This window comes from Paenibacillus sp. N3.4, assembly GCF_008017805.1.
GTDB lineage: Bacteria > Bacillota > Bacilli > Paenibacillales > NBRC-103111 > Paenibacillus_E.
In genome coordinates this window covers 1-115,343 of record NZ_VRTT01000006.1, presented here as the reverse complement: position 1 = coordinate 115,343, position 115,343 = coordinate 1, and the positions used below count along the sequence as shown (strand labels likewise).

The 115,343-nt window shown below is 43.6% G+C and carries 109 protein-coding genes and 7 pseudogenes (1 of these 116 running past the window's edge); 98 read left to right on the top strand and 18 right to left on the bottom strand.

Annotated elements, in window-relative coordinates; genetic code table 11:
• Together FU659_RS05490 and FU659_RS05485 are read right to left on the bottom strand one after the other, a co-directional pair.
• Window positions 1–734: the 5' portion of a Gfo/Idh/MocA family protein gene (locus FU659_RS05490; RefSeq protein ID WP_147946645.1), read on the bottom strand. The gene continues 325 nt to the left of window position 1, outside the view; only the first 734 of its 1,059 coding nucleotides appear in the window; the start codon lies at window positions 732–734; its stop codon lies off the left edge, out of view.
• Between the two features lie 29 nt (window positions 735–763).
• Window positions 764–2,335 (bottom strand): FAD-dependent oxidoreductase, encoded by a 1,572-nt coding sequence (locus FU659_RS05485; protein WP_147946644.1) that lies wholly within the window; start codon window positions 2,333–2,335, stop codon window positions 764–766.
• A gap of 284 nt (window positions 2,336–2,619) precedes the next feature.
• Here FU659_RS05485 and FU659_RS05480 point away from each other — a divergent pair, with 284 nt between their 5' ends.
• The 6 genes and pseudogenes from FU659_RS05480 to FU659_RS05455 all read left to right on the top strand — a co-directional run.
• Window positions 2,620–3,723, top strand: a complete 1,104-nt coding sequence (locus FU659_RS05480; RefSeq protein WP_147946624.1) for an SGNH/GDSL hydrolase family protein — start codon at window positions 2,620–2,622, stop codon at window positions 3,721–3,723.
• Between the two features lie 33 nt (window positions 3,724–3,756).
• Window positions 3,757–4,107 (top strand): hypothetical protein, encoded by a 351-nt coding sequence (locus tag FU659_RS05475; protein WP_147946623.1) that lies wholly within the window; start codon window positions 3,757–3,759, stop codon window positions 4,105–4,107.
• Window positions 4,104–5,270 carry an extracellular solute-binding protein gene (locus tag FU659_RS05470; protein ID WP_261807633.1) on the top strand — a complete coding sequence of 389 codons (1,167 nt, stop codon included), beginning with the start codon at window positions 4,104–4,106 and terminating at the stop codon, window positions 5,268–5,270. The genes FU659_RS05475 and FU659_RS05470 overlap by 4 nt, the downstream gene beginning before the upstream one ends.
• A gap of 38 nt (window positions 5,271–5,308) precedes the next feature.
• Complete coding sequence (locus FU659_RS05465; protein WP_147946621.1) at window positions 5,309–7,138, top strand: cache domain-containing sensor histidine kinase; 1,830 nt, start codon at window positions 5,309–5,311, stop codon at window positions 7,136–7,138.
• Window positions 7,139–7,214: 76 nt separating this feature from the next.
• Entirely contained in the window at window positions 7,215–8,084 is an 870-nt protein-coding gene (locus tag FU659_RS05460) for a sugar phosphate isomerase/epimerase family protein (protein WP_147946620.1), read from the top strand.
• Window positions 8,085–8,125: 41 nt separating this feature from the next.
• Window positions 8,126–8,683: pseudogene (locus FU659_RS05455) on the top strand (sugar phosphate isomerase/epimerase family protein); the annotation flags it as partial.
• Here FU659_RS05455 and FU659_RS05450 read toward each other — a convergent pair.
• Entirely contained in the window at window positions 8,674–9,327 is a 654-nt protein-coding gene (locus FU659_RS05450; protein ID WP_261807632.1) for a cupin domain-containing protein, read from the bottom strand. The pseudogene FU659_RS05455 and the gene FU659_RS05450 overlap by 10 nt on opposite strands.
• Before the next feature lie 294 nt (window positions 9,328–9,621).
• Between FU659_RS05450 and FU659_RS05445 the strand changes: the two genes are divergently transcribed.
• The 8 genes and pseudogenes from FU659_RS05445 (at window position 9,622) to FU659_RS05410 (ending at window position 19,582) form a co-directional block, all read left to right on the top strand.
• Window positions 9,622–10,182: a cupin domain-containing protein gene (locus tag FU659_RS05445; RefSeq protein ID WP_147946618.1), complete on the top strand. Its 561-nt coding sequence runs from the start codon at window positions 9,622–9,624 to the stop codon at window positions 10,180–10,182.
• 215 nt (window positions 10,183–10,397) lie between these two features.
• Window positions 10,398–11,396 carry a substrate-binding domain-containing protein gene (locus FU659_RS05440; protein WP_147946617.1) on the top strand — a complete coding sequence of 333 codons (999 nt, stop codon included), beginning with the start codon at window positions 10,398–10,400 and terminating at the stop codon, window positions 11,394–11,396.
• Window positions 11,377–12,816: a sensor histidine kinase gene (locus FU659_RS05435; RefSeq protein ID WP_147946616.1), complete on the top strand. Its 1,440-nt coding sequence runs from the start codon at window positions 11,377–11,379 to the stop codon at window positions 12,814–12,816. The genes FU659_RS05440 and FU659_RS05435 overlap by 20 nt, the downstream gene beginning before the upstream one ends.
• Entirely contained in the window at window positions 12,813–14,384 is a 1,572-nt protein-coding gene (locus FU659_RS05430) for a response regulator (protein WP_147946615.1), read from the top strand. The genes FU659_RS05435 and FU659_RS05430 overlap by 4 nt, the downstream gene beginning before the upstream one ends.
• A 77-nt stretch (window positions 14,385–14,461) precedes the next feature.
• On the top strand, window positions 14,462–15,562 hold the full coding sequence (xylF, locus tag FU659_RS05425) for a D-xylose ABC transporter substrate-binding protein (RefSeq protein WP_261807631.1): 1,101 nt from the start codon (window positions 14,462–14,464) through the stop codon (window positions 15,560–15,562).
• Between the two features lie 119 nt (window positions 15,563–15,681).
• Window positions 15,682–16,779, top strand: a complete 1,098-nt coding sequence (locus FU659_RS05420) for a sugar ABC transporter substrate-binding protein (protein WP_147946614.1) — start codon at window positions 15,682–15,684, stop codon at window positions 16,777–16,779.
• A 96-nt stretch (window positions 16,780–16,875) separates the two neighbouring features.
• The gene (locus FU659_RS05415; RefSeq protein ID WP_147946641.1) at window positions 16,876–18,396 is read left to right on the top strand and encodes a sugar ABC transporter ATP-binding protein; all 1,521 of its coding nucleotides are present in this window, start codon (window positions 16,876–16,878) and stop codon (window positions 18,394–18,396) included.
• Between the two features lie 11 nt (window positions 18,397–18,407).
• Window positions 18,408–19,582 (top strand): annotated as a pseudogene (locus FU659_RS05410) (sugar ABC transporter permease).
• 119 nt (window positions 19,583–19,701) lie between these two features.
• Here the strand turns inward: FU659_RS05410 and FU659_RS05405 are convergent.
• Window positions 19,702–22,050, bottom strand: coding sequence for an S-layer homology domain-containing protein (locus tag FU659_RS05405; RefSeq protein ID WP_261807637.1), 2,349 nt, complete (start codon window positions 22,048–22,050; stop codon window positions 19,702–19,704).
• A 146-nt stretch (window positions 22,051–22,196) separates the two neighbouring features.
• Window positions 22,197–23,114 (bottom strand): LysR family transcriptional regulator, encoded by a 918-nt coding sequence (locus tag FU659_RS05400; protein WP_147946612.1) that lies wholly within the window; start codon window positions 23,112–23,114, stop codon window positions 22,197–22,199.
• Between the two features lie 129 nt (window positions 23,115–23,243).
• On the opposite strand from FU659_RS05400, the gene FU659_RS05395 reads away from it, so the two are divergent.
• The 23 genes and pseudogenes from FU659_RS05395 to FU659_RS05300 all read left to right on the top strand — a co-directional run bounded on the left by FU659_RS05395 (window position 23,244) and on the right by FU659_RS05300 (window position 46,922).
• Window positions 23,244–24,029, top strand: coding sequence for a 3-hydroxybutyrate dehydrogenase (locus FU659_RS05395; RefSeq protein WP_147946611.1), 786 nt, complete (start codon window positions 23,244–23,246; stop codon window positions 24,027–24,029).
• A 36-nt stretch (window positions 24,030–24,065) separates the two neighbouring features.
• Window positions 24,066–24,758 (top strand): CoA transferase subunit A, encoded by a 693-nt coding sequence (locus FU659_RS05390; protein WP_147946610.1) that lies wholly within the window; start codon window positions 24,066–24,068, stop codon window positions 24,756–24,758.
• Window positions 24,759–24,793: 35 nt separating this feature from the next.
• On the top strand, window positions 24,794–25,459 hold the full coding sequence (locus tag FU659_RS05385; protein ID WP_147946609.1) for a CoA transferase subunit B: 666 nt from the start codon (window positions 24,794–24,796) through the stop codon (window positions 25,457–25,459).
• A gap of 5 nt (window positions 25,460–25,464) precedes the next feature.
• On the top strand, window positions 25,465–26,649 hold the full coding sequence (locus tag FU659_RS05380; protein ID WP_147946608.1) for an acetyl-CoA C-acetyltransferase: 1,185 nt from the start codon (window positions 25,465–25,467) through the stop codon (window positions 26,647–26,649).
• A 177-nt stretch (window positions 26,650–26,826) separates the two neighbouring features.
• Window positions 26,827–27,845, top strand: a pseudogene (locus FU659_RS38190) (AMP-binding protein); the annotation flags it as partial.
• Between the two features lie 171 nt (window positions 27,846–28,016).
• Complete coding sequence (locus tag FU659_RS38700) at window positions 28,017–28,331, top strand: AMP-binding enzyme (protein ID WP_397355113.1); 315 nt, start codon at window positions 28,017–28,019, stop codon at window positions 28,329–28,331.
• A gap of 78 nt (window positions 28,332–28,409) precedes the next feature.
• Window positions 28,410–30,518 (top strand): winged helix-turn-helix domain-containing protein, encoded by a 2,109-nt coding sequence (locus FU659_RS35135; protein ID WP_187273915.1) that lies wholly within the window; start codon window positions 28,410–28,412, stop codon window positions 30,516–30,518.
• On the top strand, window positions 30,458–31,660 hold the full coding sequence (locus FU659_RS05370; RefSeq protein ID WP_187273914.1) for an AfsR/SARP family transcriptional regulator: 1,203 nt from the start codon (window positions 30,458–30,460) through the stop codon (window positions 31,658–31,660). Before FU659_RS35135 ends, FU659_RS05370 begins: the two co-directional genes overlap by 61 nt.
• A gap of 58 nt (window positions 31,661–31,718) precedes the next feature.
• A complete protein-coding gene (locus tag FU659_RS05365; RefSeq protein WP_261807630.1) occupies window positions 31,719–33,005 on the top strand; it encodes a substrate-binding domain-containing protein in 1,287 nt (428 codons plus the stop codon).
• Window positions 33,006–33,084: 79 nt separating this feature from the next.
• Window positions 33,085–33,851, top strand: a pseudogene (locus FU659_RS05360) (ABC transporter ATP-binding protein).
• Window positions 33,838–34,542: an ABC transporter ATP-binding protein gene (locus FU659_RS05355; RefSeq protein WP_147946606.1), complete on the top strand. Its 705-nt coding sequence runs from the start codon at window positions 33,838–33,840 to the stop codon at window positions 34,540–34,542. The pseudogene FU659_RS05360 and the gene FU659_RS05355 overlap by 14 nt, the downstream one beginning before the upstream one ends.
• 74 nt (window positions 34,543–34,616) lie before the next feature.
• Entirely contained in the window at window positions 34,617–35,477 is an 861-nt protein-coding gene (locus FU659_RS05350; protein ID WP_147946605.1) for a branched-chain amino acid ABC transporter permease, read from the top strand.
• Window positions 35,478–35,481: 4 nt separating this feature from the next.
• Window positions 35,482–36,471, top strand: coding sequence for a branched-chain amino acid ABC transporter permease (locus tag FU659_RS05345; RefSeq protein WP_147946604.1), 990 nt, complete (start codon window positions 35,482–35,484; stop codon window positions 36,469–36,471).
• Between the two features lie 2 nt (window positions 36,472–36,473).
• On the top strand, window positions 36,474–36,656 hold the full coding sequence (locus FU659_RS05340) for a hypothetical protein (protein WP_147946603.1): 183 nt from the start codon (window positions 36,474–36,476) through the stop codon (window positions 36,654–36,656).
• 4 nt (window positions 36,657–36,660) lie between these two features.
• A complete protein-coding gene (locus FU659_RS05335; protein WP_147946602.1) occupies window positions 36,661–37,677 on the top strand; it encodes a 3-oxoacyl-ACP synthase in 1,017 nt (338 codons plus the stop codon).
• Between the two features lie 6 nt (window positions 37,678–37,683).
• Window positions 37,684–38,580: an intracellular short-chain-length polyhydroxyalkanoate depolymerase gene (phaZ, locus tag FU659_RS05330; RefSeq protein WP_187273913.1), complete on the top strand. Its 897-nt coding sequence runs from the start codon at window positions 37,684–37,686 to the stop codon at window positions 38,578–38,580.
• Between the two features lie 21 nt (window positions 38,581–38,601).
• A complete protein-coding gene (fabG, locus tag FU659_RS05325; RefSeq protein WP_147946600.1) occupies window positions 38,602–39,342 on the top strand; it encodes a 3-oxoacyl-ACP reductase FabG in 741 nt (246 codons plus the stop codon).
• A 269-nt stretch (window positions 39,343–39,611) separates the two neighbouring features.
• Complete coding sequence (locus tag FU659_RS05320; RefSeq protein WP_261807629.1) at window positions 39,612–41,396, top strand: extracellular catalytic domain type 1 short-chain-length polyhydroxyalkanoate depolymerase; 1,785 nt, start codon at window positions 39,612–39,614, stop codon at window positions 41,394–41,396.
• Window positions 41,397–41,943: 547 nt separating this feature from the next.
• Entirely contained in the window at window positions 41,944–42,141 is a 198-nt protein-coding gene (locus tag FU659_RS05315) for a hypothetical protein (RefSeq protein ID WP_147946599.1), read from the top strand.
• Window positions 42,142–42,370: 229 nt separating this feature from the next.
• Window positions 42,371–42,538, top strand: coding sequence for a hypothetical protein (locus FU659_RS35130; protein WP_187273912.1), 168 nt, complete (start codon window positions 42,371–42,373; stop codon window positions 42,536–42,538).
• 32 nt (window positions 42,539–42,570) lie between these two features.
• Window positions 42,571–43,847, top strand: a pseudogene (gene aceA, locus FU659_RS05310) (isocitrate lyase).
• A 48-nt stretch (window positions 43,848–43,895) separates the two neighbouring features.
• Window positions 43,896–45,480: pseudogene (gene aceB, locus FU659_RS05305) on the top strand (malate synthase A).
• Window positions 45,481–45,594: 114 nt separating this feature from the next.
• Window positions 45,595–46,922, top strand: a pseudogene (locus FU659_RS05300) (DRTGG domain-containing protein).
• Between the two features lie 61 nt (window positions 46,923–46,983).
• Here the strand turns inward: FU659_RS05300 and FU659_RS05295 are convergent.
• Together FU659_RS05295 and FU659_RS05290 are read right to left on the bottom strand one after the other, a co-directional pair.
• Window positions 46,984–47,637 (bottom strand): SIMPL domain-containing protein, encoded by a 654-nt coding sequence (locus tag FU659_RS05295; RefSeq protein WP_261807628.1) that lies wholly within the window; start codon window positions 47,635–47,637, stop codon window positions 46,984–46,986.
• A gap of 183 nt (window positions 47,638–47,820) precedes the next feature.
• On the bottom strand, window positions 47,821–48,249 hold the full coding sequence (locus FU659_RS05290) for a VOC family protein (RefSeq protein ID WP_147946597.1): 429 nt from the start codon (window positions 48,247–48,249) through the stop codon (window positions 47,821–47,823).
• A gap of 256 nt (window positions 48,250–48,505) precedes the next feature.
• Between FU659_RS05290 and FU659_RS05285 the strand changes: the two genes are divergently transcribed.
• The gene (locus FU659_RS05285) at window positions 48,506–49,021 is read left to right on the top strand and encodes a PadR family transcriptional regulator (protein ID WP_147946596.1); all 516 of its coding nucleotides are present in this window, start codon (window positions 48,506–48,508) and stop codon (window positions 49,019–49,021) included.
• A 184-nt stretch (window positions 49,022–49,205) separates the two neighbouring features.
• Window positions 49,206–49,712: a CcdC family protein gene (locus FU659_RS05280; RefSeq protein ID WP_147946595.1), complete on the top strand. Its 507-nt coding sequence runs from the start codon at window positions 49,206–49,208 to the stop codon at window positions 49,710–49,712.
• A gap of 83 nt (window positions 49,713–49,795) precedes the next feature.
• Here the strand turns inward: FU659_RS05280 and FU659_RS05275 are convergent, their stop codons facing one another.
• Window positions 49,796–49,999, bottom strand: coding sequence for a DUF6199 family natural product biosynthesis protein (locus FU659_RS05275; protein WP_147946594.1), 204 nt, complete (start codon window positions 49,997–49,999; stop codon window positions 49,796–49,798).
• A gap of 384 nt (window positions 50,000–50,383) precedes the next feature.
• Here FU659_RS05275 and FU659_RS05270 point away from each other — a divergent pair, with 384 nt between their 5' ends.
• The 4 genes from FU659_RS05270 to FU659_RS05255 all read left to right on the top strand — a co-directional run bounded on the left by FU659_RS05270 (window position 50,384) and on the right by FU659_RS05255 (window position 53,494).
• A complete protein-coding gene (locus FU659_RS05270) occupies window positions 50,384–50,863 on the top strand; it encodes a DUF6530 family protein (protein ID WP_147946593.1) in 480 nt (159 codons plus the stop codon).
• A 23-nt stretch (window positions 50,864–50,886) separates the two neighbouring features.
• On the top strand, window positions 50,887–51,990 hold the full coding sequence (locus tag FU659_RS05265; protein ID WP_147946592.1) for an AAA family ATPase: 1,104 nt from the start codon (window positions 50,887–50,889) through the stop codon (window positions 51,988–51,990).
• Between the two features lie 149 nt (window positions 51,991–52,139).
• Window positions 52,140–53,099 (top strand): vWA domain-containing protein, encoded by a 960-nt coding sequence (locus FU659_RS05260; protein WP_147946638.1) that lies wholly within the window; start codon window positions 52,140–52,142, stop codon window positions 53,097–53,099.
• A gap of 38 nt (window positions 53,100–53,137) precedes the next feature.
• On the top strand, window positions 53,138–53,494 hold the full coding sequence (locus tag FU659_RS05255) for a GIY-YIG nuclease family protein (protein ID WP_147946591.1): 357 nt from the start codon (window positions 53,138–53,140) through the stop codon (window positions 53,492–53,494).
• Between the two features lie 382 nt (window positions 53,495–53,876).
• On the opposite strand, the gene FU659_RS05250 is transcribed toward FU659_RS05255, so the two are convergent.
• Window positions 53,877–54,548 carry a hypothetical protein gene (locus FU659_RS05250; protein ID WP_147946590.1) on the bottom strand — a complete coding sequence of 224 codons (672 nt, stop codon included), beginning with the start codon at window positions 54,546–54,548 and terminating at the stop codon, window positions 53,877–53,879.
• A 459-nt stretch (window positions 54,549–55,007) separates the two neighbouring features.
• Between FU659_RS05250 and FU659_RS05245 the strand changes: the two genes are divergently transcribed.
• The 14 genes from FU659_RS05245 (at window position 55,008) to FU659_RS05180 (ending at window position 69,047) form a co-directional block, all read left to right on the top strand.
• The gene (locus FU659_RS05245; RefSeq protein ID WP_147946589.1) at window positions 55,008–56,930 is read left to right on the top strand and encodes an ABC transporter substrate-binding protein; all 1,923 of its coding nucleotides are present in this window, start codon (window positions 55,008–55,010) and stop codon (window positions 56,928–56,930) included.
• 97 nt (window positions 56,931–57,027) lie between these two features.
• A complete protein-coding gene (locus FU659_RS05240; RefSeq protein WP_147946588.1) occupies window positions 57,028–58,026 on the top strand; it encodes an ABC transporter permease in 999 nt (332 codons plus the stop codon).
• A 3-nt stretch (window positions 58,027–58,029) separates the two neighbouring features.
• Window positions 58,030–59,175, top strand: coding sequence for an ABC transporter permease (locus FU659_RS05235; RefSeq protein WP_147946587.1), 1,146 nt, complete (start codon window positions 58,030–58,032; stop codon window positions 59,173–59,175).
• A 33-nt stretch (window positions 59,176–59,208) separates the two neighbouring features.
• Complete coding sequence (locus FU659_RS05230) at window positions 59,209–60,252, top strand: ABC transporter ATP-binding protein (RefSeq protein WP_147946586.1); 1,044 nt, start codon at window positions 59,209–59,211, stop codon at window positions 60,250–60,252.
• Window positions 60,249–61,280, top strand: coding sequence for an ABC transporter ATP-binding protein (locus tag FU659_RS05225; RefSeq protein ID WP_147946585.1), 1,032 nt, complete (start codon window positions 60,249–60,251; stop codon window positions 61,278–61,280). The genes FU659_RS05230 and FU659_RS05225 overlap by 4 nt, the downstream gene beginning before the upstream one ends.
• Entirely contained in the window at window positions 61,258–61,812 is a 555-nt protein-coding gene (locus FU659_RS05220) for an HAD family hydrolase (RefSeq protein ID WP_147946584.1), read from the top strand. Before FU659_RS05225 ends, FU659_RS05220 begins: the two co-directional genes overlap by 23 nt.
• 28 nt (window positions 61,813–61,840) lie before the next feature.
• Window positions 61,841–62,866 carry a LacI family DNA-binding transcriptional regulator gene (locus FU659_RS05215; protein ID WP_147946583.1) on the top strand — a complete coding sequence of 342 codons (1,026 nt, stop codon included), beginning with the start codon at window positions 61,841–61,843 and terminating at the stop codon, window positions 62,864–62,866.
• A 290-nt stretch (window positions 62,867–63,156) separates the two neighbouring features.
• Entirely contained in the window at window positions 63,157–63,726 is a 570-nt protein-coding gene (gene thpR / locus FU659_RS05210; protein WP_147946582.1) for an RNA 2',3'-cyclic phosphodiesterase, read from the top strand.
• Window positions 63,723–63,989: a hypothetical protein gene (locus tag FU659_RS05205; RefSeq protein ID WP_147946581.1), complete on the top strand. Its 267-nt coding sequence runs from the start codon at window positions 63,723–63,725 to the stop codon at window positions 63,987–63,989. Before thpR ends, FU659_RS05205 begins: the two co-directional genes overlap by 4 nt.
• Window positions 63,990–64,192: 203 nt before the next feature.
• Window positions 64,193–64,327 carry a hypothetical protein gene (locus tag FU659_RS36860; RefSeq protein WP_261807627.1) on the top strand — a complete coding sequence of 45 codons (135 nt, stop codon included), beginning with the start codon at window positions 64,193–64,195 and terminating at the stop codon, window positions 64,325–64,327.
• Between the two features lie 108 nt (window positions 64,328–64,435).
• Window positions 64,436–65,164 carry a C39 family peptidase gene (locus tag FU659_RS05200; protein ID WP_147946580.1) on the top strand — a complete coding sequence of 243 codons (729 nt, stop codon included), beginning with the start codon at window positions 64,436–64,438 and terminating at the stop codon, window positions 65,162–65,164.
• A gap of 1,227 nt (window positions 65,165–66,391) precedes the next feature.
• Complete coding sequence (locus FU659_RS05190; RefSeq protein WP_147946579.1) at window positions 66,392–66,700, top strand: hypothetical protein; 309 nt, start codon at window positions 66,392–66,394, stop codon at window positions 66,698–66,700.
• Between the two features lie 737 nt (window positions 66,701–67,437).
• Window positions 67,438–68,073: a TetR/AcrR family transcriptional regulator gene (locus tag FU659_RS05185; protein ID WP_261807636.1), complete on the top strand. Its 636-nt coding sequence runs from the start codon at window positions 67,438–67,440 to the stop codon at window positions 68,071–68,073.
• On the top strand, window positions 68,070–69,047 hold the full coding sequence (locus FU659_RS05180; protein WP_147946577.1) for an alpha/beta hydrolase: 978 nt from the start codon (window positions 68,070–68,072) through the stop codon (window positions 69,045–69,047). Before FU659_RS05185 ends, FU659_RS05180 begins: the two co-directional genes overlap by 4 nt.
• 172 nt (window positions 69,048–69,219) lie before the next feature.
• On the opposite strand, the gene FU659_RS35125 is transcribed toward FU659_RS05180, so the two are convergent.
• The gene (locus FU659_RS35125) at window positions 69,220–69,384 is read right to left on the bottom strand and encodes a hypothetical protein (protein ID WP_187273911.1); all 165 of its coding nucleotides are present in this window, start codon (window positions 69,382–69,384) and stop codon (window positions 69,220–69,222) included.
• A 204-nt stretch (window positions 69,385–69,588) separates the two neighbouring features.
• The gene (locus FU659_RS35120) at window positions 69,589–69,738 is read right to left on the bottom strand and encodes a hypothetical protein (protein WP_187273910.1); all 150 of its coding nucleotides are present in this window, start codon (window positions 69,736–69,738) and stop codon (window positions 69,589–69,591) included.
• Between the two features lie 383 nt (window positions 69,739–70,121).
• Between FU659_RS35120 and FU659_RS05175 the strand changes: the two genes are divergently transcribed.
• Genes FU659_RS05175 through FU659_RS05165 form a run of 3 tightly spaced genes read left to right on the top strand, consistent with a single transcriptional unit; the run spans window position 70,122 to window position 73,773 of the window.
• Entirely contained in the window at window positions 70,122–72,449 is a 2,328-nt protein-coding gene (locus FU659_RS05175) for a xanthine dehydrogenase family protein molybdopterin-binding subunit (RefSeq protein ID WP_147946576.1), read from the top strand.
• Window positions 72,436–73,269, top strand: coding sequence for an FAD binding domain-containing protein (locus tag FU659_RS05170; RefSeq protein WP_147946575.1), 834 nt, complete (start codon window positions 72,436–72,438; stop codon window positions 73,267–73,269). The genes FU659_RS05175 and FU659_RS05170 overlap by 14 nt, the downstream gene beginning before the upstream one ends.
• Before the next feature lie 3 nt (window positions 73,270–73,272).
• On the top strand, window positions 73,273–73,773 hold the full coding sequence (locus FU659_RS05165) for a (2Fe-2S)-binding protein (protein WP_147946574.1): 501 nt from the start codon (window positions 73,273–73,275) through the stop codon (window positions 73,771–73,773).
• Between the two features lie 99 nt (window positions 73,774–73,872).
• Here the strand turns inward: FU659_RS05165 and FU659_RS05160 are convergent, their stop codons facing one another.
• A complete protein-coding gene (locus FU659_RS05160; RefSeq protein WP_261807626.1) occupies window positions 73,873–74,889 on the bottom strand; it encodes an FUSC family protein in 1,017 nt (338 codons plus the stop codon).
• Between the two features lie 257 nt (window positions 74,890–75,146).
• Window positions 75,147–75,728, bottom strand: coding sequence for a TetR/AcrR family transcriptional regulator (locus tag FU659_RS05155; RefSeq protein WP_147946572.1), 582 nt, complete (start codon window positions 75,726–75,728; stop codon window positions 75,147–75,149).
• A 227-nt stretch (window positions 75,729–75,955) separates the two neighbouring features.
• On the opposite strand from FU659_RS05155, the gene FU659_RS05150 reads away from it, so the two are divergent.
• From FU659_RS05150 to FU659_RS05060, 20 genes are all read left to right on the top strand, one after another.
• Window positions 75,956–76,588 carry a biotin/lipoyl-containing protein gene (locus FU659_RS05150; RefSeq protein ID WP_147946571.1) on the top strand — a complete coding sequence of 211 codons (633 nt, stop codon included), beginning with the start codon at window positions 75,956–75,958 and terminating at the stop codon, window positions 76,586–76,588.
• The gene (locus FU659_RS05145) at window positions 76,572–77,744 is read left to right on the top strand and encodes an ABC transporter permease (RefSeq protein ID WP_147946570.1); all 1,173 of its coding nucleotides are present in this window, start codon (window positions 76,572–76,574) and stop codon (window positions 77,742–77,744) included. The genes FU659_RS05150 and FU659_RS05145 overlap by 17 nt, the downstream gene beginning before the upstream one ends.
• Window positions 77,745–78,116: 372 nt before the next feature.
• Window positions 78,117–78,773, top strand: a complete 657-nt coding sequence (locus FU659_RS05140) for a hypothetical protein (RefSeq protein WP_147946569.1) — start codon at window positions 78,117–78,119, stop codon at window positions 78,771–78,773.
• Between the two features lie 12 nt (window positions 78,774–78,785).
• Window positions 78,786–79,097, top strand: coding sequence for a hypothetical protein (locus tag FU659_RS05135; protein WP_147946568.1), 312 nt, complete (start codon window positions 78,786–78,788; stop codon window positions 79,095–79,097).
• 35 nt (window positions 79,098–79,132) lie between these two features.
• Window positions 79,133–79,375, top strand: coding sequence for a hypothetical protein (locus FU659_RS05130; protein WP_147946567.1), 243 nt, complete (start codon window positions 79,133–79,135; stop codon window positions 79,373–79,375).
• Between the two features lie 751 nt (window positions 79,376–80,126).
• Complete coding sequence (locus FU659_RS36850; protein WP_261807625.1) at window positions 80,127–80,258, top strand: hypothetical protein; 132 nt, start codon at window positions 80,127–80,129, stop codon at window positions 80,256–80,258.
• A gap of 38 nt (window positions 80,259–80,296) precedes the next feature.
• Window positions 80,297–80,605, top strand: a complete 309-nt coding sequence (locus tag FU659_RS05125; protein ID WP_147946566.1) for a hypothetical protein — start codon at window positions 80,297–80,299, stop codon at window positions 80,603–80,605.
• A gap of 40 nt (window positions 80,606–80,645) precedes the next feature.
• Window positions 80,646–81,032: a hypothetical protein gene (locus tag FU659_RS05120; protein ID WP_147946565.1), complete on the top strand. Its 387-nt coding sequence runs from the start codon at window positions 80,646–80,648 to the stop codon at window positions 81,030–81,032.
• Window positions 81,022–81,498 (top strand): hypothetical protein, encoded by a 477-nt coding sequence (locus FU659_RS05115; RefSeq protein WP_147946564.1) that lies wholly within the window; start codon window positions 81,022–81,024, stop codon window positions 81,496–81,498. Before FU659_RS05120 ends, FU659_RS05115 begins: the two co-directional genes overlap by 11 nt.
• Window positions 81,499–81,568: 70 nt before the next feature.
• The gene (locus FU659_RS05110; protein ID WP_187273909.1) at window positions 81,569–82,084 is read left to right on the top strand and encodes a hypothetical protein; all 516 of its coding nucleotides are present in this window, start codon (window positions 81,569–81,571) and stop codon (window positions 82,082–82,084) included.
• A gap of 35 nt (window positions 82,085–82,119) precedes the next feature.
• Window positions 82,120–82,689: a hypothetical protein gene (locus tag FU659_RS05105; RefSeq protein ID WP_147946562.1), complete on the top strand. Its 570-nt coding sequence runs from the start codon at window positions 82,120–82,122 to the stop codon at window positions 82,687–82,689.
• Window positions 82,690–83,149: 460 nt separating this feature from the next.
• Window positions 83,150–84,187, top strand: coding sequence for an ABC transporter ATP-binding protein (locus FU659_RS05100; protein WP_315971276.1), 1,038 nt, complete (start codon window positions 83,150–83,152; stop codon window positions 84,185–84,187).
• A gap of 301 nt (window positions 84,188–84,488) precedes the next feature.
• Window positions 84,489–85,067, top strand: a complete 579-nt coding sequence (locus FU659_RS05095) for a carbohydrate ABC transporter permease (protein ID WP_261807624.1) — start codon at window positions 84,489–84,491, stop codon at window positions 85,065–85,067.
• 45 nt (window positions 85,068–85,112) lie between these two features.
• Window positions 85,113–85,931, top strand: a complete 819-nt coding sequence (locus FU659_RS05090; RefSeq protein WP_147946560.1) for a carbohydrate ABC transporter permease — start codon at window positions 85,113–85,115, stop codon at window positions 85,929–85,931.
• A gap of 45 nt (window positions 85,932–85,976) precedes the next feature.
• On the top strand, window positions 85,977–87,275 hold the full coding sequence (locus FU659_RS05085) for an ABC transporter substrate-binding protein (protein WP_147946559.1): 1,299 nt from the start codon (window positions 85,977–85,979) through the stop codon (window positions 87,273–87,275).
• Between the two features lie 20 nt (window positions 87,276–87,295).
• The gene (locus tag FU659_RS05080) at window positions 87,296–88,270 is read left to right on the top strand and encodes a helix-turn-helix transcriptional regulator (protein ID WP_147946558.1); all 975 of its coding nucleotides are present in this window, start codon (window positions 87,296–87,298) and stop codon (window positions 88,268–88,270) included.
• Between the two features lie 439 nt (window positions 88,271–88,709).
• On the top strand, window positions 88,710–90,995 hold the full coding sequence (locus FU659_RS05075; RefSeq protein ID WP_147946557.1) for an S-layer homology domain-containing protein: 2,286 nt from the start codon (window positions 88,710–88,712) through the stop codon (window positions 90,993–90,995).
• Between the two features lie 139 nt (window positions 90,996–91,134).
• Window positions 91,135–92,415 (top strand): copper amine oxidase N-terminal domain-containing protein, encoded by a 1,281-nt coding sequence (locus FU659_RS05070; protein ID WP_261807623.1) that lies wholly within the window; start codon window positions 91,135–91,137, stop codon window positions 92,413–92,415.
• Window positions 92,416–92,426: 11 nt separating this feature from the next.
• Window positions 92,427–92,813 (top strand): hypothetical protein, encoded by a 387-nt coding sequence (locus tag FU659_RS05065; protein ID WP_222708482.1) that lies wholly within the window; start codon window positions 92,427–92,429, stop codon window positions 92,811–92,813.
• A gap of 239 nt (window positions 92,814–93,052) precedes the next feature.
• The gene (locus FU659_RS05060) at window positions 93,053–95,140 is read left to right on the top strand and encodes a thioredoxin domain-containing protein (protein ID WP_222708481.1); all 2,088 of its coding nucleotides are present in this window, start codon (window positions 93,053–93,055) and stop codon (window positions 95,138–95,140) included.
• 452 nt (window positions 95,141–95,592) lie between these two features.
• On the opposite strand, the gene FU659_RS05055 is transcribed toward FU659_RS05060, so the two are convergent.
• The gene (locus FU659_RS05055) at window positions 95,593–96,204 is read right to left on the bottom strand and encodes a TetR/AcrR family transcriptional regulator (RefSeq protein WP_187273908.1); all 612 of its coding nucleotides are present in this window, start codon (window positions 96,202–96,204) and stop codon (window positions 95,593–95,595) included.
• A gap of 159 nt (window positions 96,205–96,363) precedes the next feature.
• Between FU659_RS05055 and FU659_RS05050 the strand changes: the two genes are divergently transcribed.
• The 4 genes from FU659_RS05050 to FU659_RS05035 all read left to right on the top strand — a co-directional run bounded on the left by FU659_RS05050 (window position 96,364) and on the right by FU659_RS05035 (window position 99,987).
• Window positions 96,364–97,218, top strand: a complete 855-nt coding sequence (locus tag FU659_RS05050) for an ABC transporter ATP-binding protein (RefSeq protein WP_147946553.1) — start codon at window positions 96,364–96,366, stop codon at window positions 97,216–97,218.
• A complete protein-coding gene (locus tag FU659_RS05045) occupies window positions 97,215–97,925 on the top strand; it encodes a fluoroquinolone export ABC transporter permease subunit (protein WP_147946552.1) in 711 nt (236 codons plus the stop codon). The genes FU659_RS05050 and FU659_RS05045 overlap by 4 nt, the downstream gene beginning before the upstream one ends.
• Window positions 97,922–98,653 carry a hypothetical protein gene (locus tag FU659_RS05040; RefSeq protein ID WP_147946551.1) on the top strand — a complete coding sequence of 244 codons (732 nt, stop codon included), beginning with the start codon at window positions 97,922–97,924 and terminating at the stop codon, window positions 98,651–98,653. Before FU659_RS05045 ends, FU659_RS05040 begins: the two co-directional genes overlap by 4 nt.
• A gap of 83 nt (window positions 98,654–98,736) precedes the next feature.
• Window positions 98,737–99,987, top strand: a complete 1,251-nt coding sequence (locus FU659_RS05035) for a cytochrome P450 family protein (RefSeq protein ID WP_147946550.1) — start codon at window positions 98,737–98,739, stop codon at window positions 99,985–99,987.
• Between the two features lie 102 nt (window positions 99,988–100,089).
• Here the strand turns inward: FU659_RS05035 and FU659_RS05030 are convergent, their stop codons facing one another.
• Window positions 100,090–100,248 (bottom strand): DUF1540 domain-containing protein, encoded by a 159-nt coding sequence (locus FU659_RS05030; RefSeq protein ID WP_147946549.1) that lies wholly within the window; start codon window positions 100,246–100,248, stop codon window positions 100,090–100,092.
• Between the two features lie 169 nt (window positions 100,249–100,417).
• On the opposite strand from FU659_RS05030, the gene FU659_RS05025 reads away from it, so the two are divergent.
• Window positions 100,418–100,633, top strand: coding sequence for a double zinc ribbon domain-containing protein (locus tag FU659_RS05025; RefSeq protein ID WP_147946548.1), 216 nt, complete (start codon window positions 100,418–100,420; stop codon window positions 100,631–100,633).
• 3 nt (window positions 100,634–100,636) lie between these two features.
• Here FU659_RS05025 and FU659_RS05020 read toward each other — a convergent pair whose 3' ends face one another.
• The gene (locus tag FU659_RS05020; RefSeq protein ID WP_147946547.1) at window positions 100,637–102,559 is read right to left on the bottom strand and encodes a glycosyl hydrolase family 18 protein; all 1,923 of its coding nucleotides are present in this window, start codon (window positions 102,557–102,559) and stop codon (window positions 100,637–100,639) included.
• Window positions 102,560–102,727: 168 nt separating this feature from the next.
• Here FU659_RS05020 and FU659_RS05015 point away from each other — a divergent pair, with 168 nt between their 5' ends.
• The 6 genes from FU659_RS05015 (at window position 102,728) to FU659_RS05000 (ending at window position 106,146) form a co-directional block, all read left to right on the top strand.
• Window positions 102,728–103,261, top strand: coding sequence for a DUF309 domain-containing protein (locus tag FU659_RS05015; RefSeq protein ID WP_147946546.1), 534 nt, complete (start codon window positions 102,728–102,730; stop codon window positions 103,259–103,261).
• A complete protein-coding gene (locus FU659_RS05010) occupies window positions 103,258–103,986 on the top strand; it encodes a response regulator transcription factor (RefSeq protein ID WP_147946545.1) in 729 nt (242 codons plus the stop codon). Before FU659_RS05015 ends, FU659_RS05010 begins: the two co-directional genes overlap by 4 nt.
• A complete protein-coding gene (locus tag FU659_RS36845; protein ID WP_261807622.1) occupies window positions 103,979–104,788 on the top strand; it encodes a HAMP domain-containing protein in 810 nt (269 codons plus the stop codon). The genes FU659_RS05010 and FU659_RS36845 overlap by 8 nt, the downstream gene beginning before the upstream one ends.
• 26 nt (window positions 104,789–104,814) lie before the next feature.
• A complete protein-coding gene (locus FU659_RS36840; protein WP_261807621.1) occupies window positions 104,815–105,120 on the top strand; it encodes a sensor histidine kinase in 306 nt (101 codons plus the stop codon).
• Entirely contained in the window at window positions 105,105–105,431 is a 327-nt protein-coding gene (locus FU659_RS36835) for a sensor histidine kinase (RefSeq protein ID WP_315971275.1), read from the top strand. Before FU659_RS36840 ends, FU659_RS36835 begins: the two co-directional genes overlap by 16 nt.
• Before the next feature lie 103 nt (window positions 105,432–105,534).
• Entirely contained in the window at window positions 105,535–106,146 is a 612-nt protein-coding gene (locus FU659_RS05000) for a hypothetical protein (RefSeq protein ID WP_147946544.1), read from the top strand.
• A 103-nt stretch (window positions 106,147–106,249) separates the two neighbouring features.
• Here FU659_RS05000 and FU659_RS04995 read toward each other — a convergent pair whose 3' ends face one another.
• Both FU659_RS04995 and FU659_RS04990 read right to left on the bottom strand, forming a co-directional pair.
• Complete coding sequence (locus FU659_RS04995; protein WP_147946543.1) at window positions 106,250–106,816, bottom strand: beta-class carbonic anhydrase; 567 nt, start codon at window positions 106,814–106,816, stop codon at window positions 106,250–106,252.
• A 48-nt stretch (window positions 106,817–106,864) separates the two neighbouring features.
• The gene (locus FU659_RS04990) at window positions 106,865–107,188 is read right to left on the bottom strand and encodes an iron-sulfur cluster biosynthesis family protein (RefSeq protein ID WP_147946542.1); all 324 of its coding nucleotides are present in this window, start codon (window positions 107,186–107,188) and stop codon (window positions 106,865–106,867) included.
• 144 nt (window positions 107,189–107,332) lie between these two features.
• On the opposite strand from FU659_RS04990, the gene FU659_RS04985 reads away from it, so the two are divergent.
• From FU659_RS04985 to FU659_RS04955, 7 genes are all read left to right on the top strand, one after another.
• Complete coding sequence (locus tag FU659_RS04985; protein WP_147946541.1) at window positions 107,333–108,853, top strand: carboxypeptidase M32; 1,521 nt, start codon at window positions 107,333–107,335, stop codon at window positions 108,851–108,853.
• Between the two features lie 141 nt (window positions 108,854–108,994).
• Window positions 108,995–110,008 (top strand): ABC transporter substrate-binding protein, encoded by a 1,014-nt coding sequence (locus FU659_RS04980; RefSeq protein WP_147946540.1) that lies wholly within the window; start codon window positions 108,995–108,997, stop codon window positions 110,006–110,008.
• 45 nt (window positions 110,009–110,053) lie between these two features.
• On the top strand, window positions 110,054–110,827 hold the full coding sequence (locus FU659_RS04975) for an ABC transporter ATP-binding protein (protein WP_147946539.1): 774 nt from the start codon (window positions 110,054–110,056) through the stop codon (window positions 110,825–110,827).
• Complete coding sequence (locus tag FU659_RS04970) at window positions 110,820–111,662, top strand: ABC transporter permease (RefSeq protein ID WP_147946538.1); 843 nt, start codon at window positions 110,820–110,822, stop codon at window positions 111,660–111,662. The genes FU659_RS04975 and FU659_RS04970 overlap by 8 nt, the downstream gene beginning before the upstream one ends.
• Before the next feature lie 70 nt (window positions 111,663–111,732).
• The gene (locus FU659_RS04965; protein WP_147946537.1) at window positions 111,733–112,692 is read left to right on the top strand and encodes an aromatic acid exporter family protein; all 960 of its coding nucleotides are present in this window, start codon (window positions 111,733–111,735) and stop codon (window positions 112,690–112,692) included.
• 115 nt (window positions 112,693–112,807) lie between these two features.
• Window positions 112,808–113,374: an outer spore coat protein CotE gene (locus FU659_RS04960; RefSeq protein WP_147946536.1), complete on the top strand. Its 567-nt coding sequence runs from the start codon at window positions 112,808–112,810 to the stop codon at window positions 113,372–113,374.
• 108 nt (window positions 113,375–113,482) lie between these two features.
• Window positions 113,483–114,979 (top strand): putative amidoligase domain-containing protein, encoded by a 1,497-nt coding sequence (locus FU659_RS04955; RefSeq protein WP_147946535.1) that lies wholly within the window; start codon window positions 113,483–113,485, stop codon window positions 114,977–114,979.
• Window positions 114,980–115,343: the final 364 nt, after the last annotated feature.

The following is a 115,343-nucleotide window of genomic DNA, read 5'->3' as shown; positions in this document are numbered from 1 at the left end:
GAGGCGCCGTTCTCAAAGCGGATCATCGCATTTGCCATATCCTCTACGGTATTATGAGAAGCATCGTAGTCAGCCGCTTTGTAAAAAGCAAGATTTTTCACGTTGGCACGGTTGCCAAGTCTTTTGTAAATGTTCCCGGATATCGACTTTACCTTTGGTCGGCCCATCAGGTACCAACACAAGTCGATCACGTGTACCCCTACATCAATCAGCGGTCCGCCACCTGAACGCTCGACATCAGAGAACCAACCGCCCGGGTTGCCCAGACGACGGATACACGAAGCTTTTGCATAGTAAATTTCGCCGAGCTCATCGTTGTCCAGGAAGGATTTGACGATGCTCGTGTTGGACGCATACCGACGGACGAAACCGACTTGGAGCGTTTTACCGGAACGGAGGACTGCTTTTTCCACGGCCAGCGCTTCTTCCACTGTTTTGCAAAGCGGTTTTTCAGTGAGTACGTTTTTACCAGCCTCCAGTGCGGCAATGGAAATCGGTGCATGGCTGTTGTTCCACGTACAGATACTCACGGCATCCACGCCCGGATCGGCAAGCAGCTCCTTATAGTCGGTGTAAACGTGGGTTATCCCGTATTTATCAGCCTTTGCCTTCGCACGTTCCTCGTTCAGATCGCAGATCGCGTAAAGCTCCACATCCGGATTGTTTTGATAGGATTTTAAATGCAATTCGGAAATCGATCCGGCTCCGATAACCGCTATTTGTATTTTTTTCATCATGAAAGCCACCTCGTCTTTAGAATTTTTTATACCGAATGAATAGTCGTCCAAGCGAGTTCGATCCCATAGCCCACTAGCATACGCTGGAAGTCGCGAAGCTCCGATTCCTTGTTTCGCACCTCGCGGGGCAGCAGATTGCGGTCTATGCAGTGGCTTGCTAGAAAGCCAGCCGCTTCGCCGATGTTCCATTCAACCGGATGAAGTCGATAGCAGCCGTTCGTAATGTGCGTGACACCCAAATTTTTACACGCCGGAAGCAAGTTATTCATCCTGACAGGAATCAGGCTGCCCAGTGGAATCTGGAACGGAAGCGAAGAGATATCGATATAATGGCGGTTCCCCGTACTTGGATGCAGGTCAATGCGGTAGCAGCCGATACCGACGGAATCGTCGAATGGCTCCGCTTTTCCGTCCGTCCGGCAAGCAGCGCTCACATGCTGCTCCAATACAGTAAACTCTGCTTTGATGCGGCGTGATTCTCGTATGTAAGGGTACATGGCCAGTCCGTCTTCGGTGCCGACGATGTCTTTACGCAGACGAAGTCCCGGGTATCCTTTACCTCCGTCAGGCCGAGGCGCTTCCGTTTGCAGCCAATAGAGCAAGGAAAGACTGAGCTGCTTGGCATCCCATAGGTTTTGCTCTCTTTTCTCTTCACTCACGTCGATGACTGAACCTATCCAGTAGTCGTTTTGAGGCCAGTTGACTAGCGTGATGCTTCCGGGATAAAAGCCCTTCTCAAAGTTCGTGCTATCAATAATGCGCCGATAGTAGAAGAGGGAATACCGTTCTGTCCCTTCAAAAAGCTCGTAATTCACCGACTCCAGGGTATGAGGACGAACTCCTGTCCAGCTCAGCAGCCGATCCGGCCAAAAATCAGCTTTATACTGCCGCCAGAAGTCGTAGCGCTCAGGTCGATCGATGGTGTGATCTTCTCCTTCGATATAATCCATTGCGAAACAGTACGTAAAGCCCTGCATGTCCTGCGGAAGGGCCTGGCCCTCCACGGCATGGGGCTCACCGGTCTGGTTAACGGACTCCGCTCCGGTCACGTATTCCGCTCCGGCGAGCGGCAAAACATCTCCGCATTCCGTTGCATCAAGGAAGTAGGAGGCGGAAAGCTCAACAAGGTCTTCTGTAATCATATTACGTACCGTAACCGAACGGACGTCATCGCCGTCCACGGAAACCGAATTCACACGATGGCGGTGAAGAATGAGAAGTCTCCCGCTATGAACATAGGGAGCGAGCATATCTTGCAGCACCGCCAAAGCAGCGCGAGGCTCGTGGCACAGTCGCGAAACGCCGCCGTTTCCGGGATTCAGATAAATGCGGGACCGCGCTTCTGCCGTAAGCGGAAAATGTCGTCGATAATACTCACGCACACCGTCTCGGAACTGCCGGTATGTGCGGGTGCAGCCGAACTGTTCGATCCATTGGTGTTCATCCGGCGGAACGGCTTGGCTCGTTAATTGCCCCCCGATCCAATCTGTTTCCTCGGTCATGATTACCTTCTTACCCGATTTGGCGGCGGCAAGTGCGGCGGCGCAGCCACCGGTTCCCCCGCCGATAATGACGATATCGGCCTCGTATGCTTGCATGTTGTTTTTGCTGTTCATGTCTGCCAACGCATATATCCCCTCCCTTTTCCTCCTGGCCCACAGGTTTTCATAGGCTATCCCCATTGTATTACAGCATGAACGAGGCTACAGCGGAGGACCATGACTTCTTTTGGTACTTTAATAACCTTTGACCTGGAGGAAAAAGGGTTTCTCGGTTAGGGGGACGAAAATACTTAATGCAAAGCTAAAGTGAGAAGTTCATCTCCTTTCGAGGCGGACTTCTCTTCCTTTACAAAGATTCGAAAACGAAGGAGGAGCGCAGCATGAGCAAAAATCAACAATCAGCTAACGCTGTACAGTTGGACGCGAACATGCGGATTCAGCAATCCGGTGTTAATGATCTCATGTGGTATACACCACTCGAGCATCCGTTCCATATTGGTGGATTCGGTTGGCTGCACGAGGAAGGGTGTTACCGCCGACTTCCGGTGGGGTCGGGGTGGAATCTCCCAGAGGCAGTTGACCAATTGGCCAACTGTACGGCAGGGGGACAGATCCGCTTCGCAACGGATGCTACCGCGCTGTCCGTCAAAATAAAATTGACGGGGGCTGCCAATATGTATCATATGCCTGCTACGGGGCAGTGTGGTTTCGATTGCTACATCGGGGGTCCGGGAGAACAGGTATATTATGGCACGACCGTATACGATCACAAACTAACCGTGTATGAAAGCGTCGTATTTACGAATTTGGAACGGGAGAATCGGATCCTTACACTGAACTTCCCTCTCTATCAAGGCGTAGAGGAAGTTTGGGTCGGCTTGGATCGTCAAGCTCATATCGCCCCTCCACCCGCATATGAGAACAGTAAAAAGATTATCGTCTATGGCACCTCCATCACGCAGGGAGGCTGTGCATCCCGTCCAGGTATGACCTATACGAACATCCTATCGCGCCGGATCAACATGGAGTTTCTCAATCTAGGCTTCTCCGGCAATGGAAAGGGAGAACCGGAGCTGGCTCATATTCTTGCGGAAATCTCAGCCCCCGCGTGTTTGATTCTGGACTATGAGGCGAACTGTGTTTCAACAGATCTGCTGCAGAAAACACTGCCGGAGTTCATTTCTATTTACAGGGAAAAACATCCGCTGACGCCGATCCTCGTGATCTCGCGTATCACAAACGCGAAGGAAAAATTTCAGCCTCAAATGGCGCAGGATCGGGCAGACCGTAAACAAATCCAGATCCAGACTGTAGAGCAGCGGCGCGCCTTGAATGATGACTATATCTATTTTTGCGACGGCTCTAAGTTACTGGGTGAGGACGCTCATGAATGCACGGTTGACGGCTCGCATCCGACGGACCTTGGATTTATGCGAATGGCGGATGGGCTGACACCTGTTCTGCAGCGGATTTTGGCCGGATAATGCTTGTCATATTTGGCAGGAAGTGGTGGTTGAATGGAAAAGAAAAAATCAGCCCTTCTCGTTGTTTTCGCCATGTTTACCTGCTTCACCGCCGTCAGTTGCAGCTCCCAAGCAGGGGGAATAAACGGCGAGGAGGCATCCAAATCTGCAGAATCGCCTGTAATTCGGATCGTCGTGAACAGCTTGGGCATGAGCTTTCCGGAAGGCATGGATGCGAACAACAACCCATATCTAGCCTATATTGAGAAAAACACCGGCGTACAGGTAAATGTGACACTCCCCTCGCTGAACGGGTACGATGAAAAACTGAACGTCATCATGACGTCTGGGAGCCTCCGGACCTGCTCAACACGAGCAGTCCATCCTGGTTTATTAACTTTGTGAATCAAAAGGCGCTAATGTCTTTAAATGACTATATCGAGAAGTACGGGGCAAACCTGAAAGCGAAAATCCCCAAAGAAGCTTGGGACAACGTAACGGTGGAGGGCAACATATATGCCATTCCCAGCTTAAATGAAGTAAACGGAACAGAAATTATTTATGCCCGAAAGGACTGGCTGGACAAGCTCGGCTTAAAGCCTCCGCGGACCATTCAGGAGTACACGGCGGTGATGAAGGCTTTTGCCGAAGGAGATCCCGACGGAAATGGAAGGAAAGATACCTATGGCCTGTCGATCTTGGAGCATCTAGAGAGAACGTCACCTTTTCTCGGAGCCTTCGGCGTACAAATGAACGCTTGGTATGAGCGAGATGGAAAGCTTGTTTATTCCGGTATTCTCCCTGAGATGAAAGAAGCGCTAGCCTACTTACGCAGCCTGTATGATCAGGATATCTTGGACCCGGAATTCCCGCTAAATAAAATCGACGTTCTCGGCGAAAAGGTAGCGACAGGTCGGGTTGGCCTATATTCCGCAGCTTGGTTTGACACGCGTACCCACATTGCGGAGAACCGCAAAAACGATCCGTCAGCAGAATGGATCCCGCTTGATTTTCCGGTTGGTCCGAAGGGCAACCATGGGGTATACAGCACGTCCAACGTCCGTTCCTACAATGTCGTGCCCCTTAAGAGTCACAACGCTGAGGCTGTTGTCAAATTCCTCGATTTTATCGCGGGGCCCGGCCAACAAGCGCTGAAGCTCGGTTTTGAAAACGAAGTCTGGACCCGAGTAAACGGAAAGCTATCTATTCGATTTGCAGAGCATACGAAGCACGCCTATCGGGGCATATACGGGGCGTTGGTTGATACAGTGGAAAAGGAAATGACCAAAGATCGGCTGGAAGGCCTCGGTGAGCAGTTCAGACTCTACGATAACCTGCAGAGGATCGAAAGCAATCTGATGGAGAACCGCTTTAACGGGCCCCCGACTCCTGCAATGGGCAAACATCAAGTTAAGCTGTCCAAACTACAGGAAGAAACCTATACGCTAATCATTACTGGTTTGAGCCCCATCGAGGAATTCGATGCTTTTGTTAAAAAGTGGAAGGAGTCTGGCGGTGATGAAATTAGCGGGGAAGTGAACGAATGGTGGCGGGAGACTAACAAGTAGCTGGAAAGTGACCTAGCTTGAATGGAGGAACCACCGAAATGGCCAAAGAAATCCTGCCCAAAGTTCGCAAACTGCTGACTGGTTTCATTCAGGTTCGGCTTATGTGGTATTTTTTGCTCATCTTGCTTCCACTTTCTAGCTACAGTCTATTTGTCATCGTCAAATCGCAAATGATCTTGGAAGTGCAAACAGGAGAAAGGACCCAAGGAGCCCTACATACGATGGCCGATTACATTGACCTGACGCTGCAGAACATCGAACAGCTTTCCTCGCTGATCGCGTTCGATACGAATATGAATACGACGCTGCAATCCGTCGTACAGGAGCCAAGAAAGCAATCGTTCGTTTACTTTGCGCAGGTGATGGAACAGATAACGAACATGACCACGGTTAATTTAATGGTGGACCAAATCACGATTATTCATATGCCGTCGCGTACGGTCATCTCCACCAAACTCGGTGGACGCAAGCTGCCTGAGGGTGCAGAGAAGCAGGAATGGTACGTGCGCTTAATGGAAGCGGGTGGGGGCACGGTCTTTTACTCACCTCAGGAGGGTGAATCCTACTTCGATAAGGACAGCATTCATCTGATACGGACGATGGATCCTTATAACCGGACACTTATCAATCCAAATCTGCTTGTGCTTTCCATTAAAAAAAGCTCCCTTATCGAGCTGGCAAAGCCGCTTCTTCCCTCCAAAAACGCGAATATTTATCTTTTTGGAAGCGACGGAAGTCCGATTGCTGGTACAGGGGGGAGTGTAAATTCGCAAGTATGGGACAAAAAGGAGGATGTTAGGTCGGTCCGCAGATCGCCGAAAACCGGTACTGAGATGGTCAGGATCAGCGTAGAATCGAAGCTTTCCGGGTGGTCGCTCATGATGGAACAGCCTCTTGAGGAAATTCGCAGCCTGACCGACTCCTTGAAGGTGTTTAATTACGGGATTGTAGTCGTCAGTCTGGTACTCGCGATTTGGATATCCTGGATTGTTTATCGGGGAATTTCCGCACCGCTGCGAAAACTGGCTTATGGTATGAAACAGCTCCGAACCGGCAATTTTACCATCCAATTGGAAGATACGCGTGTGGATGAACTGGGTTACGTCATCGAGTCATTCAACCGGATGGCCGAAAACCAAAGGACACTCATTCGCGACCACTACGAGAAACAGCTTTTATTATCCAAAATGGAGCTTAAGTTTTTGCAATCGCAGATCAACCCGCATTTCCTTTATAACACATTGGATTCCATCTACTGGACGGCTAAAAACTATGAAGCCGACGAAATCAGTGAAATGGTGCTTAATTTGTCAAAGTTTTTCCGATTAAGCCTGAACAAGGGAAACGAGACATTTTCGGTCGCGGATACCATCACGCACTTGAAATATTATATTAAAGTCCAGCAACTGCGATTTTTGGATCATTTTACCGTCCGGTTCGACATCGCCGAGGAAAGCGAGCCTTATCATGTGCTGAAGCTCCTCTTACAGCCGCTTGTGGAAAATGCTTTTCTGCATGGCCTGGAAAAACAGAGCATGGGTGGGGAACTCGTCATTTCGACTTATTTACACAGTAATATGCTGGTGATTGAAGTGAGCGACAACGGAGTCGGGGTAAAAAACGAAAGGCTTGACTATATTTGTGCCAAACTTGAAGAAGCGTCCAGGCTAGCAGTAGAAGGCATTTCAACGGACCGCAAAAAAGAGAATGACCTGTTCGGCCTTCGAAATGTGCTCACCCGGATGAAAATGTATTACGGCGAAGAATCGGAATTTCTCTTCGAGAGCGATCCCACTAAAGGAACCCGGATTACGCTCCGCCTACCGTTGGAAAAGTGCGTTTCTTCCTTAGAGGACCAAGTGGGCTGATCCAGTTCATGAAGCGGGAAAAGCTTTCAACAGTGAGTACCAAGATACGTAAATCTATGCATTGGAGGACAATCACATGAAATTAGGAGTAAGTTCTTATAGCTTATACAGGGCCATACAATCGAAACAGATGACCATACTTGATGCTATTCAGTGGATGGCGGATCAGGGTGCTCAGCATGTGGAGATCGTCCCCATCGGTTTTGATCTAGTCGAAAATCCGGGTTTGATTGAGACTATCCGCCGGAAGACGGAAGAGGTTGGTATGGATATTTCAAATTACGCGGTAGGGGCTAACTTCCTTAAGCCGACGAAGGAGGAAACCGAGCAAGAAATCAACAGGATGCTGACCCATGTGGATATAGCCCATCGATTGGGCGTTAAGACGATGCGGCATGACGTAGCCCTCCGTCCTATTGGAGAAACGTCCGTTAAACAATTTGAAGCTGATCTTCCTACCTTGATCGAACCATGTAGACGGATAGCCGATTACGCATCCCAATTCGGGATTACAACCAGTCTGGAGAACCATGGGTATTATATCCAATCTCCGGAAAGAGTGCTTAGGGTTATGCATGAGGTGGATCGTTCGAACTTTAAGGTGACCATGGATGTAGGAAACGTGATGTGTGTCGACGCCGATTCGGTTAGCTCTGTTCAGAACTTGCTGCCGTATGCCTCCATGGTGCACTTGAAGGATTTCTATTATCGCTCGTCTCGATTGAATCCTGGAGAAGGTTGGTTCTCAACAAGCCATGGCAACTTTCTGAGAGGCGCCATCGTCGGGTGTGGTGATATTGACATGTTTGAAGTGATCCGGCTGATCCGACTCTCTGGTTATGATGGCTACATTTCTATTGAGTTCGAAGGAATGGAAGATGTTTTAATGGGTACACGGATCGGATTGGACAATGCAAGAAGAATGTGGGAGCAAGCGGGACAATAAGCGAATTAAAAAATGAGAGGAGTAAAAGGGTATGAAAATGGCATATCGGAATTGTGCCGAAGGATCCCAAGAGCGAGATTTACGAAACGATGCATATAGCGTGTGAGGAACTGAGCACATACGCGAAAAGCATGGGTGCCTATTTTGCCATCGAAACGGGACCGGAAACGGCAGAATGCCTGAAGCGTTTTCTGGATGGATTGGGCTCCAATGGCGTATCTGTCAATTTTGACCCAGCGAATATGGTTATGGTCACAGGTGACGACCCGGTCCGTGGGGTATATACCTTGAAGGATTATATCGTACATACGCATGCGAAAGATGGAGTGCGCCATCACGAAATGGATCCTCGAGAGATTTATGGCGCACTAGGCTATGAATCTCTCGATCACGGGAAAATTGCTGAACTAGCCAGCGGTGGTAAAGCTTTCGAAGAAGTTCCTTTAGGCGAAGGAAGCGTTGACTGGAAGGGCTATTTGCAGGCCTTAACAGATATTGGATACACAGGATACTTAACGATTGAACGGGAAGTAGGGGCTAATCCTGAGGCTGACATTTCGAAAGATGTGCAGTTTTTAAAAAATATGGCTTATAAATGACCACCATTTCCAATCACCCATTGCTGTTGGGCATAACCGTTCTGGTCACGTAGATTCGTATGAGGAATATTTGATTGTTCATAATCTTGTGCGTGATGTCTTTGATGGCAATTCGCGGGTGGGCCGATGACAACCGTTTTCGTAATAGGCGCCAACGCTTCCTTGATTAAAGCTTCGTCGAGGCAATACGAATGAGACAATATTTCCGCCGGCGTAAGTCGCAACATGTCAGAGCCGGCTATGAACTCAGGAATCGGAGCGTCAAATATGGCTAATAAATGGGTATTATCCACAGTGGCAATTTCGTAGTGCCACCATCCTTGAGGTATATTCCCCACCTGGCCTGGACTTATGGGGATATTGACCAATTTTTTGGTAAATGGATTAATTAGAGAAACAACCGCTGCTCCGGAAATACAGTAAACCAGCTCTGAGGCATTTTGATGGGTATGGGGCTCAACAATATTGGACTTGCTAAGAAAAATATCGAGGAGAGAGACATTGCCCAACGTGTTCAGTTGTTTGACAGAAAGAGAATTAATATAATTCCGATCATCTTTTCTCATTAAAGGGTTATTGCGTAAATCATAACTATATTGTACGGAAGGCGATGTAAAGTCCATGTACGAAATCATTTTGTTCATTCCAACCTTTCATGTATGAAGAGTTTGCCATCTAAGTATATTTTATGTAGTAAGTAGGCATATGGTCCTGAGGGTAACGATGAAATTGATATTTGTCGGTAAATCGCTCTTTCTTTATCGAATGTTGTTCCCTGATTCATCATTTGTGTCATTCTATTCCTTCTGGGCATAGACTAATTGGACGGATGCCCAAACAGGAGGAAACAACTTTATGATGGATACAGTTCTGCAATCTCCAGATTTACAACTAGCAGCCGATTCCAATGTAGTACTAACGGCCTTTTTAATGTCCATATGAGCAAAGGGATTATCATCCAGCCGCACTGGCATACGAATGTGACGGAGATGGTTTTTGTTATTAGCGGCGAGGTTATTACATCCGTGTTTAACCCCTTTACACAAAAGCTGATGACCTATCAACTAAAGCCTGGACAAGTTTGTATGCTTCCGAAAGGCTGGTTTCACTGGATTGTTGCCCAGACCGATCATGTTCATCTACTAACGATCTTTGATCAACCGACACCGGATATTGTTTATGGGTCAGATTTCCTGCGTTTTACACCCAAGGAAGTGATGAATCGGGCTTATTGTGTAGACGAGAACGATTATGCCAAAGCTGTTGCACCTCTTCAGGAATCCATTATTTTGGGACCTCCCCTCGATTGTGTTAAGGGAGCGTCGAATATAAAGATGGAAACACTTCGAAATGTGGAGCCGTGGGTTCAAACAGGTTTACGGGATGGGCAAGGAATGCCTGTAGAATATACGCTTCGGGAAACGGCAGCCATTTCATATTTGATCGGCAAAGGATACAATTCAACTGCTGCGCATCAGATTGTGGAATCATGGCAGTGAAAGGAATAAGCGAGTGAAATGAAGTAATTAACATATGTAAGCCAAAGTCTTCAGTCATTGAGGAAGTTGGCTTTTTCGCTGTGAATATAGAAAATTCAACAAAAAGTTATATAAAATGCGGCACCTAAAATTTGCCTTTTCGTTGTATACTAGAAGGTAGTTGAAAATACTTGGAAATATATTCCGAATATTTCGGATAGACTTCGGGAGAACGCATGAAAAAACTTATTCTAATTGCCATAATGATCAGCAGCTTATTAACCCTTGCATTTTCCTTTTACTATATGCTTATGATATTTCAAAGCGAATCGGGGATGTCCAAAGCTTCTAAACCAATTTCAAGTGAGCATTCAGAGCGAATTGTTATTATTTCTCAAGAACAGGGCAGTTTCATGATGAACGAAATTCAAAGAGGGGCGCGCGATACGGCTGAAACGAATCAAATGATGATTGATTTTTGGGGCGTATACCGATCCAATGTGGAAGAATTAATTAAGCAAATCGATATTGCAATCGCTTCCAAAGTGAATGGAATTATCGTTGAAGGCTTGGATCATCCCGAGTTCGATCGAATGGTGAAGAAAGCTACCGCTAAAGGGATACCCGTCATCACCATTAATTCCGATGCACCAGGCAGCTTACGTAAATCCTATGTTGGCTCCGACCATTATCAGGAAGGTATCATCATGGGAGAACACATTGCGGCTCAGTTGAATGGTAAGGGACTAGTCGGGGTTATTAGAAATATGACAACCCCTACAATGGATGACTTGCGACTTAAAGGTTTGAGCGAAGCGTTCAGCAAATATGACGGGATTAAGATGGTGTTTGCTTCTGACGATATGGAGACAACACAGCCTAACATGCAAACGTACGATATCTTAAATCATTATCCAAATGTGAGTGCATTTATTGGTTTACCTACAGAATCCGGAGAAAGCATTTTTCAAGCTTCGCATGCTCGTTCCCGAACCAAAGAATATCAAATATTTATATTCGATGATTCACCACAAACGATCATGTTGATCAGGAATGGGCTTATTCGAGCAGGTCTTTCTCAGCATTATAAAGAGATGGGTAGTTTAAGTGTAAATCTTATGAAGCGGTGGTTGAATGCCAAACAACTCCCATTAAATAATAGTTATTTCACAACGATTAGTGTTGTTACATCAGCCGGAGAAAAGGAGAAAGATCTTGAAAACCATTCGCAGTAAAATGATGATGCTGTCGATTCTGATCTGGATCATTATGGCTATTATTTGGCTTTCCATGAGTCTTTATAATCAAAGTACCGTGGAAAAGTACAATGAAATCTTACAGCGCTATATGCAGATGAACCAAGCCTCCCAGTTAAGTCAGCAAACGTTGACATCATTAAATAAATTCCGCATGGCTCCTACTTTAGAAAGCTTAAATCAATATACAAGTACGAACAGCAGCTTGCTGCGTACGAAATCGGATTTGAACTGGTTGAGAAACATGAGTAATACGATGCAGCTCGACAATCTCCAGCATATGTTGGAGAGCCAGTCGGAAGCGATGGATTTAGCCGTTCGATTTCAAAAAGACAATGACGAAGAGAACGCTGCCAAGCAATTTGATGAGGCAACCAATATTTCTAAATATATCTCGGATGCCACATTAACGTTGATAAGCGGCGAGCAGAACACCTACGACGCATTTTATAGAAACATCATTAAACGCAGTGATGATATCAAAAAGATGGGATTGTGGATATTGGCTTTAGTTTCTTTGGTGCTCTTGCTGTTTTCTTACCGGTTTGTGAACAGTGTAACGCAGCCATTATTAAAGCTAACACAGTCAGCTCGTGAATTGTCACGTGGGAATTTCAAAAATCCGATCGAAATTAACAATAACGATGAAATGACATTTTTGGCTAAAACGCTGGATAGCATGAGGATGAAAATTGGGAACTTAATTGATGATATTCAAAGTAAGGCACAGTTGGAATACGATCTCCACAAACATAAGTTGATGCTCAAAGAAAGTGAACTGAAAAGTTTGCAAAGTCAAATTAACCCTCATTTTCTCTTTAATACCTTGAATATGCTATCTAAGGAGGCCTACTTAGCAGGCGCAGGTAAAACAAGCGAATTAATTAGCTCTGTAGCCGGAATGCTCAGATATAATCTCCGAAAGCTGGATAGCAAGGTATCGTTAAAGGATGAACTTGAGGTTCTTGAAGAGTATTTAACGATTCAAAAAGCGCGATTTGGAGATCGATTGAACATCGTTAAAGTCATTGATGAACAGGCCCTTGATATTGAGTTACCGATTCTTATCCTGCAACCACTTGCAGAGAATGCTTTTATATATGCCATCGAACCGGCAGAAGATGGAGGTACTTTAACTTTTCGAGTGAAGAATGAAATGGATTACGTCATTGTGCAAGTTCAGGATACGGGCCCGGGCATGGAATCTGAACAAATAAATAGGCTGTTATCACAACCTGAACATTCTTCGTATAAAGGGCATTCTACCGGAATAGGCATTTGGAACGTTATTCATCGACTTCAGCTGTTTTATGGCGTGGAAGAAATTATACATATTGAATCCCAAATAGGAATTGGGACTTGTATTACATTGAAGCTGCCAAGGGGGGCATTGAAATGATTCGTATGATAATTGTGGATGATGAACCGATTGAGCGCATCGCTTTACAAAAAATAATCGAAGAGGGTTCTCTGGATATAGAGGTTGTTGGTCAGGCATCAAACGGGAGGGAAGCGATAGAGGCTGCAGTTCGGCTTCAGCCGGATCTTATAACGATGGATATTAAGATGCCGGGAATTAACGGACTGCAAGCTATTGAAAAAATTAAGGAATCAAATGCGTCCATCAAATTTATTATCGTTACTGCTTTTGATACATTTGAGTTTGCCCAACAGGCGATAAGATTAGGCGTCTATGATTATATGCTGAAGCCCAGCCGGATTTCAGTTGTGCTTGAAACGATAGGCAAAGTTGCCAATAAAATTAAGCATGACCGAATAGAGCTGGAGCACAGAAGTATGGATAAGCAGCGGCTGCAAAAGATGATGCCCTTGGTGGAAGCAGATATCGTGGAGCAGTTGTTATTTGATTATGTACCACTTGCTGATCTAAACGAAATGATTAAGCTGTTAGATCTTCCGAACATGCGGGATGGATTTGTTATGAATGTGCTTTTTTCATCTGTTTCGGAGGAAGATGGCAAATGGTGTGATTCGGATGAGCTTTATTCAAAGTTAGTAACTCACATTCATGAGTTCTCTATACCTTGTTGGATCGGCAAAATGTCAGGTAAACAAGTCCAAATTATTGTTTTCATGGATGGGGAGCAGTCCTATCGCGCGCATGCGATTAGTTTTACAAGGAAATTGCTCCAAGCCTTGAGCAAGAAGAACGAATGCAGTCTTTTTGTAGGGGTAGGAGGAATATGTAGAGAAGTTAGGGAAATGCGGCGTTCTTATCATGAAGCGCTTCTTGCATCACTAGATACGTCATTGCCCTCACGCTATTGTTTGTTTGAAGATATACCCCCTAACGAAAATCTACCCGTTGGAACTCGGACACTCGAAATGGAAAAGAACGTTCTTGAAGCGGTTAGACGAGGCGATTGGGAACTTGCGGGAGATCAACTTGCAAAAATAATTGACATGTTCGAAGGGATTGGCCAACAGGTCGGTATGGCTCAGCAGCGAATTTTTGAGATTCTGATTGTTGTGACGAAAATGCTGGAGGAAATGGGATTAGAAGTAAGCAAGCCTTATTTTTCATATTATACTTCAAGTTATATGCAATTAAAGGCAGAAACCCGCATCTTGATTAACAATTTCATACAAATAGAAGAAGTGGAGACAAATCTGCTTCTTTCTATGAAACAATATATTCGAAAACACGCGCATGAAGATCTTTCTCTAGAAAAAATTGCTGCTACAGTTAATCGGAACCCATTCTATGTCAGTAAGCTTTTTAAAGAGCACGTTGGTATGAATTATATTGACTTTCTCACAGAATTTCGAATTGAAACGGCCAAACAATTAATGCAAGAAACGGATAAAAGTTTAAAGGAAATTACGTTTGAAGTAGGTTACAACGATCCTAATTATTTTAGCAGAGTATTTAAAAAGCTAGTTGGCCACTCTCCGACCGATTATCGGAAGATGCTGCTCCGACCTGCGAATAAAAAGCAGATTTAAGAAGTACTCGGGAAGCAAAATATGTATCGCAACTTAATAATTTCAATGTAAAGGAGAGGTTTGGACTGATAACGAGGTTGAAAATAAGCTGGGTCATTGGGTTTACGGCAGTTGCAGCATTCTCGTTATCCTCTTGTTCGATGTTCCAAGTAAATCGTACTTCAAGCGACAGCTTCGAAATCAGAGCTGAAAATAAATCGATTACGAAATTAAGCTCGAATGATCATAATGTGGTAATCGGTTTATCCATAGATACTCTATTGGAAGAGCGATGGCAGAAAGATAGAGATCTATTCAAAGCAGCTGTTGAGAGGTTGGGAGCACAGATTGAAGTGCAAGCAGCGAACGGAGATGATGCGAAACAAATTGCACAAGCTGAGAACTTGATCTCGCAGGGCGTAAATGTACTTGTTGTTGTTCCTCATAATGCTGAAGTTTCATCGGCTATCGTCGACAAGGCCCATAAAGCAGGTATAAAAGTGATTTCTTACGACCGTTTGATCGTCAACGCAGACGTTGACTTATATATATCTTTTGATAATGAGAAAGCTGGGGAACTGCAGGCGAAGGCCATTACAGCGAAGGCTCCGAAAGGGAACTACGTTTTGATTGAAGGTGCTGATACAGATAATAATGCGCATATGTTCAAAAAAGGTCAAATGAACATTTTAAAGCCGCTAGTAGAAAAAGGAGACATCGATATTGTATTTGATCAGTCTACGAAAGAATGGAAGCCAGCAAATGCTTTGGCGAACATGGAACTTGCACTGAGGGCTAACAGAAATCAAATTGATGCCGTAGTCGCGGCTAATGATGCAACGGCAGGAGGGGTTATTCAAGCTTTAGAGGGTCAACAAATGGCTGGTAAAATTCCCGTTTCCGGACAAGATGCAGAACTTGCTGCTGCTCAGCGAATTGTTGAAGGAACACAAACGATGACCGTTTATAAACCGATCAAAAAACTTGCTGAAACAGCAGCTGAGCTTGCAGTGAAAATGGCAAGAGGAGAAAATGTCCATGCCGACAGAAAAGTAAACAATAAGAAAATAGATGTGCCTTCGATCCTTCTTGAACCGATAGCCGTTGATAAATGGAATATGAATGATACCATTATTGCTGACGGTTTTCACAAGAAAGAAGATGTTTATAAGAATGTAAACTCCTCTAATGCCAAATGACAAAAAAGTCTAGCAATGTTATAAATAGTGCTATTATAAAGCGCATTCATACCCTAATTCGAATGATATACTCATCTTGTAACTGGCTATAAGCCAAAACAAATGAGAGGGGTAAACGAATGAAAAGTAGTGTGAAAGCGATTTCGTTATTAGTCATCGTCATGATGCTTGCTGTTTTTGTAACAGCTTGCGGCTCAAGCAGCAAAGTTAGTGTGGGGATTGTATTACCTACCAAAGACGAGCCTAGATGGGTTCAAGATGAGCAAAGATTTAAAGATGCATTGACAGGCACGAAATACACGACTGAAATTTTGTTTAGCCAAGGATCCTCCGCAAAAGAAAAAGAAAACGTAGATGCTTTGATTGCTAAAGGTATCAAAGTACTCATCATTTGCCCTCAAGACGGTGATGCAGCAGCAGCTTCCGTAGAAGCAGCTAAAAAAGCAGGCATTCAAGTTATCTCCTATGACCGATTGATTACGAATACAGATGCAGTTAATTATTATGTCACATTTGACAGCGTAGCCGTTGGTAAAGCACAAGCGAAATATTTGGTTGATCATGCAAAAGGCAAAGGCCAACCATTGTACCTATACGCGGGTGCTGCGTCCGATAACAATGCTTTCTTGTTCTTCCAAGGTGCTTGGTCCGTTCTCCAACCAAAAATCGCTGATGGCACTTTCAAAATTGCGAACTCCAGCGAAGCTGTAACACTGCAAGCAACTGCGGAATTGACTCGTGATCAACAAAGTAAAATCATTGGTCAAGTGACAACAAACTGGGATGCTAATGAAGCGAAAAATAAAGCACAAACGCATCTGACTGCAGCTTCCGCAGATAAAAAAGGCGATGTTGCGATTTTGGCACCAAATGACGGAACGGCTCGTTCAATCGCCGATGTATTTGCAACAGATAAAGCTGTCACTAGCTTTGTAGTTACCGGTCAAGATGCTGAGAAAGCTTCGATTCAATACATCATTGACAGCAAGCAATCGATGACAGTGTTCAAAGATGTTCGTACATTAGTTAAAGATGCAATGGGCATGGCCGTTTCCATTCTGGATGGCAAAACGCCTGAGACGACTGGTTCTTACAAAAACGGAAAAATCGATGTAAAAGCTAAACAAACGAACGTAATCGTTGTTGAAAAAAGCAATGTCAAATCTGCACTCATTGATTCTGGGTATTACCAAGCAAGCGATTTCAAAGGTCTGTAATCGCAAACAAACATAGTAGGGATGGATAGTGATAGACGTGTCTATCACTATTCCTCTATTCCACGAGTTGTTTTTGTTAAGGGGCGTTGAGCGATGATGAATGAATACTTGTTAGAAATGAATCATATTTCCAAGGAATTCACGGGTGTAAAAGCCTTATCTAATGTCAGTTTTAAAGTAAATACAGGCGAAATTCATTGTTTGATTGGTGAAAATGGTGCTGGAAAATCAACTTTAATGAAAGTACTTAGTGGCGTATACCCTTACGGAACGTATTCGGGAGATATTGTATTTGAAGGTGAAGTTCAAACTTTCTCGAAAATCAGTGATAGCGTGAAAGCAGGCATTGCTATTATTTATCAGGAACTAGCGTTATTTCCTGACCTCACTGTTTATGAAAATATTTATGCAGGGAATGAAGTGAAAAAAGGCATGTTGGTAGATTGGAATCAAACCATTCGCCAAGCCAAAGAAATGCTTAATAAAGTAAAGCTTCATGTAAGCCCAGAAGTTCTTATTAAGGACTTAGGTGTAGGTAAACAACAGCTTGTCGAAATCGCGAAGGCATTAAGCAAGGATGTCAAGCTGCTCATTTTGGATGAACCGACGGCTGCGCTTAACGAAACAGAAAGTGATAACTTGCTTGAACTTTTGAGGGAATTGAAAAAACAAGGCATTACCAGCATTATGATTTCACATAAGCTGAAAGAAGTAATAGCCATCGCGGATAAAATTACGGTGTTGCGTGATGGTCAGACGATTTGCACACTGGACGCTTCCAAAGGTGAAATATCGGAGAGCGTCATTATAAAAAGCATGGTTGGTCGCGAAATTGAGGATATTTATCCCAAAAGAACAAATAAACATTTCGGAGATCCAACACTTGAAATTCGCAACTGGACGGCTTTTGATCCTGGGCTGGGCAGAGAAGTCGTGAAAGATGTAAATATTCATGTCAAAAAAGGTGAAATTGTCGGCATTGCCGGTTTGATGGGATCCGGACGAACGGAATTGGCGCAGAGTATTTTCGGCAATCCCAAATCGTATAAACTGCAAGGCGAGTTATTTTTGGACGGCAATAAAAAAGTGTTTAAGCATCCTAAAGATGCGATCAATGCGGGGATAGCCTACGTAACAGAGGATCGCAAAGGTGACGGCTTGTTTTTGATTCAAGATATTAAGCAAAATATTTCAGCTGCTAATCTTCATGAAATTTCCACGCGAGGGGTCATTAATAACAATGAAGAAGTAAAAGTGTCGAATCATTACAAACAATCATTGAATATAAAAGCGCCTTCGGTTGAGCAGTTGGTAGGCAATTTGAGCGGAGGCAACCAGCAAAAAGTATCCCTTGGAAAGTGGTTATTTGTAAATCCAAGCTTGCTTATCTTGGATGAGCCTACACGCGGTATTGACGTTGGGGCTAAATATGAAATTTATACGATTATGAACAAGCTAATTAGTGAAGGTATGAGCATTATTATGATTTCATCCGAGTTGACAGAAGTATTAGGGATGAGTGATCGCGTATATGTCATGGCTGAAGGGAAAATAACAGGTGAACTGTCCATAGATGAAGCGGATCAAGAAACCATTATGAAGCTTGCTACGCATTAGGAGGAAGACCAGTGCCATTTTTTAATGAAGCGAAATCGTTGATCAAACATAATATTCGAGACTATGGTATGTATATTGCTTTATTTGTTATCATGGCTACATTTTCGATTATGACGGATGGACTTTTTATGTCATCCAGAAACATTAGTAACTTAATCGATGCCACAGGGTATATTGCAGTTCTTGCTGTTGGGATGACGCTGGTTATTGTCATTCGACATATCGATTTGTCTGTTGGATTTGCTGCCGGATTCTTAGGTGCGATAACGGCTGTTCTTCTTACTCAGGCAGGAGTTCCGTTCTATATCACGATTCCAATCATCTTAGTGCTAGGAATTATTGTCGGTTTATTCAATGGCTTGCTAGTTGCTCAATTTGGAATTCCTTCATTTGTGGCATCCTTAGCGGGCATGTTAATTTTCAGAGGGGCTTTACTGCGAGTAACTGAAAAAACCGGAACCATTATTATTAAGGATGATCATTTAATGCGATTGGTAATGGATTCATTCCCGCGATAGCTAAAGTTTACGATCTGAACTTGCTTTCCTTAATTATTGGTGCATTGATTATTGTGATTTATATTTACAGCGAATTTTCTAAGCGTAATAAAAAGCTGAAGTACAATTTTGAAGTCATTTCTAAAAGCATTTTTGCAGTGAAAGTCGTTTTCGTTTCAGCTATTATTGCCTATATCACATGGATCCTTGCTGGATACAATGGATTTTCCTGGACAGTCATTATTGTACTGCTCGTCGTGGTGATTTATCACTTTCTGACAAGTTCAACTGTATTAGGGAGACATATATACGCAGTTGGAAGCAACCCAGAAGCTGCGAATTTAAGCGGAATTAGTGTGAAGAAGATTACTTATATTGTTTTTGGCTCCATGGGAATGCTTTCAGCTCTATCAGGAATTCTCTTTACTTCACGTTTGCAATCTGCCACAACAACGGCGGGTACTTTATTTGAACTTGATGCCATTGCTGCCGCATATGTAGGCGGTGTGTCTGCTGCCGGTGGGGTTGGTAAAGTTACGGGCTCCATTATTGGAGCGATTGTTATGGCTTCACTCTCCAGCGGTATGAACTTACTAGGTATTGGGATATCTTACCAATATATGATTCGTGGAGCTGTGTTAGCCATCGCTGTTATTTTCGATGTTGTCACTCGTAAAAAAAGAGGCTAAATTAATGTTTACGACAAAGTCGTTTATCCTTGTATGATCTGAAAAGCTCTGAAGATCAATTGATCTTCAGAGCTTTTTGTGTGAAGCAAATAACACTATTTTCATGAAGGATCCAAAATTTATTGGCCTATTGTTTGATCAAGCTTACCTTGTAAATGAACAAGACGCATGATGATAACTGCAGCTTCCGCTTTAGTTACTTTGGCTGATGGATTAAAAGCGCCATCGGAACCTTCCATAAGCCCAAGTTTAACGGCTAATGCTACATCAGATTTATTCTTAATCAAATCGCTGTCTGTGAAAGGAAGATCTTTGGCAGTAGGAGCAAAAAGGCTCGCCAGTTTATTGTATTTCACGATATGAACTAATGAAGATGCCAATGTTTCGCGTGTTAATTCTTGATCAGCGTTTAAATGGCCATTCACCTCTGCTTCCAGCCACTTTTGTTGTACGAATGTCCGGACAGCATCAAAATAAGGGCTAGTTTCCGTGATATCCGCAAATAGCGGTTTGTCGTTTCTGTTTCCATTGTAATAATTTTTGTATTGAGGTGTTAGAGCTGTCGCCATCATCGTAAGCCAATCCCCATACTTGATCGTTTGGTTTGGGTTCAGCTTTCCAGAATCATCCGTTGTAAGGACTTGATATTGAACCATAGTCTCAAGGTCTTTTTGCGCCCAGTGATCCGTAATATCGGTTGGCTTCACGGAAGTCTGCGGAGTTGTGGTCTGATCAGACCACAAGAGTTTCCAAGTGCCATCGGTCGCATCCAGTGCTTTGAAATTCAAACTGCCGGTTTTAAAAATTTGATTGTATACTAATTTAGCAATCGGTTGTTCATATGTATTATTGATCGTGTATCCTCCCAGAGAATTTAACTCCAATTCAAGTTTCGTTGATTCCCAGATCTGACTCAGCGCTTGCTCCTTAGATAAATTAAGTTTCAGAGCCCCCATAACTTGGTCATCCAAAGTCGTCCTGTTCCCATAATAATTAGTCACATTTCCTTGCAAATCTAACGTTATGTTTACATTGTCACCATTGACTAACAGCCCTTTATAAAATCTTTGAAAGGAAAATGAATAGTTTTGTAGTGGATTAGATGAATCATCCTCGCTGTTGTTGGTTTCCATTCGTTTTAAAACTTCACTGGCATTTGGATAAATGAGATTGATCAGTTCTTCAGCTTTCTGCAGTGCTGCTTCCTTCGAGATTACGGGTTCATTTGATACTGGCTTTGCAGCAGGCGGGTAAGGACCGAAGATGTCTGTTGAGTATTGCACAATAATTCCAGTTTGGGCGTCCACGGTAGCTCTGTTTGATGATCCAAAAGGTCCCATCCCCATCCTAAGTTCTTCATTTCCCCAATTTATCGACCATACTTTATGATTATCAGCGCTCCAGCCATCATTAAGAGATTTTTGCTGGAGCTTTTTATCTTTTAGCAAAGGGAAAGCTTGCTCCACGATTTGTGCAGCTTGTTCGGCTGTCAATTCTCCATCTGCCGTAATAGGGGTAAATACTTTATCTTTTTTAGGTACAGCCACATAGATTGGTCCTTGATTGCTGCTTGACATGCCTTGCGTCACAAATTGCCCGGTTTGCGCATCAATCGGATGAAGACTTGGCACATATCCCAACCACCAGGATTGAACTTTGCCTCCTCCTTTACGGATCGGAATGTACTGTAATTCTGCTTCTTGATGTTTCTTTGCAAACGTCGTCGCTTGTTCCAACGTTATTTTGGGTTCAGTTGACGGGTAACTGCTGTATTGAGGAGCTTTATAAAACTGAATGACATTTCCTTCTCCGTCTACCGTTACTTGAACCCCGCCATTATTCAATTTCACGCCATTTATTTGAATATTGTAATTGAAATTATATTGAACAGGCCCAAACAAAGAAGTTTGGCCTTTAAATTGTGTATCATCGTCATTCATTTGCAAACTATAGGATGTGATCGAAGGGGCAGCTTGAAGGATAAAATCTTTAGCAAGCTTCTGTGCCTCTTCTCTCGATACTTTGGGAGGGAAATGGGTGATGCTGCGTGGGTCATTAAGAGAAGGCACATACATTTGCAGCAAGTCGCCATTCATAGCATCGACTCTGCTGCTGAATCCGGAGCTTCCATTTTCGGTTTTGAATTCCCACTGAATCGTCCAGACTTTCTCATTACGAGGCGGATAGGTGTTGGGATCGCCGAAATCAACAGATTGTACGGTTGCCTCTTTTAAAGCAGGAAACAGCTTTTTTGTCCGTTCAACAGCCAGATCTTTCGAAATTTTTGCATCAGCAGGATTTAAGTTTGAACTTATACTGTTCGTTGATGCCGCGCTTTCGGTAACGGATACCACGTGTTGGGCAGTTGTGGTGCCCATCTCCGCGGCAAGTGCGCTTGAAGCCAGTACACTTACTCCTAGAACTGTTATAAACATGGACTTGCTAAGTGTATGTAGTGTTCGTTTCATTTTTTTCAAACCATTCACTCCCTCAATTCTGTAGTTTAGAAAACGTTACCTTCCTTTTACGAACAAAAATGAGAAAAGTTTCTAAATGATGGTAATTCCTTTTCAAAAACAGGCAGTCGAATTGATGGGAAATGCGAAATCTAGGTTTAAATCAAACTAGACGAGTCCGGAATAGTGCGGGAAGGCTTGGCGGAATATGTAATAAAGCGCTTAAACTCCCTCATGGCATAGGATTGATACTTCGCTTTGTTCCAAATGATGATCAGATTCCAGGGGATCGTCGGGTTGGTTAACCGTACCGTTTTCACGGATGGATTGTTGATTTTGCAGCAAATGGCCTGGGGCAGGATGGAGATGCCTGTATTGGCCGCTACCATTTCCGCAAGAAGATCCCAATGGGCACTCTCATAAGTAACGCGAGGTTCAAAACCTACGGTGCTGCAAGCCTGCATAATATGCTTCCGAACTGCAAATCCGTTGGGAAACAGAATAAACGGCTCCCTTCTTAATTCCAAGAGAGGAACGGAAGGATTCGCCGCTAAAGGGTGGGATTCATGAAGAATGAGAGCTAATTCTTCTTCCAAATAAGGCATGATTTCAAACTCATCCGTATCTACTGGAGCAACGACCACACCGAGGTCGAGGTTGCCTTCCAGAATGCGACTTTCCACTTTTTTAGCGCCTTCTTCTATGATTTGAAAATCGATTTGTGGGTAGGCCTTTTGAAATGCGGCAACAACATGTGGGAAAAAGATGGTCCCGATCACTGGAGGTAAGCCGATCCGTATAGAGCCTGTTCTCAGGTTGGATACATCGTTTAGGGATGTGTGTAGGTCTTGGACGGCCTGGACAATGACTTGAATTTGCTGAACCGCGGCGATGCCGGCATCCGTTAATTTAATATATTTGCCGGATCGATCAAATAGTGTAACGCCGAGCTCATCTTCAAGACTCCTCACCATTTTACTCAGAGTAGGTTGGGTTAAATGTAAGGATTCAGCTGCTTTCGTGAAATTGAGCTGTTTTACAATCTCAAGTAAATAGGTTAAATGCTTGATATCCATGGGATCCTCTCCGACCTATAGACAATTTTCATGGTAAACATGCTACAAATGAATTTTACCTCCTGCCTATGCGGTTGTAAAATGAATTTAATTATGTAAGCGTTTCGATTACGAACGGAGGGATTTCATATGTCAGGTTTTTTGGAAGGCCGAGTAGCATTCATAACAGGTGCAGCCAGCGGAATCGGTCTTGAAATTGCCCGGACTTATGCACGAGAAGGAGCCAAAGTGATTATTTCCGATGTAAATGGGGAGCAAGCCGATTTGGTCGCGGAGGAACTTAGACGAGAAGGATTTGAAGCCATTGGGCTTAACTGCGATGTTACTCAGGAAGAGCAATATGCAGGAGCCATCCGCAAAACGGAACAGATCTATGGAAGACTGGATATTCTCGTCAATAATGCAGGCCTACAATATATTTCGCCGATTGAGGAATTTCCGGTGGAAACGTTTGAATTTATGCTGAAAGTGATGCTGACAGGGGCATTTATCGGTATTAAGCTTGCTTTCCCTATCATGAAACGCCAAAACTATGGACGCATCATTAACATGGCATCGATCAACGGTGTCATCGGGTTTGCTGGGAAGGCCGCATACAATAGCGCGAAGCATGGATTGATCGGTTTAACAAAGGTAGCTGCATTGGAAGGAGCATCTCACGGTATTACTGTAAATGCTCTATGTCCGGGCTATGTGGACACGCCTCTCGTGAGAGGTCAACTGGAGGATTTATCCAGAACCCGTCAAGTTCCTTTAGATAAAGTGTTGGAAGACGTGATTTATCCGCTCGTACCTCAAAAGAGGCTTTTGCCCGTAGAAGAAATCGCCGATTTTGCTATGCTGATTGCCAGCGACAAAATGAAGGGCGTAACGGGTGCCTCTCTGCTCATTGACGGAGGTTACACTGCGCAGTAGAACCCTATAGAAAATAGTTTAAAGGAGAGGAACAGCATGAATAAATTATTTTCATCCGTTACTGAGGCTATTCAGGATATTCAAAGCGGTTCTACGCTGATAGTTGGAGGGTTTGGGCTATGCGGTATTCCAGAAAATTTAATAGAGGCTCTTAGGGATCAGGGGACTACAGGTCTGACCGTTGTCAGCAACAATTGCGGTGTGGACGATTGGGGACTTGGGCGGCTGTTGGCGACTCAACAAATTAAGAAAATGATTTCTTCTTATGTAGGAGAAAATAAAATGTTTGAACAGCAATTTTTGAGCGGAGAGCTTGAAGTAGAGCTTGTTCCGCAAGGAACGTTGGCGGAACGGATTCGTGCCGGTGGTGCAGGAATACCTGGTTTTTACACCGCTACTGGAGTAGGTACTTTAGTTGCCGAAGGCAAAGAACATAAAATGTTCGATGGACGCACTTATATTTTGGAGCATGGCATTATTGGAGATTTTGCCCTTGTGAAAGCTTGGAAAGCTGACACGCTGGGTAATTTGGTGTATCGCAAAACATCGCGGAATTTCAATCCCATTGCGGCAACCGCAGGGAAAGTGACCATTGTGGAGGCGGAGGAAATTGTACAGGCGGGAGAACTTCTACCGGATGAAATTCATACGCCGGGCATCTATGTACAACGAATCGTAAAAGCAACCAGCCAAAAACGGATCGAGCGTCTTACGGTTCAAAACAGGTAAGTTTTCTTATGAAAACGGTGAGGAGAGATGAGCATATGAGTGACGATCGCACCAGAATTGTAAAACGCGCTGTGCTGGAAATTAAAGACGGGATGTATGTCAATTTGGGCATAGGTATGCCTACCTTGATTGCCAGCTACATACCGCAAGATATTAATGTGTTGCTTCACTCCGAAAATGGGCTGCTTGGCATAGGTCCCTATCCCTTTGCAGGAGAAGAAGATCCGGATTTAATTAACGCTGGCAAAGAAACGATCACCGCTATACCGGGAGCCTCCTACTTTGACAGCGCAGAATCGTTCGCAATGATTCGGGGTGGTCATGTTCACTTGGCCATTCTTGGGGCCATGGAAGTGTCTGCTAACGGGGACTTGGCTAACTGGATGATTCCGGGCAAAATGGTCAAAGGCATGGGCGGCGCCATGGATCTTGTCAGCGGCGCGCAGCGGATCGTGGTCATTATGGAGCATGTCAATAAACATGGAGAGTCCAAAGTGAAAGCTGCATGCACCCTGCCCCTCACGGGCAAAGCCGTTGTGAATCGGCTTATTACCGATCTGGCGGTTTTTGACTTTACCGATAGCGGAATGATTTTGGTTGAATTGCAGCCGGGTGCTACGTTGGATGAAGTTCGTGTGAAAACGGAAGCAGCTTTTTCGCTTTCTCCTTATCTTACAAACGAACAAGTGACGAAAGGATGACAAGGATGCAATCAGAAGCCGTGATCGTCAGTGCTGTACGGACTGCAATAGGTAATTTTATGGGAACTCTATCCGGAATCAGCGCACCCGAGCTCGGCAGCGTTGTTATTCGGGAGGCATTAGAGCGGGCCCATGTTAGCGAGAATCAAGTGGATGAAGTGATTATGGGGAATGTCCTTCAAGCCGGCATCGGCCAAAATCCGGCGAGACAAGCATGGTTAAAAGCAGGCTTCAATGACTTTGTTCCTGCTGTGACGATTAACAAAGTCTGCGGATCAGGGCTGAAAGCGGTGATGCTGGCCGCACAAGCGGTCCGGCTCGGGGATACCGACATCATTGTGGCCGGGGGAATGGAGAACATGAGCCAAGCGCCCTACCTCCTTCAAGGGGCACGCGCCGGCCTTAGAATGGGCGATTCCCCGATGGTAGACTCCATGGTTCGTGACGGGCTATGGTGCGCGATGTGCGACATCCATATGGGCATTACCGCGGAAAATGTGGCTCAGCGCTACGGATTTACACGTGCGGAGCAAGATGAATTTGCGGTCTGGAGCCAGGAAAAAGCCCAGCAGGCGTTGTCTTCGGGTCGCTTCAACGATGAAATCGTTCCTGTCTCGATTCCTCAACGGAAAGGAGATCCGCTGCGCTTTGCTCAAGACGAGTTCCCTCGCGCCGGAACGACGGTGGAAACGCTAGGAAAGCTGCGGCCATCTTTCAAGCAGGATGGAACGGTTACTGCAGGCAATGCCTCAGGCATCAACGACGGCGCTGCTGCACTCGTGGTCATGTCTGCACAGAAGGCGGATGAGCTCGGATTGAAACCGTTAGCCCGTATCCGCGGTTATGCCAGCTCCGCATTAGAGCCATCTTTGATGGGTCTGGGACCCATAGGAGCTACTCGGTCGCTGCTCAAGAAAACGGGCGTATCTTTGGAAGAGATTGACCTGTTCGAGATGAATGAGGCTTTTGCCTCCCAATCATTGGCTATAGGGCGCGATCTCGGTATTCCATCTGCTAAGTTAAATGTCAACGGCGGCGCACTAGCGCTGGGGCACCCAATTGGAGCTAGCGGAGCCCGCATTCTGGTGTCTCTGCTTCATGAGTTGGATAAACGTAATGGGAAAATCGGCTTAGCTGCTCTGTGCATTGGCGGCGGTCAAGGTGTGGCTATGCTTGTTGAGAGAGGCTGATGCATACACGACATCTATAATCGTCAACTATCTTACCTGAAAAGGTGTAAGGTGGGTAGACGATTTTTTTGTAGTTCAGCGATCCGTGTAACCGATTTGTAACCACTCTGTTGTACAAATAAACTCAGCAAATAAAAGAGTCGTAGCATCAGTGGCGGAACATGGAGGGAAAAAAGCGTGAATAGTTGGGAAACGGAATGGTTTGAACGGAGGAGTCAAATAACTCCGAACAATACGGCGATAGTGGATAAGCAAACCGGAGTAAGTTGGACATACCGTCAGGTGCATGATAGAGTTGAACGTTTGGCTGCCGCCATGCAGCATTGGGGAATAATTAAAGGTGATCGCGTGGCGCTGCTTGCTCCTAACGGTCTTTGTTATATTGAATTGTTATTCGCTTGCAGCCGAGTAGGAGCCATATTAGTTCCATTAAACTGGCGTCTTTCTACACTGGAGCTGACGTATATTTTAGAAGATTGCTCTTATAGGATCGTTTTCTATAGTGAAGAGTTGGAGGCACTTGTAGCCGATGTTCATCTTGATCGTCGTATCTGCTTACAGAGTGAGTCCTATCTCGAAGCCTGTGCATGTGATCAAACGGCAATCGTCGACCAAACACGAGAAGCTAGAGACCCCTTGTTAATGATTTACACCGGTGGGACAACAGGAAAGCCCAAAGGAGTCGTCCTTTCCCATCGTTCGATCTATGCCAATGCTGCGAATACAATCATTAGCTGGGGATTGACCGAGAAAGACATTACGATAACTTTCTTGCCCATGTTTCATACGGGTGGTATCAATGCCCTTTCACTGCCGGTATTATTAGCCGGAGGCTGCGTCATCGTTGAACGAGAATTTGAAGCGGTGGGAGCGGTTCATCTCTTGGAGAGCAGCCGCTGTACGGTCGTGCTGATGGTGCCAACGATGTACCACCTACTTATTCAAACGAAATCTTTCAGTGAATCTGCTTTCAGTCATATGCGAGCTTTTATTTCCGGGGGCGCCCTTGCCCACTTACGATCTATGATGCATTTGAGGCTAAAAAGTTACCGTTCAAAGAAGGTTACGGGATGACAGAAGCAGGACCCAACAATTTCTACATCGATCCCATTGATGCGCTGCGAAAGCGGGGATCGGTTGGACGTCCGATGATATGTAACCGCATACGCATCGTGAATGAGCAAGGTGAAGCTGCTGCCGTCAACGAAGTGGGGGAAATTCAAATCAGCGGACACCACCTATTTGAAGCTTACTGGAACAATCCAGCTGCTTCGGCGGATGCTTGCAGCGGAGAATGGTTTTGTACTGGTGACTTGGGGCGCTTTGATGACGAAGGATTTTATTACATTGTTGGCCGTAAGAAAGATATGATTATTACCGGTGGTGAAAATGTGTATCCGCTTGAGATCGAGCATCATTTACAACAGCATGCCTATGTAGCTGAAGCGGCTGTGATCGGATTGCCCGATGCGAAATGGGGGGAGCTGGTAACCGCAGTGATTGTATTGCGCGAAGGCTGTCAGGCAAGCTGTGAAGAGCTGCAAGCTTACTGCGCCAATCATATCGGCAAGTATAAGGTGCCCAAAAAAATAATTTTTGTAACAGCACTTCCTAAAACGCCTGTGGGAAAGATCGATAAGAAAAGTATCGTATTGGCATTTAGCAATCACGTTCAACAATAGGAGAATCTCTTAAACTAGCTTGCCCGCAATTCTTTAACCTATGGTAGAATTAGAAAAAGCGTTTACAAGGAGATGGACATGAGACCAGCCAAGTCGATCTTGTTTACCAAGATCACTCCGCCTCAGTTAAAAAAGAATACACTGCAAAGACAATCCTTGAACAAACGTCTCAAGCAGGTTTTCGAGTATCCCTTGACGATTGTTCAAAGTGGTCCCGGTTATGGGAAGAGTACAGCTCTGTCTTCTTTTTTTCGAATGGAACGTATTGCCGTCTGCTGGTATAGCTGCGGAGAACGCGAAGATGATCTGGTTCCTTTTTTTCAGTATTTGGTTCAAGCAATACGGACAGAGTATCCCAATTTTGGAGAACAGATTATAGATTCCTTGATAGAAGGGAACTACGGCTCCGATGAGCAGGATCTCTATGTGCTTAGCGATACTTTTTTGAATGAATTGATGATGGTTAGCGATGAAGTCGTCGTCGTCATTGACGATTACCATCTCGTCGAACATTCGGTTTCTGTATCCAAAAGTTTGGAATATATGATTCGTCATCTCCCTCAACAAGTTCATCTTGTACTCTCTGGCAGAACGAAACCGCAGTGGGAAGCTCTTACTTCCATGAAAGTAAAAGCAGAACTGCTTGAAATAGGGGAATCAGATCTTGCATTCTCGGCAGAGGAAATCGAAGTCTTGTTTGCCGATTATTATGAGCTTGCCCTTGGCGAAGCAGAAGTCCAAGCGATTTATAAGAAAACAGAAGGCTGGGTGATGGCTGTCCAAATGATTTGGCAGCAGCTTACCCTTGGCAGAAAGTTGGAGCTGATCCTGGAACACGATGGGCACTCAATGGACGATCTGTTCCGCTATCTTGCGATGGAAGTGTTTAGCAAGCAGTCGGAAGAAATTCGCGATGCTCTTCTGCGCACATGCATTTTTGATGACTTCCATGCGTCTCTTTGCGACAAGTTGTATGGATGGCATGAATCCCATGTATTACTGGATCGAATATGCAGCTTGCGCTTGTTTTTATTTCAAACGGGTGAGCATCAATATCGGTACCATGCGATGTTTCGGGAATTTCTCGTGCAGCGTCTAAAAAGTGAGGACAATCGGTTTCGCTTTCTGCATGAGGGCGCCGCTCGCTATTATATCGAGTATCAACAACCGGAATCGGCTCTGTATCATTATCAAATGATTAGCGATCAGCAAGGAATAGCTGCTGTGCTTCATCATCATGGGAAAATGCTGGTTAAGACAGGACGTCTTAGCAAATTGTTGGAGCTAACGAATACGCTGGCCTATTCTTTGATGGATCACTATGTGTGGCTATGGGTGTATCAGGGAGAAGCATATAGGTATCGCTGTTTGTACGATAAGGCGCAAACTTGTTATGAGCGGGCGAAACAACTGGCGCGTACGAATGGAGATATTCAAATACAAGCCGCAGCGCTGGAAGGGCAAGCACGCGTGTTTTTGGACACTATTCAACCAAGAAAAGCGGATGCGCTGCTGAAAGAATCGCTTGAACTTATCGAAAGTCTCGATGAATCAACGACGGACGTGAAAGAAGATCGCTTGCGATTATACAGTTTGCTCGCCGAAAATCTGGTCAATTCCGGTCGTGCCGCTGATGCTGAGCACTGGGTTGTAAGGTGCCGTGAACTGGATCCTAGCTTCAAAGAAGATGTACTGGAGATTCGAATGAATCTGCGAAGCGGAAAGTTGTCAACCGCGTTACGTTTGCTTGAGAAGCTTAAAGAGGAGGAGACTGCCAAGGGCGGTTTAATTCTCTCACGGTCGCACCGTGAATTAATGATTATCACATCCTTGATTGAGTCGATGATAGGCTATCCTGAGAAAGCGAAGGCAGCCGCACAAGAAGGGATGCTGCAGGGTATTCGTACAGAATCGCCTTTTGCAGAAGCATGCGGTTGGATGCGCATGGGCCATGCGGCACAGCTATTATCGAATGTAAAGTTCGATGTTGCGCTGGGTTGCTATCGAACTTCGCAGGAGATGATGGAAGGCTTGGAAGTATCGCGAGGCAAAGCTGAGCTCTCATGGGTTTATGTTTGCTTCATGGGCGAGCCGGATCATTCGAATCCGCTTTTCAGTATGGCAGAATGGCTTTGCAGGAAACTGAACAAGTCAGCGATGCGTGGCTGTCTGCCTGGATTCGTTTAAGCATCGCAGTTGCTCATATCTATCATGGAAAGCTCGCCGAAGCTGATGATTTACTGGCCGAGATCGAAGTTCTCTTTGCTGAATGCGGGGATAGCTATGGGATGACGATAGCGCTCTTGTGGCGGACATGGGTCGCTTACCAAAGCGAAGGGGAGCTGCAATTCCTCCAGCATCTCGAAAGGCTTCTAGTTATGATGCAGAACGGGGACTATGAGTACTTGGTTCAAAAGCGCACTTTGTACGGACCCAAGGATATCCAGCAGCTAGTCCCGATGCTCATTGCCGCACAAAGCCACGCACCTGTCAGTCACTACGCTTCGTACTTATTATCGGGGTTAGGATTGGAACAAGCGGCCTATCATCCCGGATACACACTTCGCATCCAAACGCTAGGTGAATTCAAGGTGTTTTTGGGAGATAGAGAACTGTCCGATAAGGATTGGCAGCGGGGAAAAGCAAAAGAACTATTTCAACTATTAGTTGTCAAAAGAAAACAACTCGTGCCAAAGGAAGAGATCATGTCTCTCCTATACCCTGATTTAGACGAAAAATCGGGAGCGCGGGACTTCAAAGTTGCATTAAATGCTCTCAACTCTGCTTTGGAGCCGGGAAGACAGGCAAGATCGAATCCGTTCTTTGTACAGCGTCATGGTATCTCTTATGGATTGAACTTGGCTTCAGGCCTTATTTTGGATGTCGTTGAGTTTGAGGCGCATGTCAAAGGCGGTCTTGAGGAAACAAACGGAGAACGTGCGACGGTTTTGCTGGAAAAAGGCTTACAGCTGTATCACGGAGATTATATGCCGGACCGTCGTTACGACGACTGGTGCATAGAGGAGCGCGAGCGTATCCAGGTATTGTATCTGCGTTCTTTGGAACGAATGGCAAAACTGTGTGTGGAAACCGAAGCGTTTGACCGTGCTATCCATTGGTGTGAGCGCATTGTTCAAACCGACGAATGCTGGGAAGAAGCTTACCGCTTGCTCATGTACTGCCATTACAGACAGAACAATCGAAATCAAGCGCTCAAGTGGTATTATCGCTGCTGCAAGGAGCTGGACCGTGAGCTGGGCGTCGCTCCAATGGAAAGTACGAAGATGATGTATGACACCGTGATGCAAACGTATGTAACTGATTTGTAACCTGACTGGATAGAATTAAAACTAGATCGAACCATTATCCATTGAGGGGGATTTAACCATGTTTGCTAGAAAGTTATCACGTCTTGGAGCAATATCGATGCTAGGCGCTGCCGTTGCTTTAACGGGTTGCAGCCAAGGCACAAGCGGTAGTGGAGGATCAACAAGCCAACCAAATAACACGCCCGCAGCAACTGTAAGCGCTTCAACAAAAGCTCCTGCAGCCAGTGCGAATAAAACGCCAATCAAAATTGGTTTACTGGCTTCCAAAACGGGTGCTCTGGAAAGTTATGGGAAGCAAACGGAACGCGGTTTTCAACTAGGTATTGAATATGCGACAAAAGGAACAAAAGAAATTGGCGGACGCCCCATTGAAATCATCATAGAGGATACAGAAACGAAGCCGGATGTAGCGGTCCAGAAAGCAACGAAGCTTTTGGAAAAAGATAAAGTGGATCTGTTGGTCGGTTCCTCCAGTTCAGGTGATACGCTTGCTGTTCTTCCTCTTGCAGAAGAATATAAAAAAGTTATGATCGTTGAACCAGCCGTAGCCGACAGCATTACGGGCGCTAACTGGAATAAGTATATTTTCCGTACCGCACGGAACTCCTCGCAGGATGCGGTTGCCGGAGCAGCTGCCATTGCAAAGAAAGGCGTCAAGATCGCTACATTCGCACCTGACAGCTCTTTTGGTCGCGATGGAATCGCTGCCTTTAAGGTAGCGGCCTTGAAACTTGGGGCTACCATTATTTCTGAGCAGTACGCAGATCCCAAGGCAACGGATTATACGGCCAACATTCAGAAGGTTCTTAGCGCAAAGCCGGATTATTTATTCGTCGTTTGGGCCGGAGCGAACTCCCCTTGGAAACAGTTTCAGGATATGAAAGTGCAGCAGCAAGGGATCAAAATTTCTACAGGAGCTCCCGATATTGCAGCGCTGAAAACGATGAATGACCTGATTGGCATGGAAGGCTTCTCTGTGTATTATCACACGCTTCCTCAGAACGATATCAATAAATGGCTCGTAGATGAGCATAAGAAACGTTTTAATAATGAAGTTCCGGACCTGTTCACACCAGGCGGAATGTCCGCAGCCATTGCTGCTGTAGAGGCACTTAAGAAAACAAACGGCGATTCAAGCTCGGATAAGCTGATTCCGGCAATGGAAGGCATGTCATTCGATACGCCAAAGGGTAAGATGACATTCCGCAAGGAAGATCACCAAGCGCTGCAGCCTATGTACGCAGTTCGATTAGAGAAAAAAGACGGATTCGATTATCCGATTCCTGTGCTTATTCGTGAAATGACAGCAGACGAAACGGTTCCGCCGATTCAAAACAAGAAATAGGATGAACCAGGAGGAGAAGCGACGGTTTCTGGCGCCCTCCTCCGATTTGTATATATTTTAGGCTTAAAGGAGTGAAGACATGGAACCTATCCTGGAAACCAAAGGACTAACGATTGCTTTTGGAGGGCATACGGCCGTTAATGAGGTTCATTTTCAAATGCCTAGCCATCACTTTAAATCAATTATCGGTCCCAACGGCGCGGGCAAGACGACCTTTTTCAATTTGCTTAGCGGTCAATTGAAGCCTACTTCCGGATCCGTTTACTTTAAGGGAAAGGACATAACCAAGTTATCCCCGACACAGAGAGTAAATCTCGGCATGGGACGTTCTTTTCAACTTACGAATGTGTTTCCGAACTTGACGGTCTTAGAGAATGTCAGATTGGCTGTTCAAGCGCAGGCCGGCATTCGTTATAACATGTTCTCGCATTTTCGCAAGTTCAGCCACCTGGAGGAGCAAGCTTACGAGCTGCTGCAAACGGTATTACTCAATGGCAAAGCGCAAGCGCTTGCCAAAAATCTTGCTCACGGTGAGAAAAGAAAGCTGGAAATCGCTATGCTGCTGGCTCTTAAATCCGAGATCCTGCTGCTAGACGAGCCTACCGCCGGCATGTCATTGGAGGAAGTGCCTACGATTCTGGAAGTTATTCATAAGATCAAACAGCAAGGAGATAAGACAATTATTCTGATTCGAACACAAAATGGATATGGTGTTGGATCTGTCGTGACTCGATTATGGTGTTATTTAATGGAAAGTTTTTGGCGGATGGTTCCGTGGAGGACATTATGCGTAACGAAATCGTGCAATCGGCATACTTGGGAGGGCTGTACGATGGCGCTTCTTAGCGTGCAGAATATTCATTCTTATATTGAACAGTACCATATTTTACAGGGTGTTACTTTTGATGTTAGTGAAGGTGAAATCACGGTCTTGTTTGGTAGAAATGGAGCGGGTAAAACAACGACGCTTCGGTCTATCATGGGTATGGTGCCGATCCGCAGCGGAACTATTCTGTATCGAGGAGATTCCGTCGGCAGTTTACCGACTTATGCGATATCGCAAAAAGGAATCGGTTACGTACCTGAAGATCAAGGCATTTTCGGAGATTTAACGATTGAGGAAAATATGAAGGTAGCGATGCAAAAGCGTGATGAGGCTTCACTGGAACGACAAGAATGGATTCTGAGCCTGTTTCCGGATTTGAAGACATTTTGGCACAAAAAAGCAGGATTTCTAAGTGGGGGACAGAAACAAATGCTGTCCATAGCAAGAGCGTATGTCAATGACATTCAACTCTTACTAATAGACGAACCTAGCAAAGGGCTGGCGCCTATCATGGTTGAGAAGCTCATGCAGTCTATTTTGCAGATGAAAAAGAAAACAACCGTGGTCCTTGTCGAGCAAAACTATATGATGGCCAGTTCGATCGGCGACCGTTTCTATATAGTCGATGAGGGACGTGTGGTACGCGGTGGCGAAATGCCCGAAATGAAAGCAGATGCAGATCTTCGGCGCAAATATTTAGGCATTGCCTAGGAATGTGTTAACAAGCTTTAACAAGCTGCATACGAAGCTGTTTTCTCACGAAAACGCGAAGGAGGAACACACAATTGGAAGTGCTGATGAACCTCGCGATTAATGGATTAGCTACAGGAATGCTGCTTTTTTTGCTGGCCGCAGGACTAACCTTAATCTTTGGACTTATGGACGTATTGAATTTTAGCCACGGAGGCTTGTTCGCCTGGGGAGCTTACTCGGGTGTATGGTTTTACATGCTGACCGGGAGCTTCATTGTTGCCATTTTAGGGGCAATTGTAACTGGTTTGTGTCTGGGATTGTTAATGGAAAAATGGATAATCCGTCCGGTTTACGGCAGCCATGTAACGCAAATATTGGTTACGCTAGGGGTTATGCTCGTGCTGAGCGAGATGTTAAAAGTCGTGTGGGGACCGAATCCTCTTAATGTAAATGTGCCTGCTTACTTGGACGGAAGTTGGGAAATCGGTGGAATCATTATTATTAAATACCGCTTGTTTCTTATTGTAGTTGGTCTCCTCATATTCACGGGCCTTCAACTGCTGTTGAATCGAACGCGTCTTGGCTTGATTGTTCGAGCAGGTGTTATCAATAAAGAGATGGTAGAAGCACTTGGCGTCAATATTAAACGCGTTTTCACGATGGTATTTATGCTTGGCGCAGCGCTAGCTTCGATGGCCGGCGTATTCGTCGCCCCCTATTCGGGTGTCATTCATGCCGATATGGGCATGCAGTTCGCTATACTAGCTTTCATCGTTGTGGTCATAGGCGGCATGGGGAATATGAGAGGCACTTTATTTGCTTCCATTCTTGTTGGGTTATCCGGAGCATTCATGGCGTATTATGTACCTGAGTTGTCTCTGGCGGTAAATATGCTCATCATGGTTGCGGTATTGCTGCTCAAGCCATCCGGATTATTTGGAGCAAGGGGGTAACGAAATGTTAAAGCTGCTGCAATCGAACAAGTCCTTGCTTATTATTTCCTTGATTGCTGTCCTGACGGCGCTTTTTCCGCTTATTCATAACGAACGGGCGACGATGATCGTCATCACACATATTTTCATTCTTGCCATATTTGCTATGAGTTATGATTTGCTGCTTGGCTACACGGGGATTGTTTCTTTTGGCCATGTCATGTTTTTTGGGATAGGCGCTTATAGCGTGGCAATCGTGATGCAAAAGTTAGGACCGACCATCCCATCATTATTGATAGCCGTCCTCGTTGGAGCTGTCCTTTCTGCCATCGTAAGTTATTTCGTAGGCATGCTGTCTCTTAGGTTGAAGAGTCATTACTACGCGATGTTGACGCTCGCTTTCTCCGGATTGTTTTTAGTCATTGCCGAAAAGTGGCGCTCATTGACGAAGGGCAACGATGGATTCACATTTTCTATACCTGATTTGTTGAAAGATCGTCTCACTTTCTATTATGTTTCATTTGTGGTGTTGATTCTCGTTTTTCTCATGCTGCGCAGGTTCACGATGTCGCCTCTGGGAAGAGTACTTCAATCGATCCGAGAAAACGAACAGCGTTCTCAATCGCTTGGTTATGAAATCATTCATTATAAAGTCATTGCCAGTGTAGTTGCTGGTATCGCTGCCTCAATAAGCGGCGCTTTGTATGTGGTTACGCTCCGCTTCGTAAATACAACGGTATTGTCGTTTGATTTAAACGTCGATGCGCTGCTGATGACCATTATTGGGGGAGTTGGAACACTGTTTGGCGCCATACTTGGAGCTGCCATTATCGAGCTCGCCCATGAGCAGTTAACAAGTTTGGCCAAAGTCCATTGGATTTTTGAGCGATGGATCATTTTCTTCGGATTACTGTACATTCTTGTCGTCATGCTATTCCCCAAAGGAATTGTTGGCACGATCAGACACTGGCGGGACAATCGTCGGGAAAAAACATCGCGTGAGCGGAGGGGCTAGAGATGGCTGACAACCAGCAAGTGACGTCCTTTGTTGTGCGATTCAGCCCTATGGGGCAAGAAGATCTTCAAGAATCGCAACGTTGGCGCATACGTGTTACCCATGTCCAAGGGCAAGAGGAAATGACGGTAGCTTCTATGGAAGAGCTGTGCGAACATATGGAACAGATTTTGAAACGAGGATAATCTTATGACAGATAACAGATCAATTGGCATTCTCGGTACCGGTATGTATATCCCCAAGCAGGTCATAACGGCTCAGCAAATCAGCGAAGCCTCCGGTGTGCCTGAGCATATTGTTCGTACCAAGCTTGGGATTACTCAGAAGCCTATTCCCGGTGAAGAAGATCACAGTTGTGCTATGGGAATACGAGCGGCGCAGACAGCGCTTCAGAAAACAGGCTTAGACCCGAAGGAAATCGATCTTGTCATTTACATCGGCGAAGAATATAAAGAATATCCCGTATGGACGGCTGCATTGAAGCTTCAGCAAGAAATTGGCGCGCATAACGCTTGGGGCTTCGACGTGGCTTTACGCTGCAGTACGACCGTTATGGCGCTCAAAGTCGCTCAAAGCATGATGTTAGCCGATTCTTCGATTCGCACCGTTATGCTTGCTGGCGGCTATCGAAATGGGGATTTGATCGATTACCGAAATCCGCGTACTCGGTTCATGTTTAACTTAGCAGCCGGAGGTGGCGCAATCATTCTCCGTAAAGGGATGAATAGGAACTTATTGCTAGAGAGCGCCCTCATCACGGACGGCTCCTTCTCCGAGGATGTCATTATCCCCGGGGGTGGAACCCAAAAAGCGGATATTGGTCAACAAGAGCGATTCGCAACCGGCTGCTTCGACGTTCCTGATCCTGAAGGGATGAAGGAACGACTGGAGCAGAAGTCGATGGCTAATTTCTTGGCGGTGGTACGCCAATCGCTGCAGCGGAGCGGATATACAGAACATGATATCGATTATATCGGCATTTTGCATATGAAAAAGTCAGCACATGATTATGTGCTCAAAGAACTTAATCTGCGTGAGGATCAATCGATTTATTTAAGTGATTACGGGCATATTGGTCAGATGGATCAGATCTTATCTCTTGAATTAGGAGTTGATTCTGGACGAATCAAGCCCGGTTCCGTTGTAGTCCTTGTTAGCGCAGGGATTGGCTATGCCTGGGGAGCAACAACATTAAAATGGGGGTAGATGAAAATGATGAACGATGTGGAACTGAAATCAGTGGAGCTCAGCAATGGTGAAACTTTGGCTTATCGTCTAAGATCAGGCGGCGATGAACCGCTTCTGCTCGTGCATGGGAACATGTCCTCTTCCTTATTTTTCGATGTCTTGTTTGATACTTTAGATAAGCGTTTTCAAGTTATTGCCGTTGATTTAAGGGGCTTTGGGCTCTCTTCCTATCATCGACCGATTCGCCATATTGAGGATTTCGCTGAAGACTTGTTGTTGTTTGTAAATACAGTTGGCTGGTCACAGTTCTCCATTCTCGGCTGGTCGACAGGTGGAGGGGCAGCTTTGCAGTTGGGATCGATGATACCTGACCGTGTTCGGGCTATTATTTTGCTGGCATCGATGTCCACGCGGGGGTATCCGTTTTATGCTGCAGAGGCTGAAGGTAAGTCTTCGGAGTTGCGGCGACTTACGACTTGGGATGAAATTGCTGCTCAAGAGAAGTCTCGTATGATGGAAAGTGCGATTGAACGTGGGGATAAGGGTTTGCTCCGCGCTATCTATGATGCAGTTGTGTTCAGTACCGCCAAGCCATCTGAGAAGCGATATGAAGCTTACTTAGACGAGATGCTGCTCCAGCGCAATTTAATCGATGTATACCATGCGCTCAATATATTTAATATGACCAATGAGCCGCATGAATGTTCTCCAGGCACAGGGGCTCTCAAACGTGTAAGCTGTCCAATACTTTGTGTGCAAGGGACGGACGATCTCGTTATTGCCCGTCAAATGACAGAAGAACTCATTCAGGATCTAGGAGAACGCTTGACCCTCGCAGAAGGGAAAGGCTTTGGTCATGCCCCGCAAATAGATGATGCCCAGTGGCTGTCGGATCAGATTGCTCAATTCGTGTTGGAATAAATAAAAGGGAAGTGTGGACAGATGCGTTTAGCTGGAAAAACAGCCATAATTACAGGCGGAGGCAGCGGGATTGGGAAAGAAGCTTGTTTGCTGTTTGCAAGTCAAGGAGCCAAGGTAGCGGTTGCTGAATTTAATGAACAGTTCGGTCTGGAGACTGCACGTTTGATTCAGGAGGCTGGCGGGGAAGCTAGCTTTTTTAAGGTGGATGTGTCTTCCCTAGAGAGTGTAGAGCAGATGGTGGCCCAAGTATCCGAGCAATATGGCGCAATCGACATATTGATTAATAATGCGGGGATCACGCAAGATGCCATGCTGTCCAAAATGACCCCCGAGCAATGGCATAGCGTCCTGAATGTGAATTTGAACGGCGTGTTTTATTGTACCCGCACGGTAGCTCCCCATATGATAAAGAATGGCAGCGGCAAAATCATCAATACCTCTTCCATTGTGGGCGTGCAAGGAAATCTCGGGCAGACGAATTACGCCGCAGCAAAAGCGGGAGTCATCGGAGTGACTAAGACTTGGGCTAAGGAGCTCGGCTTTAAAGGCATTAATGTCAATGCGGTAGCGCCAGGCTATGTACACACAGGCATGGTAGCTAGCGTACCTGAGAAAGTGCTGCAGGGTATGCTTGAGAAAGTACCATTACGCAGGCTGGGAACAGCGATAGACATTGCTTATGCGTATTTGTTCTTGGCCTCGCACGAATCAGACTATGTGAATGGAACTGTGCTGGAAGTGAATGGTGGTCTGTCTATTTAACGTTCGTTGTGGGTTCGGCCCTAACCTAGCTTGAAAACAAAAAGCAATGACGGCAATGTCGTTATTGCTTTTTGTTTTGGGATTTTTTGTAACTCATTAGTAACTCCGGCATGATATTGTGTTGTTTAGAGGCGCTTTCCTAGAAGTCACCTGAAAATAGGGAGCTAAGGAGATGATGGAATTCAAATCGTTAGATAAATCTATTTTTACTAGTATTTCGACGCTTTAAAATGTAAGCGGATACAACCATTCGAATGGAGGAATTCCTTATGAAAAAAATGATTCGCAAATGGATAGTTAGCGCTCTAATGGCTGCCCTAATCATGTCGATCATGCCTGCCGCCGAAGCAGCTGGGACCTTCACATCACAAACTTACAACAATAGAACCTATAAGATATATGTTCCGAGCGGTTACCAACAGGGTACCGCAGTTCCAATGATTGTGATGCTGCATGGATGCACACAAGATCCAGATCAGTTTGCTGCCGGCACGCAGATGAACACGCTAGCTGAATCCAAAAAATTTATCGTCATCTATCCTGATCAACCGTCATCCGCCAATCAAAATAAATGCTGGAACTGGTATGATCCGGCCCATCAATCCCGAGGAAGCGGAGAGCCGGCACTTATAGCGGGTATGGTTGGTCAGGTGAAGAGCCAATATACCATCGACAGTAATCGCATATATATGGCGGGGTTATCTGCCGGTGCGGCTATGTCCGTTATCATGGGCGTCACTTATCCTGATCTATTCGCCGCCATCAATGTCAGCTCTGGTTTGGAGTATAAATCAGCAACAACCTTGACTGCGGCCAACACTGCAATGATGAGTGGCGGTCCAGATCCGGTTGCACAAGGAAATGCCGCATATTCTGCAATGGGAAGCAATAAAAGAGTCGTACCCGTTATTGTGTTCCACGGGACGTCTGATTACACCGTCTATCCTGTCAACGGGAACCAAGTGATCTCCCAATGGGCGCAGACTAACGATATGGCATCAGACGGGATAGCGAACAAGAATATCAACGACCAAGCAGACAGTACCCAAAATGGAACGAGATCAGGGGGGCGCAGTTATACAGTGTACAGCTATAAGGACAGCACTACAGGCAGCATCGTCATGCAAAAGTATGCCGTCACCTCTATGGGGCATGCCTGGTCCGGTGGCAGCAGCTCGGGTTCATTTACTGATCCTCAAGGACCGAATGCTACTCAGCTATCCTATGATTTCTTTATGGCTCATCCGATGAATGGCGGTGGGGATAGTGGAGGTGGCGTTGATACGACACCCCCTATAACTACAGCCTCACCGGCTGGAGGGACATTCAGCTCACCGGTCTCGGTTACACTCTCGTCCAATAAATCAGCAACAACGTACTATACCTTAGACGGCAGTACGCCTAATACGAGCTCCACTAAATATTCAAGTGCAATCGCGATTAGCAATACGACCACTTTGAAATACTTTAGTGTAGATACAGCAGGCAATGTGGAGGCCGTTCATTCACAAACGTATACCATCAGCACGGGGGGAAATTCATCGACTTATACATCGATTGGCATCGAGGATGGTTTTGTTGGGCAATTATTGGCAGATGGTTTAAGTACTTCGATTCACAAAATGGGGGATAAAGGGATGTCCAATATTGATACTTACAGGACCATCCTCTCCTTTGATACCAGTTCCCTGCCGAGTACTGCAGCAATCACTAGCGCCAAATTGCGTATTTATCGCAAAGCACTTTCAGGAACAGTAAGCAGCATAAGCATTGATATCAAAAATGGTTTCTTTGGTACCGTCAGCGGATTGGAGCAAGGCGACTATGGAGCGGTCGCCTCCGCCTCGAGTATCGCGACGATTAGCGTACCGACTTCCAATAACGCCTATACGGAGGTAAGCCTCCCGTCCAGCGCTTTTGCTTATATTAATAAAACAGGTAGAACACAGCTTCGGTTAAAAGCAACTACGCCGGCGGACATCACCTCTGACGTTCTGGAGATTTACGGGGGAGAAGACAGCACTTATGCACCTCAACTTATTATAAATTACTAGATCTTTTACCTATAAGAATTTAGAGGTTTTGGGGTGAGCGAAGCTTACCCTTTATGTATGAAAGACAAGATCAGGGGTTTGTGTGCTGTCTACGTGGTTGATCCAAGCAATAAGGTAACCCGAATTGCTTATTGGTGAGAGAGCGGCCGATTTAACTCGAATAAGCAAGCTACGTGGTCATATGGATAGGAAATTCCTCCTGAAAGTCACATGAAAGAGCGAAAAAGCACACCCAGTGGTCTTATTCGACAAGATGAGGCGATAGGAGCATGAATAAGCAATTTGCAATACCTTAACGCTGTTGGAGCACGGATATGCGTCAAGGTTGACAGCAGGGGCACAATGAGGGATGTTTGCTAAACCAAGAGGACCGTCAGGGAACTGACGGTTTTTCCTATATCTATGCGCACTAATTGTGGGTTTTTATATATAATAATTAATTTTTAATTTATATTATTGCATAAGTGTTTCAGTTAATTATATAATATAAAATATATTATACTTATGTATTAATACAGTTGTGATAATGTTGAAGGGAGAGATGTTTATGAGTAGCTTGGCATCTTCGATGGAGCCTGCAAGAAAGAAATTTGCAAATTTACGGGCCTATGACTTCCAAAGAGCTGTTGCAAATCGGGAAAAAGTTACGGAACACGATGAATGTGGTGAAACGGCATTCTATCCCTTATCACCTTTGTTTTTGACACTCCATTATGCCTTCGATTATGAAGCAGATAAGGGATAAGTTCAGTCGTAAATGTCATAAAATGTAATGAGAAGCCTGCCGAAAATTCGGCAGGCTTTTCTTGTGTGCGAGAAGGGAATACTCATGAGTGTGTATTGTTTTAAATGTTATAGTACATTTAAAATAAATTTATATGTTTTATAAAATACCGTTGTAAACATTGAATTAATGTGTTATAAATTAAATTACAAAATGAATCTGTATTAATACATTCGAGGAGGAAGCAACCATGGATTGTCCAACATGCCAAGGAAATGGTGAATTAGAAGAAATGAGAAACACAGACGAGCATTTTCACAAAGAGGGGATATCGATCCCTTTTGGTCAGGACCGTGTACTATGGCCTAACACTTGCCGAGTTTGCGGCGGCAGCGGATTTCTAGACGTTTCCTTTTAAAAATCATCCATCATAAAGGAGTGCAAATGATCATGAGCAAACAAAGTCAACGCGAACAACTGCAAATGAGCTGGAATTCCAAGCGATTCGAAGGGATATCTCGACCTTATTCTGTTGAGGATGTGCTTCGCTTACGGGGCTCGGTATTGATTGAACAGACACTCGCTGAGCAGGGAGCACTTAAATTTTGGGAGCGGATAAATGAAGAAGACTTTGTACCCGCACTTGGCGCTCTAACCGGCAATCAAGCTGTGCAACAAGCGAAAGCAGGACTTAAAGCCATTTATGTAAGCGGTTGGCAAGTTGCCGCAGATGCGAACTTATCCGGTCATATGTATCCCGATCAAAGTCTTTACCCAGCAAACAGTGTACCCAACGTGGTGCAAAGAATAAATCAAGCATTGCAGCGCGCCGATCAAATCCAGCATGCGGAAGGTAAGGGAAGCATCGACTTCTATCTTCCCATCGTGGCAGATGCGGAAGCAGGCTTCGGCGGACCCCTAAACGTATTCGAACTGATGAAGGGCATGATTGAAGCAGGAGCCGCCGCTGTCCATTTCGAGGATCAGCTCTCCTCCGAAAAGAAATGCGGTCATTTGGGTGGCAAAGTGCTGCTGCCAACGCAGCAGGCCGTGAAAAATCTAATCGCAGCAAGGCTGGCCGCAGATGTCATGGGTGTGGAGACGGTGCTGATCGCCCGAACGGATGCCAATGCAGCAAGTCTCCTGACTAGCGACATTGACGACAATGATCGAGCGTTTTTAACTGGCGAACGTTCACCTGAAGGATTCTTTTATGTGCATGCAGGGTTGGATCAAGCAATATCCCGAGGGTTGGCTTATGCGCATATGCGGATATGGTTTGGTGTGAAACGTCGGAACCTAATCTTGCCGAAGCGAGACGTTTTGCCGAAGCTATTCATGAGAAATTTCCAGGAAAAATGCTCGCCTATAACTGCTCGCCCTCGTTTAACTGGAAAAAGAAACTAGATGAACCTACGATTGCAAAATTCCAGCAAGAGCTCGGCAAACTGGGTTATAAGTTCCAATTCGTAACCTTGGCGGGCTTTCATTCCCTGAATCACAGTATGTTCGAACTTGCTCACGATTACAAAGATCGTGGCATGGCTGCCTACTCCCAGTTTCAGCAGACGGAATTTGCCAGCGAAGCTCGCGGTTATGAAGCGACACGCCATCAACGTGAAGTAGGAACGGGTTATTTTGACGGAGTATCCCAAGTGATTACAAGCGGCACTTCCTCCACAACCGCGCTTTCCGGTTCAACGGAAGAGGAGCAATTTGCCCATTAATATCAATGACAGAAGACTAAGGAGCTGAGGATATTGATCGATCAAACGATGATGACGGGAATTGAACTCGAAGATCTGACTTTGGAAGAAGAGAAACGGCGAATTCTTACCCCTGAAGTACTCGCATTCGTGGCGTTACTTGAGCGAACCTTTAGAGTCAAACGGCGAGAGCTCATGGATCAGCGCAAGTGGAGGCAAACTCGAATAGATGAAGGAGAGCTGCCGGATTTCCTGTTGGAAACGGAAGAGATTCGCAACAGCTATTGGACGATAGCGCCACTTCCTGCAGATTTGCAAGACCGTCGTGTCGAAATAACAGGTCCGGCCGCGACCGGAAGATGGTTATAAATGCGCTTAACTCTGGCGCTTACGTTTATATGGCTGACTTCGAGGACGCGAATTCACCGACATGGAATAATACGATGGAGGGGCAAGTGAATCTGCACGATGCTGTTCGTCGAACAATTTCGTTCACCAGCGGAGAGGGGAAAAGCTATTGCCTTCAGGATCAGACAGCAGTACTCAAAGTTCGTCCCAGGGGCTGGCATTTGGAAGAGAAGCATATGAAGGTCGACGGCATCCGGTATCAGGTTCATTATTTGATTTTGGCGTATTCTTATTTCATAATGCAAAGTTGCTGATTCAGCAAGGAAGCGGGCCTTATTTTTACTTACCCAAGCTGGAGAGCCATTTGGAAGCACGACTTTGGAACGAGGTTTTCATCTTTGCTCAGCAGGTACTAGGAATTCCGACTGGCTCAATAAAAGCTACGGTGCTGATCGAGACGATTCTCGCGGCTTTTGAAATGGATGAAATATTGTATGAACTTCGAGAACATAGTGCAGGGTTGAACTGCGGAAGGTGGGATTATATATTCAGTTATATTAAAAAAATGCAGAAGCAGCCTCTCGTTATCGTCCCCGACCGTAAACTCGTCACGATGGAATCACCATTTATGAAAGCTTACTCACTGCTCGCCATTCAAACCTGTCATAAGCGTCATGCTCCTTGCATTGGCGGCATGGCCGCACAGATTCCGGTGAAGAATAATCCGCAAGCAAACGAAGAAGCGATGGAGAAGGTGCGAGCAGATAAGCTGCGTGAGGTGACAAGTGGTCACGACGGAACATGGGTGGCTCATCCGGGATTAGTACCTGTAGCGAAAGCGGTATTCGATGAACATATGCCGACACCTAATCAAATAGGAAGGCAATTATCTGGCGTCGTTATTTGCCCTGAGCAACTATTGGAGGTACCGCAAGGGCCGATTACAGAGAATGGTATCCGGACGAACATCAGTGTTGGAATCCAATATTTAGAAGCTTGGTTGCGTGGTTTCGGTGCCGTACCGATCAACCACTTGATGGAAGATGTGGCAACAGCGGAAATATCACGGTCACAGTTGTGGCAGTGGATCCACCATCCGCTTGGCATTTTGGATGACGGGCGCAAAGTAACGGTAGAACTGTATCACCAGATTCAAGAGGAAGAATTGGCAAAAATCCAATCCATGCTTGGTGAAGAACTGCTCAAGCAACGGAAGTTTAATCTGGCGAAAGTGCTTTTTACCCAGATGACGGTTTCACCTGTCTTTGAGTCTTTTTTAACCGAACAAGGGTATCTACACTTGTAACAGCATATTAATGTGAAGTGATGACAGAGGCTTGCAATAGAGCTTCTGTCTTTTTTGATTTGAATATCATATAATTATTTAAATGTTATAGAACAGTTCAGCGAGGTGTGAACCATGAGCACGGGCCATTCGGAGCTTCTTACGAAGCATGAACAAATTACAAAATATATTGAATCTTTGGCTGTGGGTACCAAACTGTCCGTTAGGCAAATCGCTCAGGATCTGGATGTGAGTGAAGGAACAGCTTATCGTGCCATTAAAGAAGCGGAAAATATCGGACTGGTAAGCACAAAACGGCGGATCGGCACGATTCGAATGGAGAAGAAAGAAGAACCTGTCATTGATAAATTGACGTTTGCCGAAATCGTCAATGTTGTGGAAGGCATCGTGCTTGGCGGATCTTCGGGTATACATAAGTCGTTGAACAAATTCGTTATCGGCGCTATGCAGTTGGAAGCCATGCTGAAGTATATTGAGGCAGGCAATTTGCTTATTGTGGGCAATCGCGTACAAGCACATATGTGCGCACTTAGTCAAGGTTCCGGCGTGTTGATTACGGGCGGATTCGATACAACACCTGAAGTGAAGGAGCTGGCAGATGAACTGCAGCTTCCGATTATAGGCAGCTCGTACGATACATTCACGGTTGCCACGATGATTAACCGCGCTATGGAAGACCGTCTTATTAAGAAAAAAATTATGATTGTAGACGACATCGTGCGCAAAGACAGCCCTATTTACTCATTATTAGCTGCCGACACGGTTAAAGACATGCAAAAGCTTGTGGAGGAAACAACGCATACACGGTATCCTGTTATCGATGACAAACAGATGCCGATTGGGATGATTACGACCAAGGATATTATAGGTGCGAAGCCGAGTCAAACCATCGGCTCATTGATGACACCGAATCCGCTGATGATTAGTCTGAAAACATCGGTAGCCTCAGCCGGACATACGATGGTATGGGAAGGTATTGAACTGCTGCCCGTTATAGATAGCGATCGCAAGATGATAAGCGTCATTAGCCGTAAAGATGTCATGAAAGCCATGCAGCATATGCAAAGACAACCGCAGAACGCGGAAACGTTCGAGGTGCAAATCTATGCAGGAATCGACGAACTTCGAGACGCGGAAGGCAAGCTGTATTTCCAAGGAACGGTTACACCGCAAATGACCAATTTTGAAGGTTTGGTCTCAGAGGGCGTGCTGACGACGATTATGATTCGTGCGGCTTACCGCACGGTTCAGGAGCAAAAGAAAGGAGATCTCATCTTGGATAGTTGTTCCAGTTATTTTCTTATTCCGCTGCAAATGGATGACGTTATCGAAATCATTCCTTCCATCGTGGAAAGAAGCCGCAGATTTTGCAAATCGATATGGAGATCATGACGAACGGGACCCGAGTAGCCAGATCGATGTTTACGGCACGTATTTTGTAATAGAATGCTAAAACATCTCGAAAAAACCCTGTTTCCTCTACTTTTTAGAAATAGAGCGAACTTAGATAATACAATACCATGCTCGTACTGAGGCATTTACCATGAGCTCTCCCGGCTGGACAGGGGTACCCGTACTCTCCGCATGAAAAGTTGCCTTGAAAGGCATTGGCTCATTTGAACGTGAGAGCTCTTGGATTCGAAAGGGGACAGCAGCGATATTAACTCCCAATGTTTGTGCGATAGTTACAGCCTTCTGCCGAGCATTTCGAATGGCAAGTGAGAGGGCATGATTCGCGTACACTTCAGGTTGAGCCAGTGTGAATCGAATGCTTGAGACCGAATTAGCTCCTTGGGCAACAGCGGTGTCAACAATGAGCCCTGACTGGTCTAATCTATCGGTGGTAATTTGTAGTAGATCGGTCACTCTATAGCCACGAAAAATTTGTTTCCCATCTACATAATCGTACTGCGTATCAATTCGAAAATCATTCGTTTGTATCTTCTCTAGGGGAATGCCTATTTTTTGCATGGATTGGATGATATTTGTTACAATCTTCGCATTTTCTGCTTGGACCAGTTGCAAAGTATTTCCTTCTGTAATGGCTCCAAGCACGACTATGGCCCTATCTGGTGTCGCTGTCACTGCACCTTCACCTAGCACTTCGATCGTCGAAGGGGATTTGGATGCAGCATTGTAAAAGGGATAACTATACATCTCGTATACTCCTTTCATGGGTAGAGCATAAGATATTGTATGGGAGGATCGCCACAAAAATTCGGAGTTTGGATCAAATTGGCGTGGATGAATCGAAATAGTGGAATTAACTCAAAAAAGGAATATGAAACTCTTCTATAGTAGAAAAGTTCCATATTCCTTTTTGTTATGTTTTTTGAAAAATTACATGTTCATTTCGCCATTTTCATAGTTGAAAAGCCACTCAATTCCAAATTTGTCTTTAAGACTGCCGTAACATTTGCTCCAGAATGTTTCCTGAAGTTCCATGCTTACGGTGCCTCCTTCTTTTAATTTATGAAAAAGCGATTTAATTTTTTCAATATCATTATTGACAATTGAGAGGCTTATGTTGTTCCCAGGAACAAATGGCATACCTGGAAAAACATCTGAAAACATAACATTGCTGCCATCGATGTTCAGTCGTGTGTGCATAACTAAATCTTTCGCTTCTTCTGGAAGGGGATATTCTGGGTTAGGCGGTGTCTGACCAAAAGTCATAATGTTTGGTTTCTCCGTGCCAAAAACCTCAGCGTAAAACTCAGCTGCTTCACGACAATTGCCATTAAAATTAAGATAAACATCAACAGACATTGGATTCACTCCTCAATTTTTAACTATAGGTACATGCCCTTATTTATTGTATCATTAACATATAATTTCATACAACTACTCCACATGTTCATGGATCAACTAACAAATCACATACTATTTTTTGAAATAATCTTTGTCTCGTCTGAAACTTTATAAAATCCGTCTATTAAGGTAAGATAAAATGAATGATATCGAGTGATTCCTAACGAAAAAAATCAGTTTTGTCGTTATAAAGAAACAAGTAGAGGGGAATCATATGGACGAACGAGCGCTGCTATTACTTGGCATATTAAAATCCCAAAGCTTACATGGTTATCAAATCAATGAATTCATTGATAAAAACTTGAGTCGGATAACCTCCATGAAAAAAGCAACAGCTTATGCTTTATTGGACAGGCTAAAGGCTGCTAATTTTATTAGTGTACGTGAGGATCAAGAAGGAAATCGACCTCCAAGAAAAGTGTATTCCATTACACCGAGTGGGGATCAAGAGTTTTACAAGCTCCTTCGTAAGAATTTGTCTGAACAAGACAACTCCTCATTCAAAGGTGATATTGGACTTATGTTTCTTGACCATCTTTCCAAAGAGGAAACGATAGATTGTCTTATGGTTCGGTTAAATGATTTAACAGAACAAATCAAAGAATTACAAAAGGTCCCTAAACATACGTTCTCACGAGGAATAGATTTATCCATTGAACACCATCTTGTTTGTAAACAAGCTGAAAGGAACTGGTTACTTCTAGTCATTGAAAAATTAAAAAAAGAATAGGAATTTTGTGGGATCCTTCATTGATTAAGAGCGGGTGTTGCGTTGAATGCGCAGAACCTGCTCTTTTTGGCATACAAGCAAAGCCTAATTACCTAATAGTCACGTTTGACTAATCCAAGCTGGAAGATATATAATCAGTATGATCTTATCGAGGTTCTTATGATAGAACAGGAGGGTTATGGTTATGCTACAGTTCAGAGCGCTTAATATCCAAACGATAACAAGCATCGGTATGTTCGTGATGGCACTCCTTGCCATCTTCGTCCGTTCACGGAAAAGCAGTAAACCGGTCTCCACGATGAAAATCATTATGCCTACTCTAGGAATGAGTACCGGCTTTCTCATGTTTGTGTCACCAGTTTTCCGGGTGCCCTCGCTGTGGGCTTTGCTAGCGTTTTTGGCTGGTATGCTATTGTTTTCTTATCCATTAATTCGCAGTTCAAAGATGGAGCTGCGCGGCGGCGAAGTGTTCGTTAAGCGATCCAAATATTTCATATTCGTACTGCTGGGGCTGCTGGCATTGCGCGTGGTGCTTCGTAGTTACATCGAACAATTTATTTCGATCCCGCAAACGGGCGCGCTTTTCTTTATTCTCGCATTCGGTATGCTCTTGCCTTGGCGGGCTGCCATGCTGCTGCAATACAACAGGTTGACCCGAAAGTTTGTGAAACATACACAAAGGCCTGCTTGAGAATACTAGTAGTTATTCTCGGTATTGATTCAATAAAACGAATAAGAAGGTGGTGTCAGTAACGCTGGCATCGCCTTTTTTTATTAATAATTTGAAAACATGGGAATAATCACAAACAAGAAAACAATCAATATAATTATGCTGCTAATGCGACTCATAACAATATAAGCATCGCTTGGTTCGGATTCACCTTTTACCATCCAGCCATATCTCATATACCAACCAAATCTAGGAAAGAAAATATTCAAAATGGCAGCTAAAATAAATAAAAAATAGAAAATCATCATACAGGATCAACTCCTAAATTTTATTTTTTTGAAAATGTTCTTATCGACGATGTTCGTCCATTGAAAATCTGCGGCCTTACGGTTTATTTATCAGACGCTAAAAGTTCTTGTAAGTTTCGTAAGCCGCAAACTTTGACAACTTCTAACAATATTCCGTTTGAGCGTTTAATAAAACTATCATAAGTTCAAATAATAAGAAGACTTCGGCCGGTGGGCAGTTGTCTTTTTTGTTTGTTCATTCATATAAAGCATACTAACAATGTCACAATCCTATAGCTTGGTTGGTCAAATAACCGGATTGACTGATAGTGAATTGTAGGTTATTATGAATTAGTAATTTAGTAAATCAGTAATTTAGTAAATCATAAATGGAGGGTTTAAAAAATGAAAATACCAACTACTTTAAAACATAAACCTGTTATCGTATCAGAAAATTATGAGCAGGTTGATGGCAGATACGCCAGGAACACGGATGCAAAGGGTTTATCCCTTGGATTGGCCCAATGGAATGATCGGGGAAAGGTCGATATTTCGGCAAAAGTATGGAGATATACAGGGGAGAAATGGTCCCGTCAATCCGAAGAGCTGCCTATGCACCGTGTACTTGATCTTGCCATTTTAATATGCAGAAGCAGCTTGCATTTCCAGGATGCCTATCGTTTTCCTAAGCTGTATGATCCAGAGAACGCAACGATTGATCGTATTGGGCTGCAAGGGGATGCAATGAGTGTTGCCGTATGTGAAGATAATCCGATGATTGATAATGATATTAAGCTGTTCGCTCAGGCTCTTAGTGACGATGGGGAAATGATTGGAGAAAGGCTTCATGTATTATCCCGTCTCTTAAAAGAAATGGGTTATTGAAAAATTTGGAGGTAAACAGCGTTATGAATAACCATGAAGAATATGTCTTGTCACCTTCAAGACAATTAACGGAGATAGAAGAAGAACTTGTCTGGAAAAAGCCGTCCTCTCATAAAGTCAGCGAAGAAGAACGGCGTATTTGTAAAGAAATAAAGCGTAATTGGCATCGCGGAGAAATGAAAATCGCCAATATTTTGTTAGAAGGTGATGCCGGCTCAGGTAAAACACAATTAGCAAAGGCATTGTCGGCTGATTTAGGGCTGCCGTATACGAAAGTGACCTGTTTTGCCGATATGGATAAGTCAGATATTATTGGCGCTATTTTGCCGGTTATTTCAACGGAAGGATTAGAGCAGGTGGAGTCAGCGGATCAAATCGTTTTGAAAGCATTATATGAGAGCGATGGTTTTCAAAGCACAACTGAAATCGTGATGAACGTACTCGGAGTTACACAGGAGCAAGCTGCTTTAAAGATGAAACAATTACTGAAGAGGGTAGCGCAAAATACTGAGGACGAAGTCGTGGAGTATCGATTTTACCCCTCCGAAATCGTCAGAGCCTATCAAAAAGGATATCTTCTTGAAATTCAAGAACCGACCGTTATTCGGGATGCAGCGGTATTAATGGCACTCAATTCTGCTTTAGAGCTGGACGGGAGCATTAACCTTCCCACAGAAATCATACGCAGACACACAGATTTCATAGCGGTTATCACAACTAACCGTAGTTATGCAGGAACTAGACCACTAAATGAAGCACTGCGTGACAGGGTTCAGCACACGGAAAAAATGGATCTGCCAACCAAGGAAATCATGATCGAACGGGCAATGGCCAAAACCGAGTATAGAAATGAAAAGGTTTTGGGCATTTTAGCGGATATTATCATTCTTTTGGATAAATCAGCCCGGGCCAATGGGATTAAAGGTGTGGCTGGAATGCGTTCGTATTTCTACTGGTCAGATGCGGTGGCCGAAGGTGCTTCCGCAAGAGAATCTTTATACCATAAGGTCATTTACAAGATAACAACCGATTCGGAAGAAATCAAATTGTTGGAAGATGCCCTAAAGAACCATGGATTGTTAGTTAAGCTGGACGAAGTTGAGATCGAAAAGCAAAAAAAAAACTGATTTTAGATTCTGTAGAGATCCGAACATGCGGAGATATCGACGACACTGATTTTGAGCAAGACAACAAGGTGGAAGAGCAGGGGATCGCATTAAAAAAATCGGTAGACAGTGACGAAAGTACTTCTGACGTTTCTGAACATTCAACCGATATGGAAAGTTCAGATATGGGTGAGGAAGGCACTCCTCAATATCATCAGGCAAACCCTGATACCATGTCCAAGGATGCGGAACAAAAAGATCGAGATTTCCGTAAAAAATTGAATCGAGACGCACGGGAGATTGTGTCCAATTCCATTCATAAGGGCGTTAAGCTCATTGTTCACCGTCCAGAATACGTACTGGAAAATGAGCAGGAATATGCGAGCCTAAGCAATGAGCTTATGCCTATCGTGCGAGAAATCGCCAAAAAGACACTCCCACTTTTGGAACATGAAACTTCTTCTGAATTCGCTAGGAATCATTATTATGGCAGTAAATTTCAAGCGGACAGTGTTGCTTATCGGGATTTCAGGTATTTTGCCAAGAAACGTCCGCCAACGGAATCGCCCTCACTTGTGGTCGGATTAAGAATAGATGAATCTGCATCTATGGCAGCTTTTGGGCGATTAGAAGCAGCCAAACGTGCTATACTAGCGGTATATGAGTTTTGTCAAATTTGTAATATTCCCATTTTAATCTACGGTGATACTGCGGATGTCTCTAGATTGGAACAAATGTCGATTTATGCCTATGCGGATTGTGATAAAGTGGATGCCAATGATCGGTTCAGACTAATGGGGATTCGTGCCAGAAGCAATAATCGGGATGGCATGGCGCTTCGCATTATGGCAGATCGGTTAGCTGCTTCAAGCCAACAAACTAAGCTGCTCATTAGCATTAGCGATGGACAGCCGAAAGCCATGGACGATTATACCGGAAGTTATGCAATCCAAGATATGCAGCAGACCATAGCCGAATATGAACGGAAAGGAATTACATTTCTAGCAGCCGCAATCGGCCAGGACAAGGATGTGATTAACCATATCTATGGGAACGAGAGATTTTTGGATATTACCAATCTAACAGAGTTGCCTGCAAAGTTGGTTCGAATTATCGCACGGTATGTATGATAGATGGAAATTTTTAGAAGCTGAAAGGAGAGACAGCAATGGACAAGAGCAAGCGCAAGGAGCTGCAGGAAGAATTTAAGCAAATTAAGACCTATATGGGTGTCATCCAAATCATCAATAAGATTAACGGCAAAAAATATATAGATAGTTATCCCAACCTAAAAAACAAATGGATGACGATCCAAATGCAATTGGACAGTGGGAGGTTCGCCAATTCCCAATTGCAAAAAGACTGGAAGGAATTTGGGGCTGAGACTTTCACCTTTGAGGTGCTGGAGGAGAAAGAAACGGGTGACGTGACAGACATCAAGTGGGAACTTAAGCAGATGGAAAAGCTGTGGCTGGATGAATTGCAGCCGTATGGAGACAGAGGATATAATAGGCTGAAAGTATAGAGGCCTTGTAAAAAGGCCTTGTGCAAATCTGAAATAAACTTCAACAGTGCAGATGCTGTTGGAGTTTTTTTATGTCATTCAATGACTCGATACATGACTTGTGTGCTGCCAGAACGTTTCTTAGAACAATTTACCATAACTCCATATACAGTTAATCTTCATCAAACAATTTATCACTAGAATAACGTTATAAGTACCGTCTACAAAACCGAAACCAGAAGCCCTCAAGGCGCGATCATCTGTAGGCTGTCGGAAAGCCGGGTGGGGGAAAACCTGATGTCCGGTTTGATGCAGGAGGAACTGAAAGTTTAGAGAAGAGGGCTTATGCCCTCTAATGGAATTTCAATTCTCTACTCTCCCCTGATATAGAAAATGAGTTTAATTAAGTTAATGTGGCAAGAAGCGATTTCAAGCGAACGGGAATTTCTTTACGCAGTTCGCCCCAAGAGACAAAGGTGTCAGGCGCCCATGTATGTGGGACATAATCGAAGCTTGGCTGAAAGCTAAAGGTCCTTAGATGCTCCTCGGCTATTCGGTCAATGTCTTCTCCTGCTTTAAACTCTCCGCTGAACATGGATGGTTCCAGTACGCCTTCAATACCCGTTTCGGCCTGACAACAGGATTCCACATTGGGAAGTAAATGAAAGATATCTTCTAATGGCGACATGGCATGCTTGCCAGGCTGAACGAACAGCTTAACGCGATGATCCTCAGATAGGTTACTGTGATCACGCAGCAGACCAAGCAAGTATCGACCATGGAAGCTGACTTCACAGGATGCAATGCATCCTTCGTGGTCAACATAAACCCATACATGCTCCAAGTCATAAATATGCTGGATGTCATAGTCCCAATAAATGGCGTATTCGATTACCATTCGAATCTTATCGGGATTGAATCGAATGTTTCTGTCAAATGATGACGAATGGGCTGACGTTTCAAAAACAGTAACTCCAACGCGAATGGGCGTAAAGGGCTCAAAGCGATCCATGTACAGCAGCGGGGAAAAGCGCAGCACGGCCTCTTGATGTGGATGACTTTCGAACAGATGCATAATTAAATCCTCCCAAAAATAGTTAAGTAATTCATAATCGATTTTGATTTATGTCGATTAGGCTAAGCGCTTTATCCATTATTATAAATATATTTGGATATAAGTAAACCGGTTTAAAATTGAGAATCAATCCATGTCGGGAAGACCTTAGCGAATAGAAAGGATACCCGTTGAGTGGGTAGACTCATGGTTGATCTTTATTTTCCACCTTATGTAAAATGTTCTTGCACACAGTCAAGAACCGATGTAATATACAAATAATGCGTTTGCAAAACAGTTTTACAATTTTTTTTGATATTTATTAAACCGGTTTAATAAAACGTGAGCGTTATCCTACAAAAGCAATAAAACAGTCAAAAGTAAAATTAAACCGGTTTAATGATGGTGAGGAGGTGGAACATTTTTTTTGTGTACCAACAGATAATTTGATAGCCAAAATTCAATTATGGAGGGGTTAACTTGAAAAGAAGCAAGGTTTTCTTAATTTTATCCGTGATTATCGCTATCACTGTTGCTGGTTGTGACAGTAATTCGGCACCCAATAAAGTAACAGATGCAGACAAAGGCGCGAAAGAAGCTCCAATGCTCGCATCGCTTGTTAGCGCAGGCTCACTCCCGGCATTAGCTGAACGTATGCCAATTCCCGCTGATATCAAAATTGAAGAGGTTGTCGACGAAATTGGCCAATACGGCGGTGATTGGAAAATGCCGTGGATGGGTCCTAGCGATAAATGGGGTGTCGGACAACCAACAGAGGAAGCGCTGTTTCGTTTTAACAAAGAGGGCAATAAGGTAGAGCCCAATGTGGCCAAAGGATTCGAAGTAAATGCCGATTCTACCGTATTCACAATCCATTTGCGTGAAGGCATGAAGTGGTCTGACGGGGTGCCTTTAACAGCGGACGATGTTCTTTTTTACTGGGAACATATGCTTACAAAGGGAACTTTCGGCAAAAAGACGTATGACGCATATTATTCGGTTGATCCCGTTACAGGCAATAAAGCATTAGCAGAAGTGAAGAAGATCGATAATTACACCTTCACAGTTACACATAAGTATCCTAGCGTGCAGTTCCTTGAGCGAGTCGCAATCGACAACAAATGGTTCTTTGCACCCGCACATTTCCATAAAACGATTCTTCCCGAATTTGTAGGCGATGCCAAAACGCTGGAGATCACGAAGAAATGGGGCTATGAGGACCCAAAGGTCTTTTTGGTAGAAACAGGCTACTATGATTGGCTCCATAAGGAGATTCCGACACTTAGAGCGTGGGTTCCTAAAACAGATCCGAATAGCGATCAGTTCATTATGGAACGCAACCCTTATTTCTGGAAAACGGACACAAAAGGCAAACAGCTTCCTTATATCGACCGTATCGTGGCTACGAAAATTCAGGATCCTAGCCAGAAACTGCTAGGTAAATTATCCGGAGATTACAACCTCGTTGTATTTGATTCTAAAGATTTCACTGTCTTGAAGGAAAATGAGAAAAAAGGCGATTACCGCGTAATCCCTTGGACACAGCCAGCATGGTCAAGCTCAGGCATTCAGTTAAATCAGACGACGGAAGATCCGAATCTGCGCAAATTGTTCCAGGACATCCGCTTTAGAGAAGCGCTATCTATTGGAGTTAACCGTGTAGAAATTTCAGAAATTGTCTCTAATGGATTAGCTGAGCCCATACAGGCTTCTGTTCCTAAAGGAGTTATCGGATATCAAGAAGGATGGGCTAAGCAATGGGCCGAGTTCAATCCGAAACGTGCAAATCAGATATTGGATGAGATTGGACTGACGGCACGTGATAAGAATAACTTCCGAAAATACGCGGATGGCTCGGATGTGACGCTGACTATCATTGAATCGAGTACGGATTCTGCCGCTTTCCTGGAACTGCTTAAGAAATACTATGAAGATATGGGACTGAAGACCAACATTAAAGTTGTTGACGGAGGCACCCACTTTGATATGAAATATGCCAATAAGATTCCAATGACGACAGAGAATATCTCGGTTGCTAATGTGGCATTCCGACCTGATACGCTTGTGCCGCTGCGTGTAATTACGCCATGGTTTGGTCACTACGGCCTGTATAGCTCATCTGGAGGCAAAGAAGGAGTTAAACCTGAGGGTGATGTAGCTAAGATTCTTGAAATCTGGGATAAAATCAAAGCAAGCAAAAGTGTCGATGAAATCAATAAACTCAGCTATGAAATCGTTAAGTTGCATCAGAAAAACCAATGGGTAATCGGATACGCAGGTCCAACACCGATGCTGGTTGCAGCATCAAACAGTATTCACAACATTCCAACGAATGCGGTGTGGGCTGATGAATACCGGTCATTAGGTCAAGGTCACCCAGCGCAATTCTTTATCAAGAAATAACACCTGGTGGTCGTGGTAACAATAGCGGGGAGCATAACTTCCCTGCTATTGTTTCCTTTTCAAGCTTCAAAATGTGATGGAGAGGATAGGATATGAGATGCTGCAATACATTTTAAAACGGATCCTATTGGTCATTCCTGTCGTTATCTTTATTTCCTTTATTGTCTTCTATATCATTCAGCTGCCACCAGGTGATTATGTTTCCAGTTACTCGGCCAAGATGTCGGCAGCAGGCGATGTGATGACAACAGCTGAAATGGATGAGATGAGGGCAAATTTAGGATTGAATCGCCCGGTATACGAGCAATATTTTGTCTGGATGAAAAAAATCGTGCTGCACGGTGATTTTGGATTTTCGTTTAACTATAATAAACCGGTGACAGCCGTCATTCAGCAGTACATGGGCTTGACCTTAGTCGTTTCGCTGGTTACGATGCTTTTTCAGTATGCTGTGGCTATTCCAATTGGCATTTATACAGCCGTAAAGCAGTATAGTGCAGGAGACTATATCTTCTCTGGACTCAGTTTTATCGGTATGGCAACGCCTAACTTCCTGCTTGCCATCATACTTATGTTTCTTTCATATACCTGGTTTGGCGATCCGTTGCTGGGTTTGTTCTCAGGTGAATACGTCAATGCCCCATGGTCCATGGACAAGGTGATGGATCTTATGAAGCATATGGTCATCCCCGTCATCGTTATCGGGCTTTCGAGTACGGCGGATCTGATTCGTGTCATGCGAGGCCAGATGCTGGATGAGTTGAATAAACCGAACGTCGTAACAGCAAGAGCGAAGGGCTTATCTGAAATAAAAATATTGCTCAAATATCCGACACGAGCGGCATTAAATCCTATCGTTAGTACTTTCGGATGGTCGCTATCCTCTATTTTTACAGGTGCAACCATTACAGCCATCGTATTGAATTTGCCCATTCAGGGGCCAGTGATGTACAACGCCCTATTAGGGCAAGACATGTATCTTGCAGGTTCCTGGCTATTGTTTATGGCTTTGTTAACGGTCGTGGGGACATTAATCTCTGACATTCTACTCGCATGGCTGGATCCAAAAATTCGCACAGAGTTCAGGGGAAACTAACCGATGAGAACAATTCCTGTATTCCGAAGACAAAAAGTACAATCTTTACATCCGACCAAAATCAAAGATGCCAATTACAGCTCGCAGTGGCGGCTCATATATCTCAGATTCAAGAAGCACAAGTTGGCGCGCGTAAGTTTGTTCGCTCTGGCTATCTTGTACGCTGTCGCACTATTTGCCCAGTTTATAGCACCCTACGGGTTGCAGAGCTATGACAGCAAATATGTAAATGTATCTCCCATGGGTATAAGATTCATAGACGCGGAGGGCAAGTTTCATATCAAACCGTTTGTATATGACCTTAAGTCTGAACGTGACCCGAAAACGATGCGTAAAATATTCGTGCCGAATACGGAAAAGCGCTATCCGCTTCAGCTTTTTGTCCAAGGAGAGAAGTATAAGTTTCTCGGTTTGATTCCAACGTCCACGCATTTAATCGGTGTGGAAGAGCCCGGACGTGTATTCCTGCTAGGTACGGATGGAATGGGAAGGGATATGTTTTCCCGTATTTTTCTAGGCAGTCAAATATCGCTAAGCATCCCGCTTGTTGGTGTGGGAATCAGCTTCGTGCTTGGTTTGATAATCGGAGGCATCTCTGGCTATTTTGGAGGCTGGCTAGATTCGCTCATTCAGCGGATCATTGAAATTATCCGTTCGTTTCCTACTCTTCCATTGTGGATGGCCTTATCCGCTGCCATTCCGCCACGAATACCTGTGGTGACCATGTATTTGTACATCGTCATTATATTTGCCTTCATCGGATGGACCGATTTGGCAAGAGTGGTACGAGGCAAGTTCATTTCGCTAAAAAATGAGGACTATGTCATTGCTGCAAAGATTGCGGGCGTTGGCAATACGAAAATCATTGTTAGACACCTTTTGCACGGATTTATTAGTTACTTGGTCGTGGCTACGACTTTGGCGATTCCTGGTATGATACTTGGCGAAACAGCAATGAGCTTCCTTGGTCTGGGAATACGCTCGCCTGCTACCAGCTGGGGTGTATTACTTCAAGAAGCTCAGAAAATTGAAAATGTCGCCTTGTACCCATGGAAGCTTTTCCCGTTGGGGATTGTCATCCTTACGGTATTGGCCTATAACTTCCTGGGTGATGGATTACGTGATGCCGCAGATCCATACAAGAAATAACCGACTAAAATAAGAGGCAAGCGAGGGGATAGCATGACGACTCAAGCGGCTCAGACAGAGCAACCCTTACTGTCCGTTCAAAACCTTAAAATTCGGATTCAGATGGATAATGGGGAAATGAATGCGGTGGATGGGGTCGATTTTGAAATCCATAAAGGAAGAACATTAGGACTTGTAGGGGAGTCCGGTTGTGGGAAAAGTCTAACCAGCAGAGCGATTATTAGTATTAATCCCAAAGAATGCGAAACGACAGGAAGCATTGTGTATCACTCCCAATCCGAAGAGTCGCTTCAACATTTAAATTTATTGTCTTTGAGTCCGACGAGCAAACAGATCCGTTCCATTCGTGGTCGGAAAATTGCGATGATCTTTCAAGAGCCGATGACAGCGTTCTCACCCATGTATACAATCGGAAATCAAATTATGGAAGCGATCCAAATTCATCGCACCAAAAACAAAAAAGAAGCCAAAAAAATTGCGCTTGAGATGCTGGCTAAAGTAGGAATATCTGATCAGGAGAAACGATTTGAGCAATATCCGCATGAATTTTCCGGAGGTATGCGGCAGCGGGCCATGATATCAATGGCGCTATCTTGCAACCCGGAACTATTAATTGCTGATGAGCCAACAACAGCGCTCGATGTAACGATTCAAGCCCAGGTGCTGGAATTAATGCGAGAACTTCAATCGGAGTTCGGGATGGCAATACTGCTTGTCACGCATGATCTTGGGATCATCGCGCAAATGTGCGACGAGGTAGCGGTCATGTATTTGGGCAAAATTGTTGAACAGGCGCCTGTCAAAGAAATTTTTTACAACCCAAAGCACCCTTATACGAAGGGCTTGCTGAAATCAATGCCAAGACTTGGAGGAGATAAGAGCAAGCGGCTCGATTCGATTGAGGGATCGGTCCCGATGCCGATCAATATGCCTCCCATGTGTGGATTCTATGATCGTTGTAAAGATCGAATTGAAGGTGTATGCAATAAAAAGGCTGTACCCAACACTCGGATTTCAGATCAGCATATGGTAAAATGTTTTCTGTATTCGGATCAGCGTGAAGGAGAAGCACAATGACCAAGCCCATTCTCGATGTTGTGAATATGAACAAAGATTTTCAAGTGAAATCCAAGACTTCTCTCTTTCGCAAACCTGCTCCTGTACGTGTGCTGAACAATATTTCCTTTGAGCTGATGGAAGGTGAAACGTTAAGCATCGTAGGAGAATCGGGCTGTGGGAAGACGACGCTCGGTCGCTGTATCGTAAGAGGGATGAAAGCATCCTCTGGTGATGTGATTTATCATACCGAAGACGGGCAAAGCATTGATTTCCTCAAGCTAAAGGGCAAGAAATCCAAAGAATTCAGAAAAGATATTCAGATGATTTTCCAGGATCCCTATTCCTCTCTGAGCCCGCGAATGAGCGTATTCGACATTATTTCTGAACCGTTAACGGCCAATTTCAAGCTGAAGAAATCAGAAATAGAAGAGAAGGTTATGGAAATAGCAGAAAAGACAGGTTTAAATGTCGGCTATCTGAAACGATATCCGCATGCCTTCTCTGGTGGGCAAAGACAGCGTATCGCGATCGCGAGAGCTCTTATTACACAACCTAGGCTGATCGTCTGCGATGAAGCGGTATCCGCCTTGGACGTATCCATTCAAGCCCAAATTATTAATTTGTTGAAAGACTTGCAAGAGCAGTTCCAGATTACGTATATTTTTATTTCTCATGATCTTTCCATTGTACAAAACATATCAGATAGAGTTGCTGTTATGCATTTGGGAAAAATTGTTGAGCTGGCAACAACGGATTCGTTGTTCAGTCAACCTAAGCATCCCTATACAGAGGCACTTATGTCTGCAGTCCCTCAGCCTGATCCGGAGCTGAAGAAGAATAGGATCATTTTAGAGGGCGAGGTTCCTAATCCGGCCAATCCGCCAAGCGGCTGCCACTTTCATCCAAGATGCGCCTACAGAACAGATAAGTGCGTCCAGGAAGTTCCAGAGCTCCGCGAAGTAGGCAATAATCACTTCACAGCATGTCATTATGCAGAGGAATTAAATCTGAGGGGTGTCGAGAATGAATCAGCAAGCGGAAGTTAAGTCAGAAGAAAAGAAGCTAATTATTTTTTTGGATTGTGGCGATACGATCATCGATGAGGGCACCGAAATACGCGATGAGGCAGGAATCGTGATTCACGGAAAAGTGATTCCTGGAGCGGACATCATGGTGAAGACACTTGCCGAGCGTGGATATAGGTTGGCTCTTGTAGCCGACGGAGATGCGCAATCTTTTAAAAACTTACTGACTCAGAATGGCCTGTATGATTACTTTGAATCCTTGACCTATTCTGAGCCTGTAAAAGCTTCAAAACCCAGCCCCCGCATGTTCAAGGCGGCAGTTGGCGCAATGGATCTTAGCGAAAAGGATTATTCGCGGATCATTATGGTAGGAAACAACCTGAGCCGGGATGTGAGAGGGGCTAACCAATTAGGAATTACGAGTGTTTTTCTTAGCTGGACCCAGAGATATCCGAAAGCACCGGCGGATGATTTGGAAATTCCCAATTATACAATAAGTGATCCGCAGGAATTGGTTGATTTGGTGGAGGCTCTTAATTTAAAATTATCTTGAATATGCTTGGAGGGGATGTTACTGCACAATGGCAAAAATCGATGATGTCGCCCGTCTTGCGGGTGTCTCAAAAGGAACCGTATCCAATGTGTTTAGCCAGAAAAGAGCTACGAGTCCAAAGGTGACGGAAAGAGTGTTGAGGGTTTCCAGAGAATTGAACTACGTGCCGAATCATACTGCTAGGAGTTTAGTCACGAAGAAAACAATGGCCATCGGCCTTACGATTCCACACGTAAATTTCTTCTTCAGCGCTTTTCATAATCAATTTATCAACGGAGTTATTCTGGAGGCTTCAAATTATGGATATCGCGTACTGCTGGACATGATTGCTGTAGAGGAGGTCAAGACACCATCCCTTGCCAGCTACCCAATTGACGGTGCTATTGTGTTAGGCCCAACAAAAGAAGATAGGCGTATTCAACTGCTGCATCAGAATCAAATTCCGTTTGTCACGGTTGGCAAAATTATGAATCAAGGCATTCAAGACGCTTCTACCGTAAATAACGACAATGAAAAGATCATTCATGATATATGCAACTACTTGATTAGCAGGGGCCATCGCAACATTATGTTTCTTAACGCAGTGCAGCAGATGACTGTTTCTACCGTTAGAACAGAGGCATTCATTCACGCAATGGAGGAACATCAGATCGAGGTGCAACCACATATGATTCATTATAAACCGTTGATATATTCAGAGGAGTATCTGAGATATGGTTATGATGAAACGTATAATACACTAAGTAAGCTCAAAGAAAAGGTAACAGCGATTATCTCAGATGATGACCGTACAGCCTTCAGTGCTATGAATGCGCTTAAGGATTTGGGTTACCGTGTACCGGAGGATATCTCTCTATTCGTCATCTGCGGTGATCTTTCTATGATGAATCAAGTGACGCCTTCCTTGACGGGAATGGATTTACAGTCTTCTGAGCTTGGTGTTCAGTCAGTTAAGCTGCTCATGCACAAGCTGTCTGTCCTAGAGGGCGAGTTTGCGAATAATTGGATCGTAGATACCAAAATTATTGAGAGAAACTCTTGTTCATCAATATGAAGATAGAGGTGGTTGTTTCTGCCTTGCTTACATGATGAAGTCAAAAGTACGGAGCCAATGATTCTGTAAGTTTCATCGACTGAAACTTCAGGTCAAAGGTCTCATTTTTTGTATAATTCGTACTTGGAGTTAGAAGAGGCCGGGACAATAGATGGAATATTCTCAACTTTGAAAAGTATGGCGTATGTTTACGTTTTTTCGTGAACGTGAAACAGAATTCAAATTCGAATAGCTGACTATTGGTGAGGAAATACTAGGTAAATATCTTGAGGAAAAGTCAGGGGATGTAAATGATGAAATCGATGGGTCAACCGATGAGGTTATTCGTTGCTATACCTGTGCCAGAGCAGGTTGGTGAGAAGTTAGAACAGTGGACAAAAGCGAATAGAGAGAGGCTCCCCTTTCGTAAATGGACCCATGTACAAGATTACCATATCACCATACAGTTTCTAGGCGAAACTACGATAGAGAAAATGGATGCATTACAAATTGCTTTAAGGAATATTAAATCAAAGCCTATTTCGTTAGTGTTAAACGGAGTTGGATTCTTCGGTACGCCAAAAGCGCCTCGCGTTCTATGGGCGGCTGTGTCTGGAGATCTACTTGCATTGAATAGCTTACATACATCGGTTATCCAAGCGACGCATGCTCTGGGATATGTAGCGGAAGATCGTCCTTATGCCGCGCATATGACTCTTGCACGAAGCTATGCAGGAGAAAATGAATTTCTGGCGGAAGCGCTTAAGTCCGCTCCAAAAGGAATAGAGTGGAAGTCTGATAACTTTATACTCATGAGAACCCATATGAATGCTTCGCCGATGTATGAGACGATCGGAAGCTTTCCTTTGCTGGAGACGTGATCTTATGGACTTATCTCATGCTTGGCATAGGAATTCCCGTAGCCACATTTCATCATTATATGGAGGAATCAGGCGGGGCGAGAGCGGTCGATTTCTTTCAACTGCTCGGTCACCGCTCATTCCAGATGTTTCAGGAAACGACCCATCCGGCAGCTTCCGTCATTCTTCAGCGGATCATACAGTTAGCTCAAGCGCACGACACGAAAAATTTCGAGGTGGAATGTAGTGTATGTCGTTTCCTTATTCATTCTGTGTGCTGCTAATTTGTATCGCGGGTATCGTTGTTCTCAAGAAAAGGTCAACGACCGTAAAACTAATAGTTGAAAAGATATGAACAAAGGAAAATTGCTTTTCGGAGCAGTTTTCCTTCCAATATGCATAATATTTTTCATTGTTTGTATTCTGTACTTTGTTTTACAATGTTAGTTAAACCATATTTTGTGAAAAAAGCATGGTGTAAATTTCTATGGCGGAAACAAACCTTGCTGCTGGGAATTCAACAACGAAAAGTGGTCACGCTGATGTCTACGGTTCCGGCAATGTAAGCTACAGCAACCAAAGCACGTATGGGGAAAGTGTCAACAACGCATTTCCACAATGAGTTCACGTCGATCTTGGAAGCGCTAACTCCATCAATTAAGTAGTTCTTAAGCAACCTGCAGGCTGGGGAACTCGTAACCAACAACTATGTATAGGGAGGGCAATTATAATGTTAAGGTATAGAAAAGAAATTGAGGGATTTTTGGAAGGGGCATTAGAAGATTGTAAGGGGGATATTGAAATAAATGAAATTATTAGTAAATATTTCGTCAGTTCAGTGGATACGAAGGAGCAACAAGAAATAATAAAAGTTTCTTATCCCATTCCATTTTACACTCAGAAAATTGATTTTGATGATGTAAATCTACAAGGCTTCAAAAGCAAACAAGATGCTGAACATTGGCAAGTGCGTGGTTGTGGGATCGCAAGTTTGAAAATGATAATAGATGGTTTTCAAATATATCGTGGTGTGCATCTTAGTGAAGCATATGGAGAATTAGTTTATAAAGGTTTTGAAATGGGCGCATATTGCGACCGTGGATGGATTCATAAAGGATTAGTTGAGCTTGCCAAAGAATATGACATATTAGGTCAGACATTCAGAGAAAGCAGCTTACATGCTGTGCTATTAGAAATTGAACAGGATAGACCCTGTATTACGTCAGTCAGTGTTGGTTTTAATGGCGGGAAAATTAACAATAAAGGTGAAGTCATTCAGGCAGGCGGCCATTTGATTGTTGTTATAGGAGCAGTAAAAGAAAATGGAGAATTACAAGGATTTATTGTCAATCATCCATCGTCGAATGCTGAGTTGAATTGGGAAAATCACTTTGTTCGTGTTGATGAATTTAAAAGATCATTTTCGGGAGCATTTATGTCGTTTGGGATTAAAAAATAGTAGTTTGTTAAAAAATGAAGGATTAGGTGACAGGTTGATATCGTGCCCGAGTAATAAATGGATAAAAGTCGTGGGGATGGCGAGCGCCGCAATGGTACCAGAGAAAGCCGAAGTGGGCGTCTGCCTCTTCGCGTAAAATGCTGACTGGCGATGTCGCGGAATGGCACACCCTCGTCGCCGACCCCGTCAAGCCGTGACCCCGCGGGGCCGACTTCCAGCGCCAAGCGGAACTGGCGCGCCGCATCGAGGCGATGTACGGCCGACCAGCGGTTGGACCCGTCACCGATGTAGGCAGAGATGCCCTTCGTGCGGGCGAAGTTGATCAGTCTCGGCACGAAGCCCTTGTCGCCTTCGCATGTACGGACGGATAAAGCTCCACGATCGATATCTGCACCCCGCGCTCAAGCAGCGTGAGAGCGGCGTTATCTGATGCCGCCCCGTTGAAGTGAGCGGTGATTACGAACGGCTTGCCGGAGCCCTCGAGAGCTGCCCCGAATTGTCTCGACGGCGCGCAGATCGGTTGTGAGCGCGCCAGCGAAGTCCGAGAAGTAAGTCGCGCATTGGGTTTACTAGGAAATGCCCCACCAACTTTTGGATCTGCCTGGGATTGTAGTAGCTGTAGAGATCCCCGACTTCGAGAGATTTAGATTCTCTGCGCTCACTTCGTAATCAAAACACACGCACTTTCGAGTAAAGAAACTCCGGATTTGCATTCCAATAAATGTTGAATTGTATGTTTTCGTTCATATGTCGGCTCTACCCCTATGATTAAGTTGAACCTGCTCTTACCAGCAGGTTTTCTTTATGCCACCATCTCAGAATGCTAACCCAAACCGCCATCCCTGCGTCGGTGACGAAAACAATTAGCCATTTAATTGACGGTTCCGATTTCACCGTCAATTAAAGTGGCTTATGACAAAATGGGACAATAAGTTGTCTTATTTCCATTGGGTATTGATAAGGTTTGTAAGAAGGAGAGTACAATTTTTGAATTATACATTCTTGTCTACGTCATGATGCTGATCACCTCCATAAAATGAAGAGACTTGTTATAGTAGGAGGTGTTAGAAGATGAAATCAACTGCGACCTCAGAGCGGAAGAAACAATTTATGAGGTCAATGATGAGGTTTGGATTTGACGTGATTCAATGAATCAGGCCTTTATTTAGCGATATTAAAATGTAAGCTGTAATTTGCTGATATGATTTATAAGAGGAGGAAACCAAGATGCAACCCATCTATCCAATAAGTGCAGAATCATGCAGACCCTACATCGGAAAACAAATATGTGCAGTTCTTCATGATGGCACTCAGATTACAGGAACGTTAAGCGACATTTCACAGCATGGATTATTTATCAACCAGGGTTATACCAATGCCACAGTTCTTTCAACAAAACCTGATGTAGTAAAGAAAGAGCTAAAAGCATTAAATAACAAGGCACAAACATCTGCTTGGGGTTATGGCGGATTTTTTAACCCTCTATTGTGGTCATCCATTGCTTTATTATTTTTCTTGCCATTTTTCTTTTTTTAACAAGACGTGTCTGATCAGACACACAATTTTCCATGCAAGACATTCCATTGCTTGATGTTGGTTATTTGATAAAACTTCAGGTTCAAATGTCTAAACCACGGATTGTATGTGGGATTTGTTCTGCTCGATACTCTTTTTACCGTCGTACGCATAGTCAATCCGGTGGTATCCGATCAAAATGGTGCTGAACCATCGAACAGGAATCCAAAATTTTGTTAATGTGGATTTTGTGGGAAAGAGTAGTACAGCAAGACGGGCACTATGCTCAGAATATTTTATTTTAACTCATCTTAAGAAATTGCCTGAATGATACGACTTAGAGATGCCTTGATTATGGCATCTCTTTTGTTGCGGATTTTTGGGCAAGGGCAACATGACTCAAAGGCATAATTTTTGATGAATGTGTTTGTTTGATTGACCGATTGGTTTTAATATCGACTTTGGATTTACATTTTTTCCATTAGGACAACCTTTCTAGTACCTTAGAAGTAAGGAGGTCTATCACAAAGATACCTTAGGGAAATCTGTTGAAATACTTAAAGAAGTCGGAGCGTGTACTCGTACAAAGTAATATAAGAAACAAGTCGGAGCGCATGTTGGGCAGCGCTCTGGCTTGTTTTTATTTGTGAAGTTTCATCCTACTCATGAGTAGATGAATGCACTCTTGCTATTATTAGTAATTAGAGATATACTATTAATTAAATGAACGTTCAATTAATTAATTGCAGAGAGTGGGAATGAATTTGGCAAGACCAATCAATGAAGAAAAAAGACAGGAGCGGCGTAGCTGTATCCTAAAAGAAGCCGTTGTCCTGTTCGCAGAAAATGGATATTCTAATACCACAACGGCTCTCATTGCGCAGAGTGTGGGAGTGACTGCTGGAACCATTTTTCAATATTTCCCAAGCAAAGAAGCCTTATTCTACGCCGCTGTCCTTGAGCCGCTTGCTGATATTCAGGTGAAGTCGCTTGCTTGTCTAAAACAAGAGGGGACGCCGGGCGTATTAATTAAGAACATGGTAGAAGTACAATTCAATCATATCTATTGCTATACAAATGAATTGCGGCTTGTTCAATATGTCTTAGGACAACGGATAAGATTTCCTGAACTTACACAGAAGGTCCTTGAAAGTACAAAAGTAATGACAGATACTATCGAATGCGTCTATGCCAAGGGACAGTTAATGGGAGAATTCAACAAAAACTTTTCACCAGCAATGATCTCTCGTGCCTATATCTCTTTCTTAAATGGGATAGGCTTAACTCTTGGAGAAAGTATTATTCATCACCCCGAGTGGGGAAATTTGAAGGAGCATGCCTTATATTTGTTCGCACCCACACAACCTAAAGAAAAAGCGAGGGAATCTGAATGAGTGAAACATCATTACAACCAAATTTGACATTAAACGTTCGTTCGAAAAAACGGAGGAAAATTTTTTTGATCCTAGGGATCGTGCTATTGCTTGTGGTGGGTTTAGTATTTTTTATATCCTATAAAGTAATGGATACCTTGCTGCACCATCCTAGAGACACGAATGTCAGCTACGACTTGAATATCGATAAAACTCCCTACGAAGAGGTTGAGTTCAAGAGCTTGAAAAATGATAATACGATTAGAGGTTCCTTCTTTCATGCAAATGGTCTTTCCAATAAGGCAAGTGATAAGACGATTATTGTCGTCCATGGATATACAAGCAATCGTTTAGTCAAAGGGCGGACCAAAAAGTTAGTAGAGCATTTCGTTCCGAAAGGCTATAATGTATTGGCATTTGACCTCAGTTCGCAAGGTAATTCCGATGGTAATATGATTACACTTGGCCTCAATGAAAAAAATGATTTGCTTGGAGCTGTAAGCTATATAAAATCCAGAGACCATGCTGGTGATAACATTGGAGTTATTGGCTTTTCAATGGGTGCTGCTACTTCTTTGCTAGCCACAAGTGAAAGTGCTGACATCAAAGCTGTAGTTGCAGATAGTTCTTTTCGTAATGCAGGTCTATTTCTAAGAGAGGGTTTGCCCTTCTTTTCAGGTTTACCTTCTTTTCCATTTAGTTATACATCGATATGGGTGGGTAAATGGGTCTTAAAGGTTGATCTTGATTCCGTATCTCCTATGGATGCAGCAAAGAAGATGAAAGACAAGCCAGTTATGCTGATTCATGGAACTGGAGATCAGCAAATTAGTTATAAAAATTCAGAAGCAATTTGGGAGTCATTAAAAGATGACCCAAATGCAGAAGCATGGTACCCGCATAATACGGAGCACATCGATGCCATCAATCATTACCCCACTGAATATTTCCAAAGAGTAGATCGCTTTATGGATAAGTATATAGGAAAAGAGTAGAAACGACATGAAAGCCGGTGTTCCTTATAATAGGGAAAAACCGGCTTTTCTGCTGTCACTTGACAAATGACCAACATTAAATGTCAATGGTGTCACGTCCATATACGCACAACAAAAAAGCCCTTAAAATGGGGCTTTATAGAACAGGTTTACAAATTATCGCTTACGGGAGTTATTCGTGACGATCTTCGCCAAATAAGGCGCCTTGTATTTCATTGTTAGTTTCTACATTAAGTCTTGTTTTGAAATAATCAACGACCGCTTCCACTGCTTTTTCAGCTTGGAATTCGGATATACCTGCTTCTTTTGCTACATGATCTCGAACTATATGCTTCATGATCTGTTTTCTCCTCTTCGATTTGGAATTATACCAAGATATTATTTGCAAATAGTGGAAAAATATTCAGCTGTAACTGAATCTGAGGGGTATGAAGGAAAAGGAATGCGAATCAATAGAAAGTGAATCTTCCCAAGAGGATAAGAATCATTGCCCCTGCTAAACGCAGGGGGAGTTTCTTAAAGAGGGACTGACCACGCAGGATCAATCTTCAGGTGTTCGATCTAAATATAGACGAGTAACCGAAGTGGATTCATCCTTCTCAATTTCTTCTTCTGTTGCCTTTTCTTCAAGCGGATCGTGGGTATTCATGCCTGGGGCAATTGTTGGTTCTTGCTCATTTGTATGTCCCATAAAATCACTCCTTTGAAATGTAGCATGGAACATTTTCACTAAATATATTCAGCATTAGCTACAAACGAATGGACTGCATTCCGGTACAGCGGCTCTGCAAATGATCTTCAATATCTATGAACAGCTAAGTAAATCGGAAAAGACTCCATGTACCCAGTTTTTGGATTCCTTATTTTGTTGTGTGTACGTTTATTTCCTGTGTATTTGATAATACGGACAAATAGTTCCGTATATATATAGGTAATGGAGAATTAGATGCAATTCACGGTTGAAATGAATAACCCCTCCTGAACAATAGGAGGAAGGCAATTTTAAGAGCTCAAGAAAGTCCATCTCCCATCTGCCTCGGCGAATGCCGAGAGGTTATTCGAAAAGGAGGGACCATGATCGGTCAATCCGTCGGAAAAAGCGTTCCGAGAAAAGAAACATGGGAAAAAGTTACAGGGAAAACCAAGTATATGAATGATGTTTCAAGACCGGGTCTTTTACATGCCAAACTAGTTGTCAGCCCTCATGCTCATGCCCGTATAAAATCAATTGATTCGTCTGAGGCCTGGAAAATAACGGGCGTACGAGCTGTCATAACCGGAGAATACTATCCGATTTTGACCGGGTCACCGCTGGAAGACCGACCGCCAATCGCAATGGACAAAGTGAGATATTATGGCGAGCCTGTCGCTCTTATTGTCGCGGAACAGGAATATATTGCAGAGATGGCGGCTCTCCAAATCAAAGTGGATTATGAGCTTTTACCGGTCGTCAATTCCCCAAGTGAGGCCTATCGGAAAGATGCTCCGCTCATTCATGAGCATCTTGACACATACAAGCGGCACGAAGAGGTTTACCCGGAACCGGGAACAAACATAGCTAACCGAACCAAAATTCGCAAGGGAAATATGGAAGTTGGATGGAGGAACAGCGAATATACAATTGAAGTCCATATTTCTTCACCGCAATCGGACCACGCCGCGATGGAAATGCGGTGCTGTATGGTGGAGATATTACCAGACGGAAAAACGATTATCCATTCTGCTTCACAATCACCCTATGTCATCCGAAAGGCAATCAGTCAATCCTTTCATATTCCGCTTCAGAAAGTCATCGTTCATACGCCTATGGTCGGGGGAAGTTTCGGTGGAAAAGCTGCGATTCAGATGGAATATCTTGCTTTCATGGCTTCCAGTGCGGTTGGTGGAAGAGCTGTAAAATTGGTTAATTCAAGGGAACTGGACATGATCTCTTCTCCTGTCCATATTGGATTGGATGCCAAAATCAAACTTGGCTGTACCCATGATGGGAAAATTATGGCTGCAGAAATCCTGCATCTATTTGATGGCGGAGCTTATTCCGATCGGGGAGCAGTCATGAGCTTGGCGGGGGCCACAGATTGCACCGGTCCTTATCGAATCGATAACGTTTATTGTGACTCTTTATGCATGTATACCAACCACCCCTATTCAACTTCGTTTCGAGGATTCGGCCATCCGGAACTGACGTTCGCCATGGAAAGAGCAATGGATATATTGGCAGATCAAGTGGGCATGGATCCTTTAGAATTTCGTTTTCATAATGCGATTGGACCAGGGGACACGTCCCCTACTCAAACCTTACTGGATAGAAGTAACTTGGGCGATCTTCCCATGTGCATTGCAAAATTGAAAACATTAATGGATTGGGACGACAGCCCTAGAATGAAGATCGAAGGCCACCTCATTAAGGCGAAAGGGGTATGCTGTTTCTGGAAAAATTCGAATACACCAACAGATGCTGGTGCGGGAGCCGTTGTTGTATTTAATTCCGATGGAAGCGTCAATCTGCTGTGCGGGGCAGTGGAAATCGGTCAAGGAACGAGGACAGCACTTACTCAAATTTTGGCTGAACGGTTGCGGATTGATGACCGGATGATACATATTTCTACGGAAGTAAATACCGAAACCGATCCCCAGCATTGGAAAACGGTTGCGAGCCGCAGTACCTTTTTAGTTGGCAATGCAGTCTTGAAAGCGGCTGATGATGCCATTGTACAGCTAATAAACTTAGCTTCAATTGTGCTGGAATGCTCTCCTGCCGAGTTGGATTTCGGAGGAGGGAGGGTTTTCTTGAAAGGTAGTTCCGATAAGGGGATAGAGATTGAAAAAATCGCCAACGGTTATAAATTCCCAAATGGAAATACGATCGGTGGTCAGGTAATCGGGCGCGGGAGTTACACGATGCGTAATTTAACATTATTAGATCCTGAAACCGGTAAAGGAAATTCCGGTCCAGAGTGGACGGTTGGCGCACAGGCGGTTGAAGTGGAATTGAATACAAAAGAATATATCTATAAAATTGTTAAGGCCGCAACGGTCATGGATGCTGGTAAGGTGATTAATCCGGAATTCGCCCGTAGTCAAATCACGGGAGCTATGAGTATGGGATTGAGTTTTGCTAGTCGGGAGGCATTTCTGTTCGATAACAGTGGCGCTATATTAAATCCGCAATTTCGAACTTATAAATTGATTCGATATGGAGAACAGCCGGAGTACTTTGTTGAATTCGTCGAGACTCCTCATTTGGAAGCGCCTTACGGATTGCGCGGAATTGGTGAGCATGGCTTGATTGGCATGCCTGCGGCATTGGCAAACAGTCTATCGATCGCTGCGGGAGTAGAATTCAATCAATTGCCTCTGACGCCCGAATTGATCTGGAGGACGGTCCATGATTCCATTTGATTTTGAGTATTATAAACCATCTTCCGTTCAAAAGGCAGTAGAATTATTTCGACATCTGTTTGCGCAGGGGAAAAACCCGATGTATTTTTCCGGTGGAACGGAAATGATCACATGGGCTCGTGTGGACACCATTCACCCGGGAGCTGTCATCGATTTAAAGGCTATTCCAGAGTGCAACGTAATTGAATTCCAAATGAATAACCTAGTTATTGGATCTTGCGTCACTTTATCAGCTTTATCCGCGGCTAACCCGTTCCCGCTGCTTAGCGAAACGGCACGAGGAGTTGCCGATCAAACGGCCCGAAATAAAATCACGCTCGGGGGGAACATTTGCGGCAAAATTTATTATAGAGAAACTGTGCTCCCACTGTTGTTGGCGAATAGCCGCATAGTTATTGCAGGAGCGCAAGGGATGAGAGCGGTTAGTATACATGATGTTTTCATACAACGATTGAGATTGGAGAAAGGAGAATTTCTTGTGCAAATTATTACAGACCGTGGATATTTATCGTTGCCATTTATTCATTTCAAAAAACGACAGATTGGAAATGTCGGCTATCCGCTTGTAACTGTGGCTGCTCTTAAGAAAGATAGGCAGATTCGTACAGCATATAGCGGCGTTTGTGCATTCCCTTTTCGATCTATTGAAATCGAACAGGTGTTGAACGACACCACGATGCCCTTAGCGGCAAGAATTGAACAGGCGATCGGTAAGCTTCCTGCTCCGGTGCTGACGAATGCGGAAGGATCCGCCGCTTATAGGAAATTTGTACTTAAACAAACGATGGCAGACACTGTGAACATATTGGAAGGAAGGTGAGGCATGATATCATACGATACCTCTCTTTATCCGGTGAATTTCCGAGTTAACGGTGAACCGCGAATGATTCGGGTAAGGGCTGCGGATATACTGCTATATACTCTTCGGGATAGTTTCGGACTAACGGGAAGTAAGTCTGGTTGCGACAACGGCGATTGCGGCACTTGTACGATATTAGTAAACGGCCTGCCTATGAAGTCGTGTCTTATGCTCACCGTGGAAGCCGATGGACAGCACATAACAACGATCGAGGGTTTGATAAATTCACCGGTTCAGCAAGCTTTTGTTCAAAAGCAGGCGTTCCAATGCGGATACTGCACTCCCGGTTTTATTATGAACTGTCACGGATTGTGGAATGTACATCCGGATGCAAATGAAGAAACGATTAGGCTGTGGTTGGAATCCAACATTTGTAGGTGTACGTCCTATGAAGAAATTCACCATGCGGTGAAGACTGTCTTTACGCCGAATAACGATGGAAAACCAACATCCTTTGGGAGTTGAGGAGGGGCAGAATTGGAAGGGATATCCTAAAGGATGAAGCGGGAATTTATATCGACTTCGCAATTCCGGACTTGTTCATGGATGTGATACTAGGGAAGACTACAGATCTTTATTGGAAAAATCAAATTTTTGGAAATCCTGAATAACTTGTTCGGCGTTCATATATAAAGCAAGCGGGTATAGATAGTTCTCCAAATGGGAAGGTGTTTTTATTTCCAGATCGGGGACATTCGAAACAAAGGTGCCTGTGGCCGGCTCATCCAACACTCTTTTCCATTCCTTTACAAGCGACGCTAACGATTTCAAATGATCGGCCCAAATCCGTTGATCCACTTTTGTAAAAACGCTGCTTTCTGTCCATTTTGTAAGTATACGGGTCATATCAGCAAGATTAGCATAGCCTAAACCGAGTTGATTCAATTGCCGGGCAAGCTGATCCAAGGAATTGCGTTTTTTTGGGGCGAGAGGATTGTAACGCAGACTTTGTTCCGCCTTATCCAATTCGGTTGTCGCTTGATGAAGTTCCTGAAATAATGTTTGCAATTCTGTATTCATAGTTTGAGCTTCACTCGAGGAGCAACCTTGTTCAACCCATAGTGCGGTGTTAAAAAAATGTTCGGTCAGATGGTCTGCGAAACAGATCATCTTTTTTTTGGCCTTTTTAATGGAATCGGGTGGAAATATCAGTATATGGATCAGTAAAGCAACGGCAGCTCCGATAACGGTATCGCGAATGCGATCAAGGGGATAACTGGGCATCTTGCTCTGAAAGAACATCACCAATAATATGCTAAGCGTAACTTGTACCATCATAGCATGATCCAATTTCAACCACTTAACGATGGCTGCCCCAACAAAGAGAAGTAGTCCGATACTCCAACCGTTTAAACCAAGATAAGGGGCTATTGACGCAGTGAAAAGGACGCCAACAATCGTACCTATGGTGCGCTGCCATGCAAATCGGATGGATTTGTCAATTGTTATCTGGATGGTCAATATGACTGTAAGCGGGGCCAAGTAAGGATGGTCAGATCCAGCCCACTTCGCAAGCTCCCATGACAGTGCTGCAGCTAAAGGAGCTTTCCATACAATCCCATTATTATTGATAAATTTCACGATTGTACTTATCATTTCGTATAGCTCCATCTTCATATGTAGATTAGTGATACAAGCACATAAATATACATAACTAGGGGCGATTTCGAAAGGCTGCCCCACACGTTTCATCGGGGGCTTTGCCCCCAATAGGCCACTTGATCCTCAGCGAATGAAGGCTCCAGCGACATCGCTTTACACAGGAGGAACATTTACTTATGAGAATGTCCATCATCAATGAAAGTTATCCCAGAAAATGTATGGATTTTGGCTTTTTTTTAGGATTGGACAAGATCAGTACTTATTAGATCTTTGGCATGCTGCTTGCCTGCCGATAGGAGGCTGTCACTTAGCTTGGAATCACTAACAGATCGCGACAGTACTAGCGTTCCGACCATGATGCTAAGCAAAGCACTGCCAACAGAATTATCGACTTCCGCCAAATTGGAGATAAAATCAATCATCCGCTCCAGCTCTTGGGTGAAGACCTGACGAACCTCCTCTGAAGATCGGGATATTTCGCCGGAAAGAGCAGGTAGAATGCAGCCCATCTCTGTCATGTCACGGTGATACGGGCTTAGATAGTAATCAATGACTGCATTGATTTTTGGTCCTTGCTTCTTCTGCTCTGCGGCTTCCTGCAGGAGTGCAATCGTATCGCTGATGGCATACCGGCAGGCTTCGGCGACCAGTTGTTCTTTATTGTCAAAGTGTGCATAGAACCCTCCATGAGTCAGGCCGGCTCCTTTCATAATGAAAGGGACGCTTATGTCGCGAATACCATTCGTACGAAAAGCTTGGGCAGCACTTTCGATAATCTTGCCTCGAACTTTGATCTTATGACCTTCTGGATAAGGCATGCAATCACTCCTTCACTCATAAATCCATCTTTAAAATATTATATTCATCATAATAAAGCGTGTCAATTTTCCTTTTGCAACCGTTAGTCACAAGAAAGAATAAGTGGAGCTATTGACTATTTTAAAATATGATGATTATAATATATTATGTTCATCATATTTTAATGTGGACTAGATTCAAATCGCAGAATGTTTAGAAATATTCATGGAGAGGGAGAGACAGAACAATGAAACTTAAAGTAGGATTGTATGTTGGAATTGCGGTAGTGGTTATAGCAGGAGGTTCTCTTCTGGCTGCTAAAGGTAAGGACGCAGTCAGTCAGGCAGAGAGCAGAAAACAAGGTGTGCTTGAGGCGGAGCAAAAGACAATCGTGTATGACAAAAGTCCAGGGACAATCGTCAAGGTTAACCCAGTTGTAGGCGATTCCGTCAAAAAGGGAGAGGCTCTATTCAAGGTTAAATCATCTGAAGGAAGCGAAGTGGATGTGCTTTCGCCGGATGACGGATTGGTTAGCAGAATCGCGGTAAAACCGGGAGATCAACTCGCACAAGGGATGCCGGTTGCGGTTGTGCAAAAGACTGTCTATTATGCAGATCTCTATGTACAAGAAGATCAAATTCAAAAGCTTAAGGTCAATAAGAGCGTCAATGTCCATTTTCCGTATCTGAATCGTCCTGCACAAGTCGATGGAGTTGTCGCTTCGATTTCGGCTGCCCCACAGTTTGCGAGCTTGCGTATGACACGTGAGAGAGGGCAAGCAGATTTAAGCATGTTTCTTGTCAGAATATCCGTGGACTCAAACACTGGTCTCCTTCCGGGTATGACTGCGGAGGTGGATCTCGATGAAATCATTGATTGAGGAGTGGAAGTATGTAGCGGGCAGCAAATTTCTTCTTGCTATCTTTATCGGACCGCTAATTGCGGCGTTGTTTTTTGGTTTGATGTTTTCGAAAAACCAAATCAGCAAATCACCGGTTGTTGTGATTGACGAGGACCACAGTTCTTATTCTCGGCAATTGATTTCTAAAATAAATGCGTCCCAATATATGAAGGTCACGAATGTATTCGCCAACCGCATGGATCCCGAAACATTGCTGGCAAACGAGCAGGCTGTAGCGGTCATTATGCTTCCCAATCAACTGGAGTTGCTTAAGCAGCAAGGGAAGTCATCGAATATCGGGATTCTAATGGATAACACGATGCCCTCAGGGCTAATGGGTATCCGAACCGCAATTCAGGAGATTATCACAACAGAAAATATGACTCTTTCCATGACACGTCTAGGGCAAAGTGGGATGGATGCGGAAACTGCCAAAGGGCTTATATCTCCGTTATCTCTCGGGCAGCGAATGTTGTTTAATCCGACGACAAGTTATGTCGGTTTCATGGTTCTGGGATTTGTGAATATCATCGTGCTCATGATAACAACTAGCGCAGCAGGATCCATTGCACCTCGTCTCCGAAAAGAGGGGAAGCTGTTTGCAAACGGCAATTCGCCTGCACAGTTTTGGATTCGCAGTGTGCCCTACGCTGTTTTGAGTACATTCTCGTTACTCCTAAGCTATGGATTATTAAAGCAAGTAGGGAACATGCGGTTTGAAGCGGAGCCTTATCTTTTTATTATCCCATTGCTAGTTTATTCTTTTGCCTTGTCGCTCATGGGGATGTTAATCGGGTATTCTGCTAAAGATGTGTCCAAAGTTAGTTCACGTACAAGTATTGTATTATACCCGTCGTTCCTTGCTACCGGAATTCAGCTGACCCCGCTTGCGTTTCCAACATTTTTTCAAGTCACTGCTTGGGCGTTGCCGATGAACTGGCTCAACCGATTAATTCGCGGAATGGCGTTTCGGAATGGGGCACTAACTGCCTACAGCATGGAGATGGGAGCATTGCTAATCATTATTGGCGTTACGTCTTTGTTCATCGGATTGTTGGTGTTTCGGGAAGCCCGACAGGCAAGATCTTTTGTGGATCAGCGTGTAGATTCGGTAGGTTTACCGGTTAGCAGTTAGGTATTCGCAGGATCTTGGACAGGAAGCTTAAGCTGTTAATTTGGTTACTACAAAGACTTTCTTTAACAACTACATTTATGTTTATTTATTTTTTTATCAAGAAATGGATGCCTGCCTTATGGTCGGCTTATTTTTTTATTTTCGATTTAAATGTCACATTGAAATAAAGTACACTGGAAGATTGGATTGAGTCGCTCGGCGGTGGATGGATGACAGACAGATTAGTAAAGAAATTTTCAATTAACTAAAAATATTGCCTTGTTTCATGAATTGCGAAATGGTAAAAATTAGGGAATACCATTTCAACAATTGAAAACGCTTCAATTGTTGTGGTAGAGCCGTATATTCCAAGTTCAAAAGGAGGAAAATGATTTGAAACAAGCGAGGAAGGACAAAAAAAGTTGGCAGCAGTACACTTCCGTGTTTGACCCTACGGGACATTATTGTACTTCTTCTGATGGTAAAATTGGACATACTGGGGATTCTAATGGTGGCTTAGAAGGCGTTAGTGTTAAAGATGATATTAATGGTTCACATTATATAGAGGATAATATATATGCTAAGATGCAGTTAACAAAATTGTTATTGGATGATATATCTAATGTAGGTTTATACAATATAGGTAAACTTGCGTATACTGGCGTCTTTAATGACCCTCTTAGCGCTTTAGACAACAATAAAAATGCTATTAATAATACTGGTGCTACATATGGAATCCCCTCATATATAATTGGTGCTATTATTTTTAGAGATCAAGGTACTAAGTCACCACCAGATAATGTTGCGAATGCAACTACTTATTTAACAGGACGAGGATTTTCTGTAGGATTAGGAGCAATATTTGCAACAACTGCAAGTGAGGCATGGGAGAGTGAAGGTCGTGGTGATGAATTGCCTAAAGAGCAATGGTTAAATGTTGTACCATATTACAATTCGACAATGTCCAATGCGGTGGCTATAGAAAAGGGAAATCATTATGGAGCAGCAATCACTAGTTACCTAGAATATGTACAATTTTTGTTGAAATAGTGGTGATGAAACTTGAGAACGAGAGTTAGATGGTTTGGAGTGGTATTGCTTATAATTGTAGTAATAATTGCTTCAATGGTAGCTTTTCAAAGATTTAGATGTTCCAAGAATTTGAACGTGGCTGTCCCAAACGAATTAAGGACAGCAAAAGAACTAATTTATTTTTCTAAGAGTTATGTTGATAAGTATGTAGGCAAAAATAACACTTACAATATAGGTGAAATTACTATGTCACTTAATAGTTTAGAGGAAGGAGATGTAAGAATAACATTTGTGGAGACTCAACAATCAAATAAATCTTTTGATTTTTCAGTTTACAAATAAATACTGAAAAGCATATTCTGAATCAGATAGAATGTTTGGGTAGTGAAGATAGAGTTAATCCGGGGAAGATTGACTTTAATGATTGGCAAATCGATAGTAAGGAAGCTATTGAAAAAGCAAGATCAGTATTAAGCAAAAGTGAACATGATAGTAAAGTTTACTTAAGAGCATATCATAACTACAATACTAAAAAAGAGTATTGGAGAGCTGATTTTAAACTACACTGGGTTGAAATTGACCCTTTTTCTGGTGGTATAATAGCTCAAGGAACCCAATAAGCTATATTTCTCTAAACCAACCGCCTTGCGACTATCGCTTGGCGGTTTCTTTTTACAACGCAAATAACCGCTCGGAGGGTATAAGCGGCGGGATGATTACCTTTATTTTAATAAATAATTATGAAGTTCTCTTGGCAACGGAAGTAAGTTCAAACCAGTCACCCACATGCCTCCAGTCGTTTCTTCTTTTTCAAAGAATGTTACTCAGAAAAGTTATTTAACATTTAGAAAGAGTTTAAATTCGAAAAATCTTTTGATCTCCTTATCGGATGAAATAAGGCTTTTATTTGCATTTCTAATTTTTAATATTAATTATCTAACGTATTTGAGTACATTAAAGGAATCAACCATTAGATAATTCTATATTTGATAATTTATTATCTAATGTATTAAAAACTGAATAGAGCAGTCCTTTTGCCTTATTCAGAAGTCAATCATCTTAGCTAAATCAATGAAATATCCTAAGGGTAATTGTAATAATATGGTATGATATTTATGGGATGTAATTGAGCTTTTAAACAAAATCTGAGGTGAGTTACACTGCAAAGAAATGTATTTTAGATGTTTCTTCTAATTAATGTAATATTAGGTGGGGGATTATTAATTTCGATTTTATTTAGCACATAGAGATAATACAAGTGGTTTAATACCCTTCGGTACTTGTATTAATGGGAAGATAGATTGGCTGTTATCGTTTAATACAGGATTACTTGTCAAAGCCCCAGAGTGTCTGGTTAAGGAGTATGTTAGGGTGTTAGAAAGTTTTGGCTTAAAAATATTATTATTGCCATCTAGAAGTGTTAAGAATGATGAATATAGAGTTTTTATATTTGGGGATTCATATGTTGTTGCTAAGGAATTCATAGCAGTTCAACTAGCTTAGTAATTAATAGGACGATTCTATAGTTGGAGTTGTTGTAGATGGGATTAGATGTAGTTTTGTACGGAAGGCAGAGGGAACAGTTAGGAGTTATTAATATATCATATACCTTGCATGAGGCGATGTATATTGAGAACAACCAGTGGGCGAGTTACCAATTGTTAAGAGAACTAAGGGACTACTACAAAACAGACATTACCTTTGACAGAGCAGGTATTAACGAATTTATATATTGTTTGGAGCAAATAAAGTTATTTGTTCGTGATGAACAGATGCTTGAAGAATTGAAACTACTTATTAGTTTCCTTAGCAATCCAAACGTTGAACAGATTCACGTTGCAGGTGACTAAACAAAAGAGCAATTTTGATGAAAAATAGGTGATAACCTCCATGAAAGTTTGCATAATAACTATAGATAAAGAAGTTGATGAAGGATTCATTGTAAGATTTGATTCTCCATATGGTGAAGGCATTGCCACATATATTGGTAATAGACCAATACCGAATAAGGAATATTTTGTAGAAATCGATATACAAGGTATTCTAAAGTGGGTAGAAGATATTGTGAAAATTGAAAGTAATCTAAATAAGATTGAAGCAATGGGGGAATTGGTTTCCCTTTATGGCACGTTGGAATCTGTAGATGAAGATGGTTACACAGTTTTGCGCCTTGGTCATAGTATAGTACCAATTGAGACAGAAGGCTTACCTTATCAAATTGGCTCAAATATTAAAATTCAAAGCCCTAATGTGAAGTTATATGATATTGGGATTTAATAGTTTTGTTTTAGTTGATATTTCACAAAACGTAGATTTGATTTACTTGGAGGAAGTAATGATGGGTGATTTCAGCTTCAACATGAATTATGAAAACAGGGATAAGCTGTTAGGAATTTCTGGTGAATGGATTTTTAAAAGGGGTTCAGGAAGTATTAGACGATTCGATTTCATTGATGTTAGCATCTTAAAACAATTAATTGAAAATAAATTTATTGATCCAATTGAGAGCCACAATAGTTCCCCTAGCATAGAACAGATATATGGATTCATGGCTCGATTCCCTCACGTAATGGCTAAGGGTTATGTCACTAGCCCTTTGCGTATAGATTATAGAGTGTCTTTAGATGCGCTTTTTGTACCAAAGAAACATATAACTCAACAGTTGAAACAAGATTTCATCGCGTTCTGTGTAAAAGCAGATGAACTTGAAACGGATGAATATTTGTACGCATGGTGGGACTAGTTCCATGAAGGAGCAATTTTAATGTTAAAGGAGAGCGTTAATTTTATAGCAGCATAATACATTTAAACTTATGAGTCTCGATTCAGCTATTGTTGACGAAATAATTCGGTCACTTAGTTATACTCATGTTAATGGTGGTGTAATTCTCTCTTGTTTTCAGGTAAATAACACTGATGTGTTCGACACGTTGCCGATTATTGAGAGTGAATTTACAAGGTATTTTGAGAATCTACTGTCTTCTTACGATATTGTTTCTGCATTACCACAGTTGAAGGTAATCGCTCCTTTTCATAAAGAGACTGTATTCAACAGAAGCAGCGCTTTTACTTTAGATGGTGAGATTGCCTCAAAGCTCTGTACTGGTGGCGCATATAGAAGCTTCGAAGGAAGTTCAAAAGAAGCTAAAAACATTACCTCTATTTTAAGTAACTTTATTTTTGAAGATAGATACAAGGAATCATTTGTTTTTACAACGAACAAAGCGTGGAGCGACTGGTTCTTTGATATTGCTTGGGATTTTACTTGGATTGTTTTTGATGAACACAAGAGTAGGCTTTGGCTGGTTTGTATAACGGATACTGACTAAATAAAACTTGGATTTCATTAGGGAGAGGGATGGAATTGAATTTTGAATATAGGTTATCTGGATTAGGATGGGCTGATGGTTTCATTGAAAAAGATGGAAATACCTGTTACTTTACAACAAGTTATATTACAAATGCATTGAACGATTTTTTAGACGCATTGGTAAGTGTAATTCCAAGTTGTGTACCTGACGATGAACTGAAAACATCCAACACCTTTGAATGGTACGCAGAGCCATCTGGTACGCAATGGACGTTAACGAGACAAAGCGAAGGAACTTTACATATTAAAGTTGTAACATACAGGGATATTGATCTTAAACTTGAGCCAAAGCTGGAGATAGATGCAGATTGTAACATTATTGATTTTGTAAGTGTTGTTGTAAAAGAATTGGATATACTCATTAAAACGCATGGCATTGTAGGGTTTAAAAAATGTTGGAATGCACATGACTTCCCTTTGTCCAGTTTCTTAATTCTGAAACATTTTAGTCTGGCCAAAACCAATTTAGACGTAATAGAATACGAAGAAAAGGGTTGCCAACTCATCAAAACTGATATTAACAAGGACTTTGAACTATTCCTCATTACAATGGGAAGTGACTGATCTTAAATGAAAGACAGTAAGGAAGATATCGCTGAAGCTTATGCCCATCACATATTTATACACTCCTGCTGAGATGTGGAATTCAATTGATACTGAACCAAATGCGCATGATTAGATGTTCGCGTGAATATTGTGCATTTGAATGTTTATTTCGGTTATAAATAGAAGGATACCGTCTACCATTGTCCCACGAGTTCTGTGAAGGTCGCAGGGAACATCTTGCTTGGAAGCAATATGGAATTATTAGAACATCGATATTATTAGTCTGGTGTTAATTTGGAATGGCATTTCGATTCTGTTCATAATATGAAAATCAGAGCTTGCATAAATTGCAGGCTCTTTATTTATTTTGAAAATGATTAAAGCCAGTATATCCATAACCTTGCGTGTTAGATATAATAGGATAATAATAAAATTTTCGGGAATTAAGTCGAATTTAGACGGCAACCTGAGGTGAAACATACTGGAGATTCAAATAGATCAATTAAATATAGCATATGTCAATGAACTTGTTATCGATCAACTCACCGCGACGATTCCAAGCGGTGCTCTGGTTTCGCTGCTTGGCCCAAGCGGGTGCGGCAAAAGCACGACATTGCTTGCATTAGCGGGATTGATTCAACCATTGTCAGGTGAAATCAGATTTGATGGACAACTCATGAATCCGATAAAAACGGAGCAGCGTGAAATCGGTATGGTGTTTCAGAATTATTCTCTTTACCCGCATATGACTGTATACGAGAATATTGGCTTCCCCTTGACGATGAAGAAGTGGTCTAAATCAGATAAAAAGCAGCGCATTGACGATCTCGCAGACATACTGCAAATTAAGCATTTGCTTGACCGTAAGCCGAGGCAACTATCGGGTGGACAGCAGCAACGAGCAGCTATAGCACGTGCGCTTGTTAAACAGCCGAAGCTGCTTCTGCTTGATGAGCCGTTTTCGAATGTGGATGCTAAACTTCGGTTGGAATTGCGCGAAGAGCTCCGTCAAATCCAGCAACGCTTCGGCATCACGACTTTATTTGTGACTCATGACCAAGAAGAGGCGTTGAGTATTTCGGATTACGTCATGCTCATGTCTAAGGGGCGACTTTTGCAATTTGGTACGCCGCAGCAATTATATGATCATCCCCAAAATCGAGGAGTGGCCGAGTTTGTCGGTCATCCTCCCATGAACTTGCTTCAAGTCCAATCTGAACAGTTCATAATAGGCATAAGGCCGGAAGATTGGCTAGTTTGTGAGCCTGACGAAGCGTTTCTATCTGGTCTTGTGATTTCTATGGAAATGACAGGACGGGACTTTTTACTCAAAGTGCGTTGTGCTGAGTTTACATTCAGAGTTATCGTTTCACGAGATGCAAACATTCGCGTAGGACAAGAGGTTCATCTTAGAGTGCGAGAGGATCGCTTACATTGGTTTGATGCGAAAACGGGACAGCGGCTAAATGAATGGCCATCACTTGTTGAAATGCGATTTACAGGTGTGAGCTTGTGAACGAGAAACCGACTTGGCGCAGCACTTTACATGCATGGTTGTACTTATTTCCCGCTTTTCTCGTCATAGCTGTGTTTTGCGTTTATCCAATCTTTCAGTCATTTGATGTAAGTCTGTATGTTCATTACGATTTTTACAAAGACATCGTATACAAACGTGGGATTCATAATTTCATCTACGTCCTGCAAGACCCTGAATTTATATATGCTTTGAAGAATACGCTCGTGATCGTGATAACTGTCGTACCTTTATCGATTTTACTTCGCTTGGCATCGCATATGGCTTACATACTCGGCTTCATATGCGCCGTTTCATTCAAACGGCTTATTTCCTTCCGCTCGTTACATCGGTCATTGCAGTTTCGATGACATGGCGTTGGATATTTCATACGGAATATGGCGTGCTCAACGCGATGCTTGGTTGGATCGGAATTTCGCCTATAGGCTGGCTCACCACACCACAATGGGCGCTTCCATCATTAATTATGTTTAGTATATGGCGCAGTTTGGGCTATAATATTGTTCTTTTTTGGGTGGGATTACAGAGTATTCATCCTCAGTATGACAAGGCTGCGAGGGTGGACGGCGTGACAAGATGGCGGCGATTTACTCGGGTGACACTCCCGTTATTGGCTCCAACACTTCTTTACGTTGTCATCATTTCGATGCTTCACGCATTCAAAACATTTGATGAGGTCTATGCTTTGTATGGCGGTAAAGCGGGGCCGATGGATAGTGCAATGACCGTTGTGTTCTACATATTTAGAAAATTTTATGGCGAATCGGAGTATGGAATAGCTTCTGCGGCAGCATATGTATTGTTCGTTATTACTTTTGGTTTAACGATGGTTCAATTATGGATTTTTCGCAGGAAACAGTAGGTCTTATTGATGAAGTGTAACATTTGAGAGGAAGTATGAAGCGGGATGAGAGATAAGGCTGGGGGTTGGCTGATCGACACCATATTGTACATAGGCGGTATCATCATGTTGATGCCTTTCATTTGGATGATTGCAACTTCGCTGAAATCGAGCAGAGAAGCGATGCTGCTCACTTGGCTGCCCACTCATTTGGAATGGAGCAATTATGTTACAGTTTGGAATGCGATCCCCTTCCTGAGATTTTTGGCCAATAGTGTGTTCATCGTAGTAACGAGTACACTAGGTGGAATGCTAATCACGACTTTGGCGGCGTTTGCATTCTCTAGGCTGCAATTTTACGGTAAAAAAATACTGTTTGCGCTGATGATTGGCACGATGATGGTTCCCGAAGAACTGCTGCTTATTCCTAACTACATGACGATTTCCCATCTAGGGTGGATCGATCATTATGAAGCGCTCATAATTCCGTGGATGACGAATGCTTTTTCTGTGTTCTTGCTTGTCCAGCACTTCTCGTCTGTACCCTCTGAGTATTATCATGCCGCCCGTGTCGATGGAATCAGACCATTTTTTTACTTATGGCGAATTATGGTTCCTCTCACGACTCCTATCCTTACCACTTTGTTGATCATGAAAACAATTGCTTGCTGGAACGCCTACTTGTGGCCGATCCTTGTCACCAACAGGGTGGAAATGCGAACCATTCAAGCGGGGATGCTCGCGTTCAGCACAGACACGGGTACTTCTTACGAGCTCTTGATGGCCGCCGCGACATTAACGGTGCTACCGATGATTGTTCTTTATATTTGGCTCCAAAAACATATTATTCAAGGCATTTCCCAAGTAGGACAATCGAAAAATTAAATCAAGCATACACACTTGCCCATTATCGGAGGATTTGACAACATCATGAAAAAGCTTTTTGTCCTAACCGTAGTCATCATTTTACTTTGTTTATCAGCATGTTCGAAGGACAGTATTTCAAACACGTCAAAACAACCAGTTGAAATTACATTCTGGCATGCAATGAGCGGAGATTTGGAAAAATCGTTGCAAAAGATGACAACTGACTTCAATACACAAAAGTCTAATGTTCACGTCACACTTGTCAATCAAGGTAATTATTCGGACTTACACCAAAAATTAATGGCCGCAGGAAAGTCGAACCAGTCTCCGATTTTGTCACAAACATATGCGGATTGGAACGATGAGTGGATTAAAGCTGGCATAGTTGAAAATTTGAATCCGTATATAACAGATTCGAAGATAGGTTGGACAAAGCAGGAACTGGAGGATATTTATCCTGTATTTCGTGAGGAAAATCAGTGGGGTGGTAATTACTACAGTCTTCCGTTCAACAAAAGCATACCTGTTCTGTTTTATAATAAAACGATGCTTGATGAAAGCCATGTCAACATTCCGACAACGTGGGACGAATGGAGAGAAGCATCCAGGACGCTGACTAAGGTGAAAGCTGATGGAAAAGGGAAAATCGTCGGAACTGGATTTGAAAATTCCGTATTTTTGGAGCTTTACAACTATGTGCTGCAAGCTGGGGGCGAGTTTTATAATGTTAAAACGCAGCAGCCTGCTTTTAATTCTCCCGAAGGAAGAGAAGGTGTTGCTTTCGTAAGCGACATGATGCATGACGGAACTGCTCGTTTGGCTGGAGAAGATCAGTTTATGTCAACTCCGTTCGGACGTGGTGATGTCGCAATGTATGTTGGCTCATCTGCGGGTATTCCATTCGTTGGAAAAGCTGTGGGAAATCAGTTTTCGTGGTCAACGGCTGTCCTGCCTAAAGGCAAGAAGTCGGTTGCTTATGTCCAAGGTACGAACATCACCATGTTTCATGGAGGAACCGATGCACAGAAGCTTGGCGCTTGGATGTACATGAAATATTTACTTAACAAAGAAAATAGCGCATACTGGGCGGAGCAAACAGGCTATTTGCCTGTGCGGACAAGTGTTTCTACATTAGATAGCTACGCGCAATTTTTAAAAGTAAATCCTGCTCAGGCAGCAGCTCCAAAACAATTATTGGCAGATCGTTACCTCTCTCGCATTCCTAATGCAAGTGCTTTTGAGCCAGTTTTAAGTAAAGAAATGGAGGCAATTCTCCGTGGTAAAAAATCAGTCGAACAGGGGCTATTCGATGCTGAGCAGGTTATGAAAGAAGTCATTTCCCAAAAAGCGGCTCTAAAATAACAAGACGGAGAGTTCTTTATATGGAGTCAATAAATTCATTAAGCCGTGTCGTACAAATTATGTTGCGGCTGCTCGATGGCGAGGAGCTTTCCGTACAGGAGTTATGCGCTACCTATGAGAAGCATGCCGAAACGATCAAAAAAGACATTGCGACCATTCGTAATGAACTCATGCATAAGCCTGTAGAAATTCAATATAGCCGTTCGAAAAAAAGTTATAAATTAGTCGGTCTGGACGATATGAGCGCAGGAAATACATTCAGCAGTGCGTTAGCTGTTTTAATGGTCATGTATGGCTGTCGCGCTCTTAGTGCCGATGAGGTACAACAAGTAGAGAATTTCATTGTGAGATCATTTACTCCACAGCTTCAACAGCGGCTAAAAAAATTTGCAAGCAGTTTTCGCTTTCATTATAAGCCGATACTTAACAAACCCCTCTTTGAATTTATTGAAACTGCTTTTCAATGCATCATAAGACAACAAACGATGCGGGTCACGTATACGACGATCTATAACGTATCGCAGCAATACGACATACGTCCCTACACACTTATATTCGACGAAGGTTACTTTTACTTGATTGCTGAACCCATGGGAGTAAAGCGAGTGGAAGGAAACATTTTTCGTATTGATCAATTTGACAAGTACGAAGTTTTGGACGACCAATTTGCCGTACAACAGCATGGTAATGACTACTTCAAGCCTGGAGAGTTTGCGAATCATTCTTTCTTTATGCACTACGGAGCATCGACTACAGTGATACGGCTAAAAATGCAGCCTTTTATTGAATCGTACTTCGTGGCGAAGTTTCCCGTTCATCAATTAATTGATCGAGGAGAAGAATGGTTGGTATACGAATGTACCGTTTCTCATGGGGAGAGCGCGTTATTTTGGATATTCTCGGAACGACATTGGGTAGAAGTGCTGTCTCCTTTGTGGTTAAGGGAGAAAGTGAAATATTTTCTTATGGAAATGATGGAAATGTATAAGGATTAATTTATTCAGTCGATGTTAGTTACCGCTCTATTCCGGCAAAGGAATAGAGCGGTTTTTCATTCTTACAATCGCTAAACACTCGGAAGGTTATTATTTGTTAATTATGTTTGCAACAGCGTAATACGTTGCGGTAGTTTGATACAATATCGGTGTTAATTTATGACAATAATCGACACGGAACACCAAGATTCTATGAACAATAATTTAAGGAAGGAGAAATCGTCCAATGAAAACTTGCCCGAGCTGTGGAGATGAGAAGCAACATCTGGATACATTGTATAAATGTACGAATTGCTTCAAGGTTTATTGTTCTAGCTGTGGTAATAGTTGTCCTAAATGCGGTAGTGGTGGGTTGACACCAATCATTGTTACTGAATAGTTGATTGTTTTTGGGAAAGGCGTCTTTATTTAACTGATGACATCATGAGGAGAGGAAAAAATGAAGAACCTTGTTAGTAAACTGCTTATCACGCTTTTGATTTTGAGTATTTCTATTCCGGCAACAGCATTTGCCGATGCAAGCCAAACAAACAAATTTAACGATATATCTGGACATTGGGCTGAAAAGCAAATCAAAGATTGGGTAACACGAGGGCTTGTCAAAGGCTACGAAGATGGAACCTTTAAACCGGATGCTTTTATTGCAAGGGCTGAATTGATTACCTCCACAAATCACGCATTTGGATTTAAAGATACATCTCAAATAAGTTTCAGCGATGTACAAGCTAATGATTGGTATTATGACGAAATAACAAAAGCACAAAAGGTTGGATATGTTACTGGATATGAAGATGGAACTTTTAAGCCTAACAACAACATTACTCGTCAAGAAATGGCAGTAGTGGTGTCCAAGCTGCTTTCACTCAAACCATCTGAATCTGCTAGTAAATTCGCCGATACAGTTGAAAGTCCTAGTTGGAGTAATGGTTCAATTGGCGCAGTGATTGATTCAGGACTTATGAATGGTTACAACAAGGATTCATTTGGTCCTAATGAGAAACTAACAAGAGCTGAAGCGACAGTAATTCTTGACCGTGCTGTTAGTTCGAAAGTTCAAAGCTACGACCATGCGGGAACGTTTGGTCCTGAATCTGGAGTAGAAAAGGTAAGTAAAGATGTAGTAATCAGCGTTCCTGGAGTTACACTCCAAAATATGGATATTACAGGTGATCTTCTTATTGGAGCTGGGGTTGGTGAAGGGGACGTATACCTAAAGAATGTTAAGGTACATGGAACAACCACTGTAAAAGGTGGCGGTGAGCATAGTATTCATTTTGAAAACGCAGTGATGGTCACAGTAATTGTCGATAAGGTTGGTGGTAATGTACGTATTGTGGTTAGCGGAAGTAATTCTGCCGTACAAGAAATCAACATTCAATCAAACGCTCGAATTGAATCGGAGAGTGGAGTAGCAATTGATAATGTAACGCTATCTTCTGCTCTCCCGAAAGATTCCAAGGTTCAGTTGGCTGGTACCTTTGAAACAGTAAACTTACTCGCTAAGAGTATCTTCGTTCAAATTCCACTGGGAAGCGTAAAAAACATGAATGTAGATAAAGATGCTGGTAACACTCAAGTGGATGTAAGTAAGGATGCTTTGATTACTTCTCTTGTACTTAACGCAGCAGCAAACATTACGGGTAATGGTAAAGTTCAAACTGCTACTATTAACTCCCCTGGTATTACAATGGAGAGCGCTCCTGTCAACACTAAGATTGGCAATAACGTGCCAAGTGATGTCACCGTGAATATTGGTGGAAAAAGTACACCTGCAAGTAATGTAAGTTCTCCACCTGTAAGTGGCGGAGGAAACGGAAGTTCTTCAACTACAGAACCAGACCCTAGCCCAAAACCAGCTCCAGATACTACAGCGCCTGTGATCTCTGGATTCACGCAACCAAGAGTTACACAGGGAGAACGGCTGAATGCTACATCTAATGAGAATGGAAAAATATATCTCGTAATGTCGGGATACGATCAACTTGGAAGTCTGGATGATGGTATAGTGGCAGGCGGCAAAGTAGTGAATGTGAAGGCTGGCATCAGTGTAAGTTTTCCTACTGACTCTTTGGACACTACTCTAGGTAATCTTTACGTTATAGTGGCGGTTGATTTGGCTGGGAACATTTCCACTTCAAACTATGTTAGAATACTGGATACATCTGAAAAGCCTTTAAGAATTGTGGACAAAATGTCAAATAGGATTAATAGTGTAGGGTTGGTATTAAACAAGTATGTTCAAGCAGATCTAACTGCTTTAAAATCATCTGTGACGGTATCAACTTATTCTGCAGAAGAGTTTCATCCATTGGCAGAAGGGGATCAGGTTCTCTTTACAGACGGAGGTATGGTTTTAGGAGTAACTTTTGCTGATGGTTATTATGGAAAGCAAACAAGAATTAAAATTAATGCTGGGGCTTTGCGTAACGCCGTCAGTGAAAGTCCAATTAATGAAGAAATTATTTCAGATTATTTTACATCTTCGCTAATTCAAACACTGCTTGTTTCCAATCCAAATGGATCTAAATCGATTACATCAAGTTCAGATGCAGTCGTATATTTAGTAGAGCAATCTGTTGCTATTGGAGATGTAGCGGTAAAAGGAGTACAAATTAATCTCCTTGCCGATACGCCGACAGTAGTTCCAACTAATGGGCTGGTCGCAGGGACATACAAATTAGTTACTATTAATGGAAATGTTATAAATAATATTGTAATAAACTAAGATGATTGATGGGAGGGGCATAAGCCCTTTCCTTTTTGTATTTCTTTAAGGGAGCTGATTAATTTTGTTTTTAAAATCAATCAAACTATTCGCAATTACTCTGGTTACCATTATGTTAACGTGTGTGTATCAAATGCCCGTGAATGCTGAAGTGAATGTCATTAACGTTGTTGTTAATGGTAAGCATCTGTCTTTTGATGTAAACCCTCAAGTGATTAATGGTCACACTTTTGTTCCACTACGAGCTATATTTGAAGCTCTTGGAGCTGAAGTAAATTGGGATACTTCCACTCAAACAGTAACAGGCACAAAGGAAGACAAAACTGTTGTTCTTCAAATTAATAATGAAACCGCTATTGCAAATGGTAAAACAGTAAAGCTTGATGCTCCTGCAACTGTCTTTGAAGGACGTACTCTAGTTCCAGTTCGATTTATTGCTGAAGCTCTTGGAATCGAAGTGAAGTGGGAAGCAGGTACAAGCACAGTAATTGTAGGAAGTAATGAACTTGCTGACGCCGATTATTACTACTTTGTTTATAATGGAGATAAAGTTTCCAACGATGACTTGAACGCAATCAAAGAATACGTAAACAAATTTAACAAGACAAATATTATTTTGGTTGATGTTGGTGGCATTAAAGATGCAATTGGAGTTTACAGTAAGCTGAAAGTGGATTTCGCAAGCCACAAGGGAAAACTGCAAGGTGTTCAAATTTTTGGAACATCTGAAGATGTACCTGCATTTAATTACTCCAGTAAAATGAGTTTTGTTCAACCGAATAGAGACTTGAGTAAATTTGACCGAGTTTCTGGTGAAGACATTATTCTTACAGATTACTTCTATTCAAACCTCAAGAATAGTGAAAGTGAACTACGGAAAGAAGTGAGCGCTTACTCTATTTTTGATGAAAAATCTGTAAAAATTGACATCACACCTCTTTGGAAAGTTGCACGACTTCCTCTATCTAGAGGAGAAATATCAAGCTATTTTGTAAAGTTTGATGAATATACAAATCAATTAAGCAAACAAGGTACAGTTCCCGTAGTAAGCTTTTCAAGTCCAACATTTGGTGATGTACCTCAATGGTCTGATGAAGCTTTAGATTTCAGAAGCCTCCAAAATGAAAATCGCCTGAAATATCAAAAGGATGATTATGGTTACGTTGTTGAACGACTTGGAAAAGAGTTCAAGTTCATTAAAAACTATCGTCTCTATGGTAATCAAAAAGGCGATATTAAAGTTGGAACAAATGTTCTAGGCGATTACTCAGCCGCCAACATTACCAAAGAAAATGGTACTGGAATTGTTGACTTTGTATTCAATGGATATGGAGAGTTTAAGCGAACAGTAGCGAAAGTTACAGAACGTGGTCAAGATAAAGCTCCACTTGAATCCTTTAGTCAAGAAGAAGTATCATGACTAAAGATAACGTGAACAGCGTACTATCTAAAAATTACTACACCGCTTCTTTGTTTGAAAATGGAGATGCAAAAAACATCAGCAAAGATAGTATTGCTCATGAAATGTTGGCAGATGGAAAAGCTATTAGTTTATTTGCAAGCAGTAATGATATTGTAAACTCTGGTTTGGCTAACACTTTACCACTTGAAGAATTGAAAAAAACTTTCTATTACTTCATTTACAATCTCTATAGCAATCAAAATAATGGAGAAAGTAGAACTGATAGTTTCTTTCACGCTACAAAAACATTTGAAGAAGAAACACTTAAACATCAAGACCTTAAATGGGAACCCAATTATCAAGTCAATCTTATCAACATGATTTCTTTGCAAAATCTTGGAGTATTTGAATATTAGAAATCATTTCATTTTGAAAACCGTTTGAAGAAGTCGAACCTCCAAGGTAATCGGCTTTTTCGTCTATATTATTTGAAGAAGTCTATGGAATTAATTCTGTAGGCTTTATGTTTATTTGCTGAAACTCAGGGAGGATGTATGTGAACTTTTATCTTCAATGGATGTTTTTTATTTTATTGTAGGATATGTTAAACTCGATACGAAACAAATATATCCAAAACCCAAGGAGGTGGTGCCCCGTGACAACGAACAATAAACCCAATAGATTAGCCAAGGAAAAGTCACCATACTTGCTTCAACATCAATACAACCCAGTTCACTGGTTCCCTTGGTCAGAAGAAGCTTTTGAAAAAGCTAAGCAGGAAAATAAACCTGTTTTCTTATCTATTGGGTATAGCACCTGCCATTGGTGTCACGTCATGGCCCACGAGTCTTTCGAAGACGAAGCGTTAGCGGCTATGCTAAATAAGGATTTTATCTGTATCAAAGTAGACAGAGAAGAGAGACCCGACATAGACCATATTTATATGGCAGTCTGTCAAGCGATGACGGGGCAAGGCGGATGGCCGCTTACGGTGTTTATGACGCCGGAGAAGAAGCCATTCTTCGCAGGAACTTATTTCCCGCGAAGCCGCAAGTATAATCGCGCGGGGATGGTAGAAATCGTAGCGCAAATAGATGTTAAGTGGAAAGAGGATGCTGAGCGGATACGCGAAGTTGGAGAACAGGTGATTCAAGAGACGACGAGCCGGCTTTTGGAGCATCATAGTGGCGGTGAGGTATCAGAGGAGACGCTGCATGAAGCGTTTCGTTTGTATGAACAGCAATTTGATTCTACCTATGGGGGATTTGGCAGCTCGCCGAAGTTTCCTACTTCCCACAATCTGTCGTTTTTACTTCGATATTATAAGAAAACAGGGAATGAGCGTGCACTTGAGATTGTGGAGAAGACGCTCGATGGCATGCATCGTGGCGGGATGTATGATCATGTAGGTTTTGGGTTTTCACGTTATTCAGTTGATGAAAAGTGGCTCGTACCGCATTTTGAGAAGATGCTTTATGATAACGCGTTATTAATGATGACTTATATTGAAGCGTATCAAGTGACAGGGAATGCCAGATATGCTGAGGTGGCTGAGCAAATTATTACGTATATCCTTAGGGATATGACGGATGAAGGTGGAGCGTTCTATTCCGCGGAGGATGCCGACTCAGAAGGCGAAGAAGGCAAGTTCTACGTATGGACGCCGGATGAAGTAGAGGTAGTTCTTGGCGTGGACGAAGGCGATTTGTATGCTGAGTTGTTTGATATTACGGAGTCGGGCAATTTTGAGGGGCATAATATCCCGAATTTAATTCACACGACGCTGGAGTCGTTCGCGAAGCGTAAGCAGATTCCTCTGGAGGAGCTGAAGCTGCGGGTGGAGGCTGCCCGTGGTAAGCTGTTCGCGCATCGCGAATTGCGTGTCCATCCGGGCAAGGATGATAAGATTCTGACCGCGTGGAACGGTCTGATGATCGTGGCTTTGTCCAAGGCTGCGCGTGCCTTGGATAACTCTATCTACGCGGAAGCTGCCGCAAAAGCCGCGGACTTTATCCTGCGGGAGCTGCGCCGCGAGGACGGACGGCTGCTCGCCCGCTACCGCGATGGCGAAGCTGCTTTCCTCGGCTACGTGGACGACTACGCGTTCCTCGTCTGGGGTCTCATCGAGCTGTACCAGACCACGTTCGAGCTGCGCTTTCTCCGTGAAGCGATCCAGCTGAACGCCGAGATGCTTTGCCTCTTCGGAGACGAAGAGAAGGGCGGGCTGTTCTTCTACGGCAGCGACGCCGAGCAGCTGCTGACCCGCCCTAAAGAGATTTACGACGGCGCGATGCCGTCGGGTAATGCAGTCGCCGCGCTGAATATGCTGCGGCTATCCAGGCTCACCTACGACGCGAAGCTGTCGCAGGCTGCTGACGAACAGCTCCAGGCGTTCGCCGGAGCTGTTGCGAACTACCCGCCGGGCCACGCGCTGATGCTGGCCGCGCTCGATTTCGCTTACGGCGAAGCCAGCGAAATCGTCATCGCCGGCGACCCGTCGCAGCCCAAGACGAAGGACATGCTGCGTACGGTGCAGCAGCAGTATTTGCCGAATGCGCTGCTGATTCTTCACCCGCCGGGAGCGGCAGGCGAGGAAGTTCGCAAGCTCATTCCGCTGGTGCAGGACAAGATTGAGCTCGGTGGCGGGGCAACCGCCTACGTGTGCCAGAATTTCGCCTGCCAAGCCCCTACGGCAGACGTTGAAGAATTAGCCCAATTATTAGAAGCAGGGAACTACCAATAGGGATACCCTGATCTTTGCACCTTATGAACAACAGCAGCCAGAAATCTACGAAAAAGGTTTCCGGCTGCTGTTGTTCAATTTGTTCCAGTCATAACTTCGATGTTCAGTACACGTTTGTTCTCAGGTTAGTGAAACGCCTCTCTTAAAAGTGAACTCGCATTCATTTTTAAAGCATAGAAAACCTCCGCTCCTACGTAACACACCGCAGAATATTTCCTAAGAATCTCTAAAGCTTATTTCCATCTCACACGATGAACTTAACTGTATCGTTCACTCCTCGGCTGCCCTCTGAAGCATCTTCCACTGTTTCCATCTTATCCAAATCTGCTTCCTTACGCGTTAAGAATTTCTAAATGTACAAGTTCAGAAAAGCTATCAACTTCCTCCTAGAATCTCACATTATTTAACACCATGAAACGCTCTTTTTACAAAAAAACGCCCAAAGGCCGTTTTTAAACACGACCATGTGGCTCTATCAATTGCTGTATACCCATAAACATTACGGTTACGAATTGCTTAGTCATTTTGTGGATCAACTTGGGATCGGACTGCTGACGAATAATTTCAAAAAATCCTTCAAAGAAAGCAACAGCAATAGGCCGGGCTACTGCTAGATCAAGCGTTTCAGATGTATCGTTATGTTGGTTAAAGTCTGCAAAGTGTGAGAGCAGATGTTCGGTCAGTAGGTCAAACAGATGATCTTTGGCCCGTTCATGTCGGGTTCCAATGCTGCCATCCAAGATGATTAATAAGCCTTCTCGATGCTCTTGCAGCAGTTCCGATAATATATCGCTAATCGCTTCCAATAAAAAAATACCGGAAGGCTTTTCATCGACGTTGTGCTCATGATGTTGAATCATTCGTGTGAGACTTTCATAAGCAGGGAGGACAACCGCATCAAACAGTGCCTCTTTATTTGGAAAATAGCGATAAAGGTTGCCAACAGATACGTCTAGTTTGACGGCTATATCTTTCATTGAAGTTTTATCAAATCCCTGTTCGAAAAAGCTCTCTTTGGCTTTCCGAAGAATGGACTGCCTGAGCTCTTCTTTTAATACCTGCATAGCGTGAACCCCCATTCACTTTTGAATATAGAAGAAATGAATGAGAATGTCAAGCGTCTGAATCGCTAATTTTATGTATTGACATCCAGGATTGTATAGGAGTATCGTTTATATCGTGAATCATAATTCATTATTGAGCAAATGGAGAGGAGAGTAAGCATGATTGAAGTCAAAGGGCTGCGGTTCACATATCCCGGCAGTAAGGAACCTGCGCTTAAGGGACTGGATTTCTCGATAGCCAAAGGAGAGATTTTTGGATTTCTAGGCCCATCTGGAGCAGGCAAAAGTACGACGCAAAAAATATTGATTGGCGTGTTAAAGCAGTATGAAGGTCAAGTGAATGTGATGGGCAAGCAACTACGGAATGTGAAGTCGGAGTACTACGAGAAGATCGGTGTCGCTTTTGAGTTTCCGAATTTTTACAATCGATTTACGGCTCTCGAAAATTTGTCTTTATTCCGTTCTCTCTACTCGGGTCCGACAGAGGAACCGAAGCGATTGTTGTCCATGGTTGAATTGGAAAAATATGCAGATACGAAGGTGTCCGATTTTTCCAAGGGGATGAAAATGAGATTAAACCTGTGCAGGGCGCTGCTGAACAAGCCGGATATCCTTTTTCTCGACGAGCCGACCTCTGGACTTGATCCGGTTAACGCCAAAACAATCAAGGATATGATTCTCGACATGAAAGCCGCGGGAAAAACAATCTTGATGACGACGCACAACATGAAAGCCGCCGAGGAAATATGTGATCGGGTCGCTTTTATCGTGGATGGAGGCATTAGCTTAATTGACGCTCCCAGAGAATTGAAAGTACGTCGAGGCAAGAGGCGGGTGAGTGTCGAATACAGGGAGGAGCAGCAGCTTGAATGTGTCACTTTTGAGTTGGATGGTATCGGGTCAAATGAGCTGTTTCATAAGCTTTTGGCAGAAAAAAAGATCGAGACTATGCATACCCAAGAAGCGTCGCTTGAGGATATTTTCATCGAAGTTACAGGGAGGAGCTTGGGATGAGATTTGCTGCGGCATTCGCCTTTGACATCAAGCTTCAATTCAGGCATGGATTCTACTACGCCTATGCACTCATTAGCGCCGCCTATGCCCTATTACTTCACCTGCTACCTGAAGCATACAGGGAAAGTGTAGACGTTGTGCTGACTTTTTCCGATCCAAGCATGCTGGGCTTCTTTTTTATTGGTGGACTCGTGTTGCTGGAGAAAGGTCAAGATATTCATGACAGCTTGTTTGTTACCCCATATAAGCCCAGTGAATATATATTTTCCAAAACACTTTCACTGACTTTCTTATCGCTGCTAACAAGCTATGCGGTACATGTGAGTACGTTCGGTTTTAATACGAATCCGCTGCTTTTTTTGGCTAGTGTAGCGTTAACGTCGATGTTTTTTACTTTGATCGGTCTTGGAGTTGCGGTAAGATGCAAGACGATAAACGGTTTTTTCTTTGCATCTTCGGTATATACGATCGTGTTTGTGCTGCCTGTTTTTGAAACGGTCGGTTTGTGGAGATCACCGTTGTTTACAATTTTACCCGCCAAAGCATCGTTATTGCTGCTGGGATCCGCTTTTCAACCAATAAAGGTAGAGGAAATCATCTACTCTTTGTGTCTGCTGCTAGCTTGGTGCGGTCTCGCTTATATATGGACACGGCATTCCTTTCGAACATTTATCATATTGAAAATCGGAGGCGCGAGAGGTCGATGATCCAGAAAATTTACCATCTCATTCGAGGCGATATCAAGCAAATTGCCCGCGATCCGATGCTTTTCTTTTATTTGCTTGCACCGCTCCTTCTTCTGGCAGGCGTCAGGTTTGGCGTTCCCATCGTAGACGAGGAGCTTCAGCAAAGATTTCATTTCGATCTGTCAGGGTATTACGATTTAATCATAAGTTTCGCTTTGCTGCTTGTTCCCCTCATACTTGGAGCTATGTCAGGGTTTATGATGCTGGATGAACGAGATGAGAACTTAATCAATTATTACGCGGTTACGCCGCTTACCAAACGAGGTTATATGTGGTACCGGCTGTCATTGACGGTAGTGCTTACGATTATTTACAGCATATTGTTGTTATTGTGCTCCGGCCTTACCATAGTCAATCCGTATAAGATCATTCTGCTTCTTTCCATGTTGGCCCTGGAGGCTCCGATTTTCGCGTTGTTTCTAGCCGCCTATGCTTCCAATAAAGTAGAAGGGCTTGCTCTGTCAAAAGGCGCCAGCCTACTGATTTTTGCCCCAGCTATCGCTTATTTCATTCCTGCACTATGGCAGTATCTGGGAGGAATCCTGCCCACTTACTGGATTTCGAAGACATTTCTTATGGGGGAAACAGCAGATTTCATGACACTTACGTTGATCGCATGTATAGGAGATGTGGTTCATACTTTGTTTTTTCGCTACTTGTATAAACGTTTTATGATGAAAATCGATTGATTTGTTTAGTGTGAACGATTCGCGCTCTAAAAATGAATTTTTATTCATTATTATCATAAAAAACTTGGAAAGCGGTGTATGTTATGAATAAAGAAACCAAATCAGTTCTTCCATTTGACGTTTTTAGTCAGGAATTTAAAACCAATCCGTACCCTGTCTATGCACACTTGCGTGACCATGCGCCTGTTTATCGAACGGAGCTGCCAGATGGGCAGGGGATGTGGCTGATTACTCGTTATGCAGATGTCATGTCCGTCATGAAAGATAACCGTTTCGTCAAGGATATACGGAATGCTTTAACGAAGGAGGAATTTGAGCAAATACCTAGAAAGCCAGAGGTCCTGGAACAATTTTCGCAGAACATGTTAGATTTGGATGTGCCGGATCACACGCGGCTAAGGACACTCGTCCATAAAGCATTTACGCCACGCTATATCGATCAGCTGCACGACCGCATTGAGCAGATCATCGATGAACTGCTCGATACGATGGAAGGAGAGGAAGAGGTGGATCTAATCCATTCCTTTGCTTATCCGCTGCCTATTACTGTCATTGCGGAATTGCTTGGTATTCCACCCGAAGATAAAAATCAATTTCGCGCTTGGTCCGACGATCTGGTGGCAGGGTCCGGTGTTCTAGATCTGGATGACTCTCAGCTTGCCATATCCGTAGCTTTGGCTGAATATTTCCGGAAATTGTTTGCTATCAGGCGCAATGAACCTCAAGACGATCTGATTTCGGCGCTTGTGCAGGTTGAAGAGCAAGGAGATCGGCTTAATGAATCAGAGCTATTGGCCATGGCGGTATTGCTGCTGATAGCCGGTCACGAAACCACAGTTAATCTTTTAGGGAATGGTATGCTGACGCTTTTTCAACATCCTGAACAAATGGAGAAGCTGAAAGGTGATCTATCGCTTATTCCCGGCGCGGTTGAAGAAATGCTGCGTTTCAGCTCCCCGGTTGAAATGGCCACACCCCGTTTCACTAGTGAGGCCGTAGAGCTCAATGGTACGATCATTCCACGCGGGGAAATGGTGATGCTCGTACTGGCATCCGCCAACCGTGATCCGGAGCAATTTCCGAACCCTGAAATCATGCAAATTGATCGTCAGGAAAACCGGCACTTGGCTTTCGGCATGGGCATTCATTTTTGTCTGGGGTCTCCGCTAGCCCGGCTTGAAGGGCAAATGGCTTTCACTGCCTTGTTGAAACGGTTTCCCAACCTTCAATTAAAAGTTCCAGTCGAAGAACTAATTTGGCGTTCTAATCTTGTGCTACGCGGCTTGGAGAAACTTCCTGTCGTTTTGACTGATAACATGTATAAAGGCCTTTGACTTAAAAAAGATCTGGCTTTCATATGGTGATAATAATTATCATTATTGGTTAAAATAGAGATAGACACAAAAAAGAGGCCTCAAGGCCTCTTCTCAAGTCCATCAAATCTTAGGATCAAACGTCTTACAATCGGTTTCTTCGGAATTACGCGCCTGATTGCTGCCGTGGTGACTCACGACATAAATGGAGGATGCGTTGCATTTATTGCCAGTAGCCCAGTATTTACAAGAATTCACTTCACACAGAACGTCTTTTGCCATGTCTCTTTCACCTCCCCTACTTCATAGGGTGGGCGAAAGAGGCCTATTTTTATACATCCGCACCATTTATATTTTGTCCCTAACTTATTTTGTCGATCGTAAAAAACACCCCAATCAAGTATTCCTACATAATATGTAGAAGAGAGCATACTTGAAGGGGGTGTTAACCATGGCAGATGATGAACTGCAGACTTGCGTCCGATGCTATCATGTTGCAGACAAAAAGGATAAGTACTGCATACAATGTGGAGCCCCGCTTAAAAATAAATGTACCAAAAAAAAGACAGTCCTCCATGCGGGTTGTTCCAAAGTCAATGAACCTAATGCCAAATATTGCGCCGATTGCGGAACGGAAACGTTGTTCAACGAGTGGGGCTTATTATAAACCTTATTTGTTTTGTAAAATCAATTTCCATAAGTCAGGTTGATCATAACCAAGGCGCCATGCGGCTACGCCGGCAATGTCATACTTTTTAGCTAGATCCATACGTGCCTTAACGGTTGCCTCATCTTCCAGCCAGAACACGAAGTTGAAGCCGTTTTCTTGATATTCGATACGGTATTGATCATAGGTGGAGTCCCATGTTTGGGTCGTTGTTTTGGATGCCAGCAAGGCTGGGATATCCTTCAGGAGCACGGTCCGATTGCTGACCAACGTACCGGCTGTATCCAGTTTCCATTCCCTGACATAGTAAGGGATGCCCAGAATGATTTTATCTCTTGGAATGCCATATGACAGAAATTCTTGGATGCCGCCATCGGCCCATGGGAGACCCGCAACGGAACCTGCTGAAGTACTGCCGCGATAAAATTGATCGTAGGCCATGATTACGACGTAATCAACCAAATCGCCCAGTTTCTCGTGCTCAAAAGCAGATAAATGATTCCATTTGACGCTGCCGCGAGGAAGATCGATGGAGACGACCAAACTTTTGGCATGTGCATAGGTTGTCAGTTTGGCTATAAAAGCTGTGAATGCATTGCGATCGGAGCCTGCGAGGCTTTCGAAATCAATATTCAGTCCGGGAACACCCAGCTGAACGGAACGATTGACTAAAGCTTGAATAAATTTGTCTTGCGCTGCGCTATTGGCTAGGAACTGCGTAGTCAAGCTGGAACTAAATTGATTGCTGACCAACGGATATACGGTATAGCCACTCGATTGCAGCCATTTGACCGTATCCGCATTCGAATTATCTTTCAAGTTGCCTGCAGCATCGGCAAGCTCGAAATAACTGGGCGAATCGACATCAAGTCCGATCGTTTGATTGACATGCCCTTTAATGGTATCTCCATTCGACAACCCATTCCAACCCCAAACCTGAAGCTTTTTGAAATTGTCCCATAACATGCGATGATCAAGTGTTTGGATAGATGCATTGCTGAATTGTACGCTATAGCTTAAGGCATCGGGGATGGACTTAAACTCTCCAATTAAAGCTGAGTTTTGATATACTTGATAAGAGGCGAAGTTATTCCATATTTTATGTCCATCCATAAAAATAGCACTATGTCCCCAAAGTCGAGCGTAATCTACAGCATCATCTAATGAAATAAATTCTTCTAGAAAGCTATCATTTTGGAATACCTTATAAGGTTTATTATTGCTGTAAACGGTCATTTTGGTTTTCGTATTTACAACGGTTGAATGACCCCAATTCAGCGATTCATGAATCACATCTTCAAGAGATGCAAAGGTCCAATTGTCGGCTGAGAAGGTTCCTTGATATACTTTGTAGATCGGCTCTGCGGCTTGAAAAAGTTTTTTGTTTTCTACTGAAATGTTGTCCCATATCCAACGGTTGTTTGTTAAATCAATGATATGCGCATTGCCCCATTTTTTGGCTTCCGTCATAGCTTCGTTCAGCGTCGCGAATTTCCACGAATCCAGTGTGATTTCGCTTTGGTACACTTGGTATCGGGGATAATTGTTCCAAACCCAACCCGTCGATGCCAAATCTCTAACGCTCGCATATGTCCACTTCTTCGCTTCTGCAATGGCCTGATCTAATGTAGCAAACTGCCATTCAGGTAAGGAGGCATCCATTTGGAATACTTGGTACCGGGGGAAATTACTCCATAACCATTTGCGACTTCCAATTTCTTCAACGTGACTATTGGTGAACCCTTTGGCGAAGGATTCTGCTTGCTTATAGGCAGCAAATTCCATCAGTACTTGATTGTACTGGTAAACTCGGTATTTCGTTGTTTTATCAGCGGCTGCTTGTGCAGTGCCTGATGCAAACATGGCATTCGGTGCGGCAATCGAGAAGAGCAAGGTACCAGTGAGCATCCACTTTCCAATTTTCATTCATCACGCCTCTTTCTAGTAAGCTACTTTATTTGACGCATGAATGGGTAGTTTGGTTGCGAGAACATAGGTATGAAAATGCGATGGATGGACGATTGCGCCCATTTCGAGTAACATAAATGAAAGAAGTTGTATTTCGGTGATTACCATATGTGAGGGGAACGGTTGATGAAGCAGTATCCGGAGGCTTATATTGATTATTTGTTGTTTTTCCATGCGGAGCGGGATTATTTTGAATGCCATGAAGTGATGGAGGAATTCTGGAAGGAACATCCGGAGGATGAACGCAGCAGGACGTATGTCGCACTCATTCAAATTGCTGTCGGAATGTACCATATCCGAAGGGGGAATCGTCTGGGCGCAGTGAAAATGCTGCAAAGCGCAGTGAAAAATGCCCAATACGAGCATGTTCTCTCCTTGGGGCTTGACCCGATGAAACTTGAAGAAATCGTTACATGGGAATGGAAAAGAATTGAAATGGACAATCATTTTTACGAAGATATCAATCTACCGATTAGTGATCCTGAATTAGAATCGTGGTGCTTGAACGAATGTAGTAAGCGAGGGCTTACTTGGCAGGCAGCAAGCAGAATGGAAGATGAGCTGCTCATACAGAAACATACGCTAAGGGATCGAGATGAAGTCATTCTCGAGAGAGCGAGACAGCAGCAGTTACGTAAAGATAAAGGTGGGGCCAGATGAATTCCGAAGGCAAAATTCTAGTTGTAGATGATGAACCTAATATTGCTGAAGTCGTGAGACTGTATCTGGAGCATTCGAATTTCGAAGCCATTTTGCTGCCGCGGGGAGAGAAAGTTCTCTCAACGATCATGACGGAAAGGCCTAATTTGGTTTTGCTGGATATTATGTTGCCCGATATATCGGGATATTTGTTATGTGAACAAATTCGCACCATGGATTCGCCTTTTCATCAAACACCGATCATATTTGTAACGGCCAAGGGCGAATCAATTGATAAACTTCGTGGCTTTAATTTGGGTGTCGATGACTATTTGGTTAAACCTTTCGATCCTAATGAGCTTATTGCACGAATTAAAGCGGTGCTGCGGCGCGTAGCTCAACCTCAATCTGATCAAACACAGTCGGTTAATTCCGCGCGCAAATGGTTGGAAATCGGCAATATTTTGGTTGATTTGGAACAATATCGTGTCGTTGTAGGAGGGAAACGGGTAGAATTAACCCCCAAAGAGATTGAATTACTCTTCTTTCTGACAAGTCATCCAGGACGAGTTTTTACAAGAGAAGACTTATTAGGCTATGTGTGGAATTTTGACTTTACAGGCGGAACTCGCACGGTGGATGCTCATGTGAAAAATTTACGTAAAAAACTAGGTCAACATGACATGTGGAATATTCAAACCCTATGGGGGATAGGTTACTCTTTTGAGGTGGTCCAACATGCTTAAAAGGTGGCTTGTCGGGAAATTCCGCAGCCTCTATTTAAAAATATTTTTATCCTTCTTGGCGACCTGCGTGCTTTTTTTCGCTGGCTTATTCTTTTTTTGGAATTATTACTTTACGGATCTGTTTTACAAAGACAAGAAAGAGCTGCTGGATAAACGTTATGTAGAAGTGACTCGGTTACTGAATTCATACCAGGACGGTACGATCTCGACACGTGAGTTGAAGTATACGATGCGCATTTTAGCAAGAAGCATTAATGGACAAGTGTGGGTCGTTGATGATAAGGGGAATATTATTAACGGCTCTTCAGAGAGCGAAGACAAAAGTATTCCTAAACAAATGGACCCTGTTTTCATTGATGGCCTCCATGGTCATACCGGGTATGCGATGGTTACTTTGACAACCCCTGATCAACGTTTGATCAATGTATTTTCTTACCATGCGCCCTATGTTCTTAACGGACAGCCTATGGTCATCATGCTTCATTTTCCTGCGGGCGACATAAGTGAAGCGATTTCCGCCGTTCGAGTCAATATCATGGTGCCATTATTGTTCTCTCTGCTTGCGGTTGGCTTTATATTATTTGTGATCTCTCGCAAATTTGCCGGTCCTTTGCAGCACATGAATCGAGCTGCGCTGGAACTGGCTCACGGTGATTTCTCAGCCCGTGTTCCCGTAACGTCAAATGATGAGGTCGGCCAGCTGGCTGCCAGCTTTAACTATATGGTAGAGCAGTTGGAAGGATGGGAAGGCACAAGGCAAGAATTTCTTACGAATGTCTCGCATGAATACGCTCACCTCTAACCACGCTTCGCGGTTTTATCGTGGCGATGAAGGATAAGGTTATTCCGGAAGATAAGTATGGCCATTATTTATCGATTTGCGAACAGGAAGTACAACGTTTGCAGCGCCTTGTTAGTGATCTCTTGGATTTGGCGAGTATTCAGAATGGTGTCGATGTGTTTCGTTTAAGACCTGTCCTCATAGCTGAGAAGCTTGAAAGTGTGTTAGAGTTATTAAAAGCGCCTATTGCAACCAAACAGATTAAACTTGATGTTGATCTGCCTGGTTCTTACATGGCTCCGCTTCGAGTCGACATGGATCCCGATCGCTTTGCCAAATCGTTCAAAATTTAATCTATAACGCGCTTAAATTCACCTCGGAAGGCGGAACGATTACGATCAAGCTGGAAGGGGCTGAGGAAGATGTGCATCTCTTTATTCGAGATACGGGTAGTGGGATGACCCCGGAAGAATTGGAACGGATATGGGATCGTTTCTATAAGGCGGATGAAGCGCGAACTGCGCGGTCTGATGTGGCTACAGGAACAGGGCTCGGGCTCACGATCGTCAAGCATTTGGTTAACGGGATGGGCGGGACGATTCAAGTTCAAAGCGAACTTGGGGAAGGAACGGAATTTCGTCTTACATTTCCTCGTCTGCCCTAAGGTAACGTTTACATTTATTTTACAAAATAAGCAAACTTCATTCACGTTTATGAATTATCCTGTAGCTAATGCACAGGATTTTTTTGCTTTGGAGGTGTAGGGGATGAGGAGAGACGTGTGGAGGATCGCGTTAAGCCTAACGCTGCTATTTCTCTTGCTCACTGGATGTAAGCTAGATCAATTTACATACTCGTCAAATGCGTCAGAGGTGTCGTCTTCGCCTGAATCCACCCAAGTGCCGCAGTCGGATATCTCATCCGAAGTGGTTCAAAACATGAGGGAAATGCAGCTCGTTATGTTATTTCAAGGTTTGCTTCGGATGGATCGGCAGCCTTCTTTAGCGATAACCGCCAAGCAAGCACGAGACATGCTGCCTAATGTTCGCAAAAGTATAAATAATGGCAGTATGCTTGAAACCGAGCAAAAGCAAGTGATGGAAGGCCTCAGCCCCGAGCAGAAAAAATACTTGGACGATCAGGCAAAACAAGTAAGAAAGCATATGGCGGAGCGCATGAACAACCAAGTAGGAGACGAGCTAACGCCTGAAGAGAGAGAAAAATTAATTGAAGCGTTTATCCAAAAAAGAAAAGCGGATCACCCCGGTGAAACGGGATGGACGGATCGTTCCAATGGCGGAAGCCTAAGCACGGATTTAAAGAGCATGGGGGTAAGTGTTGAAAAGCAATTAATCGAATTACTGGAATCCAAGAAATAACCAACGATATGTTTATTCGACACCTATAGATAAATAAAAAAGCCTAAAGAAATTTCTTAGGCTTTTTTTCTTGCGTTATGGGGGAAGTGGATTCTCCATTTAATTAAAGGGAGGCATATCCATCTTCGATCAAGTCGAGACGACCTGTTTCGGGGTCAATGATGAGACCATGCACAGGCAGGTTTTTGGGCAGCAAGGGATGATTGCGAATAATGTTTACGCTTTTCTCAATGCCTTCCCGAGCATGATTGAATCCTGCCAGCCAACGTGACAAGTCAATGCCTGAGTGACCCAATGTCGCTATGACATCATCCGAAATACCGCGTTTTTTGGCATTAGAGATAATGGTTTCTGAATTGAGACCCGTCATGCCGCAATCATAATGTCCGATCACGAAAACTTCATCTGCATCCAATTGGTAGACAGCCACGATGATACTGCGCATAATACTGCCGAAGGGGTGAGAGACAATGGCACCGGCATTTTTAATTATTTTGGCATCTCCATTGTGCAAGTTCATTGCCTTGGGAAGTAGTTCGACGAGCCGCGTATCCATACATGTGAGAACAACCATCCGTTTGTCAGGAAACTTCGTAGTCAGAAACTCATGGTACTGTTTGGTTTCAACGAATTGTTTGTTATAGTGCATGATGTCAGTAATTAAGGACATATTTCCTCCTCCAAGTATGTTGAAGTTTTGCTTGTCTATATGCTCGTGTTATCTTTTATCAACCAAGCTCATACTCGTATGATAGATCTGATTGTTACTCTTCAGTATAAATGATTTATTTGCTTCGTGGAAGTCGATTTTTAAGTTGTTTTCAAAAAGAATTTCATCTTTGCCTCTGTAAAAAACTTTGAATATTTCGGTCTCAGCTGTACGGTCACCAGGCTCATCTTGGGTTACTAACCACAGCGTAGGCACCCCGTTCACGGAACAGCCACAGTCTTCGGTATCAAAAAAAAGCTTTAAATGGATGGGTGTTGTTCCTGCCAAAGCCGTTATTTTATCAATAGCTGTCGCTGTAAATGTAATGTTCATAACGCTTATCTCCTTCGGGTAATTGCTGTTTATTCGCCTGATTTGCAAGGACTAAACATTATTTTACCATAGATCCGCATAAATTTGATTCTGAGAAGGGGACGAAGTATGATAAATTAAGAAACTTTGGAAGGAGATTAGTGTATGAGTGTGCAAGTGGATCAAACAAAATTGGCGTCCTTCAAAGCGTATATTCGTAAAATGAAGCAGTACGAGGAGGCCATTGCATTAATTTATTGGGATATGCGCACCGGCGCTCCCAAAAAAGGCATTGAAACGCGTTCTGAGGTTGTCGGAGAACTTTCCACAGAAGTATTCCGAATGTCCACATCCGAAGAGATGGGTGCATACCTCGCTTATTTCATTGAACCTGCTCAACTGGATCAGTTGGATACTATCTCCAAAAAGATGGTGTTAGAGGCAAAAAAAGATTACGACCGCAGTAAAAAGATACCGGCTGATAAATATCAAGCCTATGTTGTATTAACCTCACAGGCCGAATCAGCTTGGGAAGAAGCGAAGCATAAATCCGATTGGGCGTCCTTCCAGCATTATCTGGAGAAAATCGTTGCTACAACCAAAGAGTTTATTGAGCTTTGGGGATATGAAGGAAACAAATATAATACGCTGCTTGATATGTATGAGCCGGGAATGACGGTTGAGAAATTAGATCAAGTATTTGGTGAATTGCGCGAAAAGGCTGTGCCTTTGCTTCAACGCATTCAAGCTTCGGCTCATCAACCAGAGCGTTCTTTTTTGGAGCAGGAGTTTGAAATTAGCAAGCAAAAGCAGTTTTCGCTGTCCATCTTGAAACAAATGCAATATGATTTCGATGCTGGTCGACTGGACGAAACCGTTCATCCTTTTGCGACAGCTTTGAATCCGGGAGATGTTCGCATCACAACGCGTTATTTGCTAAATGATATTACATCTGCGTTATTTGGTACGATCCATGAAGGCGGCCATGCGCTGTATGAGCAAAATATTTCCAATGATTTAGTTGGCACTAATCTGTGCACGGGCACTTCTATGGGGATCCATGAATCCCAATCTCGTTTCTGGGAAAATATGATTGGGCGAAGCAAAGGGTTCTGGAACCGCTACTACGGTGAATTGCAAACCCTATTCAGTGGGCAAATTGATCAGGTAGATGTGGACACTTTCTACAAGGCGATTAATCATATCGAGCCGTCCTTAATTCGCATTGAGGCAGACGAGCTTACTTATAACCTACATATTATGATCCGTTATGAATTGGAGAAAGGTCTCATTAACGACACGATTCAAGTCGCTGATCTACCTGAAGCATGGAATGCCAAGTACCAAGAATATTTAGGTGTTGTTCCTTCTCATGATGGCGAAGGAGTGCTGCAGGACGTCCATTGGTCTGGCGGGGCATTTGGTTATTTCCCATCCTATTCACTGGGCAACATGTACGCTGCGCAATTCACGAATACGATGCGTAAAGAGCTGCCAAATTTCGATCAGTTGATTGAGGAGGGCAACCTAGCGCCGATTAAGGAATGGCTAACAGAAAAAGTGTATCAATACGGTAAAATGTTGACACCGAATGAAATTATTAAGCAAGTCACGGGTGAAGACTTAAACCCTGATTATTTGATTGCTTATTTGGAAGACAAGTACAAAGAGGTTTATGCGATTTAGAATGAACACCTAGCTATTTCAGACACATAATGCTTTATCCAGTTGTGAGCGTCAGGAACTTTTCCTGGCGTTTTTTCTTTTTGTTAACCGAATTCTGGGCTCCTGCATACGATACAGTACTACTTAATGGGAGGGACGTCTATGAAAATCCAAAAAAAATGGGGACTCGTATTAATCGCCGTCCTGCTGCTCAGTCTCATCGTTTCGGCGTGTGGGAGTAAAACAGTGGAAACAACCAAGGTTCGGATCGGTGAAGTAACACGTTCTTTATTTTATGCGCCTCAATATGTGGCATTATCGCAAGGTTTCTTTAAGGAAGAAGGGTTGGATGTTGAGCTGACAACCACACCAGGCGGAGACAAAACGATGACAGCGCTGCTGTCTAATGCGATTGATATTGCCTTAGTCGGCTCAGAAACCTCCATCTATGTGTCCCAGCAAGGCTCGGATGATCCGGTTATCAATTTTGCGCAGTTGACCCAAACGGATGGCACTTTCTTGGTGGCTAGAAAGAAGGTGGACACATTTGATTGGAATTCGTTGAAAGGTTCAATTTTTCTCGGACAAAGAAAGGGCGGAATGCCCCAAATGGCAGGGGAATTCACACTGAAGAAACATAATATTAATCCGCAGAAGGATCTGCAGCTCATTCAAAACATCGATTTCGCCAACATTGTATCAGCGTATTCTTCAGGCACAGGAGAATATGTGCAGCTCTTTGAACCACAAGCTTCAATTATCGAAAAAGAAGGCAAGGGCTTTGTGCTTGCATCCTTCGGTGTCGAGAGCGGGCATTTGCCGTATACCGTGTTTATGACGAAACAAAGCTTCATCAATAAAAATCCGGCGACTGTTCAAAAATTTACGAATGCGGTTCAACGCGCTCAAAATTGGGTTGCAGCGAAAAGTACGGATGAAATAACGACGGCCGTTCTGCCCTTCTTTAAAGATATAGATGTTGAGATTGTGAAAAATGTAGTCAAACGCTATAAAGACCAAGGATCGTTCGCTTCTGATGCCATTATTGATGAGCAAGAATGGAACAATTTGCTGGATGTGATGACTTCTGCCGGTGAATTGAAAGAAAAAGTGGCTTGGAAGAAGCTTGTCAATAACAGCTATGCGGAGAAAGCCAAAAGCAATGTGAAGCCATAAAGCGGCTTTCATTGCTGCTATACAATAAACAAAGGGGGAACGAACATGAAAGCGGCTGTGACTGTGAATGATGTGACGCAGGTGTATGTGACCGAGGAACGGGCAACACTTGCTATTCAGAATATTGATTTCTCGATCCAGCGCGGCGAGTTCGTTAGCCTGATCGGTCCTAGCGGTTGTGGGAAGACGACACTTTTGTCGATCATTGCCGGATTAATCGCACCAACCGTAGGAACGGTAACCGTAGCCGGTAAAACCGTCGATGGACCGACACGGCGTGTCGGCTATATGCTGCAGCAGGATTATTTGTTCCCTTGGCGGACGATTGTTGACAACGCATCGATTGGTTTGGAACTTGCTGGAACGTTATCGGAGGATAATAAACGAAGTGTGCTGCGTTTATTGGATGAGATGGGTCTTCTTGCTTACAAAGACTATTACCCCCCACAACTTTCGGGGGGGATGCGCCAACGGGTGGCGCTTGTGCGCACATTAGCAACAGACCCTGAAATTATGCTGCTCGATGAGCCGTTCTCCGCTTTGGACTACCAGACGAAATTGCAGTTGGAGGATTTGGTCGTTCAGACACTTAAAGCCAAACAAAAGACCGCGATTCTTGTGACGCACGATATCTCCGAAGCCATTGCCATGAGTGACAGGATTATCGTGCTGGCGCCCAATCCCGGCCGAATACGTGAATCGTTTGAAATACCTGAAGATATTCGCGCCTCTACACCGCTAGAGGCTCGTGAATTACCTGATTTTCATGCGCTTTTCCGTTTAATTTGGGATCAATTCGGAGGTATGCCCCATGCGTGAAATCGATCGTTCATCAACTCAAGGGCTTACCCATGACGATCAGCTTGGAGCGGTTGTCCATCAACAGTTTGTTCGGCGAAAGAAAAAAGAAACCCGTTATGTAAGAATCGTTCAACTGTGTCTGCTCATCGTGTTTTTCACGGTATGGGAAGCAGCCGCTCGTTTGAAGTGGATTGATGTGCTGCTATTCAGCTATCCGACGAAAGTTTTTAAGCTGCTCTGGGTCAAACTGCTTGATGGGTCACTTCTACCGCATGTTGGTGTAACCGTTCTGGAAACGATGATCGGCTTTGCTTTGGGTACATTATTCGGTACCCTGCTAGCCATTGTCATCTGGTGGTCCCCTTTCTTCTCCCGTGTGCTCGATCCTTATATTGTTGTGCTGAATAGTATGCCGAAGGTGGCTCTTGGACCGCTCTTTATCGTAGGATTCGGCCCCGGGCTTCTTTCCATTATTGCGACAACCCTTTCGATAACCGTTATTATTACGACATTAGTCGTATATGGCAGCTTTAAGGAAGTGGATCAGAACTATGTCAAGGTTGTGACCTTGTTCGGCGGCAACAAACGTAAAGTGTTCCAGAAAGCGATACTTCCCGCTTCGTTCCCTGCGATCGTATCGACGCTGAAAGTCAATGTTGGCTTAGCGTGGGTCGGTGTCATCGTTGGTGAATTTCTGGTTTCAAAGAGCGGCCTCGGATATTTAATTATTTATGGGTTCCAGGTGTTTAATTTTACTTTAGTTATTTCTACCTTGTTCGTCATTGCGATTGTCGCGACCTTCATGTATCAAGTTGTGTCCAAATTCGAAAAAAGCTTGACGAAACATCGCTAACAACTTGCCACATCGTGTCGAAAATGAAATAATGAGCCCATAGTTAAAACCGTAAAGGGGTGAAAACGCTATGGGCTTTCGTGTGCTCAAAACCGCCCTTGCGGTAGCCATTGCGATGTATCTGGCTCATGTATTAGGTATCAAATCGCCTGCAGCCGCGGGACTTTTGGCGATTCTTGGCATTGAAGTAACGAAGAAAAAAGGTATTCAAAACGCATTACATCGAATGGCTGCATCGGTGCTTGCGCTTTTAATGGGTTCTGCGCTTTTTATGATTTTTGGTTATCATGTATGGGTTGTCGCTATTTTCATCCTGATTGCCTTCCCGCTTTTACATCGTTTGCGTATCAGTGAAGGAACGGTTACAGGCGCGGTTGTCATGTTTCATCTGTTCAGCTATGAATCCGCAGGTTCCATGTCTGTGTTGAATGAAATCTTGCTGCTGATCGTTGGATTAGGGACAGCAACACTGATTAATATTTCTTACATGCCCAGGACAGATAAAGAGATCGTAGCGCATAAAATGAAGATAGAAGAGCTGTTCTCCCAAATTTTCGTGAATATTGCCAAGCATCTGCGGGATAGCACGATGGTTTGGGATGGCAAGGAACTCTTGGAAGTTGGCAATGAGATTGATAAAGGTGCCGAGCTTGCAAAAAGGTCGATGGATAATACGCTTATTTTTGGAGGAGACCCCTATTGGCGGGTTTATTTTTATATGAGAGGCGAGCAGTTGGAATCCATCCATCGAATGATTGACCTCGTCGCACAGGTATACCAAACGTTGCCTCAAGGCGAGTGGATTGCTGCGATCTTTGAAGATATTAGTCAAACTGTCAAAGAAGACTACTATATGGGCAAAGCGGAGAAAGAGTTGAAGGAGCTGGACGAGCGTTATAAAAAGATGTCCTTGCCAGAAAGCAGAGAAGAGTTTGAGGTAAGAGCTTCCATTTTACAGCTAAACAGAGAGCTGATTCAGTACTTATCCATTGCCAAAAAGCAAAAAAAGCAGCGTCCGGAGGGAGGTTGACTCTTCCTAAAAAAAAAGAAGTAGATTTTGAAAGTAAAATATAAAATAGTTGTCACTCTAGACTGCTGTCCTGCATACACATGTAATGAATGATTGTATGGAGGAGGTTGAAAGGATGTCCTTAGATAAAGATTTGCAGTGCAGAGAGATCATTACAAAAGCTGTCTGCGGTAAAGGTCGCAAATTTTCGCATGTAAGTCATACCGTGACTCCGCCCTTTTCTCCGACCAGTATATTGGGCGCTTGGATTATTAATAATCAATTCGAGGCGATTCAATCCGGAGATGGCGTAGAGGTAGTTGGTACTTATGATATCAACATTTGGTATTCTTACGATCGCAACACCAAAACAGACGTAGCTAAAGAAACTGTATCCTATGTAGAAATCGTTCCGCTCAGCTATCTGGACAAAAAACATAAGCCGACCACTTCCGAAGTATCTGCTGTCGCAACGCAAGAACCTAACTGTGTGGAAGCCAGTATCTCCTCAGGCGGCGACAGCGTTATTATTCGGGTAGAACGAGAGTTTCAAGTCGAGTTGATTGCCGAAACGAAGGTCTGTGTAGTCGTTTGCACCAACGGCTGCAATGACTTCGACGACAAGCACGTGGATTTCGATGACAGCGGCGATGGAGATTACGAGGATCTGGAAGCCGAACTGCTCGAAGATGAATTGGACTAACGAACTTTATACGCTAGTATATGCTGGAGTTGCAGGTTCGGCAGAGGGCATTTGCCCTCTTTTTTGTTTTTAGCCAACAAATGGGCTATGCGGTAAGGATGTAGTCTGATGAATAGCTTGTCCAATGCGGAGGTGTTAAGAGGATGGAAACTTTTTTTTTTGCATGGAGAAGAAAAAGAAGCGCTAACCTTGGCGGGTCTGACGCGTATCCCAAGTGGATCCAAACTTCCGGACGATTGGCAAGGCCATATCATCCTTCACTGGGGGACAGCGCATGATGCGTGTGTTCACAAGCCGGCTATACAACCCTTACTCGCTATTCGCCGGGCTCAGGACCGTTTGCAGCGCGAAGAACTGCTTCACCTTCACGGCGTGAAGAGCGCTGCTTCCCATGCTGCTCATAAGGATCAATGGATATTTACCCATACGTATAAAGTGGCTATATTCCATCTACAGACACTGCTAGTTTTTGAGAAAAAAGAAACACTCTTGTTAGCAGACAAGGCGATGTACAACCAAAGAAAACGGAATACAACCTCTGCGTATACGGAAGTAGAGCCGGATCGGACCGGTTTTCACGTCCGCAGGGCAACGCGGGAAGCGTTGAAAGCCGTATATGCGCTAGGCCTGGACTATGGGCTAGTCACTATCGGCATATTGCGGAGCGGGCATACCTTGGTATTGGACGTCGATCCCGTTCCGCAACTTAGCGGAAAACTGGCTGCGGCGTTCGCGCAGGCGATGGACCGTTATGAGCTCGGCATAGCGAAGGAACTGCGGCGCAAGGAACGGGCAATGCTCGGCAGCGACCCTGAGTTCCTGCTGCTTAGTGCGCAGGGCAAGGTCGTCTCGGCTGATCGTTTCCTGCAGCGAGAGGGTACGGTGGGCTGCGATGCTATCGTGCTTAGCGGGCAGCGCCTGATTCTGCCGCTTGCGGAGCTGCGCCCGCAGCCAAGCACAGATCCTCAGGAGTTGACGAGGAATCTGTATTCAACGATGAAGCTCGCTGCCCGTGCTATCCCGGATGAAAGCCTTGCGTGGCTTTCGGGCGGCATGCCTGTGGGAGGCTTTCCCCTCGGCGGGCATATTCATTTCAGCCGCTGCTGGCCTAATGTACATCTCTTGCGTGCGCTCGATAACTACCTCGCGCTGCCCTTGATCTTGATTGAGGGCGTTACCACCCGCGAGCGTCGCCCACGGTATGGTTTCCTCGGCGATTTTCGGCGGCAGAAGTTGCATGGCGGGTTTGAATACCGCACCTTGCCAAGCTGGATGCATTCGCCGGATATTACGCACGGTGTGTTCGCGCTGGCTTCGCTGATCGCCGATAACTATTGGCTGCTTCCGGAGCAGCCTTTACAGAAGTTGGACATTCAAGCCGCTTATTATCATGGAGATAAGTTTTACCTGCAAGGAACGGTAGCTAAGCTATGGAATAATCTTGAGAAGTTGAAAGGTTACGCCTTATTCGCCAAAGTATTGAATCGCTTCCGTACTCGCATTGAATCGATGGAGCCATGGAATGAAAGAGCCGATATTCGGAAAGCTTGGAAAATTGCTCCCTATCATCGTAAAGAAGCTATTGAAGAACAAATCATGTTATAATAGATTATCTATTATGACAACGTAAACCCGTTGAGATTTGTGATAAAGACTCAGCAGCAGGAGTCTTTATGCTTTATTTTTACCAACCTTTGAAAAGAAAAATAAGAGTTTCATAGTTTAACAAAGGAATATAGTGATTTAGTTGGAGGAACGCAAGGTGGCTCAATATACGCCGATGATTGAGAAGTTGAAAGGTTACGCCTTATTCGCCAAAGTATTGAATCAGCTTCCGTACTCGCATTGAATCGATGGAGCCATGGAATGAAAAGAGCCGATATTCGGAAAGCTTGGAAAATTGCTCCCTATCATCGTAAAGAAGCTATTGAAGAACAAATCATGTTATAATAGATTATCTATTATGACA

Bases quoted from the DNA above. Each gene is read 5' to 3' on its own strand.
- FU659_RS05485 (WP_147946644.1), bottom strand. From the start codon at position 2,335: ATGCAAGCATACGAGGCCGATATCGTCATTATCGGCGGGGGAACCGGT.
- FU659_RS05480 (WP_147946624.1), top strand. From the start codon at position 2,620: ATGAGCAAAAATCAACAATCAGCTAACGCTGTACAGTTGGACGCGAAC.
- FU659_RS05475 (WP_147946623.1), top strand. From the start codon at position 3,757: ATGGAAAAGAAAAAATCAGCCCTTCTCGTTGTTTTCGCCATGTTTACC.
- FU659_RS05465 (WP_147946621.1), top strand. From the start codon at position 5,309: ATGGCCAAAGAAATCCTGCCCAAAGTTCGCAAACTGCTGACTGGTTTC.
- FU659_RS05460 (WP_147946620.1), top strand. From the start codon at position 7,215: ATGAAATTAGGAGTAAGTTCTTATAGCTTATACAGGGCCATACAATCG.
- FU659_RS05450 (WP_261807632.1), bottom strand. From the start codon at position 9,327: ATGAACAAAATGATTTCGTACATGGACTTTACATCGCCTTCCGTACAA.
- FU659_RS05445 (WP_147946618.1), top strand. From the start codon at position 9,622: ATGAGCAAAGGGATTATCATCCAGCCGCACTGGCATACGAATGTGACG.
- FU659_RS05440 (WP_147946617.1), top strand. From the start codon at position 10,398: ATGAAAAAACTTATTCTAATTGCCATAATGATCAGCAGCTTATTAACC.
- FU659_RS05430 (WP_147946615.1), top strand. From the start codon at position 12,813: ATGATTCGTATGATAATTGTGGATGATGAACCGATTGAGCGCATCGCT.
- FU659_RS05420 (WP_147946614.1), top strand. From the start codon at position 15,682: ATGAAAAGTAGTGTGAAAGCGATTTCGTTATTAGTCATCGTCATGATG.
- FU659_RS05415 (WP_147946641.1), top strand. From the start codon at position 16,876: ATGAATGAATACTTGTTAGAAATGAATCATATTTCCAAGGAATTCACG.
- FU659_RS05405 (WP_261807637.1), bottom strand. From the start codon at position 22,050: ATGAAACGAACACTACATACACTTAGCAAGTCCATGTTTATAACAGTT.
- FU659_RS05400 (WP_147946612.1), bottom strand. From the start codon at position 23,114: ATGGATATCAAGCATTTAACCTATTTACTTGAGATTGTAAAACAGCTC.
- FU659_RS05395 (WP_147946611.1), top strand. From the start codon at position 23,244: ATGTCAGGTTTTTTGGAAGGCCGAGTAGCATTCATAACAGGTGCAGCC.
- FU659_RS05390 (WP_147946610.1), top strand. From the start codon at position 24,066: ATGAATAAATTATTTTCATCCGTTACTGAGGCTATTCAGGATATTCAA.
- FU659_RS05385 (WP_147946609.1), top strand. From the start codon at position 24,794: ATGAGTGACGATCGCACCAGAATTGTAAAACGCGCTGTGCTGGAAATT.
- FU659_RS05380 (WP_147946608.1), top strand. From the start codon at position 25,465: ATGCAATCAGAAGCCGTGATCGTCAGTGCTGTACGGACTGCAATAGGT.
- FU659_RS38700 (WP_397355113.1), top strand. From the start codon at position 28,017: ATGATTATTACCGGTGGTGAAAATGTGTATCCGCTTGAGATCGAGCAT.
- FU659_RS35135 (WP_187273915.1), top strand. From the start codon at position 28,410: ATGAGACCAGCCAAGTCGATCTTGTTTACCAAGATCACTCCGCCTCAG.
- FU659_RS05370 (WP_187273914.1), top strand. From the start codon at position 30,458: ATGGCTTTGCAGGAAACTGAACAAGTCAGCGATGCGTGGCTGTCTGCC.
- FU659_RS05365 (WP_261807630.1), top strand. From the start codon at position 31,719: ATGTTTGCTAGAAAGTTATCACGTCTTGGAGCAATATCGATGCTAGGC.
- FU659_RS05355 (WP_147946606.1), top strand. From the start codon at position 33,838: ATGGCGCTTCTTAGCGTGCAGAATATTCATTCTTATATTGAACAGTAC.
- FU659_RS05345 (WP_147946604.1), top strand. From the start codon at position 35,482: ATGTTAAAGCTGCTGCAATCGAACAAGTCCTTGCTTATTATTTCCTTG.
- FU659_RS05340 (WP_147946603.1), top strand. From the start codon at position 36,474: ATGGCTGACAACCAGCAAGTGACGTCCTTTGTTGTGCGATTCAGCCCT.
- FU659_RS05335 (WP_147946602.1), top strand. From the start codon at position 36,661: ATGACAGATAACAGATCAATTGGCATTCTCGGTACCGGTATGTATATC.
- phaZ (WP_187273913.1), top strand. From the start codon at position 37,684: ATGATGAACGATGTGGAACTGAAATCAGTGGAGCTCAGCAATGGTGAA.
- fabG (WP_147946600.1), top strand. From the start codon at position 38,602: ATGCGTTTAGCTGGAAAAACAGCCATAATTACAGGCGGAGGCAGCGGG.
- FU659_RS05320 (WP_261807629.1), top strand. From the start codon at position 39,612: ATGAAAAAAATGATTCGCAAATGGATAGTTAGCGCTCTAATGGCTGCC.
- FU659_RS05315 (WP_147946599.1), top strand. From the start codon at position 41,944: ATGAGTAGCTTGGCATCTTCGATGGAGCCTGCAAGAAAGAAATTTGCA.
- FU659_RS35130 (WP_187273912.1), top strand. From the start codon at position 42,371: ATGGATTGTCCAACATGCCAAGGAAATGGTGAATTAGAAGAAATGAGA.
- FU659_RS05295 (WP_261807628.1), bottom strand. From the start codon at position 47,637: ATGTATAGTTATCCCTTTTACAATGCTGCATCCAAATCCCCTTCGACG.
- FU659_RS05290 (WP_147946597.1), bottom strand. From the start codon at position 48,249: ATGTCTGTTGATGTTTATCTTAATTTTAATGGCAATTGTCGTGAAGCA.
- FU659_RS05285 (WP_147946596.1), top strand. From the start codon at position 48,506: ATGGACGAACGAGCGCTGCTATTACTTGGCATATTAAAATCCCAAAGC.
- FU659_RS05280 (WP_147946595.1), top strand. From the start codon at position 49,206: ATGCTACAGTTCAGAGCGCTTAATATCCAAACGATAACAAGCATCGGT.
- FU659_RS05275 (WP_147946594.1), bottom strand. From the start codon at position 49,999: ATGATGATTTTCTATTTTTTATTTATTTTAGCTGCCATTTTGAATATT.
- FU659_RS05270 (WP_147946593.1), top strand. From the start codon at position 50,384: ATGAAAATACCAACTACTTTAAAACATAAACCTGTTATCGTATCAGAA.
- FU659_RS05265 (WP_147946592.1), top strand. From the start codon at position 50,887: ATGAATAACCATGAAGAATATGTCTTGTCACCTTCAAGACAATTAACG.
- FU659_RS05260 (WP_147946638.1), top strand. From the start codon at position 52,140: ATGGAAAGTTCAGATATGGGTGAGGAAGGCACTCCTCAATATCATCAG.
- FU659_RS05255 (WP_147946591.1), top strand. From the start codon at position 53,138: ATGGACAAGAGCAAGCGCAAGGAGCTGCAGGAAGAATTTAAGCAAATT.
- FU659_RS05250 (WP_147946590.1), bottom strand. From the start codon at position 54,548: ATGCATCTGTTCGAAAGTCATCCACATCAAGAGGCCGTGCTGCGCTTT.
- FU659_RS05240 (WP_147946588.1), top strand. From the start codon at position 57,028: ATGCTGCAATACATTTTAAAACGGATCCTATTGGTCATTCCTGTCGTT.
- FU659_RS05235 (WP_147946587.1), top strand. From the start codon at position 58,030: ATGAGAACAATTCCTGTATTCCGAAGACAAAAAGTACAATCTTTACAT.
- FU659_RS05230 (WP_147946586.1), top strand. From the start codon at position 59,209: ATGACGACTCAAGCGGCTCAGACAGAGCAACCCTTACTGTCCGTTCAA.
- FU659_RS05225 (WP_147946585.1), top strand. From the start codon at position 60,249: ATGACCAAGCCCATTCTCGATGTTGTGAATATGAACAAAGATTTTCAA.
- FU659_RS05220 (WP_147946584.1), top strand. From the start codon at position 61,258: ATGAATCAGCAAGCGGAAGTTAAGTCAGAAGAAAAGAAGCTAATTATT.
- FU659_RS05215 (WP_147946583.1), top strand. From the start codon at position 61,841: ATGGCAAAAATCGATGATGTCGCCCGTCTTGCGGGTGTCTCAAAAGGA.
- thpR (WP_147946582.1), top strand. From the start codon at position 63,157: ATGATGAAATCGATGGGTCAACCGATGAGGTTATTCGTTGCTATACCT.
- FU659_RS36860 (WP_261807627.1), top strand. From the start codon at position 64,193: ATGGCGGAAACAAACCTTGCTGCTGGGAATTCAACAACGAAAAGTGGT.
- FU659_RS05200 (WP_147946580.1), top strand. From the start codon at position 64,436: ATGTTAAGGTATAGAAAAGAAATTGAGGGATTTTTGGAAGGGGCATTA.
- FU659_RS05190 (WP_147946579.1), top strand. From the start codon at position 66,392: ATGCAACCCATCTATCCAATAAGTGCAGAATCATGCAGACCCTACATC.
- FU659_RS05185 (WP_261807636.1), top strand. From the start codon at position 67,438: ATGAATTTGGCAAGACCAATCAATGAAGAAAAAAGACAGGAGCGGCGT.
- FU659_RS05180 (WP_147946577.1), top strand. From the start codon at position 68,070: ATGAGTGAAACATCATTACAACCAAATTTGACATTAAACGTTCGTTCG.
- FU659_RS35125 (WP_187273911.1), bottom strand. From the start codon at position 69,384: ATGAAGCATATAGTTCGAGATCATGTAGCAAAAGAAGCAGGTATATCC.
- FU659_RS35120 (WP_187273910.1), bottom strand. From the start codon at position 69,738: ATGGGACATACAAATGAGCAAGAACCAACAATTGCCCCAGGCATGAAT.
- FU659_RS05175 (WP_147946576.1), top strand. From the start codon at position 70,122: ATGATCGGTCAATCCGTCGGAAAAAGCGTTCCGAGAAAAGAAACATGG.
- FU659_RS05170 (WP_147946575.1), top strand. From the start codon at position 72,436: ATGATTCCATTTGATTTTGAGTATTATAAACCATCTTCCGTTCAAAAG.
- FU659_RS05165 (WP_147946574.1), top strand. From the start codon at position 73,273: ATGATATCATACGATACCTCTCTTTATCCGGTGAATTTCCGAGTTAAC.
- FU659_RS05155 (WP_147946572.1), bottom strand. From the start codon at position 75,728: ATGCCTTATCCAGAAGGTCATAAGATCAAAGTTCGAGGCAAGATTATC.
- FU659_RS05150 (WP_147946571.1), top strand. From the start codon at position 75,956: ATGAAACTTAAAGTAGGATTGTATGTTGGAATTGCGGTAGTGGTTATA.
- FU659_RS05145 (WP_147946570.1), top strand. From the start codon at position 76,572: ATGAAATCATTGATTGAGGAGTGGAAGTATGTAGCGGGCAGCAAATTT.
- FU659_RS05125 (WP_147946566.1), top strand. From the start codon at position 80,297: ATGGGATTAGATGTAGTTTTGTACGGAAGGCAGAGGGAACAGTTAGGA.
- FU659_RS05120 (WP_147946565.1), top strand. From the start codon at position 80,646: ATGAAAGTTTGCATAATAACTATAGATAAAGAAGTTGATGAAGGATTC.
- FU659_RS05110 (WP_187273909.1), top strand. From the start codon at position 81,569: ATGAGTCTCGATTCAGCTATTGTTGACGAAATAATTCGGTCACTTAGT.
- FU659_RS05095 (WP_261807624.1), top strand. From the start codon at position 84,489: ATGCGCCGTTTCATTCAAACGGCTTATTTCCTTCCGCTCGTTACATCG.
- FU659_RS05090 (WP_147946560.1), top strand. From the start codon at position 85,113: ATGAGAGATAAGGCTGGGGGTTGGCTGATCGACACCATATTGTACATA.
- FU659_RS05085 (WP_147946559.1), top strand. From the start codon at position 85,977: ATGAAAAAGCTTTTTGTCCTAACCGTAGTCATCATTTTACTTTGTTTA.
- FU659_RS05080 (WP_147946558.1), top strand. From the start codon at position 87,296: ATGGAGTCAATAAATTCATTAAGCCGTGTCGTACAAATTATGTTGCGG.
- FU659_RS05075 (WP_147946557.1), top strand. From the start codon at position 88,710: ATGAAGAACCTTGTTAGTAAACTGCTTATCACGCTTTTGATTTTGAGT.
- FU659_RS05055 (WP_187273908.1), bottom strand. From the start codon at position 96,204: ATGCAGGTATTAAAAGAAGAGCTCAGGCAGTCCATTCTTCGGAAAGCC.
- FU659_RS05050 (WP_147946553.1), top strand. From the start codon at position 96,364: ATGATTGAAGTCAAAGGGCTGCGGTTCACATATCCCGGCAGTAAGGAA.
- FU659_RS05045 (WP_147946552.1), top strand. From the start codon at position 97,215: ATGAGATTTGCTGCGGCATTCGCCTTTGACATCAAGCTTCAATTCAGG.
- FU659_RS05040 (WP_147946551.1), top strand. From the start codon at position 97,922: ATGATCCAGAAAATTTACCATCTCATTCGAGGCGATATCAAGCAAATT.
- FU659_RS05035 (WP_147946550.1), top strand. From the start codon at position 98,737: ATGAATAAAGAAACCAAATCAGTTCTTCCATTTGACGTTTTTAGTCAG.
- FU659_RS05030 (WP_147946549.1), bottom strand. From the start codon at position 100,248: ATGGCAAAAGACGTTCTGTGTGAAGTGAATTCTTGTAAATACTGGGCT.
- FU659_RS05025 (WP_147946548.1), top strand. From the start codon at position 100,418: ATGGCAGATGATGAACTGCAGACTTGCGTCCGATGCTATCATGTTGCA.
- FU659_RS05020 (WP_147946547.1), bottom strand. From the start codon at position 102,559: ATGAAAATTGGAAAGTGGATGCTCACTGGTACCTTGCTCTTCTCGATT.
- FU659_RS05015 (WP_147946546.1), top strand. From the start codon at position 102,728: ATGAAGCAGTATCCGGAGGCTTATATTGATTATTTGTTGTTTTTCCAT.
- FU659_RS05010 (WP_147946545.1), top strand. From the start codon at position 103,258: ATGAATTCCGAAGGCAAAATTCTAGTTGTAGATGATGAACCTAATATT.
- FU659_RS36845 (WP_261807622.1), top strand. From the start codon at position 103,979: ATGCTTAAAAGGTGGCTTGTCGGGAAATTCCGCAGCCTCTATTTAAAA.
- FU659_RS36840 (WP_261807621.1), top strand. From the start codon at position 104,815: ATGAAGGATAAGGTTATTCCGGAAGATAAGTATGGCCATTATTTATCG.
- FU659_RS05000 (WP_147946544.1), top strand. From the start codon at position 105,535: ATGAGGAGAGACGTGTGGAGGATCGCGTTAAGCCTAACGCTGCTATTT.
- FU659_RS04995 (WP_147946543.1), bottom strand. From the start codon at position 106,816: ATGTCCTTAATTACTGACATCATGCACTATAACAAACAATTCGTTGAA.
- FU659_RS04990 (WP_147946542.1), bottom strand. From the start codon at position 107,188: ATGAACATTACATTTACAGCGACAGCTATTGATAAAATAACGGCTTTG.
- FU659_RS04985 (WP_147946541.1), top strand. From the start codon at position 107,333: ATGAGTGTGCAAGTGGATCAAACAAAATTGGCGTCCTTCAAAGCGTAT.
- FU659_RS04980 (WP_147946540.1), top strand. From the start codon at position 108,995: ATGAAAATCCAAAAAAAATGGGGACTCGTATTAATCGCCGTCCTGCTG.
- FU659_RS04975 (WP_147946539.1), top strand. From the start codon at position 110,054: ATGAAAGCGGCTGTGACTGTGAATGATGTGACGCAGGTGTATGTGACC.
- FU659_RS04970 (WP_147946538.1), top strand. From the start codon at position 110,820: ATGCGTGAAATCGATCGTTCATCAACTCAAGGGCTTACCCATGACGAT.
- FU659_RS04965 (WP_147946537.1), top strand. From the start codon at position 111,733: ATGGGCTTTCGTGTGCTCAAAACCGCCCTTGCGGTAGCCATTGCGATG.
- FU659_RS04960 (WP_147946536.1), top strand. From the start codon at position 112,808: ATGTCCTTAGATAAAGATTTGCAGTGCAGAGAGATCATTACAAAAGCT.
- FU659_RS04955 (WP_147946535.1), top strand. From the start codon at position 113,483: ATGAATAGCTTGTCCAATGCGGAGGTGTTAAGAGGATGGAAACTTTTT.